Raw genomic sequence first — 105,801 nt, forward strand, 5'->3', positions numbered from 1 at the left:
GTGCACGACGGCGAGCCACGGGCCGGCCAGGCCGGTGATGGCGTAGCTGAGCAGCGGCGCGAGCCCGGCCAGGGCCCAGCCGCGCAGGCCGGCGGCCCACCCGACGACCCCGCCGGGGACCGCCAGCACGGCCAGATAAGTGGCCACCGCGGCGAAGTAGCTCCAGAAGTCCTCGGGTGCAGGCACTGCTTTCCAGGTGTGTCGTAGGCCGAAATGTGATAGTCGGGTGCGAGCCGGGTCAGCGACCCCCGTACCCTCGACGCCCGTGAGCGCGCACACGAACCCCGCACAGATTACTGAAGACGATTTCGCAGGTTACGACCTCGTCGTCGTCGGGTCCGGTTTCTTCGGCCTGACCGTCGCCGAACGGGCCGCGGCCGAGCTGGGCAAGAAGGTCCTCATCCTCGAGCGGCGCAGCCACCTCGGCGGCAACGCGTACTCCGAGGCCGAGCCCGAGACCGGGATCGAGGTGCACAAGTACGGCGCGCACCTCTTCCACACCTCGAACAAGCGCGTCTGGGAGTACGTGAACCGCTTCACCGAGTTCACGAACTACCAGCACCGCGTGTTCGCGCGGGTCAAGGACCAGGTCTACTCGTTCCCGATGAACCTGGGCCTGATCAACCAGTTCTTCGGCAAGTCCCACACGCCGGACGAGGCCCGCGAGCTGATCGCCAAGCAGTCGTCGGAGTTCGAGACCAGCGCCGCGCAGAACCTCGAGGAGAAGGCGATCTCGCTGGTCGGGCGCCCCCTCTACGAGGCGTTCATCCGCGGGTACACCGCGAAGCAGTGGGAGAACGACCCCAAGAACCTGGGCGAGAACATCATCACGCGCCTGCCGGTCCGGTACAACTTCGACAACCGGTACTTCAACGACACCTACGAGGGCCTGCCCGTCAACGGGTACACCGCGTGGCTCGAGAAGATGGCCGAGCACGAGAACATCGAGATCCGGCTGAACGTCGACTACTTCGACGTGCGCGAGCACATCCCGGCGGGCACCCCGACCGTCTACACCGGGCCGCTGGACCGCTACTTCGGCTACTCGGCGGGCCGGTTCACCTGGCGCACCGTCGACTTCGAGTCCGAGGTCGCGCAGACCGGTGACTACCAGGGCACCTCGGTCGTCAACTACAACGACCAGGAAGTCCCGTACACCCGGATCATCGAGTTCCGCCACTTCCACCCGGAGCGGGACTACCCGAAGGACAAGACGGTCATCTTCCGCGAGTACTCGCGCTTCGCGACCGAGGAAGACGAGCCGTACTACCCGATCAACACGCCGGAGAACCGCGAGAAGCTCGAGGCCTACCGCGAGCTGGCCAAGACCGAGGCGCGCGAGAAGAACGTGCTGTTCGGCGGCCGCCTCGGCACCTACAAGTACCTCGACATGCACATGGCCATCGGCTCGGCGCTGTCGGCGTTCGACAACAAGATCGCCCCGCACCTGACCGACGGCGCGCCGCTCGACGGGTCCCTCGATGCTTGAGAAGGGGCAGCCCACCGGAGAGGTGGCGGTCCTGGCCAAGGCGCAGGGCTTTCTGAAGAGTGAAGCTTCGGTGAAGGCCGCGCGCGGCCTTTCGCACTTCGGCGAGCACAGCGCCGGGTGGTTCGCCCTCGGCCTGATCGGGGCCGCGGTCGACAAGAAGCGGCGCAAGGACTGGCTGGTCGCCTCGGCCGGCGTCGTCGGCGCGCACGCCGCGTCCATCGCGGTGAAACGCGTGGTCAGGCGCCCCCGGCCGGACCACCCGAGCGTCGAGGTACTGGTCGGCACGCCGAGCAAGCTGAGCTTCCCGTCGTCGCACGCGACGTCCACTACGGCGGCGGCGGTGCTCTACTCCGGATTGACCGGGCGTAACCTGGTGCCCGCCCTGGTACCGCCGATGCTCGCCTCGCGGCTCGTGCTCGGCGTTCACTATCCGACAGACGTTTTGGCCGGTGCAGCTCTCGGGGGGCTCGTCGGTGGTCTGATACGACGGAAGCTGAAGAAGAATCCATGAGCGAAACGACCGAGCAGCGCTCCAGTGAAGAAACGGCCGTGACTCCCGAGGCTCCGGAGGCTCCGGAGACCACCGCGTCCCGCGGTCGGTTCGGCCTGGTCGGCGGCGTCATCAAGACGGCGCGGCCGCGCCAGTGGGTGAAGAACGTCCTGGTCTTCGCGGCCCCGTTCTTCGCGTTCTCGAAGTCGACCGACCGCACCGGTCTGCTGATCGACGCGATCATCGCCTTCGTGGCCTTCTCCCTGACGGCGAGCTCGGTCTACCTGATCAACGACGCCATCGACGTCGAGGCCGACCGCGCCCACCCGACCAAGCGCAACCGGCCGATCGCGGCCGGCATCGTGCCGGTCCCCGTCGCGTACGGGGCCGCGGTCGTGTTCTTCCTGGCCGGCCTCGGCGTGTCGTTCTTCGCCAGCTGGCAGCTGGCGGTCGTGCTGGCCGTCTACGAGGCGGTCCAGCTCGGCTACTGCTTCGGCCTGAAGCACCAGCCGGTGGTCGACCTGGCCATCGTCGGCTCGGGCTTCCTGATGCGCTCGATCGCCGGTGGCGTCGCGGGCGGCATCGCGCTGTCCCAGTGGTTCCTGCTGGTCACGGCGTTCGGCTCGCTGTTCATGGTGGCGGGCAAGCGCTACGCGGAGATCATGCTGTTCGAGCGGACGGGCGCCAAGATCCGCTCGTCGCTGAAGAAGTACTCGGCCAGCTACCTGCGGTTCGTCTGGGCGACGTCGGCGGCGATCCTGATCATGTCGTACTGCCTCTGGGCGTTCGAGATCCGCCAGACCGAGCACAACTCGGTGTGGGCGCTCATCTCGATGGTCCCGTTCGTGGTGGCGGTGCTGCGCTACGCGGTCGACGTCGACGGCGGCATCGCGGGCGAGCCCGAGGAGATCGCGCTCAAGGACCGCATCCTGCAGGTCCTGGGCGCGACCTGGGTGGTCACGCTGTTCCTGTCGTTCTACCTGTAAGTCGGTTTCATGGCGGATCGACAGGTTCGTTTCAGGTGACGCACAGCTGACCGGCGCACCCTGAGGTGGTGGGGGCGGGCACTGCGCCCGTCCCCGTGACCACAGGAGCGACGATGAACGACCAGCCGCGCGAGGAGAAGGCCCCGCAGGGAGCCGACCAACCCACCGTCGAGCAACCCACCACGACGACCCCAGCGGCCCCCGGTCAGCCGCCCGCCCAGCCCGCCGCGGCCGCGCCCGGCGAGCCCGCCGCTCCGGCCGCCGACCAGACCGCCGTCCTCGGCCAGCAGCCCCCACCCGCCGCCGGGGCGGGGCAGCAAGCGCCGCCCACCCCTCAGCTCTCCCAGCCCGGCCCGGGCCAGTCCTACGGCGCCTGGGGCCCGCCCCAGGCCGCGCCACGCCAGTCCGGCGGCTTCCGGCGGTTCGTCGGCCACCGCGCCACCCAGCTCGTCGCCGTCGGGGTCCTCGGCCTGCTGGTCGGCGGCGGCATCGTCGGCGGGATCGCCGCCGCGAGCCACCACGGTCCCCGCGACGGCCGCCCCGGCATCCACCGCCAGTACAACGGCCCCGGCGGCCACCAGGATGGCCGGGGCCCCGGCTTCCGCGGTGGCCAGGGCAACCAGGGCGGCAACCCGGGCCAGGGCAGCGGCGACGGCATCTGACCCACCCGGGCACTGTGGTCTGCACCACCGGCCCCCCACTCAGATCACGGAAGCATCACGGGCGGGGTACGGTGTCCGGGATGCGAAGCGCCTCCGCAGAACTTCCCGAGGCCGCCGGTGCGCTGCCGGCGGCCGTGCCCGTCACCCGCCCGTGGGCCCTCCCGGCGGGTGCCGCGGTGGCCTCCGCCCTCGTGTTCGCCCTGGTCAGCCACCATCTCATCGATGACACCTACATCACGCTGTCCTACGCGAAGAACCTCGCCTTCCACGCCCACTGGGGCCTGATCGAGCAGGGGACGGCGAACACCGCGACGTCCCCGCTGAACGTCCTGGCCCTCGGCGCGGTCACGTTCGTCGTCCGCGACGCCGTCCTCGCCGCCGGGATCGTGTTCGTCGTCGCGCAGGTGCTGCTCGTGCTGGGCCTGCGCCGGCTCGGCGAGCGCACCGGGCTGCCGGCCGCGTTCGCGCCGCTGACGTTCGCGTTGCTGCTGGTCAACCCGCTGCTGCTGTCGTCGATCGGGCTGGAGGTCGCCCTCGGCGCCACCGGTGTCGTCTGGACGCTCGTCTACGCCGGCGAGCGCCACGCGGGACGGCTGGGCGTCGTGATCGGCCTGCTCGCGCTCGTCCGGATCGACCTGCTGCTGATCGCGGCAGTGCTGTTCGCGGCCCGCCGCGAGTTCTGGGCGGGCATCTGGCGGACGGCGTTCTCGGCGCTCGCCGTGATGCTGCCGTGGTTCGGCTTCAGCTGGCTGGTGCTCGGCTCGGCCGTGCCGGACACGCTCGTCATCAAGATCAGCCAGCAGTCGTGGGGACCGTTCAGCTTCACGAACGGCCCGCTGCTCTACTGGCGCAACTTCCCGACGGCGGCCGCGCTGTCGTTCCTGCCGCTGCTGCTCGCCGGTGCGGCCGGGGTGGTCTGGATCGTCCGGTACCGCCGCGGTTCCGAGGCCGCGCGCCGCCTGACGCCGTTCGCCGCGCTCGCCGTCGCGGGTGCTCTGCACTACGTCGCCTACAGCCGCCTCGGCGTGCCGCCGTACCACTGGTACTACGCGCCGAGCATCATCGGCGCCACGATCTTCCTCGCGGCCGGCGCCTCGGTGGTTCCCGAGCGGGTGCGCCGCGGGACGTGGACGGCCGCCGCCGCGGTGGTCACGGCCAGCGTCGCGGTGTACGCGATGCCGGGCCTCCCGCGCCAGTTCGCGCCGATCACCAGCAACCACGCGTCGACGACGGAGTACCGCGAGATCGGCCAGGAGCTGGCGGCCATCGCGCACGGCCGCAAGGTCGAGACGGCGGGCGAGGTCGGCGCGCTGGCCTACGCGTGCGACTGCGAGCTGGTCGACGAGTTCTCCGACCGCGGCGCGGTCGACCCGGCGATCACCGAGACGAAGCGCCGCAGCGGCGACATCGGCCGGGCGCTGCTGGAAGCGAACTTCCACAACTTCGACCACAGCGTGGCGCCGATCAGCCCGGACCTGGTCCTGGCGACGACCCGCCGCGCACCCCCGCCGGCGGCGCTGGCGAGCTGGCGGATCGACTCACCGTGGATGGGCAGCCAGAACCTGTACCTGGTGCCCGCCCACGCCCTCGGGAGCTAGCTAAGCTGGCCGGTGATGGGGGCATTCCGGCGGGCGGTGCGGCACGAGGCCGTCCTCTTCTCGAGCATCGGGTTGCTGCTGTGCGGGCGCAAAGACGTCCCGGACGGTGGGGTGGCGCTCCCGTACGCCGGTCCGCAACGCCCGATGATCGTGGTGTTCCTCGTCGTTTCGCTCGTCGAGACCGGAGCGTTCCTGCTCGTCGACTTCGGCCCGGTCGGGGACGCGCTCCTGCTGCTGGCGGAGGTCTACACCGCGGCGTGGCTGCTCGGCACCCTGGCGGCGGGGACCACCCGGCCGCACGTGGTGTCACCCGACGAGCTGCGCCTGCGGGCCTTCGCGCAGTTCGACCTGCGGCTGCCGCGCGCGGACATCGAGAGCTTCACCCGGCGCACGGAGAACCACGCGAGCGCGAGGACCCTCGTCTGGGGTGACGAGGAGCTGGTCATGCCGCAGAACATGGAGACCAACATCGTCGTCCGGCTGCACCGGCCGGTCACCGCGACCCGCCCGCTCGGCGGCACGGAACAGGTCCGCGTGCTGAAGCTGTTCGTCGAAGACCCGGCCTTCGCGGTCCGGGCCTTCGACGAAACCGCCTGACGGCGTCAGATCGGGAGCTTGCGGAAGATCGGCCGCGGCACGTGCCGCAGCGCCGACATCACCAGGCGGAACTGCGCCGGCGCCCACACGAGGTCCTTGCCCGCCCGCGCGGCCGCGACGGCGGTCTCCGCCACCTGCTCGGCCGTCTGCGCCAGGGGAGCGTCCTTCAGGCCCTCGGTCATCTTGGTCTTGACGTGGCCCGGCCGGACGACCGTCACCTGCACGCCGGACGGCGCCAGAGCCTCGCCCAGGCCGAGGTAGAACCCGTCGAAACCGGCCTTCGTGGAGCCGTAGACGAAGTTGGACCGGCGGACGCGCTCGCCCGCCACCGACGACAGCGCGATCACCGTGCCGTGGCCCTGCGCCTTGAGCTTCTCGGACAGCGCGACGCCGACCGACACCGCGGCCGTGTAGTTCACGGTCGCCAGCTCGACGGCCTTCGCGTGGTCCTGCCAGACCTCTTCCGGGTCGCCGAGCAGGCCGAACGCCACGACCGCCACGTCGATGTCGCCGCCCTCGAACGCCTTGTCCAGCACGCCCGGGTGCGACGCCGTGTCCTTGGCGTCGAAGTCCACCGTGGACACCTCGGCGCCGCGGTCCTTCAGGCGCTGCGCGGCCGCGTCCAGCCGGGGCGACGGGCGCGCGGCCAGCACCACCCGCAGGGGCTTCTCGGCCAGGTACTTCTCGGCGATCGCCAGCGCGATGTCGGACGTGCCGCCGAGCAGGAGCAGGGATTGGGGGTTGCCCACCGCGTCGATCACAGTTCGAGCCTCCGGCTCATGTCAGAGGCGAAAACGCCTTCGGGGTCAACGGAGGCGCGGATCTTGCGCCATTCTTCGAGCCGCGGGTACATCTTCGCGAACGTCTCCGCCGACGTCCGGGAGTCCTTCGCGGTGTACAGCCGGCCACCCGCGGCGAGCACGGCGTCGTCCAGTTCCAGGCAGAACCGGCTCAGGCCGTCCTTGATCGGGAAGTCGACGCTGAGCATCCAGCCCGGCGACGGCCACGACAGGGGTGCCGGGTTGGCGTCGCCCATGCGCTTGAACACGTTGAGGAACGAGTAGTGGCCCGACGTGGCGATCCGGCGGCAGAGGGCCTTCAGCTGGTCCTCCGCGCCGAACGGCACCGAGAACTGGTACTGCAGGAAGCCCTTGGAACCGTAGGCGCGGTTCCACTCGCTCAGCATGTCCAGCGGGTGGTAGAACTGCGTCAGGTTCTGGATCTTGCCGCGCGCGCCCTTCTTGGGCACGGTCTTCTGCCACAGCTCGTTGATCAGCCCGAACGTGAGCTTGTTGCCCAGGCCGTTCGGGAAGACGTCCGGCAGGGTCGCCAGCTGCGGCGCGTCGAACTTCAGCGGCTCGGCCCGCAGCTTCGGCGGCAGCTGGTCGACCTTCGCGAGCGAGCCGCGCGAGAACGTCGCCCGGCCGAGGCGGTGGTCGGACGAGATCAGGTCCGGCACCGACATCGAGTAGTCGTAGGTGAGGTCCGAGCCGTCGGTGAACAGGCCGAGCGTCTCGTCCAGGTTCGCCGTGCGGTCGGCGTCCACGATGAAGTACGCCGTCTCGGTCTTCTTCATCCGGATCGTGGCGCGCACGATGATGCCGGTCAGGCCGATGCCCGCGACGGTCGCCCAGAACAGCTCCGACTCGGGGCCCTCCGGGGTGAGCGTGCGCACCTGGCCGTCCGCGGTCAGCAGGTCCATCGACACGACGTGGTTGCCGAAGCTGCCCGCGCTGTGGTGGTTCTTGCCGTGGATGTCGTTGGCGATCGCGCCGCCGATGGTCACCTGCCGGGTGCCCGGGAGCACCGGGACCCACAGGCCGTGCGGCAGCGCCTCGCGCATCAGCTTGTCGAGGCTGACGCCGGCGTCCAGGTCGACCAGGCCCGAGTCGGGGTCGATCGAGTGGATCCGGTCGAGCGCGGTCATGTCGACGACCAGCCCGCCCGCGTTCTGCGCCGGGTCGCCGTAGGACCGGCCGAGGCCACGCGCGATGACGCCGCGCTCGCCGGCCTGGCGCACGGCACGGGCGATGGTCTCGACGTCCGGCGTGGCCAGGACGTCGGCGACGGTCGGAGCGGTGCGTCCCCAGCCGGTGAGCGTGCGACGCTGTGTCTCGGGGGATTGGGTCACCCGACCAGGGTAGCCACGCCGAACGACGCCCGGAACGTGACCCTGAAGTGCCCGCTTCTACACTTTGCGCATCAAGGCACAAGCGCCCGCGCGGGTGACCATGACTCAGGCAACGAGGTAATGCAGTGGTGGCGACCGATCCGCAAGCCGACATCGCAGCTGCTCAGCCGTCCTCCATCGGACTGCTCGGGCAGCTGATTCGCTTCGCCCTGATCGGCGGCTTCTGCGCCCTGGTCGACCTGGGCACGTACACCTTGCTGACCCAGGTGGCCGGGATGGCCACTTCACCGTGGGTCGACGTCGCCCGCGCTATCTCTTTCATCGTGGGCACGACCACGGCGTTCTTCCTGAACCGGAAGTTCACCTTCTCCGGTGGGCGCCGCGACGGCAAGGCGCAGATCGGCTCGTTCGTCCTGCTCTACACCGTGACGTTCTTCGTCGCGGTCGGGGTGAACCAGCTGATGCTGCAGGTTCTGCCGGAATCGGCGTGGCAGCACACACTGTGCTGGGCCGTGTCGCAGGCCACGGCCACGGTGATCAATTTCGTGATGCTCAAGTGGGTCGTCTTCCGCGAGCCGTCGACTGAGGAGAACTGAGGAACTCAATGCCCGGTAAAACAGCCACCCCGGCGCCGACCACCCAAGCCGGCGCGGCCGCCGAGACGCGGTTCACCGAGCACACTCCGCAGGGTCGCCTGACGGCGCAGCGCGGGCTCTACGCCGGCCCGGCGCCGATCGTCAGCAAGGACCTGTACGCCGAGCTCGAATGGGGCTCGGCCGTGCGGGAACGTGCGGTCATCTCCCTCGAGCCCGCCTCCAAGGTGTCGGGCAACACGTACTTCGGCCGGTTCCCGGCCAGCTACTGGCAGCGCTGGACGACCGTGTCCGAGGTCTCGGTCGAGGCCGTCGTGACCGGCACCGGCCTGCTGTCCATGGGCGCGTCCGACGTCGAAGGCGAGCCGCGCGTGGTGGCCGCCGAGCAGGTCGCCGACGCCAAGCAGCTGAAGGTCGCGCTGACCGGCAAGCTGGACAAGTTCTACGACGGCGGCGCGCTCTGGCTCGACCTCGAGACCGAGGGCGGCCAGACGCTGCGCGTCGAGCAGGTCCGCTGGACGGTCGAGGCGCCGGAGAAGATCCGCCCGACCGCGGTGACCATCTGCACGATGAACCGTGCCGACGATTGCCTGAAGAACCTCCAGGCCCTCGCCGCGGACGTCTCCTCGCTGGACACCCTGGACGCCATCTACGTCGCCGACCAGGGCACCGACCTCGTCGAGTCCCGCGACGGCTTCGAGCAGGTCGCGAAGGACCTCGCGGACAAGCTGCACTACATCAAGCAGCCGAACCTCGGCGGTGCCGGCGGCTTCACCCGCGGCCTCTTCGAGGTCGCCGGGCACACCGCGACCGAGCACGCGAACGTCCTGTTCATGGACGACGACGTCCTGCTCGAGCCGGACCTGGTGATCCGGATGACGGCGTTCTCGAACCGCGCCGCCAACCCGATCATCGTCGGCGGCCAGATGCTGAACCTGTTCCACCCGAACCAGCTGCACGTCGGCGCCGAGTACGCCCGGCTCAACACGCTCGAGCCCGGCCAGCCGGTCGAGCACTCGCTGTCGACGGCGGACCTGCTCGGCGTGGACGAGGAGACGCTGAAGCCGAACCGCCAGGAGCGCCGCCTCGACGCCGGTTACAACGGCTGGTGGTCGTGCCTGATCCCCTACGAGGTCGTCCAGGCGACCGGCTACCCGCTGCCGTTCTTCTTCCAGTGGGACGACGCCGAGTACTCCTACCGGGCCCGCGCGCACGGCTTCCCGACCGTCACCCTGCCGGGTGCGGGCGTGTGGCACGCGGACTTCCACATGAAGGACTGGGACGAGTGGCACCGGTACTTCAACCTGCGCAACTCGATCATCACCGCCGCGCTGCACTCTCCGTTCAACCTGAACCTGCTTTCGCGGGTGCTGCTCGCGCAGCTGGTGCGCTACCTGCTCGGCATGCAGTACGGCCTGTCGGCGACGCTGATCAAGGCCGTCGAGGACTTCCTCGAGGGCCCGGAGGTCCTGCGTGACGGCGGCGTCGAGGCGATGCAGGAGATCCGCCGGATCCGCGACCAGTACCCGGAGACCAAGCGCCACAAGGCGACCGACGTCCCGGGCATCGCGTCCAACGACATCGGCATCATCAACAGCGCGCCGCGGCCCAGCATGCAGCGCCTGGTGCTGATCAAGCGCGTGCTCGACCGGGTCCTCGGCCGCAGCCGCTTCGGCCTCGGCGCGGTCCCGATCGACGAGGCGAACTGGTGGCACATCGCCCTGTTCGACACGGCGGTCGTGACGGACGCGAACCAGGAAGGCGTCCGCGTCCGCTCCTACGACAAGGTCAAGATGTTCGACCTGGCCAAGCGCGGCGCGAAGGTCGTCCAGCGGCTCCGCAAGGAAGGCGCGGCGGTGCAGGAGCAGTACAAGCGCGCCATGCCCGAGCTGACCTCGCGCGAGAACTGGAAGCGCCTGTACAAGCTCTGACCACGGGTTCGCTGAGGCCGTCTCACGCTTTCGTCGTGAGGCGGCCTCAGCCGTGCATGCCGAACACCGTGCTCTTCCGGGTCAGGTCGTCGACGTACGCGGCGGCCACGTGGGCGAAGTTGATCGCGACTTCGGCGTGGTCCTTGGTGGTCACCGTCTCGACGGCGCCGGTCTTCACGAGCTGGGCGAGCTTGCCGGCCAGCTTCCCGGATTCATCGGTCGTCAGGGCGAACAGCAGCGGTTCCCCGCCGGTGGCGAGGTGCAGCACGAGTGCGGGTTTCGGATCGGCCATGCGTCCATCGGACCAGCGGCGATCTTCGGGCGGCAAGCGGGTTCGCTGAGGGCGGAGCACCCGGTGGCGGTACCGTTCCCCGAGATCGGAAGAACCCGCGGGGGGATGGAAGCGATGCCGCACTCGTTCTCGCTGTCGCTGGCAGCGGTGGACATCCTGCTCGAACAGCTCGGTCTGGGCCGCGCGCCGACGCCGTTCGAAGTGCCGCACGTCGGCACGACCGTCGAGCAGCGCGCGATGATCCGCGACGCCGTCGTCCGCGACCTGTCCGGCCGCGGGCTGTGGAGCCGCGGCCGCCTCGACGCGGACGCCGAGCTGGCGCTGGCCACGTTCGTCCGCGGCAGCGTGACCATCACCGCGGCCGCCGAGCTCGGCGACCGCCAGCTGTTCGCCCGCGTCGCCTCCGACGGTCAGTTCGCGGTGCTCGCCAAGCAGGAGGAGAACCTCATCGTCTTCGAGGAGGTCCGCCCGACCGGCATCGTCCCGGCGATCGTCGACCTCCTCCCGCTCACCCCGGCCGCCCCCGGCCAATCGGTGACCATTTCCCGCCCGGTCCAGCAGCCCCGCACCCAGCGCCGCGACGAGGCGTACGACCCGTTCGCCGGCGTCAGCGCCCCCCGCGGCCAGAGCGGCGGCGGCGGTCCCCAGGTCCGCATGATCGAGCGCGTCTTCCAGGAACCGAAGAAGCGCGTCGGCCAGTTCACGGCCCAGACCCGCGGCGGCACGTACCCACCGCTGGCCTGGTTCGACACCCCGGCCGGCCGCTGGCTGATGTCGTCGAGGACGGCCGCGGACGGCCAGCGCTGGCTCACCTACGCCCCGGCCGACAACGCCCGCCTGGCCCAGCAGCTGTACGCCCAGCTCGAAGGGCAGTTCTGACCTTCGGGAACCGGACGGGCCGCGGCTGCGTCCGAGGTGAAGATCGGTGAACCGCGGTTGCGCTGGGTGCCCGGCTAGTAGACTTCCGGGTGCACACGCACGGGCGAAGCGAATTCGGGGTGGACTGCGATGCAGATGGCTGACGGCGGGGGCGGCGGCTCCTTCGCGGACATCGTCAACCCGTTCTCGTCGGGCGCTATGAGCGCCGCGGTGCAGAGCGTGACGGCGGAGACCCAGAAGCTGGTCGACGCGGCAAAGAGCGGTGGTTTCAAGATCACCCCGGAGGGCGTCAAGCCGCTCACGACGGCGCTGCTCGCACTGGTCGACGACCTGGATGGCCTGACCGAGACGACCTACATCCTCAACCAGTCACCGCAGCTGGGCAACCACCCGTACGGCCACACCATCGCGGCGCACGACCAGAAGGGCGCGGCGCAGGCCGAGGGGTCCGCGACCGTCGTGCTCGACCAGCTCAAGCAGGTGGCCCGGCAGGCCAATGAAGCGCTCGAGCGCGCCGCGGGTCTCTACAACGAATCCGAGAACGCCGCGCTCGGCGGCCTGAAGCCCAAGTCCTAGGGAATGATGAAACTCCTCGTACGCGCCGTCCTGCCCGTCGCCGCGGGTGCCCTGCTGCTGGCCGGGTGTACGGACACTCGGAACGGGACGCCCTCACCCGCCGGCTCGGCGTCGTCCGCGCCGTCCACCGGGGAGTCGAGTTCGGCGGATCCGGGCGTTGCCACGACGACGTCGCTGGAGCCCTGCACGCTGCTGACCGCCGCCGACGTGACCGCCTACGGCACCTTCAAGGACGCCGAGGACAAGAAGCTCGGTGGCGCCCGTGTCTGCTCGTACCAGAAGCAGCGCACCGACGCGAGCGAAGAAGGCCTCATCATCGGCGTCGCCATCCGCGACGACGCCCCGCTCGACTCGGTCGTCGACACCGGCGGGGGCATCAAGGACCTGGAGATCAACGGCCGCAAGGCGAAACAAGCGTCGAGCCAGTCGCCCCTCGGGTGCACGGTCGCGCTCGGTGTCGGGGACAAGGCCCGGGTCGACGTCAACGTGACCGCCGTGGACACCGTCGAGAAGGCCTGCCAGCTGGCCGAAGAAGTGGCCACCAAGGCCGTCGAGCCGAAACTGCCCAAGGCGTAAGGGGAGTTCAGATGAGCACGCGACAGGGACCGCCGCCGAAGACCGCGGACAAGACTCCCCAAGAAGTGCAGGACATGGCTCCTGCCGAACGCGACGCCTACCTGCAGCAGAAGGCGGAAGAGGGTGTCGACCCGAGCAGCTGGCTGTTCGGGCCCGTTCAGCAGTGGATGGCCCAGGCGCGGGCGAAGGACCAGTCCCAGCAGATGGGGGACAAGAACGTCGAGGCCGCCACCCAGGGGCGCGACGTCGAGTACGTCCAGGGCCTGAACGCGCCCAACGCCGACTACAAGGGCAACGACCACACCCAGCTCCAGGCGTTCCTCGAAAGCAACCTGAACGTGGATCAGGTCTCGGAGGTTTCGACCGCTTACCACCAGGTCCACCAGGTCTTCGACAAGTTCGCCCAGTCGATGAACACTGCCGTAAACGCCTCCAAGGGCACCTGGGAAGGCACCGCGGCGGAAAACGCGCAGCAGTACTTCACCAGCCTCGGCAAGTGGTCCGACGCGAACTCCCAGAACGCGAAGCTCGCCTCGGAGACCATCTACGACCAGGGCCAGGCCGCGTCCACGGCCAAGAACTCCATGCCGGCGCCGATTCCGTTCAGCTGGAAGGACGAGTTCACCTCCTGGGCGACCTCGAACCCCTTCAACCTGGCGGACAACGTCGACAAGTCCATCCAGAAGCAGAAGGACAGCCAGGCGGCGCACGACCAGGCCGCCGGGGTCATGGCGACCTACGACAAGAACCTCTACGAGGCCGCGTCGAAGCAGCCCGCCTTCGCGCCGCCGCCGAGTTTCAGCACCGGTGGGGGTAGTGACGATCCCAACGGCACCGGGGACAAGAACGGCATCAACACGCCGTCGGGCGTGAACACGCCGGGCGGGCACTCGGTGAACACGCCGGGTGGCAACAACAACTTCACCACCGGCAACATCCCCGGCACCACCGGGACGCCGCAGTTCTCCGGACCCGGCTCGACCACCGGGGCAGGGCTCATCCCCGCCGGTACGACCACGCCGTCGAGCTTCACCCCGGGGTCGATCCCCGGTGGGTCCACGCCGAACCCGAACCAGCAGTTCGGGGGCATGCCGATGAGCCCGATGCCGATGGGCGGGATGAACTTCGGCGGCGACGAGGCCTACAACTCCAAGGTCGGCGGGGGCGGCGGCCGCGGGGCCGGCGGCTTCGGGCCCGGGGGTTCCGGTGCGGGCAACGCGACCGGCGCGGGTGCCGCGTCCGGTGCGGCCCGGCCCGGTGGCATCGGTGCGGCCGAGGCGGCCGCCGGACGGGGGATGGGCGGGCTCGGCGCCGGTGGCGCGGCCGGTCGTGGCGGGATGGGCGGCGGGGCCATGGGCCGCGGCCAGAAGGGCGAGGGTGACGAGGACACCGAGCACTCGCGCCCGACCTACCTGGTCGAGGGTGACCCCGACGAGGTCTTCGGCACCGACCTGCGCACCGCGCCGCCGGTCATCGGCGAATAGGACCGCACGAAAAAGGGCCCCCGCGAAAGGGGGCCCTTTTTCGTCGAAAGCTCAGTAGCGGTAGAACTTCTCCGCGCGGCCCTGCCGGACCAGCTTCAGCCACTGCAGGAACGCCTTCGGGTCCCGCTTCACGCCCACGAAGTACAGTCCGAACCGGACGATCTCCAGCGCGCCGATCTTCCGCATCCCCGGCTGCGACAGCAGGTAACCGCGGTTGCGGTACGTGTAGTAGCGCTTGACCTCGTTTTCCGGGTCCTGCGCGTGGAACTTGCCGCCCAGCATCGGCTTGAACTCGTCCGAGCCGTCCGGGTGCAGGTACTTGGTCTTCAGCGACGTCCCGAACGGCAGCCCCGAGCGGACCAGCCGCCGGTGCAGCTCGACCTCGTCGCCGCGGAAGAACAGGCGCAGGTCCGGCACGCCGACGACGTCCAAAGTGGACGCCCGGAAGAGTGCGCCGTTCATCAGGGACGCGATGCCGGGCAGGAAGTCGACGCCCAGCTCGGACTGCGACCGCTTCCAGGTCAGGCCGCGGCGCAGCGGGAACGCGAGCTTGTCCGGGGCGTCGATGTTGGACACCACCGGCGAAATCTCCGCCAGGTCCCGCTTTTCCGCTTCCGCCAGCAGGATCGCGAGCACGTTCTCGTCGGCCGGGCGCCCGTCGTCGTCGGCCAGCCAGACCCAGTCCGCGCCCAGCGACAGCGCGTGCAGCATGCCCAGCGCGAACCCGCCGGCGCCACCGAGGTTGCGGTGCGACGGCAGGTACGTGCTCGGCAGCGGGTAGTTCTCGACGACTTCGCGAGCCGAGTCGTCCGGCCCGTTGTCCACCACCACGAGGTGGTCGACCGGCCGCGTCTGGGCCGCGATGACCTTCAGCGAGTCCGCCAGCAGCTCGCGCCGGTGCCGCGTGACGACCACGCCGACGACCGCGCCGTCGGGCAGCTGCCGGGTCTCGCTGGCCATCATTCGCCGCCGTTCGTCGTCGCCACCGGTTCGATGCCGAAGCGCTCCAAGGTTTCCTGGCTCATGTTCTCGAAGGGGTCGCGCCCCTTGTACGACGTGAGGACGTCCCGCAGGGAACCCTGTTGCTTGAGGTGACCCTCGTCCATCCAGATGGCCGAGTCGCAGAGCTCGAACAGGAACTCGTCGGAGTGGCTGGCGAAGACCAGGATCCCGGAGCGCTTCACCAGGTCCTTGAGCCGGTCGCGGGCCTTGTTCAGGAACGCCGCGTCGACCGCGCCGATGCCCTCGTCGAGGATCAGGATCTCGGGGTCGATCGACGTGACGACGCCCAGCGCCAGCCGCACGCGCATCCCGGTCGAGTACGTCCGCAGCGGCATCTGGAGGTAGTCGCCGAGCTCGGTGAACTCCGCGATGTCGTCGACCCGCTTCTCCATCTCCTTGGCCGTCATGCCGAGGAAGAGGCCGCGGATGATGATGTTCTCGACGCCCGAAATCTCCGGGTCCATGCCGATCCCGAGGTCGAACACCGGCGCGATCTTGCCGTTGATCCGCGACGAGCCCCGGGTCGGCTCGTAGATGCCGGCGAGCAGGCGCAGCAGCGTGGACTTGCCGGCACCGTTGTGCCCGACCAGACCGACGCGGTCGCCTTCGCGCAGGTTGAGGGTCACGTCGTGCAGCGCTTCGATGATCGGGACCTTGGTTTCGGTGCCGATCTTGCCGCCGACCTTGCCGAGGACCTTCTTCTTCATCGACCGCGTCTTCGCGTCGAAGATCGGGAAGTCGACGAACGCGTTGTGGACGTCAATGGAAACCATGTGTCACACCCAATAGGAGACGCGGGCACGGTAGTTGCGCATCGCGACCAGCGCGAGAGCCCAACCGACGACGGTGATGGAGCCGACCACGATCCAGTTCTCCACGGAGAACTCCTGGCCCAGCAGTGGCGCGCGGACCACCTGCATGAAGTGGTAGAGCGGGTTCGCCTTCACGATCGGCAGGATCCACGAGACGCCCTCTCGCGCACCGCCGCTCATCAGCTGGTCCACCGGCCAGACGATCGGCGTGCCGTAGAACAGCAGCTGGATCAGCGAGTTGACGACCTGCGGGATGTCGCGGAAGCGGGTCGAGATGATGCCGAACAGCAGCGTCACCCAGCCGGCGTTCAGTGCGAGCAGGAAGAAGCCCGGGATGGCCAGCAGGATGTTCCAGCTGAGGCCCGGGTGGCAGATGTGGTCGGGGATGCACAGGCCGTCGCCCAGCAGCGAGTACTGCTTGTTGAGCGCGCCGAAGAAGATCGCCAGCACGGCCACGTAGACGATCATGTTGTGGGCCAGCATCAGCGTCTGCCGCCACACCGTGCGCAGCATGTACACGCTCAGCGGCGCCGGGAGCTGCTTGATCAGCCCCTCGTTGGCGATGAACGTCTCCATGCCTTCGGACAGGCAGCCGCTGATGAAGCCCCAGATGATGAAGCCGGTGGAGATGTAGGGCAGGAACACCTCGACGGGGAGCTTGAACAGCTGCGAGTACAGCAGCCCGAGCCCGAGGGCGAGGACCGCCTGGCTGATCGTGATCCAGAAGGGCCCGATCACCGAGCGGCGGTAGCGCTGCTTGATGTCCTGCCAGCCGAGGTGACCCCACAGCTCGCGGGCGCGGAAACCGGCCTTGATGTCGGCGAAGGCGCGCGCGAACGTCTTGCTGTCCGACGTCGGCGGTGCCGGCGTCGCTACGGGTGAGTTCGCGGCCTGAACCGTGCTGGTGGCATGCACGTGGACGAGGGTACCGATGGGATGAGCGGCGTCCGGGCCACCCCGCCGCTGTGGTAGAGCCGAGTGACCGATACGCGGGGGCCGGTGACCTTTGTGCTGGTACTTTCTCGGCTTATGACTGCTGCTCTCGGCGCGGCGAGCCTGATGGTCAACCTGCTCGCGGCGTACGCCGACCGGCCCGAACCGCGTTCGGTGGCCGTCGTCGGCAACCAGCCGCTCCCGCCCGACCCCCAGCGCGCGAAGGCGATCGACGCCTGTGACCTGGTCATCCGGGTCAACGGCTTCGTCGTCGACAAGCCCGGCGAGGAGATCGTCGGCTCCCGGACGCACGTCGTGGTGTTCAACCGGGCGATCCGGGCCACCCCGTACGTCTTCCAGGACTACCGCAAGCGGCTCTACCTGCTGGTCGAGCCGGGCCGGATGCACTGGGAGCCGGAGGACGTGCCGGGCTGGTGGCCCGCCGACCTCGGCGCGGTCCCGGTGTCGAACCGCGAGGTCGTGCTGCCGCTGTCGGACGCACTGGGCCTGCCCACGCGCGACGAGCCGACGTGGTCGACCACCGGCACGCTGGCGGCCTGGATCGCGCGGACGTCGTTCCCGACCGCGCAGCTCGTGCTCACCGGGTTCTCGTTCATCGACAACCCCGACCAGACCTCGTGGGAGCACGCCGCCGGCGACTCCTGCATCGTCGGCCCGGAACACCAGATCGCCGCCGAAGGGCGGCTGCTGGACTCCTGGACCAAGACCGGCGACACCACCCTCCTGCGCTGAACGCGCGTCCCCACCCCACGTAAGGACCCACCCATGGCAGTGCAGAAACTGGGCAGAGGCTTCGTCGACCGGATCGCCCGGCTCATCGACTTCCGCGTCGACGACCGCACCCGCGGGCTCGCCGAGCGCGTCAACAACCTCGAGCACGCGACCGCCGACCACCGGCGCCGGCTGGACAACGCCGAGCACAGCCTCGAGCAGGCCCGCGGCGACCTGCGCTGGACGCGTGCCGAGCTCGACCGGCTGATCCCGCACGTGGCCGCGCAGGAAGGCCGCCTGGAGACGCTGCGCGAGTCGATGTCGCTGGTCCCGAAGGCCGATTCGGCGGAGATCGCCGAGGCCCGCACGCTGATCGAGGAGATCCAGCGCCAGCACGCGCAGATCCGGGTCCGGCTGGCGGGCATCTCCCGCTACGAGGACCGGCTGCGCCGCCTCGAGGACCGGGTCGAAGAGCCCGTCGCCCAGTAGCTTGCACGCCCGGGAAGCCACCGAAGCGGACGCCGAGCTGCTGCTGGGCTGGCGCAACGACCCGCGGACGCGCCGGTCGTCGCGCTCGACGGCCGTGGTGGCCCTCGACGAGCACCTCGCGTGGTTGCGCGGGGTGCTGGCCGACCCGGAGCGGCTGCTGCTCGTCGTCGAGCGCGAAGGGGCGCCGGTCGGCACCGTCCGGTTCGACCGGCGCGACGGCGACGGCTGGGAGGTCAGCATCACGCTCGCCCCCGAGAGCCGCGGCCGCGGCCTGTCCGGCGCGGTGCTCGCCGAGGGGGAGCGGGCCGCGCGGGAGCGCCTCGGCGCCCGGGTCGTGCTGGCGGCGGTGCACCAGGACAACGCCGCTTCGGCGAAGCTCTTCGAGCGCGCCGGGTACGCCGAAGCCGCGCCTGCCGTCAGCGGCTTCCGGCAGCTGCGCAAGACTCTGAGCTGACCCGCAGTCCACCCCGGGGGAGGCACCATGCACGACATCCGGTTCGGCGCGCACCTGATCGGTCCGGGCCACGCGCCGTTCGTCATCGCCGAGATGTCCGGCAACCACAACGGCGACCTCGACCGGGCGCTGCAGATCATCGACGTCATCGCGGAAACCGGCGCGCAGGCGGTCAAGCTGCAGACTTACCGCCCGGACACGATCACCATCGACGTCGACACCCCGGCGTTCCGGATCGGCGACTCGCATTCGCTGTGGGGCGGCGAAAACCTGTACAAACTGTACGAAAAGGCCCACACCCCGTGGGAGTGGCACGCGCCGCTCTTCGAACGGGCCCGCGCTCGCGGCCTGGAAATCTTCTCCAGCCCGTTCGACCCGACCGCCGTCGAGCTGCTGGAGTCCCTGGACGCGCCGGCGTACAAGATCGCGTCGTCGGAGATCGTCGACCTGCCGCTGATCGAGCTCTGCGCGCGCACCGGGAAGCCGCTGGTCATCTCCACCGGCATGGCGAACGTCGCGGAGATCGACGCGGCCGTGCGCACCGCGCGCGAGGCGGGCAACGACCAGCTGATCGTGCTCGGTTGCACGGCGAGCTACCCGGCTTCGCCCCGCGAGAGCAACCTGCGCGGCCTGCCGCTGCTGGCCGGCCTGACGCAGACGCTGGTGGGCCTGTCCGACCACACGCCGGGCATCGGCGCGCCGGTCGCGGCCGTCGCGCTGGGCGCGGTCGCCATCGAGAAGCACGTCACCCTGGCCCGCGCGGACGGCGGCGTCGACTCGGAGTTCTCGCTGGAGCCCGCCGAGCTGGCCGCGCTGGTCGCCGAGACGCACCGCGCGTGGGAGGCCCTCGGCGAGCCGGTGCTGGGCCCGCGGGAGAGCGAGAAGGAGGGGCTGCGGCTGCGCCGGTCCCTCTACGTCGTGGAAGACGTGAAGGCCGGGGACGAGGTCACCGCGGCGAACGTCCGGTCGATCCGGCCCGCGGGCGGCCTGGCCCCGGCCGAGATCACCAAGGTCGTGGGGCGCACCTTCCGCGTCGACGCCGCGAAGGGCACGCCCCTGACCTGGGACCTGCTCTAGAAGAACGCGCGCACGGCGTCGACGACGCGGTCGACGTCGGCGTCCGTCAGCGCCGGGAACAGCGGCAGCGACAGCTCCTGCTCGTAGTACGCCTCGGCGTTCGGGCACAGGCCGCGGCGGTAGCCCAGGTCCTCGAAGACCGGGTGCCAGTACGCCGGGATGTAGTTGACCTGGACGCCGATGCCGGCCCCGCGCAGGTGCTCGAACAGCGCCTTCCGGCGGCCTTCGAGGACCCGCAGCGGGTAGAGGTGCCACACCGGGTCGGCGCCCGGGCGGCTCGGCGGGGTCGCCACGCCGTCGACGTCGGCCAGCGCCGCGGAGTACCGCGCGTGGATCTCGGCGCGGCGCTTCTTGAACTCCGCGAGCCGGGTGAGCTGGCTGCTGCCCAGGGCGCAGAGGACGTCCGGCAGGCGGTAGTTCAGCCCGAACTCGTGCACCTCCTGGTGCCAGCCGCCCTCGTCCGGGTAGCGCTGCTCGGCGCGGTCGCGGACCAGGCCGTGGTTGCGGAACTTCCGCGCCCGGTCCAGCAAAGCCGCGTCGGTCGTGACGACGGCGCCGCCTTCGGCCGTCGTGAGGTTCTTGGTCGGGAAGAACGAGAACGTCGTCAGGTCGGCGATCGAGCCCACCGGACGCCCCTGCCAGGACCCGCCGACCGAGTGCGCGGCGTCTTCCAGGAGCAGCGCGCCCGAGTCGTGGGCCGCCGCGGCGAGCGCGTCCAGCTCGGCCGGGTGGCCGGCGTAGTCGACGGCGGCGACGACCTTCGTGCGGTCGGTGATCGCCGCTTTCGCCGCCTCGACGTCGAGGTTGCCGGTGTCCGCTTCGACGTCGGCGAAGACCACTTTCGCGCCGAACAGCGCCGCGGTGGCGGCCGTCGCCACGAAGGTCATCGGGCTGGTGACGACCTCGTCACCCGGCTTGATCCCCGCGGCCGCGTAAGCGACGTGCAGGGCGGCGGTCCCCGACGTCACGGCGACCGCGGGCGTCCCGCCGGTGTGGGCCGCGAGGTCGGCCTCGAACTGCTGGACCGCGGGCCCGGTGGTCAGCCAATCACCCCGCAGGACGTCGACGACGGCCTGGATGTCCTCTTCGCTGATCGACTGGCGGCCGTACGGGAGGAACTCAGCCATGCTGTTCGACCAGGTCTCGCAGCTCTTCGGGGTTCAGCCACAGGTCGTTCGTGTCCGAGCGGTAGGCGAAGCCCTCCGGCATCGGCGTCCCGCCCTCGGGCTCCTGGTAGCCCCAGCCCGCGAGGTGCGGCTGGACGACGTAGCGGTCCTCGAGCTTGACCGTCCGTCGCGCGTCGTCGGGGGCGATCATCTCCTCGTGCAGCTTCTCGCCCGGCCGGATGCCGACCTCGTGCATCTCGCTGCCCGGCGCGATCGCCTGGGCCAGGTCGACCAGCCGCATGCTCGGGATCCGCGGCACGTACAGCTCGCCGCCGTGCATCTGGTCGAAGGAGTCGACGACGAACCGCACGGCCTGGGGGAGCGTGATCCAGAAGCGGGTCATCTCCTTGTGCGTGATCGGCAGCGACTCGCCCTGCTCGGCCAGCTTGCGGAAGAACGGGATGACGCTGCCGCGCGAGCCCATGACGTTGCCGTAGCGGACCACCGAGAAGCGCGTCACGTGCGCGGCCGCGTAGTGGTTGCCGCTGATGAACATCCGGTCGGCGCACAGCTTGGTGGCGCCGTAGAGGTTGATCGGGCTGGACGCCTTGTCGGTCGACAGCGCGACGACCTTCTTGACGCCGGTGTCGATCGCGGCCTCGATCACGTTCTGCGAGCCCATGACGTTGGTCTGGACGAATTCGAACGGGTTGTACTCACCGGTGTCCACCTGCTTGAGCGCGGCGGCGTGCACGACGTAGTCGACGCCGTGCATGGCGCGCTCGAGCCGGCGCCGGTCGCGGATGTCGCCGATGAACCAGCGCAGCCGCGGGTCGTCGCCGAACAGCTGGCGCGTTTCGTACTGCTTCAGCTCGTCGCGGGAGAGCACGACCAGCCGGCTCGGGTTCAGTTCGGCGAGCGCGTGCGCGATGAACGCCTTGCCGAAGGAACCGGTCCCGCCGGTGAGCAGGATGCTGGAGCCATCCAGCTCGGACATCGTTGACCTCCGCGTTTGGGGTGGGTTGCCGTCGGCCATCATGTCACCCATGCGTGGAGCGCCCGGTGTCAACGCCGTCATCCAGGCCCGGTCGAGCTCGACCAGGCTGCCCGGCAAGGTGCTGCGCCCGCTCGCCGGCCGCAGCGTGCTGGGCTGGGTCGTCCGGGCCGCCGCGGCCGCTCCCGGCGTCGACCAGGTGGTGGTCGCGACCTCCTCGAACGCCTCCGACGACGACGTCGCCCTGGAAGCCGCTCGCTGCGGTGCCGCCGTGGTCCGGGGTCCGCTCGACGACGTCCTCGAACGGTTCGCCGTCGCGCTGCGGGAGCACCCCGCGGACGCCGTGATCAGGCTCACCGCGGACTGCCCGCTGCTGGACCCGTCGCTGATCGGCCAGCTCGCGGCGCTGTGGCGCGCCCAGCCGGCGCTCGACTACGTCAGCACCACCCTCGTCCGGACGCTGCCGCGCGGCTTCGACGCCGAGCTGGTGCGCGCCGACGTGCTCCTCGAGCAGGTTTCTTCCGCCGTCGGCGTGCACCGCGAGCACGTGACTTCGGGCATCTACTCGCAGCCGACGCGCTATTCGTGCGCCGGGGTGGTGGTGAGCCCGGCCGCCGACGACCTGCGCGTGACGCTGGACACCGCCGAGGACTGGGAGCTGCTGTCCGCGCTGGTGGCCGAGCTGGGCGACGGCGTCGGCGACTGGCGGGCCGTGGTCGCGCTGCTGCGCGCGCGGCCGGACCTGGTGGCGCTGAACGCGCACGTCGAGCAGAAGAAGGTCGGCCGGTGAGGCTGCTGCTGCGCGCGGACGCGTCGGCGTCGATCGGCGCCGGCCACATCGCGCGGATGGTCGCCTACGCCGAGCGGGCGGTGGCGCGCGGCTGGCGGGTCGCGTTCTCGGGCCGGGTGGACAACGCCGAGTGGCTCGCTTCGCGCTTCGACGAGCTGGGGGTCGAGCGGGTGCCGTTCGACGCGGCGGGGTTCGACGCGGTCGTGGTCGACCACTACGGCCTCGGCGACGTGCGCGGCGAGGTCAACGCGGCCGGCGCCGTGCTGGTGTCGATCGAGGACGACGTGTTCGGGCGCCGTCCCGCGGACATCGTCGTGGACTCGAGCTTCGCGCCCGCTCCCCGGCCGGACGACGGCTCGGACGTGCTGCTGCGCGGCATCGAGTACGCGCCGCTCAGGGACGTCGTGCGGGGAACGCGCCGGGCGCCGTCCGGCCCGCCGCCGCACGTCACCGTGGTCCTGGGCGGCGGCGCCGAGTGGTCGGCGACGGTCGGGTTGCTGCTGCGCGCGCTTCGGGACACCGAGCAGCCGTTCGTGGCGGACGCCTTGGTGCGCGGGGAGCCTTCGGTGCCCGCTTTGCTCCCCGGGCAGTCGATCCGCGTGACCCCGCCGAGCCCGGCGCTGCTCGACGTCCTGGCGACGACCGACGTCGCCGTGAGCGCGTCCGGGGTGACGTTCGTGGAGCTGTGCTGCCTCGGCGTCCCGACGGCGGCGGTCCGGCTGGTCGACAACCAGGAGCCGGGCTACCGGGCGGCGCTCGGGCTGGGCCTGGCGGCCGGGCTCGGCCCCGCGGAGTCCTTGGCGGATCGGCTGCCGGCGGTGACGGCGGTGCTGCGTTCGCTGCTGACCGACGCCGGGCTCCGCCGGTCGCTGTCGGCCACGGCGTCGTCCACAGTGGACGGCCTCGGCGTCGACCGGGTCCTGGATTCGCTGGCATCGAGGACCGGATCTGTCCGCGATGCTTCTTATCGTTGAGGCATGACGATCACCCCGTTCCGCATCGACGTTCCCCAGGCCACCCTCGACGACCTCCGCACGCGCCTGGCGAACACCCGCTGGCCCGACCAGCCCGCCGGCACCGGCTGGCGGCTCGGGGCACCGGTCGACTACGTGCGCGAGCTGGCGGAGTACTGGCGGACGGGCTTCGACTGGCGGGCGCAGGAGGCGCGGCTCAACGCGTTCCCGCAGTTCACGACGACGATCGACGGCACGAACGTGCACTTCCTGCACGTGGTCTCCCCGGAGCCGTCGGCGACACCGGTGCTGCTGACCCACGGCTGGCCGGGCTCGATCGTGGAGTTCCTGGACGTGATCGGCCCGCTGACGGACCCCCGCGCGTACGGCGGCGACCCGGCGGACGCGCTGACCGTGGTGGTCCCGTCGATCCCGGGTTACGGCTTTTCGGGCCCGACCCCGACCCCGGACTGGGGCCCGGACCGGGTGGCGCGCGCGTTCGCCTCGCTGATGACGTCGCTGGGCTACGAGCGCTTCGGCGCCCACGGCGGTGACTGGGGCGCGATCATTTCGCGCGAGCTGGCGGTCCAGTTCCCTTCGCGGCTGCTCGGCATCCACGTGACGATGCTGCCGTCGGCGGTGGCCCGGTCCGAGGAGGATCTCGCGGGGCTTTCGGATCCGGCGCTGGGCAAGCGGTCGCTGGCGAAGGGCCAGGCGTTCTCGGCGTCGGGCACGGGCTACGCGATGATCCAGGCGACCAAGCCGCAGACCCTGGCGTACGGCCTGCACGACTCCCCGGCGGGCCAGCTGGCGTGGATCGCGGAGAAGTTCCGGTCGTTTTCGAACACGACGGTGGACCTGATCGACCGTGACGACCTGCTGGCGGACGTGTCGATCTACTGGTTCACCGAGACGGCGAACTCTTCGGCCCGGCTGTACGCGGCGCTGACCGGGGGCTGGGGAGCGCCCCCGCCGGTGAACCCGGTCCCGACGGCGGTGGCGGTGTTCCCGGACGACATCGGCTTGCCGATCCGGGAGCTGGCGGAGCGAACGGACGAGATCGTCCGGTGGACGGAGTTCCCGACCGGCGGCCACTTCGCGGGCCTGGAGGAACCGGACGCGCTGATCGGTGACCTGCGAGCGTTCTTCAGCTCCGTGCGCTGACGGCCGGGCCGGCTCCGCGGCGAGTTGTCCACAGGGGTTGTCCACAGGCCGCTCGGTCTGTGGACAACCCCGCCGCACCCGTCAGAGGTACTGACCCGTCCCCGAGATCCCCGGGCCGTGCCCTTCGTGCCCCAGCCCGGGACCACCGGCCGACGGCCCGGCCGGCAACCCGCGCCGCATCTGCTCGAGCTGCACCCGCGCCGCCATCTGCTGGGCGAACAGCGCCGTCTGTATCCCGCTGAACAGCCCCTCGAGCCACCCCACCAGCTGGGCCTGCGCGATCCGCAGCTCCGCGTCCGAAGGCGTCTGGTCGTCCGTGAACGGCCGCACGAGCCGCTCCAGCTCGTCCTGGAGCTCCGGGGCCAGCGAAGCCGCCAGCTCCTTCACCGACGTCTCGTGGATCTCGCGCACGCGGTTGCGGGACGCGTCGTCCAGCGGGGCCGCGCGGACCTCCTCGAGGAGCTGCTTGATCATCGTGCCGATCCGCATCACCTTCGCCGGCTCCTCGACGAGGTCGCCGACCGACTCGGGGTGTTCCTCCGCCCCCACCGGGGTGCCGTCCGGGCCCACGACCACCACGTGGGGTGAAGATTCCTGGCCAGCGTCACCGGCTGTGAAGTTCGGCTCGGTCATGTGCTCCATCCTGGCTTGCGTTCGACACGCTCCGCGACACCCACGGGGCGTCCGTATCCGAGCGTAGCCGCTTCGGGGGTTCCCGGTGGCTCTCCACCCAACCCCGGGCGCACGGCGAAACCGCACGTCCGTACGGTGTCCACATGGCGTTCGACGTCGCTCGTATCCGTGGGCTCTTTCCCGCGCTGGGTGACGGCTGGATTCACTTCGACGGCGCCGCCGGAATGCTGGTACCGGAACAGGTCGCTTCGGCCGTTTCCACGGCGATGCGCGCCCCGGTGTCGGGGCCGGGCGGAGCGTTTCCGGCCTCACAACGCGCGGAAAGCATCGTGACCGCGGCCCGCCGGGCCGTGGCCGACCTGGTCGGGGCCGACCCGGCCGCCGTCGTGCTCGGGCCCAGCGCGCCGGTGATGCTGCGCCGGCTCTGCGACTCGCTCGCCGAGCGCTGGACTATCGGCGACGAGGTCGTCGTGTCGAGGCTCGACGAACAAGCCAACCTCGCGCCGTGGCAGCGGGCCGCGAAGCGCGTCGGCGCCGTCGTGCGCTGGGGCGAGATCGACATCGAAACGTGCGAACTCCCCGCGTGGCAGTACGAGCAGCTCGTGTCGGCGCGCACCAAGGCCGTCGCGGTCACGCTCGCGTCCGGGTCCGTCGGGACGCGGCCGGACGTGCCGACGATCATCGAGTTCGCGAAGCGGGTCGGCGCGCTGGTCGTCGTCGACGCCACCTACGCCGCGCCGTTCCTGCCGCTGGACATCAACGCGCTCGGCGCCGACGTCATGGTCGTGTCCGCGCAGGCGTGGGGCGGCCCGTCGGTGGGCGCGCTCGTCTTCCGCGACCCCGAACTGATCGAGCGGATCGCGTCCGTCTCGCTCGACCCGATGGCGCGCGGTGCCGCCCGCCTCGAACTCGGCCCGCACGCGTACCCGCTGCTGGCCGGGCTGATCGCGTCCATCGACTACCTCGCGGGCCTCGACGACGCCGCGTCCGGGTCGCGCCGCGAACGGCTGGTCACCTCGCTCGGCTCCGCGAAGTCGTACCACGCCGGGCTGCTCGCCCAGCTCTCGACGGAACTGCTGTCGCTGCGGCACATCATGGTCATCGGCAACGCCATGCGCCGCATCCCCGCGCTCGCCTTCGCCGTCGCCGGCAAGAAGGCGCCCGAGGTCGCCGAGTACTTGGCTTCGCAGGGGTTGTGCGCCTTCGCCGACGACGGGGCGGCCGGCGTCTTCGCGTCACTGGGCGTCGGGGAAGTGGGCGGCGCCGTGCGGATCGGGCTCGCCCACTACTCCAACGTCTTCGAAATCAACCAGCTCGTGCGCGTCCTCGAAGAACTCCGCTAGGACTTCGCCGCCAGCAGCACCTTGCCGAACACGCTGCCCTCTTCCAGGGCGCGGTGCGCGGACGCGGCTTCGGCCATCGGCACGACCTGGCCGACGATCGGCTTCACCAGCCCCTCGGACACCAGCGGCCAGAGCCGTTCGCGGACGTCGGCGACGATCGCCGCCTTCTGGTCGAGCGGCCGGAACCGCAGGCCCGCCGCGAACACCGACGCCCGCTTGCCGAGCAGCGCGCCGACGTTCAGCTCGCCCTTGACCCCGCCCTGCATGCCGATGATCACCAGGCGGCCGTCGGCGGTCAGCGCGTCGACGTTGCGCTTCAGGTAGGACGCGCCCATGTTGTCGAGGATGACGTCCGCGCCGCCGGTCTCCTTGTGGAGCACCTCGACGAAGTCGTCTTCCTGGTAGTTGATCGTGATGTCGGCGCCGAGCTGGCGGCAGCGTTCGAGCCGCTCGGCCGACCCCGCGGTGACGGCGACGGTCGCACCCAGCGCCTTGCCGACCTGGATGGCGTGCGTGCCGATGCCGCCGGCGCCGCCGTGGACCAGGAGCGTCTCGCCCTCGGTGAGCTTCGCGTGCATGACGACGTTCGCCCACACCGTGCAGGCCACCTCGGGCAGCCCGGCCGCGGTGAGCAGGTCGACCTCGCCGGGCACCGGCAGCAGCTGACCGGCCGGGACCACGACCTTCTCCGCGTAGCCGCCGCCGGCCAGCAGGGCGCAGACCTCGTCGCCGAGCGCCCAGCCGTCGACGCCTTCGCCGAGCTCCGCGACGGTGCCGGAGCACTCGAGGCCGAGGGTTTCGCTGGCACCGGGCGGGGGCGGGTAGTGGCCCTGGCGCTGCAGCAGGTCGGCGCGGTTCACCGCGCTCGCGGCCACCTCCAGCAGCACCTCGCCGGGGCCGGGACGCGGGTCCGCGACCTCCGCCCACTCGAGAACGTCCGGGTCACCTGGTTCACGGATGGTGATCGCGTACATGTGTCGACTGTATACCGGCTGTCGAAGTTCCCGCCGAATGACGCATTGACGGACTACGCATACCGAACAAAGGTGAGCAACCATGTCACCCACACGAAGAAGACTGCTCGTACCGGCGGCACTGGCCGCCTGTTCGACGCTCGCGTTCGGCATGACCCCGGCCGCGGCGGCGAACACCGCTACCCAGCCCGACGGCCCCGCGCTGGCCAAGCAGCTCGTCAAGAAGGTCGACGTCACCGGCGTCAACCGGCACTTGATCGCGCTCCAGCGGATCTCCGACGCCAACGGCGGGACGCGCGCGGCGAGCACCGACGGGCACAAGAAGTCCGCGGAGTACGTCGCGACGAAGCTGGAAGCCGCGGGATTCCAGGTGACCCGCCAGGAGTTCCCGTTCACGTTCTCCGAAACCCTCGCGGAGAAGCTGACCGCGGGCGGCGCCGACGTGCCGGTCATCGCGATGGAGTACACGACGAACACCCCGGTCGGCGGCATCACCGCGCCGCTCGCCGTGGTCGCGGTGGACGACACCAGCGGCTGCGAGGCCACCGACTACACCGCCGACGTCGCCGGCAAGATCGCGCTGATCAAGCGCGGCGGCTGCTCGTTCGCGCAGAAGCAGGCGACCGCCGCGGCCGCGGGCGCGGTCGGCGCGATCGTCTACAACAACACCGACGGCGCCCTGAACGGGACCCTGGGGGACCCGGCCAACGCGAAGATCCCGACCGGTGGCGTGACGGCCGCCGCGGGCGCGCAGCTGGCCACGCTGGGCGGCCAGAGCGTGACGCTGGAGCTGCGGGCCTTCCAGGAGGCGCGGACCAGCTACAACGTCATCGCCGAGACCAAGACCGGGCGCCACGACAACGTCGTGATGCTGGGCTCGCACCTCGACAGCGTCCCGGCCGGCCCCGGCATCAACGACAACGGCACCGGCTCGGCGACCCTGCTCGAGACGGCGCTGCAGCTGGGGAGCAGCCCGAAGACCAGCAACGCCGTGCGCTTCGGGTTCTGGAGCGCGGAGGAGTTCGGGCTCGTCGGCTCGACCTACTACGTCGACTCGCTGAGCTTCGAGCAGCAGCTCGACATCGCGCTGTACATGAACTTCGACATGATCGGCTCACCGAACGCGGCGTACTTCGCCTACGACGGGGACAACTCCGACGGCGTCGGTTCGGGCCCCGGGCCGTTCGGCTCGGCGCAGATCGAGCAGACCCTCGCCGGGTACCTCAACGCGAAGGGCATCCCGACCGAAGGCACCGACTTCGACGGGCGCTCGGACTACGGCGAGTTCATCGCGGTGGGCATCCCGGCCGGCGGCCTCTTCACCGGCGCCGAAGGCCAGAAGACCGCCGCGCAGGCCGCCAAGTGGGGCGGCACGGCGGGCGTCGCCTACGACAAGTGCTACCACCAGGCCTGCGACAACCTCGGCAACATCGACCGGGTCGCGCTCGACCGCAACGCGGACGCGGTCGCCTGGGCGGTCGGCGTCTACGCGACGAGCACCGAGAGCGTCAACGGCGTGCCGCCGGGCAAGAGCAAGACGGCCAAGCAGAAGGCCGCCGACCGCGGTGCGCAGCGGAACTTCGCCGCGCACGCCGTGGCCGGTGACCCGCACGCGCTGACCGCCTGACCGAGGTCGTGAGTGGGAAACAGTGTTCTGACACTGTTTCCCACTCACGACGGTCGCGGTCGTCAGCCGAGGTTGTTCGTGCCGAAGGTGTCGCAGCGGGCCGGTTCGCCGGTCTGGAAGCCGGTGGTGAACCACTTCTTGCGCTGCGCGGACGTGCCGTGGGTGAACTTCGAGCGGTCGACCTGGCCGCCGCCGAGCTTCTCCTGGATGTAGTCGTCGCCGATGCGGGACGCGGTGTCCAGCGCGGAGGCGACGTCGTCCTGGGTGACGTCGGTGATCAGCGGCTTTCCGCTCTCGGTCGGCGTCGTCGAGGCGTGGTTCGCCCAGACGCCGGCGTAGCAGTCGGCCTGCAGTTCGAGCCGCACCGAACCGGACGTCGGACCGGTGCCGGTGCCCTTCTTCGACGTCCCGAGCAGGTTCTGCACGTGGTGGCCGTACTCGTGGGCCAGCACGTACGCCTCGGTGAAGAGGCCGCCCTGCGCGCCGAAGCGCGTCTTCAGCTCGTCGAAGAACGAGAGGTCGATGTAGACGTCGGAGTCGGCCGGGCAGTAGAACGGGCCGGTGTCGGAGGTGGCGCTGCCGCAGCCGGTGCGCACGCCGCCGTTGAAGAACTTGGTCGGCGCCTTCTGGTAGGTCGAGCCGGACCGCGCGAACTGCTGCGTCCAGTAGTCCTGGACCGAGTTGACGATCGCGACGATGGCGCAATCGTGGTTCTTGTTGGCGTCCGCGCCGGTCTTGCACTCGCTGGCCAGCTTCGTGTTGTCGACCTGCTGGCCGGACCCGACGCTGCCGAGCCCGCCGCTCAAGCCGCTCCCGCCGCCGCCACCGAGGCTGACCCCGCCGAGCTGGGAGAGCACGAAGTAGATGATCAGGCCCACCACGCCGAGCCCGCCACCGCCCAGTGCCACGCGGCCGCCGATCCCGCCGCCGCCACCACCGCCGCTACCGCGCAGGTCCTGGACCTCTGAGGCGTCCAGGCCGGCGTCGTCGTCGAACCTCACCCGCAGATATTAACGAGCCTGGGTGCGGCCGTCGCGCTGACGGCCGCACCCAGGCGTTGTACCGAGGTTCTGTTTCGTCGAGCGGTTGGCCGCATCCGGGCCGGCGTTCAGGCGCTGCCGTCACGGCTTCCGAGGCCGCGACCGGAAACAGGCCCGATCGACGCCGAATGCGTGAACGCACCGTAGAAGCCCGCGCTCGTGCTGCTCACAATCGCGACCGACCCGGTAGAAGTCCGTTCCGATCGCGGGGACGCAACAAGCGGTCAACCGCGAGGATCACCCGTCACGCAACCACCTGACCTCTCCTGGCGGGGCACCGGGCCGGCACGTCGCCGTCGTCGCGCCGGATACCTGGCCAACCGGCCGCCGACAAGCAGAATGCGCCTTTTCGAGCCGAGTCTCAACCTTTTCGTAACCCCACCTTCGGGCGATGTTGCGGTGGTGTCTTCACCGGCAGACGGATCGGACTCGGATCGCGCGATTCCTTGATCAGCGTTCTACGCTGCCTTATGACCGAGGAGCGACCTGTGCGGTGGTTGGACGATGCCGAGATGGCGGCGTGGCGCTCCTACATCGTCGCGACGCTGCGGCTGCGGCAGCGGCTGCACCGCGAACTGTCCGACCGGCACGAGGTGTCGCTGACCGACTACGAGGTGCTCGTCTGCCTCGAAACCCAGGCCGAGCACCGGATGCGCATGTCGGAACTGGCGTCGGTGATGGGGTCGACGAAGAGCCGGCTTTCGCACCAGGTCGGCCGGCTGGAGGACATCGGCCTGGTCCGGCGGGCGCGCGACCCGGAGGACAAGCGCGGCGTCATCACCGAACTGACCGAGGACGGCATGGCCCTGCTCAAGACGGCCGCGCCGACCCACGTGGAAGGCGTCCGCGAGCACCTGATCGACCTGCTGAGCCCCCACGAGCAGGCGACGATCGCGGCGGCGTTCGAGCGCGTCCTGGACCACCTGTCGGAAACCGAAAGCTGAACCCGGGCGCGGCCGGCGCCCGGGTTCTCAGTGCGGTAGCGGTGGGATTCGAACCCACGGAGAGGTTGCCCCCTCGCATGTTTTCAAGACATGTTCCTTCGGCCGCTCGGACACGCTACCCCTGCCCACGAGGGTAGCCGACGGAGTCTTCCGGCTTGCCGGGGCAACCGCGGCGGTCCCGCCGGCGTGCTGGAGGCATGACGTCGTCGAGGTCCTGGCTGCCCCCGGCGGCCGCGCTGTGGCTCCCGCTGCTGGTGCTGGCCGGCGGGCTGGTCGTGGCGGGCATCGGCGCCGCCCACCTCGCGGACGAGAACCGGTCGGCCGGGCTCGTCCCCGGCCGGACCGTCGCGACCCACGAGCGGACCGCGGACGTCGAGTTCACCGGCCCCGGCGGGCTGCCCGCCACGGCGACTTTCGGGCTCCAGAAGCCGGCGCTCCGCGTGGGCGAGGCGGTCCAGGTCCGCGTGTGGCCGGACGAACGCCGGTCGGAGCTCGACTTCGACGTCTCGCACGGCACGACGATCGCCCTCGGGGGTGTGCTGGCGCTGCTCGGCGCGGCGGCCGCCGCCCTGGCCTTCGTGCGGCACCACCGCGAACGGCGCCGGTCGTGACGGCGGGCCAACCGCGGCGGCGCCGCTCATGAGGACTGATGTGGTCCGGGGCGTGGTCGCGGCCGTCTCGCTGGCGGTGATGCTCGGGTCCCTGCTCGCGGCCGTGATCATCGGTGGCACGCTCAAGGACCGGTCCGGTTCGCAGGTGGCCACCGCGACCGTGGAGCGCGCCGTCGACCGGTCCACGGTCGTCGCCCGCGTCGACGAACCGGGCGGCCCCCGCCACCGGGACGTGCACGTCGGCCGGAGCTACCCGCACGGCGCCCGCATCGAGGTCCGCTACTGGCCCCACGACGAGGAGCCCGCGTCCGAGACCAGGGACGAGCTGCGCATCCCCGGCCCGTGGATCTTCGGCGTGTGCGCCGCGGGCTTCGTGGTCGGCAACGTCGGCCTGCGGCTGGCGATCCGGCGGCCTAAGCCCAGCTCGGCCTGAGCGAGGCTGCGCGCGACTAGCTCAATAGGATTACAACGCTTGTTATCTGGTCGTGGGACCGATACCTTGCGCGTCTACTTTGGACAATGGAGGCGTGCATGGTGGTTTCGACACTCGATTCCCCCAAGGGTGTCGAACTGCCCCACCAGAAGTTGGTTGACCAGCAACTATGGGACCGACTTGTGCGGCGGATTGTCGCTGACCACGAGTTCCGGCAGGCGTTCGGGAACGAGCGGGAGGATGCGCAGAGGCACTGGGCCGAGCGCATTTTGGACCAGGCCCTCGCCTTCCTTCGCCTGTGCGCGGAAGGTGATAACGGTCCGTACAGCCCGTCACCGTTGGTGGATATCGGGTGGCACGCCTTCCTCATGTACACGGCGGAGTACGCCGACTTCTGCGCACGTTATGCCGGGCAGTTCATCCACCACCGGCCAAACGACGAAGCAGTCGCCGGCGAAGTCGCGCTGGTGGCCCACACGGAGGCGAGCATGCGTGCGCTCGGCTTGCTCGTGGATCAAGAGCTGTGGCCGTCCGATAGGCAAGCCGAGAAGTGCTATGCCTGCTCGGATGGTGGCTGCCGCAACTAGTCCGTCAGCGCTTCGTCAAGGTCCTTGAACAGGGTGCGCCGTGGTATGCGGTAGCTGACGTGGTCGCCGTTGCAGGTGGTCAGGCTGACCTCCGCCCATTCGCCGTCGATGTTCTCTCGATGCTCGAACCAGAGATCTTCTTCGGTCTCCGGATCGCTCACCTGCTCGGTCGAATGGTTCACAGCAGTTCCTTTCGAAGGGCCGTCCACGGCGAGCTCACTGCTTGGTGCGGAACTGGGTGAGTGCGAGCTGCAGGGCTTGGGCGAACGCTCCGCCGATGGCGACGTCGTAGGTTTGGTGGAAGATCTCGGTCTCGAAGGAGTCGATGCAGAGAAAGCCGATGATCTCCAGATCGCGCTTGGTTCCGGTCGACACGTCACCGGCTCGACCGATGGGCCAGACTATCGTCGAGCGGTAGTCGAAATCTCCTGCTTCTATTGTCTTCTCGTCCCAGTGCGAGTTGCGGTACCCCTTGCTTATCGCAGCGACAAGGTCGTTGCAGAAGAACTTCGGCTCGTTGTGCAGGAAGATGTGCTTGAAATCCGTGTTGTCGCTGATCCTGTCCGGCCGGTTCGTCGGCTCCGGAGAGTTGTGGTCCCGGCACAACGTCGACACGGTGAGGTCGCCGGTGGGCCCGTCCGGCGCCGCAACCAGCTTGATCGAAGACCTGCAAGTGACTCCGGTGATCAGGGTGAAGGCCTCCGAAAAGTAACGGAGGGACTCCTGCAGGTGCAGTCGAAATGCCTCTGGCGAGGTGTCGCCCCGAAGGTGGTTCCAAGAAGCTTCGGCTACGCCAGCGTACGCTCTTCTGAGTGGAAGCATGGCAGGTCCGTACCGCATTTCGCGTTGTGCGGACTCTAGTTGGGTTTGGTATTTCTTCGCCTCGTCGAGGTAGTCGTCCTGATACTTTTTCACTTGGGCGACGTAGCGGTTCTCCTGCCGGATCATGAGAATGATCAGTGTCGTGCACAGGATGCAAACGTAGATCGACAGGATCATGGCCGGTGTCGACAGCGGAGCACCGTTGAGGAAGGTGATGATCGATGCGATCGGAAAGATCAACCCGGTGAGCGCGGCGAGCCGGGCCATCGTCGACCAAAGGCGCGACTCCTGGTTGCCGAGCCAGTTCGGTACTCGGTTCACGAGCGGCTCCTGATGCGTTGTTCTCCCGGCGGTGTCGCTTCGAGATAAGTCGACTCCTGTCACTGCCGGGTTACACCATCACCGGGCAAAATTTTCCTGCTCGCGGTGTGTGACGAGCAGAACTCAGCAGGTTACCCCTCGGGGCCGGCTGCGAGTACCTCCGTTGGAGTCAACAGGCGCGGCCTAAGCCCAGCTCAGCGTGAGGGCGGCGCCCTGGGCTCGGCCCGCTTCGGCGGCCGGCGTCCGTGTCGACGGGTCCAGCGGGTTCTCGCCGATCGCCGCGATCGAGGCTTCGTCCGGGGTGATCAGCGCGACCTCCGCGCCCGCCGCGCGCAGCTCGGACAGCACCGTGGACAGCGGCTTCTCCATCGGCAGCGGCGAGTCCAGGCCGAGCGGTGAAACGACCGTGACGCGGGTGCAGCCCGTCGCGTAGTCGGCGTTCTCGCCGGACCGGACGCCGCCGTCGACGTAGCGGCGGCCGTCGATCGTCACCGCGGGCCAGACGCCCGGGACCGCGCAGCTCGCCGTCACCGCGTCGACCAGGGGCACCCCGGACGCGCGGTCGAAGCGGCGGGGCTCGCCGGTTTCCGCGTCCACCGCCACGACCACCAGGCGCCGCTCCGGCCACTCGTGCACCGGCAGCCGCGCTGCGATCACCGCGCGCCGGTCGGCTTCGGGCACCGTTTCGGCCGCCAGTGCCAGCCGGCCGACCGCGCGCCGGATCTCGGCGGGGTCCGTCGTGCCGGTGACCGCGCCGCCGAAGTCGGCGGCGAACTTCTCGAAGTCGATGTCGGCCGGGATCTCCGGCGCCTGGCGCGCCGGGTCGGCCTGGCGGGCGAACAGCTCGGCCAGCGGCAGCCCGCTGGTCACCTGCGCCGCGACCGCCGAACCCGCCGACGTCCCGACGATCAGATCGGCTCCGGTGAGGTCCTGCCCGTGCTCGGCGAGCCCGGTCAGCAACCCCGTCGTCCACGCGATCCCGGCGACCCCGCCGCCACCCAGCACCAACGCCTGTCCGCCCATGCCGACACCCTAGCGGCGCCGGATCAGGGCCGGCGCAAGGCTTTCGCGGCGATCCGCGCCTGGACTTCGGGACGGCGCAACGGGGGCACGGTCGCCGGTGGCTGACGGCGTTCGGGCAGCTGTTCCAGCAGCCGCGTGGTGATCGCCGTGATCTCGGCGACCGCGGCTTCGAAGGGTTCGCGCGTGGCGTCCGAAAGCGACTGCACGCCGGTCACCTTGCGGACGTACTGGCGGGCCGCGGCCTCGATCTCCTCGCCCGTCGCGGCCGGCTGGAGCCCCCGGAGGGTGGTGATGTTTCGGCACATGCCGCCCAGGGTACGACTCTTCGGGGGCTTCGATCACACGGTCGGGTAGGCCCGGTCCCAGCTCGTTGACGCCCGAACCGCGCCTTGGGCAAGGTCGGAGCAGTGCCCCTCAGACCGTTCCGCTCCGCCCGCCCCGAACCCCCGGTCCTCGAAGCCGAGCCGCCGGAAACCCCGATCCCGGAACAGGCCTGGCCCCGTGTGCGGGCCGACGAGCTGGTCACCCTCGTGGCGCACGTCTTCGCCGCCCACGGTTTCCCCGAACCCCGCGCGCGCATCGCGGCGGAAGCGCTCTGCCACGGAGACCTGACCGGTTCGCCGGACACCGGGGTCGCCGACCTGACCCGCGTCCACTTGCCACTGCTGGAAAACGGGCTGGTCGTGCCGCACGCCCAGCCGTTGATGATCGCCGACCGCGGGGCCGCCGCGCTGATCGACTACCGCCGCGCGTCCGGGCTGTGGGCCGTCGGCGACGCGATGGACCGCGCGGTCACCCGGGCCGGCCGGTTCGGCGTCGGGCTGGTTTCGCTGCGCGGGATCGGGCCGTTCGGCCGCGCCGGGCACCACGCCGCGCGGGCGCTGCCGCACGCGATGATCGGGCTGGTGCTCGCCGCGGGCGGCGAACCGGGCCAGCCGGTGAACCCGCTCGGCATGGCCGCGCCCGGCGGCGCGTACCCCGAGTTCGTCTTCGACATGGACAAGCCGGGTTCCGAAGCCGCCGGGCTGACGCTGCTGGTCGAGGTGCTCGCCGGGGTGCTCTCCGGCGTCGCCGACCACGAGCACGACACCGGTCTGCTGGTGCTGGCCATCGCGCCGACGACCCTGCGCAGCGCCGACGGCTTCTACCGCGCCGCGAGCGCGTTGTTCGGGAGCATGCTCGGCTGGGAGGGCGGCGCGCCCATCCGCTACCCGGGCTGGCGCGAGGCCCAGCACCTGGAGCAGTGCCGCGCGCTCGGCGTCCCGCTGGCCGGGCCGGTGCGCCGGGAGCTGGACACGCTCGCCGCTTCGCTCGGCCTGCCACCCCTGACCAGCGTCGGCTGACCCCCGGCTTGGGTGCGGGCTCAGTGGACCAGGATGACCTTGCCGCGGTCGGGGCCCACGGCCACGACGTCGCCGTCGGTCAGCTGGCGGCCGCGGCGGGTCTCCACCTCGCCGTTGACGGTGACCTCCTCCGCGTCGATCAGGTCCTTGGCGTGGGAGCCGTCTTCGGCGAGGCCGGCCAGCTTGAGGAACTGGCCGAGCCGGATCGGCTCGCCGGTGATGGGTACGTCGACGGGATCGCTCATACCCGCATCATGCCCGGGCGGTCGTCTGCCGGTAGAGGGCCTGCACGTCGGTGTCGAAGTAGCTCGAGTACGACGTGTCGGGGTCGTCGCCGCCGTACTCGAAGCCGCCGATGACGCCGATGACCGTGCCGAGCCGGGTCTTCGGGTCCTGGCCGGTGACCCACGGGCCGCCGCTGGTGCCGGTCGGGAAGCCCGCGCAGGCCACCTTCAGCTGGTAGGTGTCCTGCTGGCTGGTGGTGTTCTCGCAGACCGCGGGCACTTCGGAGTCGTCCGGGTAGCCGGTGAGCGTGATGGCCTGCTCGAACCCGGTGCCGGTGGCGAGGGTGTTCGCGCCGACCAGGCCCTCCAGGGTCTGCGTCGCGCCCGCCTGGTGCGCGGTCGCGAAGCCGACGTCGAGGTCCGGGTCCGACGACGCGCTCCACCCGGGCGCGACGAGCTCGTCGGACACCGTCCAGAAGCCGAACGGCGCGACGCCGTCGTGGTAGCCGGGCGCGAAGGTGACGCCGGTGAGGTAGCCGCCGCCCTCGCCGTCGTGGATGCAGTGGGCCGCGGTCAGCAGCACGTCGCCCTGGTCGCTGTGCACGACGCTGGCCGTGCAGTAGTGCATGCCTTCGACGAACAGCGCGCCGACCGCCGGGCTCGACACCGCCGGCAGGTCGCGCGTCGATGCGGGCGCGGCCTCGACCGTGCCGGACGTGGTGGCGTCCGCGGACCGCGGCTGGTGGTCCACGAAGATCACGAACGCCGCGCCGAGCAGCAGGATCGCGGCCACGCTGAGCAGAACGGCCGTCCGCCGCACGCGCATCGCCTCCTCGTCCGTTCGTCCCGGCGTTCCGACCAGATCACCATAAGGCGTCGCACCGACACAATCGGCGCACCCACAGCAAGCTCACAGCCGCTAGTATCCGTAACTCACGAGTAACACCCAGGGAGGGACCATGAAGCGGTTCGGGGACAAGGTCGTGGTGATCACCGGGGCGGGCTCGGGGATCGGCCGCGCGCTGGCGCTGGAGTTCGCCCGGCGCGGTGCGCGCGTCGCGCTTTCCGACGTCAACGCCGACAACGCGGCGGAGACGGCGAAGCTGGCCGGCGACAACGCCCGCGCGTACACCCTCGACGTCGCCGACCGGGCCGCCGTGCTCGCCCACGCCGAGGAGGTCGTCAGCGACTTCGGTGGGGCGAACGTCATCGTGAACAACGCGGGCGTGGCCCTCGGCGCGACCGTCGAGGAAATGTCCTTCGAGGACTACGACTGGCTGATGGGCATCAACCTCGGCGGCGTCGTGAACGGCACGAAGGCGTTCCTGCCGCACCTCATCGCTTCCGGCGACGGGCACGTCGTCAACATTTCCAGCGTGTTCGGTTTCGTCGGCGTGCCGACGCAGAGCGCGTACAACGCGGCGAAGTTCGCGGTCCGCGGGTTCACCGAAGCGCTGCGCGAAGAAATGCTGATCGCGCGCCACCCGGTCGCGGTGAGCTGCGTGCACCCGGGCGGGATCAAGACCAACATCGTGCGCAACGCGCGCAGCGACGCCGGCGACCAGGAGAAGGCCGCGCGCGGCTTCGAGCGGATCGCCCACACCACGCCGGAGAAGGCGGCGGAGACGATCCTCCGCGGGGTGGAACGGAAGTCCGCGCGGATCCTCATCGGACCGGACGCCTACGTCATCGACGCCATCCCACGCGTCCTCGGCTCCGCCTACCAACGTCCGCTGGCGGTGCTGGCCCGGCTCGGGCTGAAGCAGATGGAATGACGTTCACTCATTGGGGTTGCGTTTCTGACAGCGTCGTCCGAAATGGTCCAGAATGCGTGGGGTCCGCGAGCCACCCGCCCCGGAGGTCCCGATGCTTCGCACCGCACCACGCAGTGCGACCCGTCCGTCCAGCGACCGCACCGCGGTCGAACTGCTGGATCGCACCGGCATCGTCGCGGCGAGCCTGCCCCGGCGCCGCCGCACCGACGACGACGTCGAAGCGAGCGAGCCGATCTACACCCGGCCGCCGGTGTGCGACCAGGACCTGCGGCCGAAGTCCGTGGTGATCCGGCGCCGCGCCCGCACGTGGCTGGGCAGCGGCGCCGCGGTGCTGCTCGTCGCGGCCGGGTGGCTGGGCGGCGGCCTGTTCACCGGCGGGTTGTTCTCGCCGGCCCCCGCCGACGACGTCGCCCAGCTCGACGCGCGCCCGGCCGTCGCGGCGGCTCCCGCACCCCAGCCGCCGGCCCCGCAGGCGCCGGCGGTCGCGCCGCCGCCGAAGACCGTGTTCGTGCCGGTGCCCGCGAAGCCGGCGCCGAGGCAGGTCCAGGCGCAGGCGAAACCGCAGCCCAAGAAGCCTTCGCAGGAAGAAGAGGCGCGGGTCGACCTGCCGTCGTCCACCACGCCGACCTCGACCACGAACCCCGTCCAGGCCTGGGTCGACGTCGCCGAAAGCATGATGCAGCACTACGGCGGCCAGGCGGGCGGCCGCTGACTGCTTTCGGGGGTTCCGGGTGGCGGAGCCCCCGGCCCGGGGCGGAGCCCCGGATGTCACCGCCTCAGGCGCCGGACCAGCGGTATTCGTGCTCGGGGCGCCCGGTGGCGCCGTAGCGCAGCCGCATCTGGACCGTCCCCGACTCCGCCAGCGCGGTCAGGTACCGCTGCGCCGTCGCCCGCGCCATGCCCAGCTCGCCCGCGACTTCGGCCGCCGACAACGGACGCCCCGCGAGCCGCAGCTGCTCGGAAACCAGGCGGGACGTCGCCGTCGACTGGCCCTTCGGCGCGGACGTCCGGTCCTGGTCGTGCAGCACCCGGTACGCGCGGTCGACGTCGTCCTGTGCGAAGGCCCGGTCCTCGGCGAGCAGACCGCGGAAGCGCGCGTACGACGTCAGCCGCTCCGCGAGCTGGCGGGTGGTGAACGGCTTGATCAGGTAGTTCAGCGCGCCGGCCCGGATCGCCGCGGCCACCGACGCGCTGTCGGTCGCCGCGGACAGCACGATCGTGTCCGTCTGCAGCTCGGGGAGCACCGCGAGACCGGACTCGTCGGGCAGGTAGACGTCGAGCAGGACCAGGTCCGGCGAGAGCTCGCGGACGCGGGCGCGCGCCTCGGCGGCGGTGTGCGCGGTGCCGACCACCGCGAAGCCGTCGACCTCCTCGACGAACCCGGCGTGCACGCCGGCGACCCGGAAGTCGTCGTCGACGATGAGCGTGCGGATCATCGGTCCTCCGTCAGCGTTCCGGGCAGCTTGGCGACGAACAGGGCACCTGTCTCGCCCGTACCGGGGTCGGCCAGCCAGACGTCGCCGCCGTGGGCGCGCGCGGCCTGCCGGGCGAGCGCCAGGCCGAGGCCGTGGCCGGGCGCGATCTTCGTCGAGACGCCTTCGTCGAACAACGTCCGCCGCAGGTCTTCCGGCACGCCGGGCCCACTGTCCACAACGGACACGTGCAGCGTGCCGCCCTCGGCCAGCAGGCTGATTTCCACCGTCGCGGGCCGTCGCGGGCCCATCCGCGCGGCGTGCAGGGCGTTGTCGACGAGGTTGCCGATCACGGTGTTCGCCGCGATCGGGTCGGTCACCGCCGTGGGCACCCAGGTGTCGTCGGCGAGCTTGAGCGTGAGGCCCTTTTCCTGCGCCTGCTCGGTTTTCGCGACGAGCAGCGCCTGCAGGTACGGGTCGGCGACGGCGTCGCCCAGCTCGCTCGGCCGCGCCGACGGCGAGTCCGTCAGCGTCTGCAGGTACTCGACGGCCTCGGTGTGGTGGCCGAGCTGGAGCAGCCCGTAGAGCGTGTGCAGCCGGTTGGCGAACTCGTGCCGCTGCGCGCGCAGGCCGTCGGACAGCGCGCGGATGCCGTCGAGCTCGCGGGTGAGCGCGTCGAGGTCGGTGCGGTCGCGGAAGGTCAGCACCGTGCCGATCGGCCGGTCGTCCAGCCGGACCGCGCGCGAATTGACGACCAGCACGCGGTTCCCGGCCACGGCCAGGAGGTTGTCGACCGGCCGTCCTTCGCCGACGGCTTTGTGCAGCCGCGGGCTGAGTTCGAGCTCCGCCAGCGCCGCGCCGATCGGGAGCTCGGTGCCGAGCAGGCGTTCGGCCTCGTCGTTGCGGACCGAGACGCGGTTGGCCTCGTCCACGGCGAGCACGCCCTCGCCGATCCCGTGCAGCACGGCTTCGCGTTCGTAGAGCAGCTCGGTCAGTTCGTGCGGCTCGAGCCCGTGCGTGACGCGCCGCAGCCGCCGGTTCAGCAGGGCCGACGCGCCCGCGCCGAGCAGCAGCGCCCCGCCGGCGAACACGAGCGTGATCACCAGGAGCTGGTTGAAGTCGCCGGTCGGGTCGGCCACGTCGAAGCCGACGCTGACCTCGCCGACCACGCGCCGCCCCTGCCAGATCGGGGTCTTGCTGCGCACGGACAAGCCGAGCGTGCCGCTCTGCACCGCGCTGATCTCGTCCTGCCCGGCGAGCGCCCGCTCCGGCGACGTGCTCACCGGCTTGCCGATCTCGGAGCGCGTCGGGTGGGCGAGCCGGATGCCCTTGTCGTCGGTGATCACCACGAACAGGGCTTCGTTGACCTTCGTGACGGCGAGGACGCGGTCCTCGAGCGGGCCGCCGGGGACCTTAGCGGCGGCGTTCGCGATCACGACCGGGTCCGCCGCGACGGACTTCGCGATGGCCAGCGCGCGCAGCCCGTACTGGTCGGTGAGGGTGTTCCGCAGCAGAACGCTGACCAGCGCGACGCCGAGCCCGACGACCAGGGCCACCACGCCGATCTGCAGCAGCAGCACCTGCCTGCTGAACCGCATCCGCGGGAAGAGCGCCCACTTTGGCATGGCTGGGAACATACCCCCAGGTCACGGCAGTGCGCTAAATGAGCAAATCATTCAGAACGCACAGCTCGCGCGGAGAACGTCGACAAGCTTCACCTCGAAGCAACGGCTGCTTAACGTCCCTTCCCAACGTGAGCCCCACCACGTGACGAAGGAGTCACCTCCCCATGGTTCCCCCACTGATCGAACTCACCGGAGCCACCAAACGGTTCCCGAGCGGGTCCGGTTCCGTGCACACGGCCGTCCGCGATCTGACCATGACCGTGCAGCCCGGCGAGTTCGTCGCCGTGGTCGGCCCGACGGGCTGCGGCAAGTCGACGACGCTCTCGCTGGTCTCCGGGCTGCAGCCGCCGTCCGCCGGCCGGGTGCGGGTGAACGGCGAGGACGTGAAGTCCATCCCGGACGGGGTCGGCTACATGTTCCAGACCGACGCCGTGATGCCGTGGCGCTCCGTGCTGGAGAACGTCGCCTCCGGCCCGCGCTTCCGCGGCGTGCCGAAGGCCGAGGCCCGCGCGCAGGCCGTCGACTGGATCGCCCGCGTCGGGCTCGCGGGCTTCGAGAAGTACTACCCGCACCAGCTTTCCGGCGGCATGCGCAAGCGCGTCGCGCTGGCCCAGACGCTGGTCACCAAGCCGAAGATCCTGCTGATGGACGAGCCGTTCTCGGCGCTGGACGTCCAGACGCGGGCGCTGATGCAGGACGAGCTGCTGCGGCTGTGGTCGGGTTCGGGGGCCGCGGTGATCTTCGTGACGCACGACCTCGACGAGGCCATCGCGCTGGCGGACAAGGTCGTCGTGCTGACGACGTCGCCGGCCACCGTGAAGGACGTCTTCGAAATCCCGCTGGAGCGGCCGCGGAAGGTCGAGGACCTGCGGCTCACCGAGGACTTCCGCAAGCTCTACGCGGACATCTGGGAATCACTGCGCAGCGAGGTCGACAAGGCCCGTGAGAAGGGAGCGAGCAATGTCGCTTGAGACCCCCGCGGCCCCGTCCGCGCCGCTCCCGGTCCTCGAGACCGAGCAGGACATCCTGGCCCGCGCGAAGCAGGCTTCCGCGAAGCGCAAGCGCAACATCTGGCTGCTGCGCCTGGCGATCGTCGTCGTCTGGCTGGGCAGCTGGGAGCTGACCGCCACGTACTGGATCGACCCGTTCTTCTACTCGAAGCCGTCGAAGATCTGGGAGCGGCTGGTCGAGTGGTTCTCCACCGGCACCGACTTCGGCTCGATCTGGTACCAGGTCCTGGTGACCGTCGAGGAGGCCGCGATCGGGTTCGTCATCGGCGCGATCGCCGGTGTCGTGCTCGGCGTGATCCTCGGCCGCAGCTCGTACCTCGCGCAGGTGCTGGCGCCGTTCATCAAGGCCGCCAACGCGTTGCCGCGCATCGTGCTCGCCGCGCTGTTCGTGATCTGGTTCGGGCTCGGGCTGTCGTCGAAGGTCGCGACCGTCGTCGTGCTCGTGTTCTTCGCGGTGTTCTTCAACGCCTTCACCGGCGCCCGCGAGGTCGACCGGAACCTGATCGACAACGCGCGCATCCTCGGCGCGACCCGCGGCCAGGTGCTCAAGTCGATCGTGCTGCCGAGCGCGACGTCGTGGATCCTGTCGTCGCTGCACGTCGCGTTCGGCTTCGCGCTGATCGGCGCGGTGGTCGGCGAGTACACCGGCGCCAAGGCCGGCATGGGCTTCCTGATCGCCAACGCGCAAGGCACGTTCGACACCGCGGGCGTGTACGCCGGGATGCTGATCATCACGGTGGTCGCGCTGCTGGCCGAGTGGGGGATCAGCTCCCTCGAAGGCAGGCTGCTGCGCTGGCGGCCGCCGTCCGCCTCCGAAGCCGCGATCAAGGCGGTCTGACATGCGCTGGAAGAGGACGATCGGCGTGGTGGCCGCGATCGCGGTCGCCGCGGCCGGGCTCACCGGGTGCCGGGACTCGCGGGAAATCGCGCTCGGCACCACCGGGCGGCCGCACATCAAGATCATGATCGGTGGCATCTCGAAGGTCATCTACCTGCCCGGGCAGCTGGCGCAGCAGATCGGCGCGTACCAGCGGCAGGGCCTCGACGTCGAGCTGTTCGACCAGCCCTCGGGCGCGAACGCCGAGACGTCGCTGCTGGCCGGCGAGGTGCAGGGGGTGGTCGGGTTCTACGACCACACGATCGACCTGCAGGCCAAGGAGCAGTGCATCCAGAGCGTCGTGCAGTTCGCGAACGTGCCGGGCGAGGCCGAGATGGTCGCGACCGGCAAGGCGGGCGAGATCAAGTCCGGCAAGGACTTCAAGGGCCGCAACCTCGGCGTCACGTCCCTGGGCTCGTCGACCGACTTCCTGACCAAGGCGCTGGCCGCGCGCGGCGGCGTCAGCTCGAAGGACTACACGCCGGTCAAGGTCGGCGCCGGGCAGACGTTCATCTCGGCGATGAACCAGGGTTCGATCGACGCCGGGATGACCACCGACCCGACGATCGCGCAGCTGACCAACACCGGGCAGGCCAAGGTGCTCTACGAGATGCGCACCGTCGAAGGCACGAAAGCCGCTTTGGGTGGTTTGTACCCGGCGAGTTCGCTGTACATGGGCTGCGAAATCGTGAAGCGGTATCCGGACATCGTGCAGAAACTGGCCAATGCGTACGTCGAGACCCTGAAATGGATTTCGACGCACACACCGGAACAAGTCGCCGACATCATGCCGCCGTCGTTCGCCGGCGGGGACAAGGCGCTGTACGTGAAGTCGCTCAAGGACAGCCTGCCGATGTTCACGAAGGACGGCCGGATGGACGCGGCGGGCGCCCAGAACGTGCTGAAGGTGCTGGGCGAGTCGTCGAGCAACGTCAAGCCGAAAAAGGACAAGATCGACCTTTCGCAGACGTACACGACGAAGTTCGTGGACGCGGCGCACGCCCAGGCGGCGCAGTAGCCCGCTCACCTGTCCGGGCGGTTGGTGAGCGATATCGACCCGTGAAGGCCTTTTCCCCCGCGAAGGCCTTCACGGGTCCTTTCGGACAATGTGAAGACCATTCGAAAGTAGCTACCTTCTTTTCGGTGCGGCTCCAACACTTGAGGACACGGTTTTCCCGGTCCCCATCGGTGAACGGAGTCCCCGCATGTCCAGAATCCTTTCGTCGCGCGCTGCCCGAGTCCTCACGGCGGTCGCCGCGGCCGCCGCCGGCCTCGCGGTTTCGGGCACCGCGCACGCCGCCGTCGAATACGGCTCCCACTCTTTTGACGAACACTTCCACGGCCACCAGTTCTCCGGCGGCAACTGGGGCGGCTACGTCAGCTTCGGCAGCTTCACGACGGCGACCGCGAGCTGGACCGAGCCGACCGTGACCTGCCGGTCGAGCAACGACCTGTTCGCACCCTGGGTCGGCATCGACGGCGACGGATCGTCCACAGTGGAGCAGACCGGCGTCGAAACGGACTGCTCCAGCGGGCGTCCGGTCTATTCCGCCTGGTACGAGATGTACCCGGCCGCCCCGGTGTACTACAACGTGTCGGTGAGCGCGGGCGACCACATCACCGCGACGGTGACGCGCACCGCCACGAACACCTACCGCCTCGACCTGTCCGACACCACCAAGGGCTGGACGAAGACCACCACGAAGTCCCTGACCTCGAAGCACGCGTCGGCGGAGGCGATCATCGAATCCCCGACCGACTCCTACCCGACGATCTCGGGCGGCATCACCTTCACCGGCGTCAAGTTCAACGGGACGAACCTGGCGTCGACCAGCCCGTCCGCGCTGAACGCCGACGACCGCGGCACGAACACCTGGATCCCGGGCGCCATCGGCTCGGACGGGCAGAGCTTCACGATCTCGCGGCACTGAAAGTCGTGACGCCCCCGGTGCCCACCGGGGGCGTCAGATCTTGGGCAGCCGCACGGTGACCTTCGTGCTCACCTCGGCCCGCACGTCCACGTGCTCGGCGGCCACCCACTGCCGGTCGTCGACCCGGACGAACCCGGCGGCGGCCCAGTCGGAGGTCAGCACCGAAACCGGCACCCGCACGGAGAACACGCCGTTGGCCGTGGTGACCTCGGCGAACCGGGCGATCATCCGGGCGAGGTCGAGGCCGTTCAACCCGGGCATCTCGATGTCCGGGAACACGGCGTCCAGCGGTTCCTTCTGCCGCAGGACCTCGTGGATGTACCGCGTCGCGGTGAGCGCGTCCGAGACGCCGTCGACCGCGAGCGCGGTCAGCCGGCCGGGCTTCGGGCGCGACATCGGCTGCTCGGTTCAAGGGTCGCCGAGGTTTCGGGTGGTCGTCAATTGTCAGGAAGTCGACAGTTACTTCAGGTTGTTGATCGCCCAGGCGACCACCATCACCGCGAGGATCAGGGAGATGACGGCCTGCAGCATCATCGTCAGCTTCGCCCAGATCCGCAGCGGCATGACGTCGGTGGGGCTGAAGGCGGCCGCGTTGGTGAACGAGAAGTACAGGTAGTCCAAGTAGGACGGTTCCCAGTCCTGGTGCGCCAGGCCCGGGTCGGCCATCTGCGGGAACTGCAGGTCGGGGAACTCCGCCCGGCCGGCCGCCCGCCGGCCCGGGCCGCCGCGGTCGAACTCCCAGTACCAGAGGGAGAAGGCGACGATGTTCGTCCAGTAGACGATCCCGCCGGTGACCAGCACGGCGCCGGCGTGGGCGCCGATCGTGCCGGCCGCGATGCGGTAGACGAGCGTCACCGCGGAGCCGGCGTTCACCGCGGTCACGGCGGCGACCAGCAGCAGCGAGATGACCCGTTCGACCGCGCTGAACTGGCTCATCCGCCCCGGGTTGACCAGCAGCAGCGCCACCACGAGCAGCGCCGACACCGCGGGCAGCAGCCACTGCGGGTGCAGCGCCATGTCGTCGGGCAGGGCGACCTGCAGCACGAGCGTGACCACGACGACGCCCATCGCCGGCCAGCGGGTCTCGCCGGAGGTCCGCCGGCGCCACGCGGGAAGTGCCTCTTCTGTCACCGCCTCACGCTAGGCCCTCGCCGCACTTTCACGTGAAAGTGCGGCCCCCAGGTCGGCACTTTCACGTGAAAGTGCGGGACGGGTCAGCTGGCGGGGGCGGTGGCGAAGTCGCCTGGCAGCTTGCGGGCCACGTCCGTGCGGGAGCGCGCGCCGAGCTTCCGGAGCACCTTCGCCACGTGCTGCTCCACCGTCCGCGGGGACAGGAACAGCCCGTCGGCGATCTCGCGGTTCGTCCGCCCCTCCGCGAGCATCCGCGCGACTTCGCGCTCCCGCGGCGACAGCTCGCTCCCGTAGCCGCGCCGCCCGCGTTGCGAAGGCGCCCACGCGCCGTGTTCGCGCAGCTGGTGGCGGCAGCGTCCGGCATCCCGCGTCGCGCCCAGCTGCTCGTACGCCTCGGCGGCCGCGGTCAGCTCTTCGACGGCGTCGCGGTTGCCCGCCGCCAGCCGGCACATCGCGGCTCGTTCCCGCATCGCCGTCGCCGGGTAGGGCATCGGCAGGACCGTGTACCCCGACGCGGCTTCGTCGAACAGCGTCGCCGCGGCCAGGTGCTTGCCCCGCGCCTCCAGCAGCACCGCGCGCCCGGCCAGCAGGGCGGCCGCGGCCACCGGGGCGTCGCGGTCCTCGATGCCGCGGGCGAACGCCTCGACCACGCTGTCGGCCTCCGGCCAGCGCCCGGCCCGCGCGTACGCCTCCGCCGCCGCCGGGACCAGCGCCGCCGCCCAGATCCAGACGCCCTTGCGCCCGGCCGCGGCCACCGCCGTGTCGGCCGCCGCGCAGGCGCCGTCGACGTCGTCGGTCGCCAGCAGGACCGAGATCAGCACGCCGGCGGCCGAGAGCACCACCGGGATCGGCCCGCGGTCCGGCGCGTGCACGCTCGCCGCGGCCAGGTGCCGCTGCGCCGCGGCGAACTCCCCGCGCACGGCCGCGAGCCCGCCGAGCACCAGCGACGACTCCATGACGATCGGGCCGAGCTCCGGGTAGCTGTCCCGCAGCTGCTCGGCGGCTTCGGCGAGGCCGGTCCAGCGCCCGCGCACCCAGTCCAGCCGGACGCGGGTGCCCTGGATCAGCCCGATCGCGTACAGCGCGCCGGCGTCGGTCGCGCGCCGCACGCCCTCGGTGACCAGCCGGTCCGCGCGTTCGAGGTGCCCGGCCCACGACTGCCCGTCGGCGAGGTTGCACCACAGCCGGGCCAGCTGGACGCGCTCGGCGACCGTGCCGACGGTGTCCGACAGCGCTTCGAACTCCGCCCACGCCGAGCCGTCGCCGACGTGCGACGCGGCCGCGATGCGGTCGGCGGTCAGCGCGAGCCGCAGCTCGGGGTCGTCGAGCCGCTCGTACACCTCGCCCGCGCGGGCGCGCCAGGATTCGTGCCACGACAACGGCGTCAGCCCGTCGATCGGCTGGGCGAGCAGCGTGATCCCGCGCGCGGCGAGGTCGGGCCGGTCGGTCAGCTCGCCGATCGCGCGCTCGACTTCGAGGCGGCCGCGGCCGAGGCCGCCGATGGTCCGGACCAGCAGCATGCCGAGGCTCAGCCGGATCGAGCCGCGGACCGACGGCGGCAGCGCCACCTCTTCGAGGACGCGCTCGAGCGTGCCGATCACGTCGGGGCGGAAGCCCCGCAGCGCGACCTGGCTCAGCTTGCCCGCCACGCGCCCGGCGTCCGCCTGCGCCGGCCCGGGTTCGGCGAGCACCGACTGCAGCAGGTCGATCGCCCGCGACGTCTCGCCGCGCGTGACCGCTTCGTCGGCAGCCGCTTCCGCGTAGTGCCGCCACTGGTCGACGCGCCCGGCCGCGCGGGAGTGGCGGGCCAGCAGCGTGAGCGGTGGGGCCGGCTGCGCGGCGAGCACGCGGATCGCTTGCGCGTGCAGCAAGGCACGTTCGGGTCCGCTCACCGTGTCGTAGACCGCCTTGCGCGCGAGCGGGTGCCGGAAGCCGTACTTGCCGTCGCCGACTTCGCCGAGCACCCCGCCCGACAACGCGGCCAGCAGGGCGGTGCGGAGGAGGTCGTCGGCGAGCCCGGCCAGCTCGCCGAGCACCGCGGCTTCGGCGCCGACGCCGAGCACCGCGGCCGCCCCGGCCAGCCGCACCGCCGGCTCGGGCAGCGCGGAAAGCCGTTCGGTGACGGCTTCCCGCAGCAGCACCGGCACTTCGAGGTTCTCCAGCAACCGGTCGGAAAGCACTTCGCCGACCGGCAGGCGGTCGGCCGCTTCCTTGAGCGCCCGCAGGGTTTCTTCGACCACGAACGGGATCCCGGCGGTGCACTCGTGCAGCTTCGCCGCGAACTCGTCGGTGACCCGGGGCAGTTCGAGGATTTCGACGGCCAGCCCGCGCACGGCGGCGACGTCGAGCGCGCCCAGCGCCACGCGGGCGGAGTGCACGGCCGGGTCGGTCCGGAACGGGGCGCCGAGCGGGCCGGGCCGGACATCGGTCGCGGACCGGTAGGTGGCAACGACGGCCAGTTCGGGCGGCATCGCGCCGGCGAGGAACCGCATGAGGTCGCGGGTGTCCTCGTCGGCCCACTGGAGGTCGTCGATCAGCACGAGCGCCGGCCCGCAGGCGGCCAGGACCTCCCGCACCGCGCGGAACACGCGGTGGCGCTCGGCAACCGGGTCGGCCAACGGCTCGGGCCGCGGGGGAAGCGCTTCCGCGAGCTCCGGCAGCAACGGCCGCAGCACGCCGGCGACCGGGCTGAGCGGGCCGAGCGGCGTGTCGCCGACCGCGCGAAGCGCTTCCAGGACGGGCCCGTAGGGAAAGGGTTCCCGCAGCGGCTGGCAGGCCCCGGTGAGCACGCGGCCGCCGTCGAACTCCTTGCGCCGCGCGATCTCCGCGAGCAACCGGGTCCGGCCCATGCCGGGTTCACCCTCGATCAGCACCGCCGCCGGCCGGTGCTGGAGCACGTCGACGATGGCGTCCAGTTCGGCGTCGCGGCCGGTCAGCCGGGCGGGTCCGGACCGGACGGAGACGGAAGTGGGGCGGGGAGCGGTCAACCACATATGACCTCCTCGGCGCTCCGGCACTGTGCGCGGGAGCCTAAGCAGCGCTGATCGTCCCGTAAACCATTAACCGAATAGGTGGTCGGTACCGCCGTCACACGTCCGCCTACCCGCTGTCACTGGTTTGCCGAGGGATCCGCCGGTTCTGGTGCACAGTGCGTGCGAAACCTCGGCGTTTCCCGCGTTCCGGGGGCACTTAGCTCGTTCCGGTTGGTGTCCCGGCTACCGAAAGTAGTTCACGGAAACCCTACTTAAGGACCTGTCCGACCGGGTGACATGCCGGGTTCGGGACCGCTTGGAGCAGGGGATACGTCCGGGGTGAATGCGTATACCCATTCGCCGGGCGCCCGGATTGCACCGTAACGCCCACTGCGGGGACGCTCAGCCGGGTGAGTACCACTGCGTGGCCGGTGCGGAGCCGCGCGTAACCAACTAGGGAGAAGCATGAAGATCGCGAGACTTCTCGGTGCCGCTGCCACCGCGGTCATGGCGACGGGCGTGCTCGCCGCGACCGCCGTCCCCGCGTCGGGCCAGGACCTGCTGAACCCGGACATCGTGCCCGCGATGCAGCGCGACCTCGGCCTGACCCACGACCAGGTGCTGACGCGGCTGAAGAGCGAGGAAGTCGCGAACAAGGTCACCGAGGCCGTCAGCGCGACGCTCGGCGACGCCTTCGGCGGGGCCACCTACAACGCGGCCACGGGCAAGGCGCACATCCAGACGACGAACGCCGCCGCGGTCGCCAAGATCCGCGAAGCCGGGGCCGAGGCGGAGGTCGTGAAGTTCAGCGCCCGCCAGCTCGACTCCACTGTGGACACCCTGAACGCGCGGGACGCCTCGGCGCCGTACGCGATCACCGGCTGGGGCGTCGACTCCACCACCAACCGCGTAACGCTGTCGGTGCTGCAGGGTCAGCGCGCCGCCGCCGACGCCTTCCTCACCCAGTCCGGTGTGGACAAGTCGTCGGTCACGATCCTCGACGCGGCCGCGAAACCGACGCTGCACGCCAACATCCGTGGTGGTGACGCCTACTACATCGGCGGCTCGTCGCGCTGCTCGGTCGGCTTCGCGACCACCACCGGCTTCGTCACCGCCGGCCACTGCGGCGCCCTCACCGGCGGCGGCTCGCTGACCGGGTCGAACGGCGCGGCGCTCGGCAGCTGGATCACCTACCGGTTCCCGGGTGTCGACTACGCGGCGGTCCGGACCAACAGCAGCTGGACCCCGGTCGCGCAGATGAACAACGGCACCGCGGTGCGCGGGTCGTCGAACGCCGCGACCGGCTCGTCGGTCTGCAAGGCCGGCTCGACCACCGGCTGGACCTGCGGCACCATCGGCGCCAAGAACCAGAGCGTCCGCTACGCCGAGGGCACGGTCAACGGCATGACCGCGACCAACGTCCGCTCGGCCGCGGGTGACTCGGGCGGCGGCTTCATCGCCGGCAACTACGCGCAGGGCGTCCTGTCCGGCGGCAACACGTCCGTGACGTACTTCTACCCGATCGCCGGCGCGCTGTCCGGCACCGGCACCACCCTCAAGACCAGCTGATCGGCGGACACGCGAAAGGGCGGGGTTTCGAGTGCCTCCAGCGCACTCGAAACCCCGCCCTTCGTTCCTCGCCGCGGGATTGGGAGGTTTCGGGGTCAGACGTTGCTGATCTCCTCGATCAGCCCGTCGACGTCGAAGTGCGCGCTCTCTTCGCCGAGCGGCACCAGCTCGTAGGACGCTTCGAGGAACGTCCGGATGTCTTCGCGCTCCAGCTCGAACGACGCATAGCCGTCCGGTGACTCGATTTCCAGGGTGAGGAAGTCTTCGTCCTCGGACAGGTCCGGGCGGATCCGGACGTCGCCGAGACCGGTGGGCTCGTCGAGCCCGGACACGAGGAGGTCACGCGCGAAGGTCCACTCGATCCACCGGCCGCGCTCGGTCCGGAAGGCCACGGTCACCGCGAACGGCTCGTGCACGTGGTAGGACAGGCGCGACAGGACGGGCGTGGTGCTCTCGTTCAGCAGCACGAACTGGCTCTGGTGTACGGCGTCGGTGTGCACGGCCCCTCCTGGAGTCTCGCGGTCGGTTCGCGCGGCGCGAACTGTTCGGCAAGGAGATGACCAGGGCCGACGGTCATGACGGAGAAAGCTTCACGTTCACTTGATCGGTTGCATCCGTCCATTGTGGTGTAACGCCGGGCACATACCCCTTGCGCTCACGCGGGCACGGGTGGTGACGGCTCGCGCAGCGCGCCCGGCAGCCGTTTCCGCAGCGCGAGCAGGGCCGGGACGGCGGAAGCGCAGGTCAGCGCCAGCACCGACCAGGTCAGCGCGTTGCCCGCGGTGAGCAGCAAGGACAGCAAGCCGGGCGCGAGCGCCACCGGCAGCCCCCAGGAGAGCTGGAAGATCGAGCTGGCCCGCCCTTCGGCCCCGGGCGGCGCGGCTTCGGCGGCGGCCGCGGTGGCGGTCGGGCCGAACATCGCCTCCGCGACCGAGAAGCCGACGCTGGCGACCAGGATCAACCCGGTGGCGACGCCCAGCGGAACGGCCTCCAGCGGGATCAGCAGCGCGAAGCAGGCCGCGAACAGCACCGCGGCCCCGATCAGCCCGGCGGTGCGGCTGCGGCGGGCCAGCACCGCGACGATCGGGCGCTGCGTCGTGACCACGACCACGGTCCCGAGCGCGATGGCGGTCCCGGAGATCCACTGTGGACCGCGCAGCAGGTCCCGCACGACGATCGGCAGCACGGCGAACTTGCTCGCGCTGGCGAGCGTGAAAGCCAGGTGGGTGACGCAGAAACCGGTGAACGGCCGATCCCCGAGCACGGCCCGCCAGCTCCCGGCCGGCCGGTCCGCGCGCGCCTCGGCACGGGGGAGCAGCCGGATCAGCACCGCCGCCGCGGCGAAGCTCGCCGCGTTCACGTACGCGAGCAGGTGGAAGGCCCACGGGCTGGTGATGGTCGGCAGCACGGCCATCGCGGCCGCCCCGACGCCGGCCCCGGCGAACCGCCCCACCGTCTGCGTCGCGAGCACCCGATCGGTGTCCCGCCCACCGGCGAGCCGCGCGGCCATCGGGGCGTTGCAGGTCCAGAACAGCCGGTCCCCGAACCCGGCGGCGGCCGAGACGACCACCACCTGCCAGCTGCTGTGCACGAACGGGTAGGCGCAGAAGGCGCCGAGCCGCACGAGGTTCCCGGCCACGAGCAGCGCCCGCGGCCCGAACCGATCCATGGCGGCCCCGGTTGCCGGCCCGCTGACGAGCGCGAGCAGGGCGCCGGTGCTCAGCGACGTCCCGGCGTCGACCAGGCCGAGGCCTTGGCCGTGCACGAGGAAGAGCAGCGCGAACGGCATCCACAGCCCGCTCCCGAGCGCGTCGATCAGCGTGGCGGCCAGGAAAACCCGTCGATCCCGAACCATGGCGCGGAGCCCCTTCCCCCAGGTGCACAGCGGACCAGGGTATCGGCGGACCGGTGACTTCCCCACCGATTTCCCGCGTAACACCGGCCCGGCCCGCGCCGACTCGGGTGCCCGAGGCGGCTGGACCACCGGCCGCGGTGAGGGGATGCCATGAGGTTCGTGCGGTGGCTGGCACCGGTGCTGCTGACGACGTGCGTCGCGGGCTGCGCGGGACAAGCGGGCGGGACGGCGGCCCCGGCACCCGCGAAGCCCGAGCCGGACCTCGTCTCGCTCCTGCCCGATCCGGCCGCGTACCCGCCGCACCTCACCCGCAATGACGTGCTCGCGCACCGGCAGTTCACGCTCGAAGAGATCGCCGGGAGCACGGCCTGGAACGTCTTCGGCGCGCTCGTCCCGGCGGGGTCGTACCGGCCCGCGGCGTGCACGGCGACCAGCAACCCGGACGCTCAGCCGTACGCCGGCACGCGGTTCGCGCTCGACGCGTACACCTTCGAGGACCAGGCGCACGTGATCAAACCCGACCAGGCGGTCACGGTGGGGGCGACGGTGGCGCGCGGGACCGTCGACGTCGCGGCCGTGCAGGCACAGGCCGGCCGGTGTGCCCGGGTCGGCGACGGCGCCACCCTCGACATCCGGTTCGGCCTCCCGCCGAACCCAAAAGTGGACCCGGACCAGGTGCTCGCCATCAAGATGACGAGCGGCGGTGACGTCGTGAAGCTGACCTACGTCGCGCAGGCCGGCGACTACGTCGTCACGGCCTTCGCGCTCTGCATGAAGCAGCCCGTCTGCGAAGCCGCGCTCAAACCGGTCCTGGCCGATGGCGCCGCCAAAGCCCGCGCCGCCTAGGGGCCCAGCGGCAGGTCCAAGCCCACCTTCACCCGGTCCATCGCCACGCTCGTCGTGAAGTGCCGGACGTTCGGGTTCTCGAAGAACATCCGCCGGGTGAAGGCCTCGAAGCCCGCCATGTCCGGGCACGTCACGATCAGCACGAAGTCCGCGTTGCCGGTGACGTAGTAGCACTGCTGGACGCAGTCGTCGGTGAGGACCTGGCGGCGGAACGCGTCGAGGACCGCGAGGTTCTCCCGCTCCATCTCGACCATCACCACGAACGTCATGTTCAGCCCGAGCGCCTCCGGGGAGAGCACCGCCACCTCGCGCTCGATGACGCCCGCCTCGCGCAGCCGCTTGATCCGCCGCTGGACCGCCGCGGCCGAGAGGCCGACCTTCGCGCCGATCGTCTCGGCGATGGTGCGGGCGTCCGCCTGGAGGCAGGCGAGGATGGCGGTGTCCAGCTGGTCGAGGTCGGGAGTCTGCACTCCAGCAGGCTAACCGGCACCCCCGACAATCTGCCCGGAGTTCGCTCAGCGCTCACCCCTCCGTGACGCCGCTCACTACTCCGGACGAGGCGAAGATGAAACAACTTTTTGAGTGACCTGGAACACAACTCACCGGTCTACCAGGGGGTAGCCCATACAAGTGGAAGACCAGCCGGTCGCCCGCCTACCCACCGGCGTGGGGAGGCTCTCCCGTGCCCGCACCTGCCGCCGTGCTGACCGGCCTCGGCTCGTGGTTGCCGACGAAAGTCCTGGACAACCACGAGATCGCCGCCCGGCTCGACACCTCGGACGAGTGGATCCGGACCCGCACCGGGATCCGCGAGCGCCGCGTCGCGGGGCCCGACGAGTCCACTGTGGACCTCGCGGTCGGGGCGGGCCGCGAAGCGCTGGGTGGCGGGAGCGCCGACATCGTCGTGCTCGCCACCTCCACCCCCGACCAGCCGTGCCCGGCCAGCGCGCCGCAGGTCGCCGCCCGGCTCGGGCTCGGCACGGCCGCGGCGTTCGACGTCAACGCCGTCTGCAGCGGCTTCGTCTACGCGCTGGCCACCGCGGCCGGGTTCATCGCGGGCGGGCTCGCCGAGCGCGTGCTCGTGATCGGCGCCGACACCTTCACGACGCTCATCGACCCCGACGACCGCACGACCGTGCCGATCTTCGGCGACGGCGCCGGCGCGGTCCTGCTGCGGGCCGGCGACGCCGGCGAGCCCGGCGCGTTCGGGCCGTTCGACCTGCACAGCGAGGGCGAGCTCGCCGACCTGCTGTGGGTCGAGGCGGGCGGCGCCCGGAAGCGGCTTTCGGACACCCCGGCCGACCGGTTCCTCGCCATGCAGGGCACCGCGGTCTTCCGCCACGCCTGCGCGCGGATGGCGGAGTCCTCGCGCACCGTCCTGGAGCGCGCGGGCTGGGTGGTCGGCGAGGTCGACCGCTTCGTCGGGCACCAGGCGAACATCCGGATCCTCCAGGCGACGGCGAAGCAGCTGGGCATGCCGGTGGACGCCGTCGTCGCCAACATCGACAGGGTCGGCAACACCAGCGCCGCGTCCATCCCGCTCGCGCTGGCCGACGCCCGTGCCGACGGCACCCTCGTGCCCGGCCACCGCGTCCTGCTCAGCGCGTTCGGCGCGGGCCTGACCTGGGGTTCGACCGTGCTGCGCTGGCCGGATCTGGGTCAGCTGTCCTGACGGTCCGGGTCGGCCGTCCAAGTCGGCGTCGCCTCCTGGCGGCCGCGCAGCTCCAGCTCCCCGTGCTTCGTCCAGTAGGCCGCTTCGCTCGGCAGGGCCGCGGAGACGACGGCGTCGCTGGCGAGGATGCGTGACGGCGTCGCCTTGGCCAGCTCGGTCAGCCGCGCGGCCTCATTGACCGCGTCGCCGATCACGGTGTACTCGAGGCGGCTGCTGCTGCCGAGCTGCCCGGCGAACACCGGGCCGCTCGAGACGCCGATGCCGAGGTCGAGCTCCCCGTTCTCGCGCACCGCGTCCCGGATCGCGCGGGCCGCGGCCAGCGCGGCGGTCGGCGCGTCCGCGAGCCGCGTCGGGGCGCCGAAGATGCACAGCGCGGCGTCGCCCTGGAACTTGTTGACCAGCCCGCCGCGCGCGCCGACCGCGGAGACGACGGCGGCGAACAGCCGGTTCAGCTTCCCGACCAGCTCCTCCGGCGGCGTCCGGTAGGCCAGCGCGGTCGAGTCGACGACGTCGACGAACAACGCTGTCACCTCGCGGACGTCGCCGGACAGCGAGGCGCCGTACTCCAGCGCGTGCCGGGCCACGTCGGCGCCGACGTGCCTGCCGAAGAGGTCCCGCATCCGCTCCTGCTCGCGCAGGCCGGCGGCGAGCTCGTTCACCGACGTCTGGAGCAGGCCGATCTCGCTGGAGTCGTCGACGTCGACCGCGACACCCGTGTCGCCGCGCGCGATCCGGTCGAGCGCCACGCGGAGCCGGTGCAGTGGCGCCGCGACGGCCCTGGCCAGCAGCGCGGTGCCGATCGCGCCGACGCTCAACCCGATCACCGACAGCATCACCAGGCTCGCGGTCGGGTTGCCCGAGCCGAGGTCCGGCGGGGTGGCCACGAGCAGCACGCCCACGAACGGGACGCCGCTGGCCAGCGCCCACGTGACCACCAGCCGGGTGAGCACGGTGACCGGCAGCGAGCCGCGCGGCGGCAGGACGCTCAGCGCGATCGTCATCACCGGCCGCGCCACCCACTCGGCCGCGAGGTAGGTGAGCCCGACGGTGGTCAGCCCGCCCAGTCCGATCACCGTCGCCATGCCGACGGCGTCGTCGGCCGAGCCGAGCGCGCCGGCGAGCGCGGTGAGGACGAGGGTGCCGATCAGCCAGAGCGTGCCGCTGACCACGGCCATGTCGACGGGCAGCCGCAACGCCCGCCTGGCCTCGCTCTCCGACGGCGGGCGCCCGAGCACGAACCAGATCGCGGTGCGCCGCTGCAGCCACGCCGTCCACGCGGTCCCGGCGAGCAGCGACGCCGCGACGATGAGGGCGGCCGTCAGGCCGAGCACCCACCCGTGGTCGCCGACGTCGCTGGGCAGGCCCTGCAGCACCAGCAGCAGCGCGACCACGCCGGACCCGGCGACGCTGGAGCCGATGCCCAGCCCGGCGAAGCCCAGGCTGGTGCGCAACACCACCCGGAAGTTCCTCACGGCGATCTTGCGCACGGCGTTGATCGTACGGCCGAAAATGCGTGGCCACCCGCGGTGCCCGCTGGTTACCGTGCCGGGCATGGAGCCACTCGGCCAGGACGAGGTCCGGGCCTCGTTCGTCAACTGCACCCGCGGCGAAGCCAAGGGCGTGACGCTGCCCGCCCGGCCCGAAGACATCCCGTGGGACAAGCGGGAATTCCTCGGCTGGCGCGACCCCAAGGCACCGGGGCGCGCCTACCTGGTGCTGCCCTACGGCGGTGAGGTGGTCGGGCTCGCCCTGCGAGCGGCGCCCGCGCCGAAGACCCGCTTGCGCAGCAACATCTGTGGCTTCTGCACCACGACCCACGGGCTCGCGGACATCACGCTGTTCTCCGGCAAGCGCGCCGGGAAGTCCGGGCGCGACGGCAACACCCTGGGCATCTACGCCTGCGGCAACCTCGCCTGCTGCCAGTACGTCCGCGGCGAGCTGAAGTCCGACGTGCCCCAGCCGTTCGAGACGCTCACGGAGGCGGAACGCTCCGCGCGGCTCGTGGAGAAGCTGCACAAGTTCGTGGCGCGGGTGCTGGAGTCCCGTTAGAAGCGGTACCGCACGAGGTGCGCCATCCGCGCCAGCGGCGGGAAGTACTTCAGCGTCCGCAGCTGGAACCGCGTGAACGGCCGGAGGCGGGCCATGACGTCCGGGGTGGACCAGTGCGCCGCGTCCAAAGAGGACTCCAGCGTCAGGCCGTAGCGCTCCAGCTCGTGCGGGTCGTCGACGCCCCAGCGCAGGGTCGCCTTCGCCCGCCGGACGGGGGTGTTGAGCTTCTGCGCCTTGATGCCGAGCTTGCTGAAGACGTCGCAGACGAGCTCGCCGGAGGGGAACTTCGCGACCAGCCGCCGGATCAGCTCGGTGCCGTCCTCCGGGGTCAGGTACATGGTCAGGCCCTCGGCGACGATCAGCGCGGGCCGGTCCGCCGGCACCTGGTCGAGCCAGCCGAAGTCGGTCACCGACGTGCCGATGTTCGTGTGGTTCGGGGCCGGCGCGTAGAGCTTCTCGCGCAGCTCGACGACCTCGGGGTAGTCGACGTCGTACCAGTGGACGGTTTCCGGCGGGGCGAGGCGCTGGAACCGGGTGTCCATGCCGCAGCCGAGGTGCAGCACGACGGCGTCCGGGTGCCGCGCCAGGTATTCGGCGGCCCAGTCGTCGATCGGCTTCGCGCGCAGGACGACGCTCACGGCGCTGTCGCGGGTGATGCCGAGCTTCGCGAAGTCGTAGTCGATCTGCCGGACGGCCTCGTCGGCGGCGTGGTCCCCGAGCACCGGGTTCGGCTCGCGGCTGTCGAGCGCGCGGCCGTAGAGGGTGGCCAGCATGGTGGCCTTTTCCTCGGTGAAGTGCACCTTCTCCATCAGCGCTCCTCGGCGGCGAAGTCGTGGGCGTAGGTCTTGGCGTCGACCAGGTGCTTGAGGGTCAGTTCGCGGGCCGCGGCGGGGTCGGCGCGGCGGACGGCGTCGAGGATGGCCCGGTGGTCGTCGACAGCCTTGCGGATCTGGCCGGGCAGCCGCAACGCCGCCCGCCGCTCCTCGCCGACCAGCGCGAGGACCGACCGCAGCAGCCCGGCGACGTCGTCGTTGCCCGCGTTCTGGGCGATCACCCAGTGGAACTCGGCGTCGATCGCGATGACGCGCAGCATGTCCCCGTCTTCGGCGGCCCGCGCCATCTCGGCGACGTTGTCCTCGAGCCGGCTCACGGTCTTCGCGGTGGCGTGCTCGGCCAGCCGTTCGGCGAGCGTCGGCTCGACGGTCGCGCGCAGGTCGAAGAGCTTTTCGACGAGCTGGTCGTGCTCGGTGAACCAGGTCCGCAGGGGCTGTTCCTGCTGCTCGCGCACGTAGGTCCCGGAGCCGGCGCGGATCTGCACGTAGCCGATGGAGGCGAGGACGCGCAGCGCCTGCCGCAGCGACCCGCGGCTGATGCCGAGCTCCTCGCACAGCACGCGTTCGGCGGGCAGCCGCGACCCCGGCGGCAGGTCGCCGGAGTCGATCCGCGACCGCAGCCGGTCCACGGTCGCGCTCCAGACCTGCTCGGTGTCCACGCCGCCCATCCTCTCAGCTCCGGGAATTGTCGGGGGTGGCTGCCATGATCGCGGGCATGGAGATCTTGGGGGCGTGGGCGCGGGGCTGGGCGGTGTCGCGGGCGGTGCCGGCACCGGTCGAGGAGCCGGACGGGCACCGCCTCGACGTCGGCTTGCCCGGGCACCGCGTGCGTTACCTGCTGCGGTCCCCGGCGACCGTGGCGGCGCGGGCTCGGACGGTGGCGTCGCCGGGCACGTGGCTGAAGACGTGCGGCCCGCGTGCGGCGATTTTGGCGGATCTGACGGCGGAGTGGGAGGCGGGGGAGACGGAGTACCTGATGGAGTTCGACGGGCCGGTGCCCTCGGTAGCGGTGCCGCCCGGGTACGCGGTGGCGGTGACCGGCGACGGCCCGGCGTGGGACGTGGCGGTGTCTCGCGAGGGTGCCCCGGCGGCGTGCGGCCGGGTCGCGGTGGCGGACGGCGTGGCGGTGTTCGACAAGATCGAGACGGAGCCGGCCCACCGGCGGCGTGGACTCGGCCGGGTGGTGATGCACCAGCTGAGCGCCGTGTCCGGGGCCGAGGCGAGTGCGTTGCTGGCGACGGAGGCCGGCCGTGGGTTGTACACCTCGCTCGGCTGGCGGCTGGCGGCCGAAGTGGTGCCGGCGCACGTACCGGAAGGAGCGGCGTGACGGCGAAGTTCAAGGACCTCGCACTGGACGCGACCGACCACCAGGCACTGGCGGACTGGTGGTGCCGCGCGCTGGGCTACGTCCGCCGCGACTCCCTGACCGGGGACACGCGCCCGGCAGACTGGCCGGTCCCGATCGTCGACCCGACCGGGGCGGGCCCGCTGATCTGGCTCAACCCGGTCCCGGAGCCGAAGTCGGTGAAGAACCGCATGCACCTGGACGTCTTCGGCGAGACGGCCGAGCTGCTGGCCCTGGGCGCGACCTTGATCCGGGAGCGGGGAGGTGATGTCGACTGGGACCAGCTGGCCGATCCGGAGGGCAACGAGTTCTGCGTGTTCGCGCCGCGCTGAGTGTCTGACCAGACACATCTGACCCCGTGCGCGTCGCGGGCTCCGGCCTCGATGCTTAGGCTCCGCACGTGAATGCTTCATGACGTGGTGGCACGCGGCGATCATCGTGGTCGCCGGGATCTGGGCCGGCACCATCAACGCCGTCGTCGGGTCGGGGACGCTCGTGACGTTCCCCGTGCTCGTCGCGCTCGGCTATCCGCCGGTGACGGCGACGACGTCGAACGCGATCGGGCTCGCGCCCGGGACGCTCAGCGGGGCGTGGGGGTACCGGCACGAGCTCAAGGGCTACTGGCGGCAGACCGCGAAGTTCGCCGCGGCGTCCTTCCTCGGGGCCATCGGTGGCACGGTCCTGCTGCTCTCGCTGCCGAAGGACGCCTTCGAAGCCGTCGTGCCCGTGCTGGTCGGCCTGGCCGTGATCCTCGTGATCGTGCAGCCGAAAGTCTCCAAGTGGGTGGCGAAGCGCCGCGAAGGCAACGGCGAGGAGCACAAAGCCGGTCCGCTGCTGATGTTCTTCATCTTCCTCATCGGCATCTACGGCGGGTACTTCACCGCCGCGCAGGGCGTGATGCTGATGGCGGTCATGGGGATGCTGCTGTCCGAGCCGCTGCAGAAGCTCAACGGCGTCAAGAACGTGCTCGCCGCCGTCGTCAACGTCGTCGCCGGGGTGATCTACGCGTTCGTCGCGCCGATCAGCTGGGCCGTCGTGCTGTGGCTGGCGGTCGGGTCGACCGCCGGCGGCTTCCTCGGCGCGAAGATCGGCCGGAAGCTGCCGCCGGCGGTGCTGCGCGGCGTGATCGTCGTGATCGGCGTCGCCGCCGTCATCCAGCTGGTGGTCAAGCAGTTCGCGAACTGAACTCCCGGGCCGCGGCGAGGAAGAGGTCGTTCTCCTCGCGGGTCCCGATGGTCACGCGCACGCCGTCGCCGGCGAACGGGCGCACCACGAGCTTGCGGTCGAGCGCGTGCTCGGCGAACGGCACCGCCTGGTCACCCAGCGGCAGCCAGACGAAGTTCGCCTGCGTCTCGGGCACCCGGTAGCCGGCTTCGAGCAGCGCGTCCCGGACCCGTCCGCGCTCGGCGACGATCTCCTGGCAGCGCGCCAGCAGCTCGTCGGCCGCGTCGAGCGACGCCAGCGCCGCGACCTGGGCGAGCATGTTCACCGAGAAGGCGACGTACACCTGGCGGAGCGCGTCCGCGATCGGCTCCGGCGCGACCGCGTACCCGACGCGCAGGCCCGCGAGACCGTACGCCTTCGAGAACGTGCGCAGCACCATGACGTTCGACCGGGTGCGGGTGTACTCGACGCCGTCCGGCACCTCGGGGTCGGTGACGAACTCCTTGTACGCCTCGTCGAGCACGATCAGCACGCGCTCCGGGACGGCGTCCAGGAACCGCTCGAGCTCGGCGCGGCGGATCGCCGTGCCGGTCGGGTTGTTCGGGTTGCAGACGAAGACGACCCGCGTCTTGTCCGTGATCGCCGCCAGCATCGCGTCCAGGTCGAGCTCCTGGCCCTCGGTGATCGGCACCTTCACCGAGACGGCGTTCGCGACCTGCGTGACGATCGGGTACGCCTCGAAGGAGCGCCAGGCGAAGATGACCTCGTCGCCGGGCGCGCACACGGCCTGGATCGTCTGCTGGCACAGCGACACCGAGCCGCAGCCGATCGCGATCCGGGCCACCGGGACGTCCAGGTCGCGGGCCAGCCGCTCGCGCAGCGCCTGGGACCCGGTGTCCGGGTAGCGGTTGATCCCGGCCGCGGCCTCGGCGATCGCCTGCGCGACGCTCGGCAGCGCGCCGCCGGGCACCTCGTTGCTCGCCAGCTTGATCGCGCCTTCGATCGTCCGGCCGGGGACGTATTTCGGCAACGATTCGAGATCGGCACGCGGGGACACGGACGGCATCTTCGGCGCTCCTGGAATTCGACGGGACGACCCGGTCACCGTATCTTTTCCGCCCGCCGCCCCGCGAGTCCCTTCAGACGGTCGGCGGCGTGCTCTCCTGCCACACTGGGTTCCTCCCGTTCACCTCGAAGTGATTGAGTGACGCAATGACGTCGACCAGCACCGTGGACTACCAGCGCACCGACGGCCCCACCCTGCGCCTGACCTTCTCGGAACCCGAGGGGGCGCTACGCGGCGGCTTGGTGGTGCTGCACGAAGCGGACGGCGTCACCGACGGCGTGAAGCTGCTGCTCGCCAGCCTGGCCACGGAGGGGTGGCTGACCGTCACCCCGCACCTGGAGAACGACCGCCTCACCCAGCAGGACCTGCTCGACGCGACCGACCTGACGCTCGCGTGGCTCGTCGAACGCGGCGTCCAGGGTGACCTGCTCGGCGTGATGGGTTTCGACCTGGGCGGGACCGCGGCCCTCGTCGTCGCCTCGCACCGGAAGCTGGGCGCGGCCGTCAGCGTCGGCGGGCAGCAGGCGGCGGAACTGCCCGCGCTGGTCGAGATCGCCGGGAAGCTCACCAGCCCGTGGCTCGGCATGTACGGCGACGCCGGCGACGAGGCGGGTGGCGCCGAGGTCGAGCGCCTCCGCGACGCCGCCGCGTCGGCGAAGGTCGCCACGAACGTCGTCCACTACCCGGGCGCGAACCACCGCTTCGACGCCGACCCGGGTGCGGCCGCGGAGGCCTGGCAGCGCACGCTCAACTGGTTCGACGCGCACCTGCGTTAGGTGTGGGCGGCCGCCACCCGAACCACTCACCGAGTGTCGGTTCCGACCACAGTGACTTCCCGATCCGAGGGATTAGGCTCGGGTCGTGACGCACACCGCCGACGCCCCCGAGGTCCTGTGGCGCCCCGAGCCGGGCCACGTTGCCGACACCAAGATCGAAGCCTTCCGCCAGTGGCTGCGCGCCGAGCGCGACGTCGAGGTGGACGACTACCGCTCGTTGCACGAGTTCTCCGTCGAGCGCGGCCCGGCCTTCTGGGCGGCGGTCGCGGACTTCCTCGGCGTGCGCTGGCACGACCAGCCGGGCGAGGTGCTTTCGGGCGGGATGCCGGACGCCGTCTGGTTCGAGGGCGGCACGCTGAACTACGCCGAGCACGCGCTCACCCCCGGGGTCGCGGGCGCGGCCAAGGGCGACGACGAGACGGCGGTGATCTTCCACCGCGAGGACGGCTTCGCGAGCCAGCTGACGTACGGCGAGCTGCGCGCGCAGGTCGGCGCGGCCCGGGCGGCGTTCCTCGAGCTCGGCGTCGGCAAGGGCGACCGGGTCGTCGCGCTGGCGCCGAACTGCCCGCAGACGCTGGTCGCGTTCCTCGCCGCGGCGAGCATCGGCGCGATCTGGTCGTCGTGCTCGCCGGACTTCGGCGTCCGCGCGGTCGCGGACCGGTTCGTGCAGATCGAGCCGAAGCTGTTCTTCGCCGTCAACGCCTACGCGTACAACGGCCGCCAGTTCGACATCCGGACCACGGTCGCCGACCTGCGGGCGAAGCTGCCGTCGCTGGCCGCGACCGTGCTGGTCGAGTACGTCGGCGAAGGCCGGATGGACGGCACCCTCGACTGGGCCGAGCTGCTCGCGAAGCACCAGGGCGCGCCGCTGCTGTTCGAGCCGGTCGAGTTCGCGCACCCGCTGTGGGTGCTCTACTCCTCGGGCACCACGGGCCTGCCGAAGGGGATCGTGCACGGCCACGGCGGCATCACCCTCGAACACCTCAAGGCCCTCGCGCTGCAGACGGACCTCGGGCCGGGCGACCGGTTCTTCTGGTTCAGCACCACCGGCTGGATGATGTGGAACTTCCTCATCTCCGGCCTGCTGGTCGGCACGACGATCGTGCTCTACGACGGCAGCCCGGGGTACCCGGACCTGAACGCGCTCTGGCACCTGGCCGAGCAGCACCGCGTCACCTACTTCGGCACGTCGGCGCCGTTCATCCAGAGCTGCCTCAAGGCGGGCGTCAAGCCGGCCGAGCGCTACGACCTGACGGCGCTGCGCGCGCTGGGGTCCACCGGCGCGCCGCTGAGCGTCGAAGGCTTCCGGTGGATCGTGGACGAGGTCGGGAAGAAGGTCCAGATCTGCTCGGTCTCCGGCGGCACCGACCTGTGCGCGGCGTTCGTCGCGGCCGCCCCCGACGTCCCGGTCTGGCTCGGCGAGCTGTCCTGCCCGGCGCTGGGCGCCGCGGTCAACGCGTTCGACGAGGCCGGCAACGCCGTCGTCGAGGAGGTCGGCGAGCTCGTCATCACGAAGCCGATGCCGTCGATGCCGGTGTTCTTCTGGAACGACCCGGACGGCTCGCGCCTGCGCGAGGCGTACTTCGAGATGTACCCGGGGCTGTGGCGCCACGGCGACTGGATCCGGATCACGAACCGCGGCTCGGCGGTCATCTACGGCCGCAGCGACTCGACGCTCAACCGCGGCGGCGTCCGGATGGGCACGGCGGAGTTCTACCGGGTCGTCGAAGGCTACGACGAGATCGCGGATTCCCTGGTCGTGGACACCTCGGCGGCCGGGAACGAAGACGGCCAGCTGATCTGCTTCGTGGTGCTCGCCGACGGCGCCGACCTCGAAACCGTCGAGCCCCGGCTGAAGAAGGAGCTCCGCAGCGCTCTGTCACCACGCCATGTACCCGATCGGTTCGTGGTGGTTTCCGAGATTCCTCGTACCTTGAACGGTAAGAAGTGTGAGGTACCGGTGAAGAAGATCCTCGCCGGTGTGGCTCCCGACCGGGCCGTCAGCCGTGACGCGCTGGCCAACCCGGCGGCGCTGACGCCGTTCGTGGAGCTCGCCGGGGGGTAGACGGGGGAAGCATGATCGTCCACAACGGGTTGCACAGGTGGTGACGGGCACACGCGCGCAGACCACCTGGCGGGTGGCGGGAGCCACCACCGTGGGGGTGATCACCTGGGTGACCCGGCTGGCCGGACTGATGACGCTCGTGTCGGTCCTGGTCCCGGCCGGGCGGCGCAACCTGCGCGGGCGCCTGTCGGAGTGGCTGGAGCTGCCGCAGGAGGCCACGGTCGCCGCCGCGACCGTGGCGTTGGTCACGGGCGTGCTGCTGGTGCTGCTGGCCGCGGGCCTGCGGCGGCGCAAGCGCCGGGCCTGGCAGCTGGCGGTCGGCGCGACGGTGCTGCTCACGGTGTCGCACCTCGGGCTGCGGCACGTCTTCGGCGCCGGCCTGGTGTCGGTGCTGCTGCTGGCGGGCCTGATCGCGAGCCGGCGCTACTTCGTCGCGAAGCCGGACCCGGTGGTCGGGCGCTGGCGCGCGGTGCGCGTGTTCCTGCAGCTGGCGCTGGCCGGGTTCGTGATCAACGTCATCCTGCTGTCGGTGGCCTCGCGCGCGGTGCTGGAGCCGATGGGCTTCGCGGACCGGCTGACCGAGTCCGCACTCGCCCTGGTCGGCGCCAGCGGTCCCGCGGTGTTCCACCAGATGTGGCTGGAAGATCTGACCGCCGCCGTCGGCCTGCTCTTCGGCCTGGCCGCGGTCCTGGTCTCGGCGTACTTCCTGCTGCGCTCGGCCGAGCCGGCGCCGAGGCTGAGCGACGAGGAGGTCGCCCGCCTGCGCAAGCTGCTGGACGAGCACGGCGAGCGGGACTCCCTCGGCTACTTCGCGCTGCGGCGCGACAAGTTCGCGGTGTTCTCCCGCACCGGCAAGGCCGCGGTCACGTACCGCGTGATCGCGGGCGTGGCGCTGTGCTCGGCGGACCCGCTGGGCGACCACGAGGCCTGGCCCGGCGCGATCGAGGAGTACCTGGAGGTCTGCCGCCGCAACGGCTGGGTCCCGGCCGCGATGGGCGTGTCGGAGCTGGGCGCGACGGTCTGGGCCCGCTTCGGCCTGGAGGTGTTGGAGATCGGCGACGAGGCGGTCGTCGACGTCGACGGCTTCACGCTGGACGGCCGCACCATGCGCGGCGTCCGCCAAGCCGCGGCCCGCACGAAGCGCGCGGGCTACAAGGTCCTGGTCCGGCGCGCCGAAGACCTGCGCTTCGGCGAACTGGACGAGCTGGCGACCCTCGCCGCGAACTGGCGCGGCACGGACACCGAGCGCGGCTTCTCGATGGCGCTGGGCCGCATGGGCGACCCGACCTCGGTCCTGGTGACGGCCGAACAGGGCGGCCGCGTCCGCGGCGTCCTCCAGTTCGTCCCGTGGGGCGCGACGGGCCTGTCGCTGGACGTCATGCGCCGCGACCGCGCGGCCGACAACGGCGTCAACGAGCTGATGATCTCGGAACTCCTGCTGGCCGCCGGCCGCCACGGCATTTCCCAGGTGTCCCTGAACTTCGCGGCGTTCCGCGCCCTGATGGAACAGGGCCAGCGCATCGGCGCGGGCCCGGTCGCGAAGACGGCGGCGAAGGTCCTGCACTTCTTCTCGCGCTGGATCCAGATCGAAACGCTGTACCGCTTCAACGCGAAGTTCCAGCCCCGCTGGGTCCCGAGGTACCTGGTCTACCCGGGGGTCCGCGAACTGCCCCGCGTCGGCATCGCGACATTCGAGGCGGAAGGCCTCGGCGGACGCTCTCCGCGCCTGCTCAGGCTGCTGCGTCGCGCCTGAGGGGGGTGCCTTTCCGGGGTGATCGGGGGGTGTGTAACCTATCTGAGCAGTGGTCGTTGGGCCCAGGAGGCTTCGCCTAGTCTGGTCTATGGCGCCGCACTGCTAATGCGGTTGGGGGTAACCCCCCCTCCCGGGTTCAAATCCCGGAGCCTCCGCTGGTACCCGGTTCGCCGGGTGCTAGGTTAGAGAACAACTGAACACGCGCCCGTAGCTCAGCTGGATAGAGCATCTGACTACGGATCAGAAGGTCAGGGGTTCGAATCCCTTCGGGCGCACGTCTGGTTGAGACAGCAATACAAGGAACCCCCTGGAAACAGGGGGTTCCTTGCTGTTTCGCCCCTGTCCGTGGTGCCGGCCGTAGTCAGCCGGTTGCCGGTTTATTGCCAGTTTTCCCGAGGGGCAGCGACCCGAGCGCGTCGGCGCTGGCGCGGGACTTCTGGCCTCGGCCCATGTAGACGTCCTGGGTCATCGACGGGTGCGCGTGCCCGAGGATGTCGGCGATCTGGCGGGCGGTGAGGCCGGCTTCGTCGAGGATCGTGGCGAGCGTCTTGCGCAGTGTCTTGAAGGTCACCCACTCGTACCCGGCCCGCCGGCGGAACGGCAGCCACACCCGGTTGGTCAGGTTCTGGAAGTTCAGGTACCCGCCCCGGCTGTTGCAGTGGATCGGCCCAGTGGGGTTGATCACCCCGAGCCGGTCGCGCCGGTCCACCAGCATCGCGACGTACCAGTCCGGCAGAGGGATGCCGCGTTCGGCGTTCTCGGTCTTTCCTCCGTTCTTGATGGTGCCCTTGCCGCGGGCCTGGATGAGCCCGCCACTCACCTGAAGCTCCTTGGCCTTCTCGTCGAAGTCGGGCCAGTCGGCCCCGAGCAGCTCACCCCGCCGTTCGCCGGTGGCCAGGAAGCCGCGGACCAGGTCCGGCAGGTCGGCCGCGATCGCCTCCTCGTCGGTGTCGAGCTTGCCCAGGAAGTCGAACAGCTCCTCGGTGGTCAACGCGCGCGGCTTGGCCTTCTTCGTCTTCGCCCGGCGTTCGAGCAGCGGGGCGACCTCCCTGACCGGGTTGACCTTGATCAGCCCCTCGTTGATCGCGAAGGTGACGACGTTGCCGATCACGGCCCGGACCTGACGCGCCAGGCTCAGGCTGTGTGCCTTGAGCTTGGCCTGGCACAGGCGGTTGATCACCGGCGTCTCCACCTCGATCAGTTCGAGTTTTGCCAGGGCCGGCAGCACGTGGTTCTTGAGGTTGTACGAGTGGTTGTCCACCGAGGTGAACGAGAAGACGCCCATCTCAGCGTCCTTGCGGTACTCCGCCAGCCACGCGGCAGCGACGTCCTCGAACAGGCTGTGCGCGGTCAGCTCGGCACCGGCCGTGCTTTTCACCTTCGCCTTGACCGCCTCACGTACGGCGTCCCGGGCCACTTCCTTCGTTCGACCGCGCCGGCGGATGTCGTAGTAGGTCCCGTCGTGGTCGCGGTACTGACACCGGGCCCCCCACACCGAGCCGATCTTCTTGACGCTGATTTCGCCCGCGGTGCCGAGCGGGAGCCGGTGCCGGCCCATCAGGCGGTGCCCTGGGCTTCGATCCAGGCGTCGACGTCCTCGGGGCGGTAGCGGACGTACTTGCCGATGCGGCGGCCGGCGGGGCCGTAGCCCTTGGTGCGCCACTTGTACAGGGTGTTGACGGGGACTCCGAGGTGGTCGGATACGTCCTCAATGGACATCAGTCGAGCGCTCATTGCTGTACCTCCGTGGTGAGTTTTTCTTTGCGTTGCTGACGTTTTCCTTCGTAGATGGCTTCGGCGATCTCGCGTTCTTCGTGGTGGCGGTAGCCGTTGCCGGTGTAGGCCCAGTGGTTGACCACGATCACCGCGTCGGGGTGGGTGCCGGCGGCTTCGAGGGTGGCCAGGTGCTGGTGGGTGCGGCGGTCCCCGCGGATGGCGGTGAAGGTGATCGAGTAGCGCTGTGATTTGGTGAGGAAGTGGCCGCGGAACCCGAGCATGTGCGCCCATTTCCGCAGGTAGCCAAGGCCCTCGTTGGCTCCGAGGTCCCACGCAGTGGTGATCATCCGTCGGTGATGCGGGTGCACGTCCAGGGCGGCAATGGCGAGTTCGGAGCGGACCGGGCGGTCGGGGACTTCGCTGGTGGACGTGCCCTTGGTGGCGTACTTGGCGATGTAGCCCGCGAGCGCGCGGTCGGAGATCTCGCCGTCCTCTTCAACCGCGGCCGCGTGCGCAGGCCGGATGGGGCGGACGTCGACTTGCTCGCCCCAGGTGAAGGCGTGCTCGGTGGTGGCGCCGTCGATGGTCAGGGTCTTGGTGACGCGGGTATGCGCGGCGGCGGCCCGCACGGCGTGCTCCAGGATCCGGTTGTCGGCCCAAGCGGGTGCGGGGTCGTGGGGGCCTTCGGGGCCGTCCAGGCGGAGGACGGCGTGGAAGTGGATGAGGCCGCGGCGCTGGTATTCGGTGACCTTGGCGTAGGACAGGCGAGCGAGGGCGGGGAAGTCCTTGGCGCGGTAGCCGGCGGCCGTGGCGATCTCGCGGCGCAGGCGGACGGTGAAGGCGTGCCAGAGGTCCCCGGCGTGGCCCTGCCACAGCACGGCACCGCGGTAGTCGTAGGTCTCGGGGTTCAGGGCGGTGCCGACGCGGGTGTCTGCCTCGTGATGGTGCTCCCCGCACGCGCACGGAATCCGGCGCCCGGTGCGGGTGGTGCGGCGGGAGTGGACGGGGCCGAAGCTGGGGGCGGTGAGGGTGACGAACAGGCGGGGCTTGTCGGCGACGTCCTCGGGGATGTTTTTGCCGCCGGTCATGCCGGCGCGGATCAGGTGGAAGGCGTCGGCGGCGTAGCGGTCGGAGCAGGCGGGGCAGACGGTTTCGCGGCGGTTGCCGCACGGGGCGTAGACCACCCCGGCGGTGCGGTCGAGGATGCGGCCGGTGACGCGGTCGGTGATGGTGCGGTGTCCGGTGAGGTGGACGGGTTGGAGGCATCCGCCGGTGGCTTCGGCGCGGGCGCGGATGGCGCGGATGTCGGGGCGGGCGAGGTGGGTGGTGATGCGGGTAGCCAGTGAGGACCCGTCGTGCTCGGTGATCATGCTGGCCTCCATTCGTGCGGGCACCACGAGGCCGGGCCACTCCGGTGCAGCTGGTGGGGGTGGCCCGGCGAAGGTGCGGACTACGGTGGTGTCAGCGCCGACGGCGCCGAAGCAGCCACTTGATGAACTTCTTGCCCGCTTGGACCATGAGGTCCGCGACGAGGGCGAGGGGAAGATCGGTGATGATCAGGTGGGCCAGGAAATGAGGCACGAGAGTTCTCCCGGGGTTGATGCTCACCGGTCGAGGCCGGGTTCATCAATTGCGGGTCTTCTCGCGTGGCCCTGAACAGGATGATCAACTGGGCCGGGTCGTGAGCGGGTGGTGGTTGACCGTCGTGTTCAGCTCATCGACCAGGGCGGTGAGCATCGGATCGGGCAGGTTGACCTTGGTGGCGAGGTCGTCGGCGGTGACCGGGCGGCCGGCGGCGTGGGCGTCGGCGGTGGTGGCGGTCACGGTGTTACGGATGCCAGCGGGGAGCTTGGTGAGCACCTTGCCGGGCGTGGTGCTGGTCGCCGGGGCCGGTCGGTCGACCCCGCCGGGAGTGGCGGCGGCCGGCGGGGTGGTGGTGAGGGCGTGTTCGCGGGCTTGGGTGCAGCGTTGCTGGATGATCGGCATGACTTCGGCGAGCAGGAACACCACGAGCGGGATGACGACGTGGAAGAACACGCTGCCCTGGGAGATGCCGCCGGTGGTGGGGGTGACGGCGGCCCAGACGTTCGCGGCGAAGGTGGCGGCGAGCAGGAGCCGCTTGAGGTGCTTGACGGGCTTGTCGTTGACCGGGATGCCGGCGGCGAGCATGGCGGATTCCCAGCGGAGCAGGTTGACGAGGATGCCGGCGAGGGCGGGTTCGGCGAGCCAGGCGCCCCACCACACGGGGTCGGTGGTGGGCAGGTGGCCGGCGAGGAAGTCGTGGACGCCGGTGGTGGTGAACCCGAGCCCGATCACGAGGAAGAACCACATGGTGCGGGTGATCGAGGTGCGGAAGCGGTCCGCGGTGACCGCCCCGAGCAGCGGGTCGGCGGCGAGCCGGTGGACGTCGTGGGCTTCGGCGAGCTGGGTGGTGAGGGTGCGGACCCGGCGTGAGACCGGGCGGCCGGTGTCGTCGCGCGGGGCGGGCTTGCGGAACACGTCAGGCACCTCCTTCCAGGGTGTCCGGGTGGGTGGGTGGTCAGCGGCCGCCGTCGCGGAAGCGTCGGCCGTCGCGGCGGAAAAGCTCCATGTAGTACTCGAACCATCGGGCGATTTCGTCGGCTCGTTCGGCGAGCTCGGGGTGCTCGAACCACGTCTCGCCGTCGCGCTTGGCCCGTTCCTGGCGGCGGATGTCGAAGTACTCGTTGACCAGGGGACGGGCGTTCGTGGTCAGTTCGGCGAAGTCCAGTTCGGTCACGGTTGCTCCCTTCGGGACGTTGGGCAGCTTGTCCGGGTCCACGACGAACACTTTGTTGGCATCGGGGATCGCGTCGATCAGGTCACCGAGCCCCAGTCGGCGGGGACGGCCGGGCGGGAGCGGGGCGACCGGCAGGTGATCGGTCCCGATCAGGGCGGCTTGTTCGGCGGCCCAGGCGTCCATGGCGGCTTCGTCGCCGTGGAAGTCCGGCGGGGCGGGTATCCGGTTGAGCTGGGGATGCTGTTCGAGCAGCCAGGCCCGGCATTCCGGGCCGAGGGTGAGCGCGGACATGCCGGCACCGCCGATCTGGTCGACGTCGCGGCCGACGATGTGGGCGAGGATCGTGCGGTACTGCAGGGCCCCGGAGGGCAGGCGGTGGGTGACGGCGAGGATCGAGTAGAGGTCGAAGTCTTTGGCGGGGCTCACGGGTCCTCCGTTCGAGACCGTGGGGTGGTCAGGCCGCGGTCGGGGCGGCCGTGGCGGTGGTGAGGTGGGCGAGCAGGGCCGTGCCGATGTGGCGGGTGTAGGCGGGTGGGATGGCTTCGGCGATCTCGCGGCGGACGTCGGTGTGGTGGATGCCCATGGCGTTCTGCCAGTCGGTGACCGAGCCCTTGCCGCCGCCGTCGCCGTAGACCGCGACCATGTCCCCGTCGTGGCGGACGCCGTGGCGCCAGCCGGCCACCCGGTGCCCGCGGTGGGTGGGATGCGGGGGCTGGTCGACGGTCAGGCCGTCGATCTCGAAGTAGCGGTGCCGGAACACCCGCAGGTCGAAGGAGAGCCCGCAGAGGGTGAGGTCGCGGCGGAGCTTCGAGCCCTGGACGTTCTCCATCACCGTCGGAACGCCGGTGCGGGCCCGCAGGCGGGCGAGCACGGCCCGTGCGAGCGGGATGAGGTCGATGTGGGTGTCGGTCCAGCCGGCGCGGCGGCGGTTGCCCGCGGTGAGTGCGCAGGCGTTCTGGCACGGTGGGGAGATGTGCACGGCGTCGAACTCGTGGCCGTGGGCGTCGATGAACTCGATCGCGTCGCCCCGGTGGAACTCGTACGGGTAGTTCGGCTGTGGCGCGATGTCCACGCCGACAACCTCGAACCCGGCATCGTGGTAGCCCTTCGCCGCGCCACCGGAGCAGCAACAGGCGTCGAGGATTCGCATGCGTCGCATGGATTTCTCCCTTCTCGGTGTGGTGTGGAGAGGACACGCGGGGCGCGTGTGGCACGGCGGAGAACTCGGCCGGCGGAGCGTCACGAGGACTCCGGACATGCCGGAAGGGCTACTTCGTCAGGGCGAGGTCGTGGGCCTGTCCGGCGACCCGGCGCATTTCGGCGGCTTCCTCTTCGTGGATGCGGGCCATCTGGCCGGCCACGTCGGACAGTCGGAGCAGGGTATCCCGGTCTTTACCGCCCGTCGGCAAGATCACCGATCGGTTCGCGTCGTCGTACTCCTCCTGGAGTTTCACGAGCTTGTCGAGGTTGGACTTCGGGCTCATGGCCGTGTCCCTTCCGGTCCGGTCTGGATGTAACGGGCGTGGGCGTCGAGGGCGGCGGCGAGGTAGCGGGCGAAGGCCGGCGGCATGGAGATCTCCCAGGACTGGAGACCGCGGCCGGGGATGGTGCGGGTGACCCGGAGCAGAACGTCGGTGGCGGTGCCGGACACCGCGGTGTTGTCCACGGTGGCCCGGCAAAACCGCACCCCGTCCAGAGACCCGAGCGGGTAGATCCCGAGCCCGTCTTCGAGCGTGGACACTGCGGCGTGCCACACGTCGGCATCCGGGGGCGGGATCGGTGTGGGAGTGTCCATGCTGGTCACTCGTCGCGCCCGTAGCGGATGTACTGGTAGGAGTAGCCACCGTCCCCGCGACGGAAGGCGGCCCACTCGCGCCAGAGGGCGGCGGTGAGTCCGAAGTAGACCAGCGCGATGACGATGGTGACGACGGTCCGCCAGCCCGGGGAGTGCACGAGGATGCCGGTGAAGATGGCGGCGAGCACGGCTACACCGGTGATCTTGAGCCAGGTGCCGAGGAACTTGAGTGTGATCATTTCGTTCGTCCTTTCAGGACTCGGATGCCAGCAATAAGAGGAGCAGTAAGCAGAGTGATTGCCGCCATTACTACGAAGAGCAGCAGTTCGAGCAGCGCAGGAAGAATCAAGCGAAGGACAGCGGCGAGCACTATCACCAGAATCAAGGTGATCATTTCGTATGTCCTTTGCGGAGTTCGAGGGCGAGCCGGTACAGCTCGTCCGGGGTGACGGATTCGCGGGCGCCGGCGGCGAGGGCGACGTGCCGGCGGGCGACGCGGTAGGGGAAGGAGCTGTAGACGAGGAAACGGACGCCGGACGGGCCGCGGCCGGTGAGGGTGATGTGCAGTTCTCCGCCGGGGGTGTGCCACCAGTCGCCGTTGATGCCGGTGAGCCGGTGCGTCCACACCAGCAGCGTCCCGAGCACGGTGACCGGGGTGGCCTGGCGGACGTCCGGCTGGATCTCGACCGCGTGGGAGCCGGGGTTGAGGGCGAGGTAGCAGGGTTCCGGGGCGGGGGTGTCGCGGACGTAGGTGACGGCGACGGCGGCGAGCTTGGCTACCCCGGTCAGCGGAACGAGCGCAGCAGTCATGGCGAGGTCCTTTCCGGACTTGGGTTAGGCGGAGACGGCGTAGAGGGCCGGGCCGTCGTTGTCGTCGGGGTGGTGCGGGGTGCACAGGCGCACGAGTTCGTCGATGTCCTCGTCGTCGCTGTAGCCGGCGCGGACCCGAACAGGCTGGCGGGACTTCTCCGAGGTGCGATAGCCGATGCCCTCGCACCCGGTCTCGGGGATCTCGTCAGCGAGACCGCCGCGTTCGCGGGCGGCTTCCCCGAGCACCATGTCGACGTAGGCGGCGGACCCGATGCGCAGGCAGAACCGGCGGGTGAACAGGTCCCGGACCGGCACGATGTCCTTGGTGGGTTCCTGCACGAACGCCATCACCGCGCTGCCTGCGGCGCGGCCCTGGGTGAGGATCTCGGCGAGGACCTTGTTGACGGCCATGAGGGTGGCGCGGCGGCCCCCGAGGGCGGTGAGCATGGCGAGTTCGTCGATCACGAGCACGTCGAACGGGGTCTCGGCCGACGGGGTGAACTTGCGCTTGCCCTGCGAGCGCAGCAGTTCCTGCCGAGCCTTCATCGCGTCGCGGAACTCGTACAGCACCCCGAGCATCGCGTCGATGTCCTCGGGCCCGTCGCCGTCCGGGTCGTACTCGACGTCCTCGTCGGCGGAGGTGGCGTAGCGGTAGAACAGCGGCTTGCCGCGCTCGGTTTCCATGCCGCCTTTGGGGTCGATCACCGACAGGCGCACGACACCCTCGCGGATGGCCGGTCCCATCGCCCGCAGCGGGTTCCATAGCAGCGACCCCTTGCCGGATCCGGTGGCGCCGGCGATCAGCCAGTGCTGCCCGAGCAGGGGTTCGGTCCAGATTCGGCCGTACTCGTCGTCCCCGAGTTCGATCGCGGTCAGGTCCACGTCGTCCACGTCGCCGGGGATCTCTGCGGGGGCGACGACGTCGGTGAACGGGTTGCCGTGCACCAGGGTGATCGTCAGGACGCGGGGCTTGGTCTTCTCGATCGCGATGACGTCGGCCCCGAGTGCGGACGCGAGTTCCTCTTGGGCGTTGCGGAAGGTGGTCAGGGACTGGCCCTTGCGGATCACCACCCGCAGGACGTCGATCGACGGGGTCGGGGATTCGACCTTGGCCAGCCGGGGCACCAGCAGTTCGCCGGTGCGGCGGTCCTGGACGGTCAGGCCGCAGTGATCCAGCGAGTCACGCCAGGAGCGGCCGATGTAGCGGGTCCAGCGGCGGCGGAACGCACGCATCCGGGGCGAGGCGATCCGGGTGAAGGAGTCGGGGTGGGCGCGGTACCAGCCGGCCCCGGCGGCGAGCAGTCCGCCGGCGATGCTCCCGGTGGTGACCGGTCCCAGCTCGACCAGGCTCGTGCCGATCGCGGCGGGGGTGGCCAGAGCGCCGGGGTGGCGGGCCAGCCACAGCGCGAGGCGGGCTTCGGCCCGGCTCTTGTGCGCCCCCGGGCGGGTCGTCGGGTTTTTGTTCTTGCGTGCCATGGGGTGATCTCCGTGGTTCGGGGACGCCCCGGGCCGTGACCCTGCATTGGACGGCGGGGCCACGGCCCAACGACGTCCAGGTGCGGTGTCACTCGGTGTTCAGGTGCTGGTGGTCCGGCCGGTCAGCGGCGGCGGCCCTTCGGCCGGCGGCGGCCGGTGTCGAACAGCGGGCGGGCGGCCTCCACGGTGGTGATCACGGTGGCGACCTTGCGGGTGACCTCGGTGTACTGCTTGCCGAAGCCCCCGAGCCGGTTCGGCAGGGCGGTCATGGCCTCGCGCAGCTTCTTCATGGCCTTGTCCAGTTCGGTGATCTTCGCGTCGATCTGGTGGGTGCTCACGGGTTCCTCCTCGCAGATGGTCGGACGTTGGGGTGGCGGTGCGTCAGGGCAGCCAGGAGCGGGAGATCAGCACGTCCTTGCGCTTGGTGGCCGCGGTGCGCAGTTCGTCCAGCGCGCCGGAGGCGGCGGTGACCGCGGACTTGACCTCGGTCTTGCTCGGGACCTGCCAGCCCTCGAACCGCTCCCCGGTGCTCTTGCCCTCGTTGAGCGCGCGGGCGAGTTTGCTGATCTCGTCGAACTTCACGCGGACCTGGTCCAGGGCGAACTCGAACTCCGTGAACTTGGCCTTGTTGTGGTTGTTGATCGTCTGGGACGTCATCAGCTCACCTTTCGCTGCTGGTGGGGGGTGATCGGGCGGCCCGCGAGGGCGCGCCACTTGCGGGCCTTCTCCTTCGTCGCCCGGGGCACGAGGACCGAGTTGCCGGGGCCGGCGTGCCCGTGGCAGGTGTAGATGTGGGTTCCTCCCTTCGTCAGCCACTTCGAGTCCAGGAGCTGGTGGACCGCGTCGGTTTCGTCGGCGGGGGCGGCCTCGATCGTGGCGTTGGCGACGATCCGGTAGACCCGTTCCGCGGGGCCGACGAGGGCGTAGCCGGTGTTCTCGGCAACCTGGAGCACCTTTTCGATCAAGTTCATGTCGTTCACCGGCGGCCGGCCGGTCTCGACCGGGACGGTGGCGGTCGGCTCGTTGCCGAACAGGTCCAGCGGTTCCGCGGCGGTCACCGTGTGCCCCGGACGCGCAGGACGGCGACCAGGCCGAGCAGCAGTGCCGCGGCCGCGGCGGCCGGGGCCGCGAGGGCGAGGCAGCCGACGAGGACCAGCCACAGCGGGTAGAAGGTCAGGGTGGCGAAATTCGACATTCGGAACTCCTCACATTTGCCACTGGGCGCCGCAGACGCGGCAGGTCGCGATACGAGTAGGGGAGAGCCAGAAGTTTGCTGAGCAGACGTGGTTGCCCATTACTTTCGCCGCTTCGGGCCGTGCGGGTCGTAGGAGGAAAGACCGTCGATCCGGAGAACGTTCATGCTGATCACTCCTTCGAGCTGGGTGGCGGGTCGCGCCCGCCGGAGAGGGTGTTGGTGCTGGTCACTCGGCCAGGTGGAACCACGGCCAGGCGCTGAGCTGGGCCGCGTAGAACTCGTCCTCGTCCATGGATGTGCCTCGATTCGTCTGGGACGGATATGCCCGGCGACTTCCGGCGAAATGGGGCCGGAAATCACCGTCGCGTAGCCGTGACAGGCGTGATTTGGGCATAGTTGGGCTCACTATGTATTTGTCAATGAACAAGGAATTGCGTGCCCGAACGGGCGGAAAGTCGTGGTGCTAGCGGGTGGTGATCAGAGGACCGGCTTCATGCCGGCCGCGCCCCAGGCGACACCCGAGACGGTCTCGCCCCGCTCGTTCTTGAACGAGTACGGCGTCACCCGCGGGTCGATCAGCTCCACCCGGGTCATCTCGTCCTCCGAGAAGCCCTCGCCCGGGTCGGAGTCCAGCGTCACGCGGATCTCCTCACCCTTCTGGCCCTTGGCCTTCACCATCAGCGCCACCGTGTACTTCGTGACGCCGTCCCGGTCGGTCACCACGGTGTCGACGCCGTTCTCCTTGCGCGTCTTCATCTCCGGGTTCTCCGAGACGGTGAGGCGGTAGCCCGACAGGTTCACCGGGATGTTCTTCATGTCGACCTCCGTTGGTTGGCGTTGCCTTGCATCGACCAACGTATACGCAGCTACGTATACGCACAAGTCTTGCGTATACGTAAGCCGCTGATTCACTCATTCGGTCTAGTGATCGCCGGGCTGACCTGCGAAAATGCGGTCAGCGACGATGAGGGTCGCTGGACGACGCGCGAGCCCGACGCCTCGACCGCAGAAGAGTGCAGCCGTCGCCTCGCTTGCGTATACGAAGTTGGGTATACTTTATGTGACCAGGAGCGCTGTCGAGTCCGAGGAAGGGATCATGGCTGTGGCCGAGCCGGCATACGTCGTCATCGCAGGTGAGTACGCGCGTCGCATTCGGACGGGAGAACTTCCGGCCGGCGCCCAGTTGCCGAGCTATGCGGAGATCGCTGAGCAAAACGGTGTTTCGGACATAGTCGTCCGGAAGGCGGTCGAACTCCTACAGAATCAGGGGCTCGTTCGCTCTGTGCGTCGCCGTGGCGTTTTCGTCGCTAGTCGGACGAACTTGGTGCGGATCTCGCCTGAGCGACAAATGCAGGACCCGGAGACCACATTCGGGAACGAATCCGAGCAAGATGTCCGGGTCGAACGCGATTTCGAGCAGGTTGCGGCGCCTGTCGAGACGGCCGAAATTCTCGGATTGGAACCAGGTCGAGAAGTTTCACGGATCGTTACCCGCGCCTCCGAAGGTGGACGCCCCATCTCAATCTCTGACACCTACCAGCCTGTAGGTGTCGAGGGAATATCGACGGCAAAAGTTCTTGAAGAGACGATCGCAGACCGAATTCCGTCGGCTGACCATGCAGAGTGGTTGCGAGTGAACTCGGGCGAACTGGTCAAGTCGGTTCACCAACGCTTCATTGACGCTGACGGGGGAGTCGTCATGGTTTCGGATGTCTCATACCCGCGCGACCGCTACGAAGCGTTCGTGTTTCGAATGACTCTGGACTAATAGTGAACGCAGAGTGCGATCGAGGGTGGCACCAGTGCTACCCTCGGTTGTACCTAGGACCTTACCCAATGCTGTGCGACATCCTTCAAGTTCCACCACGAAACAAATTTTGGATCTTGGGACGCGAGCGTCCATCGCTTTGACAGTATTTCAAAGAACTGGTCATCGCCAGTCTTCCCGCCTCGTGGTTCGCCGACAAAGATAACCTCGGCACCTCCGGATTTCTCAAAGTCTATGAGGCACTCAGAAGCCATCTTATTTCCCCATCCCGGCGGCCAGCAAAGGAAAAGAGCTTTATCTTTAATATCCTCTTTTCGGCGGGCAAAGTCTTCCAGGCTTCCGACGTCGTACCATGCGTCTCGCTGTCCGCGGGTAGCCGGGAATGAAGGGTTCTGAGCGGCGCCCGGAGGGTCGACGTCGTACGCCTCCACCGCTAGGCCTTGTCGAGCGAGCTGCGCAGCCCAGTATCCCCTGCCGGCGCCTAGCTCGATCAACGGACGCCCGGACGTGGCCGCAGCTACCCATCGGAGGGTCTCAGGCGAGGGAAGCGCGTATGCGTAGGCGGCCTGCAAGATCATCGCCGCATAACCGAGCCGGCTGCTGCCCTCTGCTCGACCACCATTGACGACTCGGCGCCCTTCGCTCTCGAACACGAAGGGTTCGACGATGTCCCAGTACGGGTTCGTACTGATGGACGCGTCAACAGTCATGTAGTGGACGAATCGAAGATCGAAAGCCGCATCCATCCGCTGGTCACCCGTACCCTGCAGGCGAGGTGCCGCGTCGAGGTAGTCGGCCACCTTCGGGTACTCGGAGCGAAGCCGTTGCTCATCATCGAGCAGGGTTGCTAGCTCGTCGCGTCGCTCAGTCGTCAGCTCCAGTCCGCTCACCCTTCCGATCTTGGTGATCGCCCTGCCGGCCTGCAAGCCCGGGCGCGGCTGAACCTGCGTGTTCAGAGTTTCCTTACTTGTTCAAGGCGGCCCCTCCGGGGCCGCTGAGCACTGTGTTTGACCCGCGGGCAAGCCCCGCCGGGGCGTGCGGGCTGGCGCCCGGTCCCCGGCGGTCGCCCGCGGAAGAGCAGCCCAGCGACCACCCGCCGGCGGGGCCGCGAACGTCACGTCGAACAAAAGATGTCCTCGCCGGACGGGCAGGTCTCCGAGATGGCGAGATGGGAGCCACTGGTTGCGTCCGTGAGCGGCCTGTCGCCACCTCGTCGACCTCCCGGAGGGCTATCGCACCGTGTCAAGGGGGCGACTCTCAGCGGCAGGCTCAGCTAGGCGGAAGGTGCCCCCTTGACACGGTGCGATAAGGGCTTTGCCAGGTCGACGAGATGGCGAAGAGGCCCCCCACTTGTAGTGAGTCACTCAAGGGAGTCCAGCACCTCGTTCAGCTTGGCGGCCTTATCGCTAGCTTCCAGGTAATCGGCATACTGCTCCTGCGCGTTGTGAATCATCGCGTCATAGTAGACAATACGACCGTTGCACACCCGAAGCTGCGAGTCGATGTATTCCTGCTCGCTTCGTAGGCCGCGCTTCTTTGCGGTTGGCTTGACGCCGAGCACAAAGACAACTTCAATGTCTCCGCTCGGTCGTTGCTGCTGGTCCAATACATCTCGAAGCGTAACCGCATACTTGGCGCCTTGTTCGACAAGTTCATCGATATCAAGCTTACGCTTGTACTTTTTCAGCTCAACAATGATGTGCTTGCCGCCGGCTGTCGCATAACGGATGTCCATACGACCAGTGCGTACCTGCTCGTCGTCGTCAACGGAGAAGAGGTCCGGCCCGAGCCTTCGAAGGTCTTCCTCCATGGTCTTGCTTCCTGACGCGCGTTCCCACGACGCATCCAAAAGCCAGAGGTGATCGAACAAATGTCCCTGAAGAACCTTCTCCTTCTCGTCTGCGTCAGTCAAATCGCGAAAGCTTGAGATCGCTTCAAGTCGGGACTTAAGGATGTCAATGTAGAGGGCGGATTCGTAAGAATCTTGCTCCGCGAGTACTGGCAGGAGGTCTTCGGCTTTCATGCTGGTCAGATTCTGGAGTTCGTCGACTTTTTCGCGCAACCCAACTCTTTCGAAAGCGAGGATCCCGGAGCGGAACATGTTATTGCGCGCTTTTGCGGCAGAGGTCCCTTCGAATTCCAGGGATGCAATGGTCCCGATCATTTTCTCGGCGGATTCACGCTGCCAATAGGGACGACTGTCAACCCACTCGCGTAGCTTCGGGTACTTCTCTAGAGCATCTTGAACTTGCTTCTTGGGCCGAGCTTCAGTCCACTGCTCGGAGGCCTCAAGGAAAGCACTGCGAAGGAATCGCTGAAGTTGTAGAACACGGGGATCGTCCTCAATTAGGCGCTGACGATCGCTTGTTGCGATATCTTCACGATCGTCCAAGTCCAAGAAGTCGGCCTCGATTTGGCCCGTCACATAGTTGCCGAAGAGTCGGCTGAAGTCCAGTTTCTCGATTATGCCCTCCTGGATGGGGCGCTTTCGAGCTAGAACAATAATGTTCTTCAGTGAGCCGGCCTCGTCGTCGTCGGTGAGTTCCGCCGGCGTCCTCGCCGTGCCGATCCATCCGGTGACTTTCCAGCCGAAATCATGATCGACGATATTGTTTGGCAAGACAAACCGCTGCGTATCGGCAGGAAGGGCCGACTTCGGAAGCGTCTTTTTGCCAAACTCCCAGATGAATTCTAGACGCTTAAGCTCTTGGCGGTCCTGATAGGTAACGCGAGAATTGTTGATAAAGATAGCGAAGCCCCCGTCCTCGGGCTTCCTTTCGTCCAAGACGTCAAACCGACGCGCAATCCGCTTGCGCAGAGCCGAAGCCGTCAATGCGGCCCTACTCTTCTTGAGGTCCTCCAGGACGAGAGTAGTTCCCTCTTGTGCGTACTCGCTGGGAACAGCAACTTCATCTGGGTGATAGGTACGACCGGCCTCGATCGCTTCTTTTAGGAGATTCGCGTCGATACGTAGGCCGGATGCCGTGCCCCCAAAGACCGAGAATACATACACCGTGTCTGCAATGGAGAAAACCGAAAGTTTGCCAATGCCTTTGCGGCCCATGTACGGACGAGCAAAAACCGGGGACGCGGTGCCCTCCGCATTACGCTTCCTGTAGCCGACTTTAAGGAAGCGATCGTTGAGGTTATCGGGAGACATGCCACGTCCGTCATCATGGATGACCACCGACTCGTCGCCCTGCCATGTGATTTCGATCTTGTTAGCGTCTGCATCCCATGCGTTTGCCACAAGCTCGGAAAGCACCGCGGCGGCATTGCTGTAAAGGTTGATGCCCAGTGACTCAAGGACGGACATATCAACCGTCATCGAATACTTCGGCTGCCCCTTAGTCATCGAACCCTCCCGCCCTCGTACGTTCAGGCGAGTCTACCTTCTTGTGGCCGCTTTCACAATTTCTTGTCCGAAGGCCCGTGCGAGCGGCGGTGGAACAGCATTGCCGATGAGGCGGCCGATGTGCACAAATTCCACCGGTTCCCCCTTGGGGACAAACTTATAGCCGCGCGGAAAACCTTGAAGCATCGCAGCTTCCCGCAAGGTGATCGAGCGATCCTGTTCCGGATGGCCGAAGCGTCCAGTGCCGAAGTTATGCGCTTGCGTAGTAATTGTTGGTGATGGTTTGTCCCATTCCATCCGCGCGTAAACATTCGCAAACGACGATCCGGTTGCTCGCTGATGGCAAGGTGAACGCAGGGATGTTGGCCAATCGTGCCACGTGCCTCCCGGATTCGATGCCCGAATTCGCTTCAGATTCAGGTCACTGAGGTTTCGGCTCTTGTGAAGAGAATCATCGGGATCGATCTCGCCAGCTTCGAGTTTCGGAAGTTTTTCGATTGTCTTTCGAACAGTCACGAACTTGTCTTCGCTTCGAGTCCCCTTGGGTACCTCGATCCGTCCAATGCGTGAGGCGATCAACACGAGCCTTCGACGGTATTGAGGAAGCCCGTATTCTGCACTATGACAACTCTTGAAACTGACATCGTACTCAAGGGACTCAAGGGACTTGGCGAACCGCTGGAAAACTGTTGACCCGACAACCCGTGGGACATTTTCCATTGTCACGACTTCGGGTTCGGTTTCCTCGATCAGGCGAGCGAACTCGTCCAGCAACGGCCAGTTCTCGTCGCCGGTGGTATCCGCACCGCGTCGATACGACGAAAAAGGCTGGCAAGGTGCGCACCCGGCAAGTAGCCGAACGTCGGCTTGGCCCCACAGATCATGCAGTTGTGCGCCTGTGACGGTGCGGACATCTTGCAGGAAGAAGGGGGCGCGGATGTTGGCTTTGAACGGGTACTCACATCGCGGGTCGATGTCGAAGCCGCCAGCCACCTCAATGCCAGCTCGACGTAGTCCGTGCGACAACCCGCCGACCCCGCAGAAGAGGTCGATCGCACGAACCACCGGTCCTGAATCAGTCACTGGATGAACTTACTTGATCTCGTCCGTGAGTCCCGGGGAGCGGGTGGGAGTGTCCATAAAGACTTGATAACTTCCGCGTGGTGCGATTGACACCTCGGAGTGACAGCAAGTAGTTCTGTGATTTATATCACTTCTGGCGGTAGGGGGGCGGTCGTCCGTCGCGGTCGCGTGGCGTTCTTGCCGCTAAATTGCCAGTAATCACTAACTGGGGACGCCTATTGACGACTGGCCTTGAAGGGGATGTCAGACATGTTCGGGCTGGTCACGGACGATGCTGACTGGCTACGGCGAGCGATGGCCGTGGTGGAACCTAGACCAGAAGGTCAGGGGTTCGAATCCCTTCGGGCGCACGTCTGGTTGAGACAGCAAGAAGACCCCCTCGCGAGAGGGGGTCTTCTTCTTTTTCCGCCAACTTGCTTGACCTTCACACTGTGACAACCTCTTCACTGCGGGGAGGAGGTGGTCACCATGGACCCGACACAGCTGAGCGCCGCGAACTCGTCGGCGCGGTTGCGAGCCGCGCTCGCGGTGGGGACGCGCGCCGACCCGCGGGACGCCGATGCGCTCCTGGCCCGGTGCGCCGTCGAGCCGGACTTCTTCGTGCGGGACATGCTCACCTGGGCGCTGACGCGGCTGCCCGCGGACGTCACCGTGCCGAAGCTGCTCGGGGAGCTGCGTTCCGGGCGTGCGCAAGCCCGGAGCCAGGCGCTGCACACGCTGTCCAAGATCGGCGACCGCGCGGTGTGGCCCGCGATCACGCGGGAGTTGCTGCACGACGCCGACGAAGAAGTCGCGCGAAGTGCTTGGCGTGCCGCGGTTGTCCTCGTGCCCGAGGGTGCGCGGGAGGGGCTGGCCGTGGACCTGGCCGCGCAGCTCGGGCGGGGGGACCGGGCCGTGCGGCTGAGCCTCAGCCGGGCGCTCGTCGCGCTCGGGGACGTCGCCGAACCCGCCTTGCGGACCGGGCTGGCGAGCCTCGATCCGGCGGTGCGGGCGCACGCCCGTGCCACGCGGCGGCTGCTGCGCGACCCGGACGCCGGGTTCGACCTGGGGGTCGACGAGGCGAAGCGGGTCGTCGCGCTCGGCCCGGAACGCGCCGGGGGCGCGGCGTGCTGATCGGTGAGGTGGCCCGCCGGTCCGGGGTGAGTTCGCGGATGCTGCGGCACTACGACTCCCTCGGGCTGGTGCGGCCGACCGGGCGCACGGTCGGCGGCTACCGCGAGTACTCCGAAGCGGACATCCGCCGGATCTTCCACGTGGAAGGCCTGCGCTCGCTGGGGCTGTCGCTGCGGCAGGTCGGCCGCGCGCTCGCGGATCCCGCCTTCACACCGTCCACTTTGGTCGGTGACCTGGTCCGGCGGACGGAAGAACGGCTGAAGCGGGAACAGGAGCTCCTCGACCGCCTCCGGGCGATCGACGCTTCGGCGCCGTTCGGCTGGGAGGGCGTCCTGCGCGTCGTCGAACTCCTGCACGGCCTGGATTCGCCCAGTCCCGCGAGCCGGCAGCAGGCCGTCCTGGCGCCGGCCGACGACGTGCCGCTGCCCGCCGAGCTGCTGGCCAAGGCCGTCCTCGCCGAACGCGACCCGTACGTCGCCGGCGCCCTGCGGTGGGCGCTCGCCCGGACGGGCGGCGACGGCTTGGCGGGGGTGGCGGCCGGGATCCGGTCGGCCGACGCCGACGTCCGGCGCCGCGCGGTGCTGGCGGTCGCTTCGCTGCCCGGGGACGACGCGACCGCGGTGCTCGCCGGCGCGCTCGACGACCCGGACGCCGAGGTGCGTGGGCGCGCGGCGCTGGCCGCGGGGCGGCGGGGCGTGACGGCCGCCGTGCCGGTGCTCGTCGGCATGGTGGCCGAGGGCACGAACGACGTCGAGGCGTCCGAGGTGCTCGGCACGCTGTCCCTCGACCCCGGGGCCGGCGAACGGATCCTGGACGCGCTCGCCGGCGAACTCACCGCGGACACCGCCGTGCGGATCCGCCTGGCGCAGGCCCTCGCCGAGTTGCCGGGCACCGGTCCGCGGGACCTCCTGCGGCGGCTGGCCGGCGACGAAGACCCGACGGTCGCGCTCGTCGCCTCGGCCCTCTTCGACGCGCGGTCCGCTGACTGACCCGCGTCAGCGCGGTGGCCACGCCGTGTCAGCGCCCCCGGCGATCGTCGTTCCCACACCGAAGAGAACACGAGCGCCAGGAGACCACCGCCATGACCACGTTCCCCACCCCCGCCCCGATCTCCGCCATCCTGACCGTGCCCGCGGCGCGCGTCCGGTTCGTCGCCGCCGACCGGGCCGACACCACGGTCGAGGTCCGCCCCGCGGACGCGGCCAAGTCCCGCGACGCGAAGGCGGCGGAGCAGACCACCGTCGAGTACGGCGACGGCGTCCTGCGGATCGCGGCCCCGGCGAAGAACCAGTACTTCGGCCCGTCCGGAGCGATCGACGTGACGGTCGGCCTGCCCGCCGGGTCGCGGGTCGAGCTGACGGCCGCCGACGTCGAGTTCCTGGCCGTCGGGCGCCTGGGCGACGTGGTCGTCGAGACCGAGAACGGCTCGATCGACGTCGACGAAGCCGCGTCCGCCCGGCTCGTCACCCGCGCCGGCGACGTCTCGGTCGGCCGCCTGAGCGGCGACGCGGAGATCCGCACGAGCAAGGGCGACATCCGGGTCGTCGAAGCCGCGCGCGGCGCGGTGGTGCTGCGCACCGAGGCCGGCGACGTCGAGATCGCGGCCGCCGCCGGGGTGTCGGCCGCCCTGGACGCGGGCACCTCCCACGGCCGGATCCACAACTCGCTGAGGAACGGCGACGGTGCGGCCGAGCTGACGATCCACGCGACCACCGCCGTCGGCGACATCACCGCGCGCAGCCTGTGAGGACCGCCCCGCCCGCCTGATCGCGCCCGGCCGGTCGTGGATCAGGCGGGCGGCCGGCTGCTTTGCGTAACTGGACTAGACCAGTCCGGTACCTCCGCCGGGGCTGGTCCACCGCCGCTCGGCACGGTGAGTAGTTGTTCTTCCATAATTGGTCTGGACCACGTACCGTCTTCGCAAAACGGCGCAAAACACCGGCCTGGTCCCCGCCGTCGGTGTTGGTGTCCGCCGTCCCGCACCTGGTTCAAGGGAGAGCGATGTCCAGAAAGAGATGGCACCTCCTAGGTCTGTTCACCGCGGTCGGTGCGATCGCGGTCGGTCTCGTCACCGTGCCGGCGAGCGCCGCCGGTGGTGTCGGCGCCAGCTTCACCAAGGGCTCCGATTGGGGCACCGGGTACGAAGGCAAGTACACGATCAACAACGGCTCCGGTGCGACGCTCCCGAGCTGGACGGTCGAGTTCGACCTCCCGTCCGGCGCGAAGATCGCGTCCCTCTGGGACGGCAGCTACACCGCCTCCGGGCAGCACGTCACCGTCAAGAACAGCTGGAACGGCAACGTCGGGAACGGCGCGAGCGCCAGCTTCGGCTTCAACGTCAGCTACTCCGGCACCTACTCGGCGCCCGCCAACTGCAAGCTGAACGGCGGTTCCTGCGACGCCGGCGGTGGCACCCCGACCACCACGCCGACGACCCCGACGCAGCCGACCACCAACCCCACCACCCCGACCACGCCCACCACGCCGCCGACGACGACCACGCCGCCGCAGCCGGGTGGGCTGAAGAACGTCGGCTACTTCGTGCAATGGGGCGTCTACGGGCGCAACTACCACGTCAAGAACATCGAGACGTCGGGTTCGGCGAGCAAGCTGACCCACATCAACTACGCGTTCGGCAACGTCAAGAACGGGCAGTGCACCGCGAACGACGACCCGTACGCCGACTACCAGAAGACCTACGACGCCGCGGGCAGCGTGGACGGCGTCGCCGACACCTGGGACCAGCCGGTGGCCGGCAACTTCAACCAGCTGCGCAAGCTGAAGAAGCTGCACCCGGGCCTCAAGATCATCTGGTCGTTCGGCGGCTGGACCTACTCCGGCGGCTTCGGCCAGGCCTCGCAGAACGCCGCCGCGTTCGCGCAGTCCTGCTACAACCTGCTCAAGGACCCGCGCTGGGCGGACATCTGGGACGGCATCGACATCGACTGGGAGTACCCCAACGCGTGCGGTCTCTCCTGTGACACCAGCGGTGCCGCGGCCTACAAGAACCTGATGGGCGCGCTGCGGACGAAGTTCGGCTCGTCGTTCCTCATCACCTCGGCGATCACCGCGGACGGCAGCAGCGGCGGCAAGCTCGACGTCGCCGACTACGGCGGCGCCGCGCAGTACGTCGACTGGTACAACGTGATGACCTACGACTACTTCGGCGCGTGGGCGGCTCAGGGTCCGACGGCCCCGCACTCGCCGCTGACCAACTTCACCGGCATCCCGACGCAGGGCTTCTACTCCGACGCGGCGATCCAGAAGCTGAAGAGCAAGGGCGTCCCGTCGAGCAAGCTGCTGCTGGGCATCGGGTTCTACGGCCGCGGCTGGACCGGCGTCACGCAGGACGCCCCGGGCGGTACCGCGACCGGCGCCGCGCCGGGCACGTACGAGGCGGGCATCGAGGACTACAAGGTCCTCAAGAACACCTGCCCGTCGACCGGCACCTTCGCCGGCACCGCGTACGCGAAGTGCGGCAGCAACTGGTGGAGCTACGACACCCCGGCGACCATCGGCGGGAAGATGTCCTACGCCAAGCAGCAGGGTCTCGGCGGCGCCTTCTTCTGGGAGCTGACCGGGGACACCACCGGCGGCGAGCTCATCACCGCGATGAAGAACGGCTTGTCGTGAAACGCCGGTGGTTGCCCGCACTCGGGCTGGCGGCCGCGGCCGCCACGATCGGCGCGATGTTCGTGATCGCGCCGGCGAACGCGGCGGGCGGCGTGTCCGCGACCTTCACCAAGGGCTCCGACTGGGGCACCGGGTACGAAGGCAAGTACACGATCGCCAACGGCTCGGGTTCGACGCTGCCGAGCTGGACCGTCGAATTCGACCTGCCGAGCGGCGCGAAGATCTCGTCGCTCTGGGACGGCAGCTACACCGCGTCCGGCCAGCACGTCACGGTGAAGAACTCGTGGAACGGCAACGTCGGCAACGGCGCCAGCGCGAGCTTCGGCTTCAACGTGACGTACTCCGGTGCGTACGCCGCCCCGGCGAACTGCAAGCTGAACGGCGGTTCGTGCGCCGCCGGGGGCACACCCCCCACCACGACCACACCGCCGCCTACGACGACGCCCCCGCCAACGACCACCCCGCCGCCGGGGACCGGTGGCAAGGGCGCGCCGTACCTGTACCTGGGCTGGGGCAACCCGCCGAACCCGCAGACGGTGATGAACGCGACCGGGATCAAGTGGTTCACCATGGCGTTCATCAACGCCTCCGGTGGCTGCAACCCGGCGTGGGACAGCAGCCGCCCGCTTTCGGGCAGCGCGGACGCCAACGCCATCGCGCAGATCAAGGCGGCGGGCGGCCAGGTCGTCCCGTCGTTCGGCGGCTGGAGCGGTAACAAGCTCGGCCCGAACTGCTCGACGTCCGCCGCGCTGGCGGGCGCCTACCAGCAGGTGATCAACGCCTACGGGCTGAAGGCGATCGACATCGACATCGAGAACTCCGACGAGTTCGAGAACGAGGCCGTGCAGGACCGCATCCTGGGCGCGCTGAAGATCGTCAAGCAGAACAACCCGGGGATCCAGACGATCCTGACCTTCGGCACGTCGACGACCGGCCCCAACTACTACGGGAACCGGCTCATCGACCAGTCGAAGGCTCTGGGCGCGAACGTGGACGTGTACACGATCATGCCGTTCGACTTCGGCGGCGGCGCGAACATGTACAACAGCACGGTGAGCGCGGCGAACGGCCTGCGCGACAAGCTGAAGTCGACGTTCGGGTGGAACGACGCCACGGCGTACGCCCACCTCGGCATCTCGGGCATGAACGGCCTGTCCGACCAGCAGGAGCTGACCGACCTGCCGACCTGGACCCAGATCACCAACTGGGCCAAGTCGAACCAGATCGCGCGCCTGGCGTTCTGGTCGGTCAACCGCGACCGCGGCTGCCCGGGCGGCGGCGTCCAGGCGGCGTGCAGCGGGATCGCCCAGAACGACTGGGATTTCACGAAAGTGACGGCGGGCTTCTGACGTCGTCGTGAAAAGAGGCCTCCTCGCCGGCTCCCCGGGCCGGCGAGGAGGCCTTTCTCAGTGGCCGACGAAGAAGTGCCAGCCGACCCACCACCAGGCCAGCACGAACGCGATCCGCGCACTGCGCCGCCGCATCACCACGGCCAGGACGCTCGTCAGCTTCGGCACCCGCTTCGGCCACGCGTGGCTCGCCACGCCCAGGCCGAGCGCGGCGAGCACGATCAGCCCGAACCCCAGCTCGGTGACCATCCGGGTGTTCACGACCGCCTCGCCGCGGCCGCCGCGCGCAGCATGGCCAGGCCCGCCGCCAGCCAGCCCGTGATCGCCAGCGCCTGGACCCAGCGGCTGGTCAGCAGCGGGTCGACCAGGTCGCTCATCGTCGGGTGGGTCTCCGACAGCCCGCCCGCGGCCTGCTCGTAGACGAAGGACAGCAGCTCCCACGCGCACCAGCTCAACGCGACCGCCGACCACACCCACGCCCGGCGCGGCACCGGGCGATCGGCCGGCAGCGACGGGTCGCGCCACTCCTCGAACAGCGCCACCAATCCGATCGCCGAGATGGCGACCGCCACCGGGACGCTGTCGCGGCCGAACGCCAGCACCAGCAGCCCGGCGGCGACCACGGCGAACCCCGGCACCCGGAACGGCTCCCCGAGGACCGCGGTCTCCGCGCGCGGCCGTTCGGTGATCAAGAGGACCAGTGTGACCGCCAGGAAGATCAGCGCGTCCGCGGGCGCGCCGCGGATCCAGTGCGCGATCGCCGCGAGCGTGAGCGCGACGACCGGCAGGTCGACGGTGAGCGGGTGACTGCGGAAGCCGAGAGCCATGGCGTAGCTCCTTCGCGACACAGTTTCTGTCGAAAACGTCGCGCCACGCCCGGCGATTCCAGGTTCAGAGCGTTTTGACGGCGTCGCCGATCGCCTGGTCGAGGATCGACACGCCCAGTGTGATCTCCTCTTCGGACGCCGTCAGCGGTGGCGCGATCCGGAACACCCCGCCCATCCCCGGCAGCTGCACGATGTTCATGTGCAGCCCGAGTTCGAGGCAGCGCCGGGTGACGCGGGCGCCCAGCTCGTCCGAGCTGCGCTTGGTTTCGCGGTCCACCACCAGTTCCAGCCCCGCCAGCAGGCCGCGGCCGCGGACGTCGCCGACCACCTCGTGGCGCTCGGCGATCCCGGCCAGGCCCCGCCGGAGCAGGCCGCCCAGCTCGACCGCCCGCGCGTCGAGGCGGTCGCGGGCCAGCACGTCCAGGACGGTGTTCCCGACCGCCGCCGGGAGCGGGTCCGAGACGTGCGTGGTGAAGAAGAGGAAGCCGCGGTCGTGCGCCTCCTGCTCGATCTCCGCGCTCGTCAGCACCGCGGCGAGCGGCAGTCCCGCGCCGAGCGTCTTGGACAGCGTCAGGATGTCGGGGACGACGCCGTCGCGCTCGAACGCGTACCAGGTGCCGGTGCGGCAGAGGCCCGTCTGGGCTTCGTCGAGGATCAGCAGCATGCCGCGTTCACGGCACTTCCCGGCCAGCGCGGCGAAGTAGCCGGGTGGCGGTTCGATGACGCCGCCGGAGCTGAGGATCGGCTCGACGATGCACGCGGCGAGGCTCCCGACCGACTGCGCGTCGATCATCTCGAACCCGAAGTCGAGCTGACGCCGCCAGTCGAGCCGGCCGTCGGCGTCGGTGAAGTCGGGGCGGTAGGCGTTGGGGGCCGGGATGGCGAAGTTGCCCGGCGCGGCGGGGCCGTAGCCCTTGCGGCCGGCGCTGTACGTCGCGCTCGCCGCGGCCTGGGTCATGCCGTGCCACGAGCGGGCGAACGAGACGATCTCGTGCTTGCCGGTGACGAGCTTGGCCAGCCGGACGGCGGCCTCGTTCGATTCGGCGCCGGTGGTCAGCAGGAGCGCCTTCTCCAGCGGGGCCGGCAGCGTCGCGGCGAGGCGCCGCGCCAGGTCGACGACCGGGCGGCTCAGCATGCCGCTGAACAGGTGGTCCAGCTTCGCGGCCTGCCGCCGGACGGTCTCGACGATCTCCGGGTGCGAGTGCCCGAGGATCGCGCTCATCTGGCCGGACGTGAAGTCGAGGATCCGGCGGCCGTCTTCGGTGAAGACGAAGCTGCCCTCGGCGCGGTCGATGATTTCGCGGGTGAACGCACCGCCGTACCGCACGAGGTGCCGGTCGGCGTCGTCCCAGAAGGTTGCGGCCATGGCGTCGACGGTAAGTCGGCCCCGAGCGCCACGTCCATCTCACGATTCCGGCTTTGGTGTTCGGTTTTTCCGGACAACAATGGCGGCATGCTGAACCCGTGGCGCCTGCGGCTGCTGAGCAGGCTCGACACCCTGGGCACGGTCCGCGCGGTGGCGCAGGACGCCAACCTGAGCGCGTCCAGCGTGTCGCAGCAGCTCGCGGTGCTCGAAGCGGAAACCCGCACCCAGCTGCTGGAACGCACCGGCCGCCGGGTCCGGCTGACGCCCGCCGGGCTGGTGCTGGCCCGCCGCGCCCGGGCGATCCTCGACCACATGGACACCGTCGAGGCGGAGCTGCGCAGCCTCGGCGGCGAACCGGCCGGCCTGGTCCGGCTCGGCGCGTTCCAGAGCGCGATCCACACCCTCGCCGTCCCGGCGGTGACCCGGCTGGCGCACCCGCACCTCGAGGTCCAGCTGCTGGAGCTGGAGCCGCACGAGAGCATCCCGGCCCTGCGCGGCGGCGACGCCGACGTCATCATCACCACGACCGACTTCGTCGAGCAGCCGCTGGGCCCGGACCTCGACATCGTCCCGCTGGCGACGGACCCGATCGTGCTGGTCACCCCGCCGGAAGCACCCCGCGGCCCGGCGGTCCTGTCGGCCTACGCGGACGCGCCGTGGGCGCTGGACGTACCGCAGTCGTACATGGCGAACCTGACCCTGCGCCTGTGCCGCGAGTCGGGCTTCGAGCCGCGGGTGGTGTGCCGCTTCAGCAACTACCTGATGACGCTGCAGCACGTGGAGGCCGGCCTGTCGATCGCGCTGCTCCCGGGCCTGGCGGTCGACCGCCGCTACCGGGTGGCGACGCGCGAGCTGTCGACCCCGGTGACCCGCACGATCACGGCGGTCGTACGCCGGGGCACCCCGCTGCGCGCGGGGGTCAACGTGGTCCTCGACGCCCTGCGGCAACCACCGGACCTGCCGGGACTGGCCGCCTGGGCCGGCGGGGGCGCAGACTGACCGGGTGCGCGTGGCGATCAGCGTCGCCGGGGTGGTGCAGGGCGTGGGGTTCCGGCCGTTCGCCCACCGGCTCGCGCTGCGGTTCGGGGTGGCCGGGTTCGTCGGGAACGACGGGCGCGGTGTCTTCGCCGAGGCCGAAGGTCCGCCGTCCGATGTCGCGGCCTTCGTCGCTGCCTTGACGGCCGAAGCGCCGCCGCTCGCGGTGGTCGATCGGGTCGAGACCCGCGAGATTCCCGCGACCGGTGGGGCCGGGTTCGTCATCGTCGCCAGTCCGGCCGGTGGGGGCGCCGACACGCTCGTCTCGGCCGACTCCGCCACCTGCGGCGACTGCCTGCGGGAGCTGCGCGACCCCGCGGACCGGCGGTTCCGGTACCCCTTCGTCAACTGCACGAACTGCGGGCCGCGGTTCACCATCGTCAAGGGGGTGCCCTACGACCGGCCGCTGACCACCATGGCCGCGTTCGCGATGTGCGCCGATTGCGAGCTCGAGTACGAGGACCCGGCCGACCGGCGGTTCCACGCCCAGCCCGTCTGCTGCCCGGCTTGTGGGCCCGCCCTGCGATTCGAGCCCGGCGGCGGGGACCCGATCGCGGCGGCCGTCGAGGCCCTGGGCGCCGGGGAGGTGGTCGCGATCAAGGGCCTCGGCGGGTACCACCTCGCCGTCGGCGCGCGGCACGAGGAAGCCGCCCGGCGGTTGCGGCGGCGCAAGCACCGCGAGGACAAGCCCTTCGCCGTCATGGTCGCCCATCTGGACCAAGCCAGGGAACTGGCCGAAGTGGACGCGGCGGCCGAAGAAGCGCTCGCCGGTCGGCGACGGCCCATCGTGCTGCTGCCGAAGAGGGCCGAACTCGCCGAGGCCGTCGCGCCGGGGAACCGGCGGATCGGGCTCATGCTGCCCTACACCCCGCTGCACCACCTGCTGCTGGAACGCACCGGGCCGATCGTGCTGACCAGCGCCAACGTCTCCGACGAGCCCATCGTGCACCGCGACGAAGACCTGGACCGGCTGACCGGCATCGCCGATGCCTTCCTCGGCCACGACCGGCCGATCCACGTCCGGACCGACGACTCCGTCATCCGGATCACCCGCGGTGGACCCCAGGTCCAGCGGCGTTCACGCGGCTACGCGCCCGAGCCGGTCCGGCTCGAAACGAAGAAGCACCTCCTCGGCTGCGGCGCCGAACTCAAGAACACCTTCTGCCTCGCCAAGGGCCGCCACGCCTTCCTCTCGCACCACATCGGCGACCTGGAGAACTACGAAACGCTCAAGTCCTTCACCGAAGGCATCGAGCACTTCAAGCGCCTCTTCGCCATCGACCCGGTGCTCGTCGCCCACGACCTGCACCCCGAGTACCTGTCGACCAAGTACGCCATCGACCAGGACGTCGAGCTGCTCGGCGTGCAGCACCACCACGCCCACATCGCCGCCTGCCTGGCCGACAACGGCGAGGACGGCCCGGTGCTCGGCGTCGCCTTCGACGGCACCGGCTTCGGCCCGGACGGCACCATCTGGGGCGGCGAGTTCCTCCTCGCCGATCTCACGAGCTACGAACGCCTCACCCACCTCCGGCCGGTCGCCATGCCAGGCGGTGCCGCGGCGATCAAGCAGCCCTGGCGGATGGCGGCGTCCTATGTGGACGAGCTCGGCCTGCCCGCCCGCGAAGACGTCGTCAAGCTCAAGCGCAGCGGGATCAACTCACCCCTGACGTCCAGTGCCGGCCGCCTGTTCGACGCCGCCGCCGCACTGCTCGGCGTCCGGGACACCATCACCTACGAAGGCCAGGCCGCCATCGAGCTGGAGCAGCTGGCCGACCCGGCCGAGCAGGCCGCCTACCCCGCGCGGGTCGACGACGTGGTCCACGGCGAGGACCTCATCGCCGCGCTCCTGGACGACGCCGGCACGAAGGCGGCGAAGGCCGCGAGGTTCCACAACGGGGTCGCCGACGCGATCGCGCGGACCTGCGACCGCTTCCGCGAGCGCAGCACCACGGTCGCGCTCTCCGGTGGCGTCTTCCAGAACGTCCTGCTCCTCGACCGGACCGTGGAAACCCTGGAACGAACCGGTTTCCGGGTCCTGACCCACCGGGACGTCCCGGCCAACGACGGCGGGATCAGCTTCGGGCAGGTCGCCGTAGCCAGTCGTACCAGTCGGTGAGGCCGTCGCCGCGGGTGGCGCTGATCTGCAGCAACGCCGCCGACGGGTTGACCCTCCGGACGTCCCGCTCGAACTCGGCGACGTCGAAGTCGACGTACGGCAGCAGGTCGATCTTGTTCAGCAGCACCAGATCCGTCGCGGCGAACATGTGCGGGTACTTGACCGGCTTCCCGGGGCCTTCGGTCACCGACAGGATCACGACGCGCGCCGCCTCGCCGAGGTCGAACAGCGCCGGGCAGACCAGGTTGCCGACGTTCTCGATGAACAACGTCGAGCCCGCCGCCGGGGCCAGCGAGTGCAGCGCCCGGTGCAGCATCGACGCGTCCAGGTGGCAGCCGGCACCGGTGTTGATCTGCACCACCGGCGCGCCGGTCGCCTTGATGCGCTCCGCGTCGAGCAACGTCTCCTGGTCGCCCTCGATCACCGCGCACGGCGTGTCCATGACCCGGATCGTCCGCTCCAGCAACGTCGTCTTGCCCGCGCCGGGCGAACTCATCAGGTTGATCGCGAAGACATCGGAAGATCGCAGGTGCGCGCGGTTGTGCGCCGCGAGTTCGTCGTTCTTCGCCAGGATGTCCTGTTCCATGACCACGGTGTGGGCGTGGTCGGTGATCCGGACTTCCGAGTCCGAGCAACCGCAGGTGTCACACATGACTGACCTCCACCGACGTGATCCGCAGTTCCCGTCCCGCCAGCACCGCCGCGTTCGCGCTGCCGCAGGGGCACAGCACGATGAAGTCGTCGAGGCCGAACTCCGCGCCGCAGTCGTGGCAGCGCGCCTGGCCCGGCGGCTCGGCGATGTCCAGGCGGGCGCCCTCCAAGGACGTCCCCGCGCAGAGGACGTCGAAGCAGAACCGGACGCTGTCCGGCACCACGCCCGACAGCTGCCCGATCTCCAGCCGCACGCTCGTCACCGTCGCGTCGCCCAGCTTGGCGACGATCGCGTCGACGACCGACTGCGTGATCGCCATCTCGTGCACTAGCAGATCCTCGGCAGCGGGTCCCCGACCAGCAGGTCCACGATCCGGGTGCCGCCGAACGCGGTGTTCAGCAGCACGAGGCCCGGTGGGTCGTCGGCGATCCGGCCGATCACCGCCGCGGCCGCGCCCAGCGGGTGCCCGCGCAACGCGGCCAGCGCGGCCGAGGCCTGCGAACCGTCCACGACGACCACGATCCGGCCTTCGCACGCGACGTACAGCGGGTCGATGCCCAGCAGCTCCGACGCGCCGCGGACCTCCTCGCGCACCGGGACGGCTTTCTCGTCGACGACCACGGCGACTTCCGCAGCCTTCGCGATCTCGTTGAGGATCGTCGCGACCCCGCCGCGGGTCGCGTCGCGCATCGCGCGCACGCCGGGCACCGCGGCCAGCAGCCCGGCCACCAGGTCGTGCACCGGCGCGGTGTCGGACTCCAGGTCGGCGTCGATGTCGAGCTCGCCGCGGGCCAGCATGATCGTGACGCCGTGGTCGCCGATCGGCCCGGAGACGAGGACGGCGTCTCCGGGCTTCACGGTGGCCACGCCCAGGCCGGTGCGCGTGAGCACGCCGACCCCGGCGGTGTTGACGTACACGCCGTCGGCTTTCCCGCGCTGGACGACCTTGGTGTCGCCGGTGACGATCTGCACGCCGGCCGCCAGTGCCGCCGACTTCATCGAGTCGACGATCTTCAGCAGGTCCTCGACCGGGAAGCCCTCTTCGAGGATGAACCCGGCGGTCAGGTAGAGCGGCCGCGCGCCGGACACGGCGAGGTCGTTCACGGTGCCGTTGACCGCCAGGTCGCCGATGTTCCCGCCGGGGAAGAACAGCGGCGAGACGACGTAGGAGTCCGTCGTCAGGGCCAGGCGGGCGTCGCCGATGGTCAGCGTCGCCGCGTCTTCCAGCGGCTCCAGCACGGGGTTGCGGAACGCGTCGAGGAAGACCGCCTCGATCAGCGTGTGCGTCGACTTGCCGCCCGCGCCGTGGGACAGCGTGATGCGCTCTTCACGCACCTTCGCGCGCCGGCGCCGCGCCCGCTCGATGCGGTCGAGGACCTGCTGCTCGCGTTCGGTGGTGGTCATGCGCGGCTCGCTTCCCGGACGCGTTGCCGGCTGAACCGGCCGAAGTTGTAGTACGCCGCGCAGGCGCCTTCGGGCGAGACCATGCACGTCCCGATCGGCGTCTCCGGGGTGCACGCGGTGCCGAACACCTTGCACTCCCACGGCTTCAGCACGCCCTTGAGCACCTCGCCGCACTGGCACGCCTTGGGGTCGGCGACGCGCAGGCCGGGAATCTCGAAGATCCGCTCGGCGTCGAACTTCGCGTACTTCTCGCGGATCGCCATCGCCGAGTGCGTGATGAACCCGAGGCCGCGCCACTCGAAGTACGGCCGCAGCTCCATCACTTCGTTGATGGCCTTCAGCGCGACGACGTTCCCGTTCCACGGCACGACGCGGGAGTACTGGTTCTCCACTTCGGACTTCCCGGCGGAGAGCTGGACCATCAGCAGGTAGATCGACTGCAGGATGTCCAGGGGCTCGAACCCGGCGACCACGACGGGCTTGCCGTAGTCGCGGGCGATGAACTCGTACGGCCGGCAGCCGATCACCGTCGAGACGTGGCCCGGGCCGATGAAGCCGTCGAGCCGCAGGTCGGGGGAGTCGAGGATGGCCTTGATGGCCGGGATGATCGTGACGTGGTTGCCGAACACCGAGAAGTTTTCGATGCCTTCGGCGGCCGCGCGCAGCAGCGTCATCGCGGTGGACGGCGTCGTGGTCTCGAACCCGATGGCCATGAACACCACGCGCAGGTCCGGGTTCTGCCGCGCGATCTTCAGCGAGTCCAGCGGCGAGTACACCATCCGGATGTTGGTGCCTTCGGCGTTCGAGTCGAAGAAGTTCCCGCCGGAGCCGGGCACGCGCATCATGTCGCCGAACGACGTCATGAGCACGCCGGGCTGCCGGGCGATGTGGATGGCGTCGTCGACGCGGCCCATCGGGATCACGCACACCGGGCAGCCCGGCCCGTGCACCAGCGTGATGCTCTCGGGCAGGTAGTCCTCGAGGCCGTGCTTGTAGATGGTGTGCGTGTGCCCGCCGCAGACCTCCATGAACTTGTACTGGCGGCCCGGCTCGCACAGCGACGTGATCTTCGCGGACAGCGCCCGCGCCTTGTCCGCGTCGCGGAACTCGTCGACGAAACGCATGACGACTCCTCTAATCGATCCGGGATTCCAGCAGGGCGGCCATCTCGTCCTCGTACGCCTTGCCGATGCTTTCGAGGAAGTCCAGCGCGGCGGCCGCTTCCGCTTCGTCTATTTTGGACAGCGCGAACCCGACGTGGATGAGGATCCACTCGCCGGGGACGGGCGGGTCGTCTTCGAGCAGGCCGATGTTGATGAGCCGCTTGACGCCGCTCACCGACACCTTCGCGAGGTCCGGGCGCTCCTCGCTGATCTCGATGACCTCTCCCGGGATGCCGAGGCACATGGGCTCACACCTCCGTGGGTTGCAGTTGCGGGCTGGTGCCCCAGGCCAGTTCGGTCACCGCGCGGACGGCCGCCGGAACGGCCGCGGTGACCTGGGGCGACAGCCCGATCCCGCCGTCGAGGCACGCCGGTTCGCAGCCGACGACGAGCACGCGCCCGGCGTCGCCGCCGAGCAGGCGCAGCAGCCGGAACACGGCGTCCGGCTGCATGCCGTGCGCGTCGATCGCCGACGCCGCCGCCAGGTCCCCGGTGTCGGCCTCGATCAGCGAGAGGGTGCCGGGCGGCCGGCCGTGCGGGGTCGCGTCGAGCAGGATCGTCGTGTCGTAGCCGCCCATCAGGTCGTAGGCGAGGTGCATGCCGGCGATGCCGTAGTCGGCGATCTGCACCCAGGGTGGCAGCTCGGCCTGCTCCAGCTCCTTGATGACTTCGACGCCGAAACCGTCGTCGCCCAGGAAGATGTTCCCGATGCCGGCGACCAGGACTCGTGGCCTCATTCCGCGACCTCCAGTGGTTCGATCTCGTCGGGGGAGAAGTACCGGTACCGGCCGTGCGCGTGCTGCAGGTCGGCGCCGGGGTCGTCGTCGAGCGTCACCGCGACGTGCGTGCCGCCGTCCACATCGGACAGCACGACGCGCACGGTGGCGGTCCGGCCGGCGAGGAACATGTCCTGGGCGTCGGCCCCGCGCAGGTTCGGCCGCAGCCGCACGCGGGACCCCTCGGTGACGCGCACGCCGGCGACGACCACCGAAGGCTCGACCGGGCGCAGGGACCGGATCGCGCCGTGCAGCCGGTCGAGCAGTTCCGGTGGCATCGCGTCGACGCGGTCCACGATCGCCGCCGCGCGCGGGTCGGTGGCCCGGGCTTCGCGCTTCTCCTCGTCGGTCAGCGTCATCGTGCGCAGCGTGAGGATCTCGTCGATTTCGGTGCCGTCGAAGAGCTCCCCGGCGCTTTCGGCGGCGATGGAGGGGTCGTCGTAGAGGATGATCGGCGACGCGAGCACCACCGTGCTGCGCGCGGTGTCGCCGATCAGCACCGGCCACAGCCGCTCTTGCCGGCAGGCTTCGACCGCCGGTTTCGCCCACTCCGGCGGGTCCAGCATCGACAGGAAGTGCCCGGTGTCGACGCTCAGCACCAGGTGGGCGGCCAGCAGCGCGTGGCGCAGGGCGTGCTCGCGGACGCCGTCGGAGAGCCACGACGTCGTGTTGTGCACCGCGAGCCGCAGCCGGGCGCCGCCGAACGGCCCGTCGAGCGGGTCGACGCGGGCGGTCAGGACGCCGGACAGCTCGTGCGTCCGCTGCCCGTCGCCCGGCACGGAGAACGGCGCTTCGGCCGGGAGTTCGGACAGCGGCAGCTCGAAGTCGATCTCCTGCTCGGCGGCTTCGTCCCACGGGGTGTCGTCGACGAGCCGGGTCCGGGCCTGCAGGAACCGCAGCTTGACGCGCAGGACCGTGCGTTCCAGCGGTTCGAGGACGCACTCGGCGCCGGCGGACGCGTGCTCGCCGATCTCCGCCGACGCGTACGACGGCGGCACCAGCACGCCCCACTGCCAGCGCACGCGGTTCTTCGGCGCCGACGCCCGGTACGGGTAGAGCAGGTAGCCCTCGTAGAGCACGGCGTCGCCGACCGCGCGGGCCTGGTCGAGGACGTTCATGACCCACCGGCCAACAGCTGCTCGACGGCGGCTTCCCAGGTCGGGATCGCGTGCCGCGCCTTGTACTTGAGCAGCGCGTCCACCGACTCCCGCGGCAGCTTGATCCACGCGGTGTTCGGGAAGTAGCGCGCCATCAGCTCGTCCCAGACGGTCACCGGCATCCGGCACTCGGCCTGCGTGTGCCACGGCACCTGCTCGACCCAGAACCCCGGCCCGCCCTTGCCGAACACCGTCCCGCTGAACAGCAGCACCATCGGCACGACACCGTCGGCCAGCGCGTGGAAGTACTTGCCGGCCGCGACCTCGAGGTCGTAGGTGCACGGCACTTCGACGTCGACCTCGGTGGCGCCGCTGAACCCCGGCACGGTCACCGACACGGAGGTGAACTGGAACGGCTTCAGCGTTTCGCCCCACCGGGAACGCTCGCCGAAGAGGTGGGTGAGCAGCTCCGACTCGTCGTCGGCGTACCGGCGGCGCTGCGGCTCGATGCGGATCTGGACGCGCAGCACCATCGCGTGGACGGGCTGCCCGCTCAGCTCGGAGATCCGCAGCTTGAACGCCAGCGTCGGGGACGCGGCGTACTTCAGCGGCCGGACGTCGACGCAGCCGAAGGTCAGCTCAGCCATCGGTCACGACCTCGCTGCGCTCCCGCAGGCGCGCGAAGAACCCGTCGATGGCCTCGTGCGCTTCGGTACCGCCGTCGAAGCCCCGCCACGTCGAGCGGACGATGCCGACCAGCTCGTAGCAGGCGTCGATCGGCACGAGGAAGGCCTCGAAACCCCCGTCGAGCTGGTTCACCAGGAGCGCTTCGACGTCGTCGGCGAGGTCCGCGAAGGCGAGCAGCTCCTCGCCCGCGCCCAGCGGGAGCAGGGACTCCGTCGCGCCCGCCGGGCTGGGGTAGAACGCGACCGCGCGGCCCTGCACCGAGTTCCGGAACAGGAACGCCGTCCGGACCGGAATGCCCGCGGATTCCCACAGCGCCCGGCCCGGCCGGAAGCGCGGCACGTACCGGAAGCGCTGCGGGACCGCCCGGTGCCGCTTCCCGCCCGCTCCGCTGTGGGTGAAGAGCAGGTAGCAGCCCCGGCAGGTGCACAGGATCGTCCGGGACTCGAGGTCGATGACGTGCCCGTGCTCCGCGCCGACCGGTTCCGCGCACATCTCGCACCGCTCGCCCGGCGCGGCGCGCTGGGCGGGGGCGCGGAACCTGCGCAGGCCGCCGGTCACGGGACCTCCACCGGGCAGAGGGGGAGCAGGGGCCGCCCGCCGGGACCGGTCTCCGCCGGCCCGGCCCCGTCGGCCACGACCCCGTCGACCACGACGTCGGAGATCTCCGGCGCCGCCTCCCGGACCACCCGCTCGATCGCGTACTTCGCGGTGACCGTCGAGGACGGGCAGCCGTCGCAGCTGCCCTGCAGCCGCAGCCGCAGGACGCCGTCGTCGATCCCGACGAATTCGACGTCGCCGGCGTGCGAACCCAGGTACGGGCGGACCTTGTCGAGGGCTTCCGCGACCCGCTCGTGGGTCGACCGCGGGTGCAGGTCGTGCAGCACGAGCAGGCCGCGGACGAGGTCGTCCTCGGCGAGGCGGTCCAGCACAGGCCGGTCGACGACCTCGACGATCCGGGCCAGGCCGGCACCGTAGAACTCGAGCAGCGTGTGGACGAGGTCCTCGGCGAGCTCGGCGTCGGTGCCGGAAAACCCGCCCAGCAGCTGCTCGATGCGCGCGCCGACTTCGTCGACATCGGTCATCAGCCGAACTCCCCGCCGAACGCGTGCGGGGTGTGCAGCCGTTCCAGCACCTTGCCCTTGCCGGTGTACATGTGGACGCCGCAGGGCAGGCACGGGTCGAAGCTGCGGACCGCGCGCATGATGTCGATGCCCTTGAAGTTCTCCTGCGTGTTCTCCTCGAAGATCGGCGTGTTCTGCACGGCGTCCTCGTACGGCCCCGGCGTGCCGAAGCTGTCGCGCACGCTGCCGTTCCACGGCGTCGGCGGGTACGGGTGGTAGTTCGCGATCTTGCCGCCCTTGATCACCATGTGGTGCGAGAGCACGCCGCGGACGGCTTCGGTGAAGCCGCAGCTCACGCCCTCGTCGGGGACCTTGAACGGCTCCCACGTCTTGGTGTTGCCCCTGCGGACCTCACCGAGCGCCTGGTCGGCGAAGTGCAGCGCCAACGCGGCCGCGTACGCCTGGAAGTACGTTCGCGCGCGGTTGCGCTCCAGCGCGTTGCTCCACTTCGGGATCTTCCACTCGAAGGTGACTTCGGGCTTGGTGGCCGTGCGCGGCAGGTTGATCACGACGCTGTGCCCGGTCGACTTCAGGTACGGCGTGTCGACGAGCCCGGCCAGCGCGGTCACCCACAGCCGGGCGATCGGGCCGCCGCCGGTGTCGAGGGCGAGGTGGTCCTGGCCGTCGAACCAGCGCGGCGACATGGTCCACGAGTACTTGCTGTCGAAGTCGCGTTTCGCCGGCCGCGGGATGGTGTGCTGGTTCCACGGGTGGCGCTGGTCGACCGGGTTGCCGAGCGGGTCCTGCGTGACGAACATCGGCTGGTCGGTCCAGTCCTCGTAGAACGAGCTGCCGAGCAGGATCCGGATGCCGAGGTTGATGTCCAGCAGGCTGGTCGTGACGAGCTTGCCGTCGACGACCACGCCGGGCGTCACGAACATCTTGCGGCCCCAGGCCGCCATGTTCTCGTAGGTGAAGTCGCAGTGCTCGGGGTCGTTGAGGCTGCCCCAGCAGCCGAGCAGGATCCGGCGCCGCCCGACCTCTTCGTAGCCGGGGAGGGCTTCGTAGAAGAAGTCGAAGAGGTCGTCGTGCATCGGCAGGCAGCGCTTCATGAACTCGACGTAGCGCATCAGCCGGGTCAGGTAGTCGGTGAACAGCTGCACGGTGGCGACCGTGCCGACGCCGCCCGGGTACAAAGTGGACGGATGGACGTGCCGTCCTTCCATCAGGCAGAACATCTCCCGCGTGCTGCGCGACACCTGCAGCGCCTCGCGGTAGAACTCGCCCTCGAGCGGGTTGAGCGAGCGCATGATGTCGCCGATGGTGCGGTAACCGTGGTCGCCGGCGTGCGGTGCTTCGGTGCGGTTGGCCAGCTCCAGGACGCCGGGGTTGGTCTCGGCGACCATCCGCTCGCAGTAGTCGACCCCGACCAGGTTCTCCTGGAAGATGTTGTGGTCGAACATGTACTCGGCGGCCTCGCCGAGGTTGATGATCCACTCGCCGAGGTGCGGCGGGCGGACGCCGTAGGCCATGTTCTGGTTGTAGACCGAGCACGTCGCGTGGTTGTCGCCGCAGATCCCGCAGATCCGGCTGGTGATGAAGTGCGCGTCCCGCGGGTCCTTGCCCTTCATGAAGATGCTGTAGCCGCGGAAGACCGAGGACGTGCTGTGGCACTCGACGACCTTCTTCTGCGCCCAGTCGATCTTCGTGTAGATCCCGAGGCTGCCGACGATCCGGGTGATCGGGTCCCACGCCATCTCGACGAGGCCGGTCTTGTCCTTCATCTCGGTCATGACCGCGCCCCCGCCTGGTAGCCGGTGTCGAGCTTGCCGCCCTTGTGCCGCCACTTCGGTTCTTTGTCGGCCTTGCGCTCGGTGATCTTCCGCAGCCGGCGGATCACCGCCCCGTACGCGCCGCTGGCCAGCGACGACACGTGCGCGCCCGGCGGCTCGTCCATGAACGGCATGAACTTGTCCGGGAAGCCCGGCATGGTGCAGCCGATGCAGATGCCGCCGACGTTCGGGCAGCCGCCGACGCCGTTGATCCAGCCGCGCTTGGGCACGTTGCACTTGACGACGGGACCCCAGCAGCCCAGCTTCACCAGGCACTTGGGGGAGTCGTAGGTGTCGGCGAACTGGCCCTGCTCGTAGTAGCCGCCGCGGTCGCAGCCCTCGTGGACGGTCGCGCCGAAGAGCCACTGCGGCCGCAGGTGGTCGTCGAGCGGGATCATCGGCGCCTGGCCGGCGGCCTGGTAGAGCAGGTAGGTGATGGTCTCGGACAGGTTGTCCGGGTGGGTCGGGCAGCCGGGCACGCAGACGATCGGGATGCCGGCCCCGGACTTCCAGTTCCAGCCGAGGTAGTCGGGCACGCCCATCGCGCCGGTCGGGTTGCCCTCCATCGCGTGGATGCCGCCGTAGGTGGCGCAGGTGCCCGCGGCGAGCACGGCCAGGGCCTTGGGGGCCAGGCGGTCCAGCCACTCGCTGGTCGTCATCGGCTGGCCGGTGGCCGGGTTGTTCCCGAACCCGCACCAGTAGCCCTCGTCCTTGATCGTCTCGTTCGGGATCGAGCCCTCGACGACCAGGACGAACGGTTCCAGCTCGCCGCGGTCGGCCTTGTAGAACCATTCGATGAAGGTGTCGGCCCCCTTGTCCGGACCGCACTCGAAGTCGATCAACGGCCAGTGGACCGCGATCTTGGGCAAGCCGGGCAAAGCGCCGAGGACGATTTCCTCGATGCTCGGTTGCGTGGCGGCGGTCAGCGCGACGGAGTCGCCGTCGCACGAGAGACCGGCGTTGATCCAGAGGATGTGGATGGGCTGCTCTTCGGTTTGCTCTGCGGCATGCGTCACGGCTGATCACCCTTGGCGAGGTCGTCGAGCGCGCCGAGGGTCAGCTCCCACAGCGCGTGGTAGAGGGTCGTCTGGGCTTCCTGGATGCGGTGCACGGAAGGGGACGGGACGACGAAGAGGTGGTCGATGCTGTCCAGCTCGGCCATCTTGCCGCCGTCGTAGCCGGCGATGCCGACGGTCACCAGGCCGCGCCGGGCGGCTTCGTCGAAGGCGCGCACCAGGTTCGCGGAGTTCCCGCTCGTCGACAGGCCCACCGCGATGTCGCCGGCCCGCCCGAACGCGGCGATCTGGCGGGCGAACACGACGTCGAACCCGATGTCGTTGGACAGGGCGGTCACCACCGCGATGTCGTTCGTCAGCCCGAAGGCGGGCAACGGCCGGGCGTCGCCCGCCGGGCTCAGGAACAGGCTGGCGAGGTCCTGGGCGTCGGTCGAGCTGCCGCCGTTGCCGAAGGCGAGCAGCCGGCCGCCGCCGCGGAACGCCCGCGCCACGTCCTGGGCGCACGCGAACAGGCGGTCGCGGTCGGCCGCGAGGACCTCGGCGCGGAGGGCGACGACCTCCCGCACCTTGTCCACAGTGGACTGTTCGACCTGGCGGAGGACGGCGTCGAGGTCGCTGGAACCCGCGTAGAGGAACGGGTACAGCGCCTCGAGTCCGTCCGCGCCCACGGGGGTGTGCTCCCGCGTCATGGCGCGTCAACTCCCTCGGCTAGGGATTCTCCAGACGAGCGATGGCTTCACCGGCGTGCACCAGGATTCGGTCGCCGACGCCGGCCGAGACCAGCGCGACGCTCACCTCTTCCCGGCCCGAGCCGGTATCCACGACTGCGAACCCGAGGTCCAGGAGTTCGACTACGGTCACTTCGACCGCGGTGTCGGAGCAGGTGATGCACACCCCGTCGTGGCAGACGGGGCCGAGAGCTCTGTCGGCGTCACGGGCGCTCACGACGCCACCTCCGGGGTCAGCGCGCCGGGGTGTTCGAAGAAGACGTGCACCAGCTCCCACAGCACGTGGTAGGTGGTCACGTGCACCTCCTTGACCACGCGCGGGTCGGCGGAGCGGGCGACGAGGACGTGGTCGAGCCCGGGGGTCGCGGCGATCGCCCCGCCGTCGCCGCCGGTCAGCGCGACGGTGAGCATCCGCAGCCCGCGGGCGGTCTCCAGGGCGCGCCGGACGTTGGCGCAGTCGCCGTCGGTCGAGATGCCGAGCGCGATGTCGGCCGGGTCGCCGATGATCCGCAGCTGGTGGGCGAAGACGTCGTCGAGGCCGGCGCGGCTGGCGACGCCGGTGACCGTCGCGACGTCGGCGGTCAGCGAGAGCGCCGGCAGCGCCCGCTTGCCGACGATGACCGGGTGGACGAACTCGACCGCGACGTGCTGGGCGTCGGTGCTGGGGCCGCCGTTGCCGAAGACCACGAGCTTGCCGCCGCGGTGGAAGCGCCGGGCCATGTCGTGGCACGCCGCCGCCACCGTCCTGGCGTCGTCGGCGAGGGCGAGCACCGGGGCCTTCCGGCGCTCGAAAAGGACGTCGACGGAGTCCGGGTGATTCGGTGACCACGACATCGCGGCACTTCCTCAGGGCAGCTGCTCGGCGGTGGGAGCTCACCCAGGCTAGAGCTGTGAGTTGGATCACACAATAGATCGATGGGGGTTCGTGCCACGCCGCGGAGCGTGACCTGGCCACCTGAACAGCCGATCAGAAGTGGTGCTCGCGGTCGTCCTGCGCGTGCTCCGCCCGGGCGAGCCACTGCTCCGCCTCGTGGGCGGCGCCGCGCGACCGCAGCATCCGGGCCAGGCTCAGCATGCCCTGGACGTCCCCGGTGCGGGCGGCGCGGCGGAACCACTGCTCGGCCTCCGCGAAGTCCTCGCGGTGCTCGGCGAGGTGGCCGAGGTTGGTGAGCGCCGGGACGCTGCCGTGCTCGGCGGCCTTGCGGTACCAGGCCGCGGCTTCGCCCTCGTCGCCGCGGTTGCGGGCCAGCACGCCGAGGTTCGTCATCGCCGCCGGGTCGCCGCGCTCGGCGGCGTCGAGGTACCAGCTCTCCGCTTCCTCGAGGTCGCCGCGGCGGTGCAGGAGCAGCCCGAGCCGGACGATCGCCTCGCTGTTCCCGCCGGTCGCGCCCTGGCGGTACCACGACTCGGCGTCGCCCGGCCTGCCGAGCCGTTCGGCCTGCCTGCCCAGCTGGCAGGTGGCCGCGAGGTCGCCCGCCAGCGCGGCCGAGCGCCACCAGCGGGCGGCTTCCGCGGCCTGGCCGCGGTCGCGCAGCACGATGCCCAG

The 105,801-nt window shown here is 70.0% G+C and carries 119 protein-coding genes and 3 tRNA genes (2 of these 122 running past the window's edge); 52 read left to right on the forward strand and 70 right to left on the reverse strand.

Annotated features, from left to right (window positions below; all coding sequences use genetic code 11):
- Nucleotides 1-186: the start of a DUF6541 family protein gene (locus AB5J73_RS13225; protein WP_370970011.1), read on the reverse strand. It extends 1,824 nt beyond the left edge of the window; the window shows 186 of its 2,010 coding nt (coding positions 1-186); its start codon is at nt 184-186; the stop codon falls past the left edge of the window.
- A 79-nt stretch (nt 187-265) separates the two neighbouring features.
- On the opposite strand from AB5J73_RS13225, the gene glf reads away from it, so the two are divergent.
- The 6 genes from glf (at nt 266) to AB5J73_RS13255 (ending at nt 5,822) form a co-directional block, all read left to right on the forward strand.
- Nucleotides 266-1,489 (forward strand): UDP-galactopyranose mutase, encoded by a 1,224-nt coding sequence (glf, locus tag AB5J73_RS13230; RefSeq protein ID WP_370970012.1) that lies wholly within the window; start codon nt 266-268, stop codon nt 1,487-1,489.
- Nucleotides 1,482-2,000, forward strand: coding sequence for a phosphatase PAP2 family protein (locus AB5J73_RS13235; RefSeq protein WP_370970013.1), 519 nt, complete (start codon nt 1,482-1,484; stop codon nt 1,998-2,000). Before glf ends, AB5J73_RS13235 begins: the two co-directional genes overlap by 8 nt.
- Nucleotides 1,997-2,965, forward strand: coding sequence for a decaprenyl-phosphate phosphoribosyltransferase (locus AB5J73_RS13240; RefSeq protein WP_370970014.1), 969 nt, complete (start codon nt 1,997-1,999; stop codon nt 2,963-2,965). Before AB5J73_RS13235 ends, AB5J73_RS13240 begins: the two co-directional genes overlap by 4 nt.
- A 113-nt stretch (nt 2,966-3,078) precedes the next feature.
- Nucleotides 3,079-3,627 carry a hypothetical protein gene (locus tag AB5J73_RS13245; RefSeq protein WP_370970015.1) on the forward strand — a complete coding sequence of 183 codons (549 nt, stop codon included), beginning with the start codon at nt 3,079-3,081 and terminating at the stop codon, nt 3,625-3,627.
- An 80-nt stretch (nt 3,628-3,707) separates the two neighbouring features.
- Entirely contained in the window at nt 3,708-5,225 is a 1,518-nt protein-coding gene (locus AB5J73_RS13250; RefSeq protein ID WP_370970016.1) for a hypothetical protein, read from the forward strand.
- Between the two features lie 15 nt (nt 5,226-5,240).
- Nucleotides 5,241-5,822, forward strand: a complete 582-nt coding sequence (locus tag AB5J73_RS13255) for a hypothetical protein (RefSeq protein WP_370970017.1) — start codon at nt 5,241-5,243, stop codon at nt 5,820-5,822.
- A gap of 5 nt (nt 5,823-5,827) precedes the next feature.
- Here AB5J73_RS13255 and AB5J73_RS13260 read toward each other — a convergent pair whose 3' ends face one another.
- Together AB5J73_RS13260 and AB5J73_RS13265 are read right to left on the reverse strand one after the other, a co-directional pair.
- A complete protein-coding gene (locus tag AB5J73_RS13260) occupies nt 5,828-6,583 on the reverse strand; it encodes a decaprenylphospho-beta-D-erythro-pentofuranosid-2-ulose 2-reductase (protein ID WP_370970018.1) in 756 nt (251 codons plus the stop codon).
- Nucleotides 6,580-7,953 carry an FAD-binding protein gene (locus tag AB5J73_RS13265; protein ID WP_370970019.1) on the reverse strand — a complete coding sequence of 458 codons (1,374 nt, stop codon included), beginning with the start codon at nt 7,951-7,953 and terminating at the stop codon, nt 6,580-6,582. The genes AB5J73_RS13260 and AB5J73_RS13265 overlap by 4 nt, the downstream gene beginning before the upstream one ends.
- 125 nt (nt 7,954-8,078) lie before the next feature.
- Between AB5J73_RS13265 and AB5J73_RS13270 the strand changes: the two genes are divergently transcribed.
- Both AB5J73_RS13270 and AB5J73_RS13275 read left to right on the forward strand, forming a co-directional pair.
- The gene (locus AB5J73_RS13270; RefSeq protein WP_370970020.1) at nt 8,079-8,549 is read left to right on the forward strand and encodes a GtrA family protein; all 471 of its coding nucleotides are present in this window, start codon (nt 8,079-8,081) and stop codon (nt 8,547-8,549) included.
- Between the two features lie 8 nt (nt 8,550-8,557).
- Nucleotides 8,558-10,477 carry a glycosyltransferase gene (locus tag AB5J73_RS13275; RefSeq protein WP_370970021.1) on the forward strand — a complete coding sequence of 640 codons (1,920 nt, stop codon included), beginning with the start codon at nt 8,558-8,560 and terminating at the stop codon, nt 10,475-10,477.
- Nucleotides 10,478-10,523: 46 nt separating this feature from the next.
- Here AB5J73_RS13275 and AB5J73_RS13280 read toward each other — a convergent pair whose 3' ends face one another.
- Nucleotides 10,524-10,769 (reverse strand): hypothetical protein, encoded by a 246-nt coding sequence (locus AB5J73_RS13280; protein WP_370970022.1) that lies wholly within the window; start codon nt 10,767-10,769, stop codon nt 10,524-10,526.
- A gap of 114 nt (nt 10,770-10,883) precedes the next feature.
- Here AB5J73_RS13280 and AB5J73_RS13285 point away from each other — a divergent pair, with 114 nt between their 5' ends.
- From AB5J73_RS13285 to AB5J73_RS13300, 4 genes are all read left to right on the forward strand, one after another.
- Nucleotides 10,884-11,648: an ESX secretion-associated protein EspG gene (locus tag AB5J73_RS13285; protein ID WP_370970023.1), complete on the forward strand. Its 765-nt coding sequence runs from the start codon at nt 10,884-10,886 to the stop codon at nt 11,646-11,648.
- Between the two features lie 129 nt (nt 11,649-11,777).
- Nucleotides 11,778-12,224, forward strand: a complete 447-nt coding sequence (locus AB5J73_RS13290; protein ID WP_370970024.1) for a hypothetical protein — start codon at nt 11,778-11,780, stop codon at nt 12,222-12,224.
- A 6-nt stretch (nt 12,225-12,230) separates the two neighbouring features.
- The gene (locus tag AB5J73_RS13295) at nt 12,231-12,800 is read left to right on the forward strand and encodes a DUF3558 domain-containing protein (protein ID WP_370970025.1); all 570 of its coding nucleotides are present in this window, start codon (nt 12,231-12,233) and stop codon (nt 12,798-12,800) included.
- Nucleotides 12,801-12,811: 11 nt separating this feature from the next.
- Nucleotides 12,812-14,284 (forward strand): hypothetical protein, encoded by a 1,473-nt coding sequence (locus AB5J73_RS13300; protein ID WP_370970026.1) that lies wholly within the window; start codon nt 12,812-12,814, stop codon nt 14,282-14,284.
- A 51-nt stretch (nt 14,285-14,335) separates the two neighbouring features.
- Here AB5J73_RS13300 and AB5J73_RS13305 read toward each other — a convergent pair whose 3' ends face one another.
- Genes AB5J73_RS13305 through AB5J73_RS13315 form a run of 3 tightly spaced genes read right to left on the reverse strand, consistent with a single transcriptional unit; the run spans nt 14,336 to nt 17,013 of the window.
- Nucleotides 14,336-15,244 carry a glycosyltransferase gene (locus AB5J73_RS13305; protein ID WP_370970027.1) on the reverse strand — a complete coding sequence of 303 codons (909 nt, stop codon included), beginning with the start codon at nt 15,242-15,244 and terminating at the stop codon, nt 14,336-14,338.
- Nucleotides 15,244-16,059 (reverse strand): ABC transporter ATP-binding protein, encoded by an 816-nt coding sequence (locus tag AB5J73_RS13310; RefSeq protein ID WP_370970028.1) that lies wholly within the window; start codon nt 16,057-16,059, stop codon nt 15,244-15,246. The genes AB5J73_RS13305 and AB5J73_RS13310 overlap by 1 nt, the downstream gene beginning before the upstream one ends.
- Before the next feature lie 3 nt (nt 16,060-16,062).
- Nucleotides 16,063-17,013 (reverse strand): ABC transporter permease, encoded by a 951-nt coding sequence (locus AB5J73_RS13315; RefSeq protein WP_370970029.1) that lies wholly within the window; start codon nt 17,011-17,013, stop codon nt 16,063-16,065.
- A 144-nt stretch (nt 17,014-17,157) separates the two neighbouring features.
- Here AB5J73_RS13315 and AB5J73_RS13320 point away from each other — a divergent pair, with 144 nt between their 5' ends.
- From AB5J73_RS13320 to pseI, 4 genes are read left to right on the forward strand one after another with little or no spacing between them, the layout of a single operon-like run.
- Nucleotides 17,158-17,784, forward strand: a complete 627-nt coding sequence (locus AB5J73_RS13320; protein ID WP_370973133.1) for a hypothetical protein — start codon at nt 17,158-17,160, stop codon at nt 17,782-17,784.
- 33 nt (nt 17,785-17,817) lie between these two features.
- Complete coding sequence (locus tag AB5J73_RS13325) at nt 17,818-18,252, forward strand: hypothetical protein (RefSeq protein WP_370970030.1); 435 nt, start codon at nt 17,818-17,820, stop codon at nt 18,250-18,252.
- 1 nt (nt 18,253) lies between these two features.
- On the forward strand, nt 18,254-18,706 hold the full coding sequence (locus tag AB5J73_RS13330) for an N-acetyltransferase family protein (protein ID WP_370970031.1): 453 nt from the start codon (nt 18,254-18,256) through the stop codon (nt 18,704-18,706).
- A gap of 27 nt (nt 18,707-18,733) precedes the next feature.
- On the forward strand, nt 18,734-19,783 hold the full coding sequence (gene pseI, locus AB5J73_RS13335; RefSeq protein WP_370970032.1) for a pseudaminic acid synthase: 1,050 nt from the start codon (nt 18,734-18,736) through the stop codon (nt 19,781-19,783).
- Here pseI and pseC read toward each other — a convergent pair.
- Nucleotides 19,780-20,910, reverse strand: a complete 1,131-nt coding sequence (pseC, locus tag AB5J73_RS13340) for a UDP-4-amino-4,6-dideoxy-N-acetyl-beta-L-altrosamine transaminase (RefSeq protein ID WP_370970033.1) — start codon at nt 20,908-20,910, stop codon at nt 19,780-19,782. The two genes, pseI and pseC, sit on opposite strands and share 4 nt — an antisense overlap.
- A complete protein-coding gene (gene pseB, locus AB5J73_RS13345) occupies nt 20,903-21,886 on the reverse strand; it encodes a UDP-N-acetylglucosamine 4,6-dehydratase (inverting) (protein ID WP_370970034.1) in 984 nt (327 codons plus the stop codon). The genes pseC and pseB overlap by 8 nt, the downstream gene beginning before the upstream one ends.
- A 40-nt stretch (nt 21,887-21,926) precedes the next feature.
- On the opposite strand from pseB, the gene AB5J73_RS13350 reads away from it, so the two are divergent.
- The 3 genes from AB5J73_RS13350 to AB5J73_RS13360 are packed head-to-tail and all read left to right on the forward strand — an operon-like array spanning nt 21,927 to nt 24,790.
- Nucleotides 21,927-22,673, forward strand: coding sequence for a cytidylyltransferase domain-containing protein (locus AB5J73_RS13350; RefSeq protein ID WP_370970035.1), 747 nt, complete (start codon nt 21,927-21,929; stop codon nt 22,671-22,673).
- Entirely contained in the window at nt 22,670-23,647 is a 978-nt protein-coding gene (locus AB5J73_RS13355; protein WP_370970036.1) for a spore coat protein, read from the forward strand. Before AB5J73_RS13350 ends, AB5J73_RS13355 begins: the two co-directional genes overlap by 4 nt.
- A 3-nt stretch (nt 23,648-23,650) precedes the next feature.
- Nucleotides 23,651-24,790 (forward strand): epoxide hydrolase family protein, encoded by a 1,140-nt coding sequence (locus tag AB5J73_RS13360; protein ID WP_370970037.1) that lies wholly within the window; start codon nt 23,651-23,653, stop codon nt 24,788-24,790.
- A gap of 81 nt (nt 24,791-24,871) precedes the next feature.
- On the opposite strand, the gene AB5J73_RS13365 is transcribed toward AB5J73_RS13360, so the two are convergent.
- Nucleotides 24,872-25,432 (reverse strand): bacterial proteasome activator family protein, encoded by a 561-nt coding sequence (locus AB5J73_RS13365; RefSeq protein ID WP_370970038.1) that lies wholly within the window; start codon nt 25,430-25,432, stop codon nt 24,872-24,874.
- Nucleotides 25,433-25,566: 134 nt separating this feature from the next.
- Here AB5J73_RS13365 and AB5J73_RS13370 point away from each other — a divergent pair, with 134 nt between their 5' ends.
- Nucleotides 25,567-26,766 (forward strand): cysteine desulfurase-like protein, encoded by a 1,200-nt coding sequence (locus AB5J73_RS13370; protein ID WP_370970039.1) that lies wholly within the window; start codon nt 25,567-25,569, stop codon nt 26,764-26,766.
- On the opposite strand, the gene AB5J73_RS13375 is transcribed toward AB5J73_RS13370, so the two are convergent.
- Nucleotides 26,763-27,740, reverse strand: a complete 978-nt coding sequence (locus tag AB5J73_RS13375) for an NAD(P)H-quinone oxidoreductase (protein ID WP_370970040.1) — start codon at nt 27,738-27,740, stop codon at nt 26,763-26,765. The two genes, AB5J73_RS13370 and AB5J73_RS13375, sit on opposite strands and share 4 nt — an antisense overlap.
- An 82-nt stretch (nt 27,741-27,822) precedes the next feature.
- Between AB5J73_RS13375 and AB5J73_RS13380 the strand changes: the two genes are divergently transcribed.
- The gene (locus tag AB5J73_RS13380) at nt 27,823-29,367 is read left to right on the forward strand and encodes a M28 family metallopeptidase (protein WP_370970041.1); all 1,545 of its coding nucleotides are present in this window, start codon (nt 27,823-27,825) and stop codon (nt 29,365-29,367) included.
- Nucleotides 29,368-29,429: 62 nt separating this feature from the next.
- Here AB5J73_RS13380 and AB5J73_RS13385 read toward each other — a convergent pair whose 3' ends face one another.
- Nucleotides 29,430-30,368: a neutral zinc metallopeptidase gene (locus AB5J73_RS13385; RefSeq protein ID WP_370970042.1), complete on the reverse strand. Its 939-nt coding sequence runs from the start codon at nt 30,366-30,368 to the stop codon at nt 29,430-29,432.
- Between the two features lie 509 nt (nt 30,369-30,877).
- On the opposite strand from AB5J73_RS13385, the gene AB5J73_RS13390 reads away from it, so the two are divergent.
- Complete coding sequence (locus AB5J73_RS13390; RefSeq protein WP_370970043.1) at nt 30,878-31,351, forward strand: MarR family winged helix-turn-helix transcriptional regulator; 474 nt, start codon at nt 30,878-30,880, stop codon at nt 31,349-31,351.
- Nucleotides 31,352-31,384: 33 nt separating this feature from the next.
- Here the strand turns inward: AB5J73_RS13390 and AB5J73_RS13395 are convergent.
- Nucleotides 31,385-31,471 (reverse strand) — tRNA-Ser (locus AB5J73_RS13395).
- Nucleotides 31,472-31,548: 77 nt separating this feature from the next.
- Here AB5J73_RS13395 and AB5J73_RS13400 point away from each other — a divergent pair.
- From AB5J73_RS13400 to AB5J73_RS13410, 3 genes are all read left to right on the forward strand, one after another.
- Complete coding sequence (locus AB5J73_RS13400) at nt 31,549-31,962, forward strand: hypothetical protein (RefSeq protein ID WP_370970044.1); 414 nt, start codon at nt 31,549-31,551, stop codon at nt 31,960-31,962.
- 28 nt (nt 31,963-31,990) lie between these two features.
- Entirely contained in the window at nt 31,991-32,395 is a 405-nt protein-coding gene (locus AB5J73_RS13405) for a hypothetical protein (protein ID WP_370970045.1), read from the forward strand.
- A gap of 98 nt (nt 32,396-32,493) precedes the next feature.
- Complete coding sequence (locus AB5J73_RS13410) at nt 32,494-32,982, forward strand: hypothetical protein (protein WP_370970046.1); 489 nt, start codon at nt 32,494-32,496, stop codon at nt 32,980-32,982.
- Here the strand turns inward: AB5J73_RS13410 and AB5J73_RS13415 are convergent.
- From AB5J73_RS13415 to AB5J73_RS13430, 4 genes are all read right to left on the reverse strand, one after another.
- Complete coding sequence (locus AB5J73_RS13415) at nt 32,979-33,164, reverse strand: hypothetical protein (RefSeq protein ID WP_370970047.1); 186 nt, start codon at nt 33,162-33,164, stop codon at nt 32,979-32,981. The genes AB5J73_RS13410 and AB5J73_RS13415 overlap by 4 nt on opposite strands.
- A gap of 34 nt (nt 33,165-33,198) precedes the next feature.
- A complete protein-coding gene (locus AB5J73_RS13420; protein WP_370970048.1) occupies nt 33,199-34,125 on the reverse strand; it encodes a hypothetical protein in 927 nt (308 codons plus the stop codon).
- 183 nt (nt 34,126-34,308) lie between these two features.
- Nucleotides 34,309-35,148, reverse strand: a complete 840-nt coding sequence (locus AB5J73_RS13425; RefSeq protein ID WP_370970049.1) for a patatin-like phospholipase family protein — start codon at nt 35,146-35,148, stop codon at nt 34,309-34,311.
- A 23-nt stretch (nt 35,149-35,171) separates the two neighbouring features.
- Nucleotides 35,172-35,453 (reverse strand): DUF2277 domain-containing protein, encoded by a 282-nt coding sequence (locus tag AB5J73_RS13430; protein ID WP_370970050.1) that lies wholly within the window; start codon nt 35,451-35,453, stop codon nt 35,172-35,174.
- 102 nt (nt 35,454-35,555) lie between these two features.
- On the opposite strand from AB5J73_RS13430, the gene AB5J73_RS13435 reads away from it, so the two are divergent.
- Entirely contained in the window at nt 35,556-36,491 is a 936-nt protein-coding gene (locus AB5J73_RS13435; RefSeq protein WP_370970051.1) for an Ldh family oxidoreductase, read from the forward strand.
- Nucleotides 36,492-36,511: 20 nt separating this feature from the next.
- Here the strand turns inward: AB5J73_RS13435 and AB5J73_RS13440 are convergent, their stop codons facing one another.
- Together AB5J73_RS13440 and AB5J73_RS13445 are read right to left on the reverse strand one after the other, a co-directional pair.
- Nucleotides 36,512-36,736, reverse strand: coding sequence for an RNA-binding S4 domain-containing protein (locus tag AB5J73_RS13440; protein WP_020642824.1), 225 nt, complete (start codon nt 36,734-36,736; stop codon nt 36,512-36,514).
- Nucleotides 36,737-36,743: 7 nt separating this feature from the next.
- Nucleotides 36,744-37,541: a serine protease gene (locus tag AB5J73_RS13445; RefSeq protein ID WP_370970052.1), complete on the reverse strand. Its 798-nt coding sequence runs from the start codon at nt 37,539-37,541 to the stop codon at nt 36,744-36,746.
- Nucleotides 37,542-37,674: 133 nt separating this feature from the next.
- On the opposite strand from AB5J73_RS13445, the gene AB5J73_RS13450 reads away from it, so the two are divergent.
- Together AB5J73_RS13450 and AB5J73_RS13455 are read left to right on the forward strand one after the other, a co-directional pair.
- Nucleotides 37,675-38,490, forward strand: a complete 816-nt coding sequence (locus AB5J73_RS13450; RefSeq protein WP_370970053.1) for an SDR family oxidoreductase — start codon at nt 37,675-37,677, stop codon at nt 38,488-38,490.
- 91 nt (nt 38,491-38,581) lie between these two features.
- Nucleotides 38,582-39,202 (forward strand): hypothetical protein, encoded by a 621-nt coding sequence (locus AB5J73_RS13455; RefSeq protein WP_370970054.1) that lies wholly within the window; start codon nt 38,582-38,584, stop codon nt 39,200-39,202.
- Nucleotides 39,203-39,266: 64 nt separating this feature from the next.
- Here the strand turns inward: AB5J73_RS13455 and AB5J73_RS13460 are convergent, their stop codons facing one another.
- Nucleotides 39,267-39,926, reverse strand: a complete 660-nt coding sequence (locus AB5J73_RS13460) for a response regulator (protein WP_370970055.1) — start codon at nt 39,924-39,926, stop codon at nt 39,267-39,269.
- Nucleotides 39,923-41,500, reverse strand: a complete 1,578-nt coding sequence (locus tag AB5J73_RS13465; RefSeq protein ID WP_370973136.1) for an ATP-binding protein — start codon at nt 41,498-41,500, stop codon at nt 39,923-39,925. Before AB5J73_RS13465 ends, AB5J73_RS13460 begins: the two co-directional genes overlap by 4 nt.
- A 191-nt stretch (nt 41,501-41,691) precedes the next feature.
- Between AB5J73_RS13465 and AB5J73_RS13470 the strand changes: the two genes are divergently transcribed.
- From AB5J73_RS13470 to AB5J73_RS13485, 4 genes are all read left to right on the forward strand, one after another.
- A complete protein-coding gene (locus tag AB5J73_RS13470; protein WP_370970056.1) occupies nt 41,692-42,498 on the forward strand; it encodes an ABC transporter ATP-binding protein in 807 nt (268 codons plus the stop codon).
- Nucleotides 42,488-43,375, forward strand: coding sequence for an ABC transporter permease (locus AB5J73_RS13475; protein WP_370970057.1), 888 nt, complete (start codon nt 42,488-42,490; stop codon nt 43,373-43,375). The genes AB5J73_RS13470 and AB5J73_RS13475 overlap by 11 nt, the downstream gene beginning before the upstream one ends.
- 1 nt (nt 43,376) lies before the next feature.
- Nucleotides 43,377-44,432: an ABC transporter substrate-binding protein gene (locus AB5J73_RS13480; RefSeq protein ID WP_370970058.1), complete on the forward strand. Its 1,056-nt coding sequence runs from the start codon at nt 43,377-43,379 to the stop codon at nt 44,430-44,432.
- A gap of 187 nt (nt 44,433-44,619) precedes the next feature.
- Nucleotides 44,620-45,345 (forward strand): G1 family glutamic endopeptidase, encoded by a 726-nt coding sequence (locus tag AB5J73_RS13485; RefSeq protein ID WP_370970059.1) that lies wholly within the window; start codon nt 44,620-44,622, stop codon nt 45,343-45,345.
- A 33-nt stretch (nt 45,346-45,378) separates the two neighbouring features.
- Here AB5J73_RS13485 and AB5J73_RS13490 read toward each other — a convergent pair whose 3' ends face one another.
- From AB5J73_RS13490 to AB5J73_RS13500, 3 genes are all read right to left on the reverse strand, one after another.
- The gene (locus tag AB5J73_RS13490; protein ID WP_370970060.1) at nt 45,379-45,741 is read right to left on the reverse strand and encodes a hypothetical protein; all 363 of its coding nucleotides are present in this window, start codon (nt 45,739-45,741) and stop codon (nt 45,379-45,381) included.
- Between the two features lie 63 nt (nt 45,742-45,804).
- Nucleotides 45,805-46,413 carry a hypothetical protein gene (locus AB5J73_RS13495; RefSeq protein ID WP_370973138.1) on the reverse strand — a complete coding sequence of 203 codons (609 nt, stop codon included), beginning with the start codon at nt 46,411-46,413 and terminating at the stop codon, nt 45,805-45,807.
- A 146-nt stretch (nt 46,414-46,559) separates the two neighbouring features.
- Nucleotides 46,560-49,469 (reverse strand): AAA family ATPase, encoded by a 2,910-nt coding sequence (locus AB5J73_RS13500; protein WP_370970061.1) that lies wholly within the window; start codon nt 49,467-49,469, stop codon nt 46,560-46,562.
- 444 nt (nt 49,470-49,913) lie between these two features.
- Here AB5J73_RS13500 and AB5J73_RS13505 point away from each other — a divergent pair, with 444 nt between their 5' ends.
- A complete protein-coding gene (locus AB5J73_RS13505; protein WP_370970062.1) occupies nt 49,914-51,017 on the forward strand; it encodes a S1 family peptidase in 1,104 nt (367 codons plus the stop codon).
- Between the two features lie 95 nt (nt 51,018-51,112).
- On the opposite strand, the gene AB5J73_RS13510 is transcribed toward AB5J73_RS13505, so the two are convergent.
- On the reverse strand, nt 51,113-51,517 hold the full coding sequence (locus tag AB5J73_RS13510; protein ID WP_086855729.1) for an SsgA family sporulation/cell division regulator: 405 nt from the start codon (nt 51,515-51,517) through the stop codon (nt 51,113-51,115).
- Nucleotides 51,518-51,672: 155 nt separating this feature from the next.
- Nucleotides 51,673-52,872: an MFS transporter gene (locus AB5J73_RS13515; protein WP_370970063.1), complete on the reverse strand. Its 1,200-nt coding sequence runs from the start codon at nt 52,870-52,872 to the stop codon at nt 51,673-51,675.
- A 150-nt stretch (nt 52,873-53,022) separates the two neighbouring features.
- Here AB5J73_RS13515 and AB5J73_RS13520 point away from each other — a divergent pair, with 150 nt between their 5' ends.
- The gene (locus AB5J73_RS13520; protein WP_370970064.1) at nt 53,023-53,718 is read left to right on the forward strand and encodes a hypothetical protein; all 696 of its coding nucleotides are present in this window, start codon (nt 53,023-53,025) and stop codon (nt 53,716-53,718) included.
- Here AB5J73_RS13520 and AB5J73_RS13525 read toward each other — a convergent pair.
- Nucleotides 53,715-54,188, reverse strand: coding sequence for an Lrp/AsnC family transcriptional regulator (locus tag AB5J73_RS13525; protein ID WP_086855727.1), 474 nt, complete (start codon nt 54,186-54,188; stop codon nt 53,715-53,717). The genes AB5J73_RS13520 and AB5J73_RS13525 overlap by 4 nt on opposite strands.
- A 212-nt stretch (nt 54,189-54,400) precedes the next feature.
- Here AB5J73_RS13525 and AB5J73_RS13530 point away from each other — a divergent pair, with 212 nt between their 5' ends.
- A complete protein-coding gene (locus AB5J73_RS13530) occupies nt 54,401-55,390 on the forward strand; it encodes a beta-ketoacyl-ACP synthase III (RefSeq protein WP_370970065.1) in 990 nt (329 codons plus the stop codon).
- Here AB5J73_RS13530 and AB5J73_RS13535 read toward each other — a convergent pair.
- Nucleotides 55,378-56,877, reverse strand: coding sequence for an adenylate/guanylate cyclase domain-containing protein (locus AB5J73_RS13535; RefSeq protein WP_370970066.1), 1,500 nt, complete (start codon nt 56,875-56,877; stop codon nt 55,378-55,380). The two genes, AB5J73_RS13530 and AB5J73_RS13535, sit on opposite strands and share 13 nt — an antisense overlap.
- A 64-nt stretch (nt 56,878-56,941) precedes the next feature.
- Here AB5J73_RS13535 and AB5J73_RS13540 point away from each other — a divergent pair, with 64 nt between their 5' ends.
- Nucleotides 56,942-57,439: an FBP domain-containing protein gene (locus tag AB5J73_RS13540; RefSeq protein ID WP_370970067.1), complete on the forward strand. Its 498-nt coding sequence runs from the start codon at nt 56,942-56,944 to the stop codon at nt 57,437-57,439.
- Here the strand turns inward: AB5J73_RS13540 and AB5J73_RS13545 are convergent.
- Both AB5J73_RS13545 and AB5J73_RS13550 read right to left on the reverse strand, forming a co-directional pair.
- On the reverse strand, nt 57,436-58,248 hold the full coding sequence (locus AB5J73_RS13545) for a class I SAM-dependent methyltransferase (protein ID WP_370970068.1): 813 nt from the start codon (nt 58,246-58,248) through the stop codon (nt 57,436-57,438). The two genes, AB5J73_RS13540 and AB5J73_RS13545, sit on opposite strands and share 4 nt — an antisense overlap.
- A complete protein-coding gene (locus tag AB5J73_RS13550; protein ID WP_370970069.1) occupies nt 58,248-58,931 on the reverse strand; it encodes a FadR/GntR family transcriptional regulator in 684 nt (227 codons plus the stop codon). The genes AB5J73_RS13545 and AB5J73_RS13550 overlap by 1 nt, the downstream gene beginning before the upstream one ends.
- A gap of 56 nt (nt 58,932-58,987) precedes the next feature.
- On the opposite strand from AB5J73_RS13550, the gene AB5J73_RS13555 reads away from it, so the two are divergent.
- The 3 genes from AB5J73_RS13555 to AB5J73_RS13565 all read left to right on the forward strand — a co-directional run bounded on the left by AB5J73_RS13555 (nt 58,988) and on the right by AB5J73_RS13565 (nt 60,802).
- Nucleotides 58,988-59,599, forward strand: a complete 612-nt coding sequence (locus AB5J73_RS13555) for a GNAT family N-acetyltransferase (protein ID WP_370970070.1) — start codon at nt 58,988-58,990, stop codon at nt 59,597-59,599.
- The gene (locus tag AB5J73_RS13560; RefSeq protein WP_370970071.1) at nt 59,596-59,949 is read left to right on the forward strand and encodes a VOC family protein; all 354 of its coding nucleotides are present in this window, start codon (nt 59,596-59,598) and stop codon (nt 59,947-59,949) included. The genes AB5J73_RS13555 and AB5J73_RS13560 overlap by 4 nt, the downstream gene beginning before the upstream one ends.
- A gap of 79 nt (nt 59,950-60,028) precedes the next feature.
- Nucleotides 60,029-60,802: a sulfite exporter TauE/SafE family protein gene (locus AB5J73_RS13565; RefSeq protein WP_370970072.1), complete on the forward strand. Its 774-nt coding sequence runs from the start codon at nt 60,029-60,031 to the stop codon at nt 60,800-60,802.
- On the opposite strand, the gene hisC is transcribed toward AB5J73_RS13565, so the two are convergent.
- Nucleotides 60,783-61,847 carry a histidinol-phosphate transaminase gene (hisC, locus tag AB5J73_RS13570; protein ID WP_370970073.1) on the reverse strand — a complete coding sequence of 355 codons (1,065 nt, stop codon included), beginning with the start codon at nt 61,845-61,847 and terminating at the stop codon, nt 60,783-60,785. The genes AB5J73_RS13565 and hisC overlap by 20 nt on opposite strands.
- 146 nt (nt 61,848-61,993) lie before the next feature.
- On the opposite strand from hisC, the gene AB5J73_RS13575 reads away from it, so the two are divergent.
- The 5 genes from AB5J73_RS13575 to AB5J73_RS13595 all read left to right on the forward strand — a co-directional run bounded on the left by AB5J73_RS13575 (nt 61,994) and on the right by AB5J73_RS13595 (nt 66,716).
- On the forward strand, nt 61,994-62,623 hold the full coding sequence (locus AB5J73_RS13575; protein ID WP_160696790.1) for a dienelactone hydrolase family protein: 630 nt from the start codon (nt 61,994-61,996) through the stop codon (nt 62,621-62,623).
- Between the two features lie 85 nt (nt 62,624-62,708).
- A complete protein-coding gene (locus tag AB5J73_RS13580; RefSeq protein WP_370970074.1) occupies nt 62,709-64,688 on the forward strand; it encodes an acetoacetate--CoA ligase in 1,980 nt (659 codons plus the stop codon).
- Between the two features lie 37 nt (nt 64,689-64,725).
- Nucleotides 64,726-66,441 carry a phosphatidylglycerol lysyltransferase domain-containing protein gene (locus AB5J73_RS13585; protein WP_370970075.1) on the forward strand — a complete coding sequence of 572 codons (1,716 nt, stop codon included), beginning with the start codon at nt 64,726-64,728 and terminating at the stop codon, nt 66,439-66,441.
- A 65-nt stretch (nt 66,442-66,506) separates the two neighbouring features.
- Nucleotides 66,507-66,596 (forward strand) — tRNA-Ser (locus tag AB5J73_RS13590).
- A gap of 46 nt (nt 66,597-66,642) precedes the next feature.
- Nucleotides 66,643-66,716, forward strand: a tRNA-Arg gene (locus AB5J73_RS13595).
- Nucleotides 66,717-66,802: 86 nt separating this feature from the next.
- On the opposite strand, the gene AB5J73_RS13600 is transcribed toward AB5J73_RS13595, so the two are convergent.
- The 17 genes from AB5J73_RS13600 to AB5J73_RS13680 all read right to left on the reverse strand — a co-directional run bounded on the left by AB5J73_RS13600 (nt 66,803) and on the right by AB5J73_RS13680 (nt 77,007).
- Complete coding sequence (locus AB5J73_RS13600; RefSeq protein ID WP_370970076.1) at nt 66,803-67,999, reverse strand: tyrosine-type recombinase/integrase; 1,197 nt, start codon at nt 67,997-67,999, stop codon at nt 66,803-66,805.
- Entirely contained in the window at nt 67,999-68,175 is a 177-nt protein-coding gene (locus AB5J73_RS13605) for a helix-turn-helix transcriptional regulator (RefSeq protein WP_370970077.1), read from the reverse strand. The genes AB5J73_RS13600 and AB5J73_RS13605 overlap by 1 nt, the downstream gene beginning before the upstream one ends.
- Nucleotides 68,172-69,527 (reverse strand): replication initiator, encoded by a 1,356-nt coding sequence (locus AB5J73_RS13610; RefSeq protein ID WP_370970078.1) that lies wholly within the window; start codon nt 69,525-69,527, stop codon nt 68,172-68,174. The genes AB5J73_RS13605 and AB5J73_RS13610 overlap by 4 nt, the downstream gene beginning before the upstream one ends.
- A gap of 295 nt (nt 69,528-69,822) precedes the next feature.
- Nucleotides 69,823-70,665 (reverse strand): hypothetical protein, encoded by an 843-nt coding sequence (locus tag AB5J73_RS13615; protein WP_370970079.1) that lies wholly within the window; start codon nt 70,663-70,665, stop codon nt 69,823-69,825.
- Between the two features lie 31 nt (nt 70,666-70,696).
- Complete coding sequence (locus tag AB5J73_RS13620; RefSeq protein WP_370970080.1) at nt 70,697-71,341, reverse strand: hypothetical protein; 645 nt, start codon at nt 71,339-71,341, stop codon at nt 70,697-70,699.
- Between the two features lie 28 nt (nt 71,342-71,369).
- Nucleotides 71,370-72,074, reverse strand: a complete 705-nt coding sequence (locus tag AB5J73_RS13625) for a DNA methylase (RefSeq protein WP_370970081.1) — start codon at nt 72,072-72,074, stop codon at nt 71,370-71,372.
- Nucleotides 72,075-72,183: 109 nt separating this feature from the next.
- Nucleotides 72,184-72,399, reverse strand: coding sequence for a hypothetical protein (locus tag AB5J73_RS13630; protein ID WP_370970082.1), 216 nt, complete (start codon nt 72,397-72,399; stop codon nt 72,184-72,186).
- Complete coding sequence (locus AB5J73_RS13635; RefSeq protein WP_370970083.1) at nt 72,396-72,710, reverse strand: hypothetical protein; 315 nt, start codon at nt 72,708-72,710, stop codon at nt 72,396-72,398. The genes AB5J73_RS13630 and AB5J73_RS13635 overlap by 4 nt, the downstream gene beginning before the upstream one ends.
- Before the next feature lie 5 nt (nt 72,711-72,715).
- Nucleotides 72,716-72,949 carry a hypothetical protein gene (locus tag AB5J73_RS13640; protein ID WP_370970084.1) on the reverse strand — a complete coding sequence of 78 codons (234 nt, stop codon included), beginning with the start codon at nt 72,947-72,949 and terminating at the stop codon, nt 72,716-72,718.
- Entirely contained in the window at nt 72,946-73,104 is a 159-nt protein-coding gene (locus tag AB5J73_RS13645; RefSeq protein WP_370970085.1) for a hypothetical protein, read from the reverse strand. Before AB5J73_RS13645 ends, AB5J73_RS13640 begins: the two co-directional genes overlap by 4 nt.
- A complete protein-coding gene (locus AB5J73_RS13650) occupies nt 73,101-73,520 on the reverse strand; it encodes a hypothetical protein (RefSeq protein ID WP_370970086.1) in 420 nt (139 codons plus the stop codon). Before AB5J73_RS13650 ends, AB5J73_RS13645 begins: the two co-directional genes overlap by 4 nt.
- Before the next feature lie 24 nt (nt 73,521-73,544).
- Nucleotides 73,545-74,996, reverse strand: coding sequence for a cell division protein FtsK (locus AB5J73_RS13655; protein ID WP_370970087.1), 1,452 nt, complete (start codon nt 74,994-74,996; stop codon nt 73,545-73,547).
- A 122-nt stretch (nt 74,997-75,118) separates the two neighbouring features.
- The gene (locus tag AB5J73_RS13660) at nt 75,119-75,334 is read right to left on the reverse strand and encodes a hypothetical protein (RefSeq protein WP_370970088.1); all 216 of its coding nucleotides are present in this window, start codon (nt 75,332-75,334) and stop codon (nt 75,119-75,121) included.
- Nucleotides 75,335-75,377: 43 nt separating this feature from the next.
- On the reverse strand, nt 75,378-75,653 hold the full coding sequence (locus AB5J73_RS13665) for a hypothetical protein (RefSeq protein ID WP_370970089.1): 276 nt from the start codon (nt 75,651-75,653) through the stop codon (nt 75,378-75,380).
- Nucleotides 75,653-76,054, reverse strand: coding sequence for a hypothetical protein (locus tag AB5J73_RS13670; RefSeq protein WP_370970090.1), 402 nt, complete (start codon nt 76,052-76,054; stop codon nt 75,653-75,655). Before AB5J73_RS13670 ends, AB5J73_RS13665 begins: the two co-directional genes overlap by 1 nt.
- Nucleotides 76,051-76,191, reverse strand: a complete 141-nt coding sequence (locus AB5J73_RS13675; protein ID WP_370970091.1) for a hypothetical protein — start codon at nt 76,189-76,191, stop codon at nt 76,051-76,053. The genes AB5J73_RS13670 and AB5J73_RS13675 overlap by 4 nt, the downstream gene beginning before the upstream one ends.
- 477 nt (nt 76,192-76,668) lie before the next feature.
- On the reverse strand, nt 76,669-77,007 hold the full coding sequence (locus tag AB5J73_RS13680) for a hypothetical protein (RefSeq protein WP_370970092.1): 339 nt from the start codon (nt 77,005-77,007) through the stop codon (nt 76,669-76,671).
- Nucleotides 77,008-77,287: 280 nt separating this feature from the next.
- Here AB5J73_RS13680 and AB5J73_RS13685 point away from each other — a divergent pair, with 280 nt between their 5' ends.
- Nucleotides 77,288-77,959: a GntR family transcriptional regulator gene (locus tag AB5J73_RS13685; RefSeq protein ID WP_370970093.1), complete on the forward strand. Its 672-nt coding sequence runs from the start codon at nt 77,288-77,290 to the stop codon at nt 77,957-77,959.
- Between the two features lie 53 nt (nt 77,960-78,012).
- Here AB5J73_RS13685 and AB5J73_RS13690 read toward each other — a convergent pair whose 3' ends face one another.
- The 3 genes from AB5J73_RS13690 to AB5J73_RS13700 all read right to left on the reverse strand — a co-directional run bounded on the left by AB5J73_RS13690 (nt 78,013) and on the right by AB5J73_RS13700 (nt 82,397).
- The gene (locus tag AB5J73_RS13690) at nt 78,013-78,849 is read right to left on the reverse strand and encodes a hypothetical protein (RefSeq protein WP_370970094.1); all 837 of its coding nucleotides are present in this window, start codon (nt 78,847-78,849) and stop codon (nt 78,013-78,015) included.
- A gap of 470 nt (nt 78,850-79,319) precedes the next feature.
- Nucleotides 79,320-81,314, reverse strand: coding sequence for an ATP-binding protein (locus AB5J73_RS13695; protein WP_370970095.1), 1,995 nt, complete (start codon nt 81,312-81,314; stop codon nt 79,320-79,322).
- A gap of 33 nt (nt 81,315-81,347) precedes the next feature.
- Nucleotides 81,348-82,397: a DNA cytosine methyltransferase gene (locus AB5J73_RS13700; protein WP_370970096.1), complete on the reverse strand. Its 1,050-nt coding sequence runs from the start codon at nt 82,395-82,397 to the stop codon at nt 81,348-81,350.
- A gap of 468 nt (nt 82,398-82,865) precedes the next feature.
- Between AB5J73_RS13700 and AB5J73_RS13705 the strand changes: the two genes are divergently transcribed.
- The 5 genes from AB5J73_RS13705 to AB5J73_RS13725 all read left to right on the forward strand — a co-directional run bounded on the left by AB5J73_RS13705 (nt 82,866) and on the right by AB5J73_RS13725 (nt 88,492).
- On the forward strand, nt 82,866-83,510 hold the full coding sequence (locus tag AB5J73_RS13705) for a HEAT repeat domain-containing protein (RefSeq protein ID WP_370970097.1): 645 nt from the start codon (nt 82,866-82,868) through the stop codon (nt 83,508-83,510).
- The gene (locus AB5J73_RS13710) at nt 83,504-84,499 is read left to right on the forward strand and encodes a HEAT repeat domain-containing protein (RefSeq protein WP_370970098.1); all 996 of its coding nucleotides are present in this window, start codon (nt 83,504-83,506) and stop codon (nt 84,497-84,499) included. Before AB5J73_RS13705 ends, AB5J73_RS13710 begins: the two co-directional genes overlap by 7 nt.
- A 92-nt stretch (nt 84,500-84,591) precedes the next feature.
- On the forward strand, nt 84,592-85,257 hold the full coding sequence (locus tag AB5J73_RS13715) for a DUF4097 family beta strand repeat-containing protein (RefSeq protein WP_370970099.1): 666 nt from the start codon (nt 84,592-84,594) through the stop codon (nt 85,255-85,257).
- Nucleotides 85,258-85,511: 254 nt separating this feature from the next.
- Nucleotides 85,512-87,143, forward strand: coding sequence for a glycosyl hydrolase family 18 protein (locus AB5J73_RS13720; RefSeq protein WP_370970100.1), 1,632 nt, complete (start codon nt 85,512-85,514; stop codon nt 87,141-87,143).
- Entirely contained in the window at nt 87,140-88,492 is a 1,353-nt protein-coding gene (locus AB5J73_RS13725) for a cellulose binding domain-containing protein (RefSeq protein WP_370970101.1), read from the forward strand. The genes AB5J73_RS13720 and AB5J73_RS13725 overlap by 4 nt, the downstream gene beginning before the upstream one ends.
- Before the next feature lie 57 nt (nt 88,493-88,549).
- On the opposite strand, the gene AB5J73_RS13730 is transcribed toward AB5J73_RS13725, so the two are convergent.
- From AB5J73_RS13730 to AB5J73_RS13740, 3 genes are all read right to left on the reverse strand, one after another.
- Entirely contained in the window at nt 88,550-88,753 is a 204-nt protein-coding gene (locus tag AB5J73_RS13730) for a DUF6186 family protein (protein WP_370970102.1), read from the reverse strand.
- The gene (locus tag AB5J73_RS13735; RefSeq protein WP_370970103.1) at nt 88,750-89,319 is read right to left on the reverse strand and encodes a hypothetical protein; all 570 of its coding nucleotides are present in this window, start codon (nt 89,317-89,319) and stop codon (nt 88,750-88,752) included. Before AB5J73_RS13735 ends, AB5J73_RS13730 begins: the two co-directional genes overlap by 4 nt.
- Nucleotides 89,320-89,383: 64 nt before the next feature.
- A complete protein-coding gene (locus AB5J73_RS13740) occupies nt 89,384-90,685 on the reverse strand; it encodes an aspartate aminotransferase family protein (RefSeq protein WP_370970104.1) in 1,302 nt (433 codons plus the stop codon).
- A gap of 87 nt (nt 90,686-90,772) precedes the next feature.
- Here AB5J73_RS13740 and AB5J73_RS13745 point away from each other — a divergent pair, with 87 nt between their 5' ends.
- Together AB5J73_RS13745 and hypF are read left to right on the forward strand one after the other, a co-directional pair.
- The gene (locus AB5J73_RS13745; protein ID WP_370970105.1) at nt 90,773-91,684 is read left to right on the forward strand and encodes a LysR family transcriptional regulator; all 912 of its coding nucleotides are present in this window, start codon (nt 90,773-90,775) and stop codon (nt 91,682-91,684) included.
- A gap of 4 nt (nt 91,685-91,688) precedes the next feature.
- Nucleotides 91,689-93,839 carry a carbamoyltransferase HypF gene (gene hypF, locus AB5J73_RS13750; protein ID WP_370970106.1) on the forward strand — a complete coding sequence of 717 codons (2,151 nt, stop codon included), beginning with the start codon at nt 91,689-91,691 and terminating at the stop codon, nt 93,837-93,839.
- Here the strand turns inward: hypF and hypB are convergent.
- The 16 genes from hypB to AB5J73_RS13830 form a co-directional block, all read right to left on the reverse strand.
- Nucleotides 93,796-94,491 carry a hydrogenase nickel incorporation protein HypB gene (gene hypB, locus AB5J73_RS13755; RefSeq protein ID WP_370970107.1) on the reverse strand — a complete coding sequence of 232 codons (696 nt, stop codon included), beginning with the start codon at nt 94,489-94,491 and terminating at the stop codon, nt 93,796-93,798. The genes hypF and hypB overlap by 44 nt on opposite strands.
- Complete coding sequence (gene hypA, locus AB5J73_RS13760) at nt 94,484-94,819, reverse strand: hydrogenase maturation nickel metallochaperone HypA (protein ID WP_370970108.1); 336 nt, start codon at nt 94,817-94,819, stop codon at nt 94,484-94,486. The genes hypB and hypA overlap by 8 nt, the downstream gene beginning before the upstream one ends.
- Nucleotides 94,819-95,895, reverse strand: a complete 1,077-nt coding sequence (gene hypE, locus AB5J73_RS13765; protein WP_370970109.1) for a hydrogenase expression/formation protein HypE — start codon at nt 95,893-95,895, stop codon at nt 94,819-94,821. The genes hypA and hypE overlap by 1 nt, the downstream gene beginning before the upstream one ends.
- On the reverse strand, nt 95,892-97,019 hold the full coding sequence (gene hypD / locus AB5J73_RS13770) for a hydrogenase formation protein HypD (RefSeq protein ID WP_370970110.1): 1,128 nt from the start codon (nt 97,017-97,019) through the stop codon (nt 95,892-95,894). The genes hypE and hypD overlap by 4 nt, the downstream gene beginning before the upstream one ends.
- A 10-nt stretch (nt 97,020-97,029) precedes the next feature.
- Complete coding sequence (locus AB5J73_RS13775; RefSeq protein WP_370970111.1) at nt 97,030-97,302, reverse strand: HypC/HybG/HupF family hydrogenase formation chaperone; 273 nt, start codon at nt 97,300-97,302, stop codon at nt 97,030-97,032.
- A gap of 4 nt (nt 97,303-97,306) precedes the next feature.
- Nucleotides 97,307-97,795: a hydrogenase maturation protease gene (locus AB5J73_RS13780; protein ID WP_370970112.1), complete on the reverse strand. Its 489-nt coding sequence runs from the start codon at nt 97,793-97,795 to the stop codon at nt 97,307-97,309.
- Nucleotides 97,792-98,952 carry a hypothetical protein gene (locus AB5J73_RS13785; protein WP_370970113.1) on the reverse strand — a complete coding sequence of 387 codons (1,161 nt, stop codon included), beginning with the start codon at nt 98,950-98,952 and terminating at the stop codon, nt 97,792-97,794. The genes AB5J73_RS13780 and AB5J73_RS13785 overlap by 4 nt, the downstream gene beginning before the upstream one ends.
- Nucleotides 98,949-99,578, reverse strand: a complete 630-nt coding sequence (locus AB5J73_RS13790) for a DUF6084 family protein (protein ID WP_370970114.1) — start codon at nt 99,576-99,578, stop codon at nt 98,949-98,951. Before AB5J73_RS13790 ends, AB5J73_RS13785 begins: the two co-directional genes overlap by 4 nt.
- On the reverse strand, nt 99,571-100,176 hold the full coding sequence (locus AB5J73_RS13795; RefSeq protein WP_370970115.1) for a DUF5947 family protein: 606 nt from the start codon (nt 100,174-100,176) through the stop codon (nt 99,571-99,573). The genes AB5J73_RS13790 and AB5J73_RS13795 overlap by 8 nt, the downstream gene beginning before the upstream one ends.
- Nucleotides 100,173-100,700: a NifU family protein gene (locus tag AB5J73_RS13800; RefSeq protein WP_370970116.1), complete on the reverse strand. Its 528-nt coding sequence runs from the start codon at nt 100,698-100,700 to the stop codon at nt 100,173-100,175. Before AB5J73_RS13800 ends, AB5J73_RS13795 begins: the two co-directional genes overlap by 4 nt.
- Nucleotides 100,700-102,472 (reverse strand): nickel-dependent hydrogenase large subunit, encoded by a 1,773-nt coding sequence (locus tag AB5J73_RS13805; RefSeq protein WP_370970117.1) that lies wholly within the window; start codon nt 102,470-102,472, stop codon nt 100,700-100,702. The genes AB5J73_RS13800 and AB5J73_RS13805 overlap by 1 nt, the downstream gene beginning before the upstream one ends.
- Nucleotides 102,469-103,527 carry a hydrogenase expression protein HypE gene (locus AB5J73_RS13810; RefSeq protein WP_370970118.1) on the reverse strand — a complete coding sequence of 353 codons (1,059 nt, stop codon included), beginning with the start codon at nt 103,525-103,527 and terminating at the stop codon, nt 102,469-102,471. The genes AB5J73_RS13805 and AB5J73_RS13810 overlap by 4 nt, the downstream gene beginning before the upstream one ends.
- Entirely contained in the window at nt 103,524-104,216 is a 693-nt protein-coding gene (locus AB5J73_RS13815) for an SIS domain-containing protein (RefSeq protein WP_370970119.1), read from the reverse strand. Before AB5J73_RS13815 ends, AB5J73_RS13810 begins: the two co-directional genes overlap by 4 nt.
- Nucleotides 104,217-104,235: 19 nt before the next feature.
- Nucleotides 104,236-104,472, reverse strand: a complete 237-nt coding sequence (locus tag AB5J73_RS13820; RefSeq protein ID WP_370970120.1) for a HypC/HybG/HupF family hydrogenase formation chaperone — start codon at nt 104,470-104,472, stop codon at nt 104,236-104,238.
- Nucleotides 104,469-105,089, reverse strand: coding sequence for an SIS domain-containing protein (locus tag AB5J73_RS13825; RefSeq protein ID WP_370970121.1), 621 nt, complete (start codon nt 105,087-105,089; stop codon nt 104,469-104,471). Before AB5J73_RS13825 ends, AB5J73_RS13820 begins: the two co-directional genes overlap by 4 nt.
- Nucleotides 105,090-105,222: 133 nt before the next feature.
- On the reverse strand, nt 105,223-105,801 hold the 3' portion of the coding sequence (locus AB5J73_RS13830; protein ID WP_370970122.1) for a tetratricopeptide repeat protein. The gene runs 465 nt beyond the window's last position; the window shows 579 of its 1,044 coding nt (coding positions 466-1,044); its start codon lies off the right edge, out of view; its stop codon occupies nt 105,223-105,225.

It is taken from the genome of Amycolatopsis sp. cg9 (assembly GCF_041346945.1).
In the GTDB taxonomy this organism is placed as follows: domain Bacteria; phylum Actinomycetota; class Actinomycetes; order Mycobacteriales; family Pseudonocardiaceae; genus Amycolatopsis.

Excerpts from the sequence above, each read along its gene's own strand:
- AB5J73_RS13235 (WP_370970013.1), top strand. The coding sequence starts at position 1,482 with ATGCTTGAGAAGGGGCAGCCCACCGGAGAGGTGGCGGTCCTGGCCAAG.
- AB5J73_RS13240 (WP_370970014.1), top strand. The coding sequence starts at position 1,997 with ATGAGCGAAACGACCGAGCAGCGCTCCAGTGAAGAAACGGCCGTGACT.
- AB5J73_RS13245 (WP_370970015.1), top strand. The coding sequence starts at position 3,079 with ATGAACGACCAGCCGCGCGAGGAGAAGGCCCCGCAGGGAGCCGACCAA.
- AB5J73_RS13250 (WP_370970016.1), top strand. The coding sequence starts at position 3,708 with ATGCGAAGCGCCTCCGCAGAACTTCCCGAGGCCGCCGGTGCGCTGCCG.
- AB5J73_RS13255 (WP_370970017.1), top strand. The coding sequence starts at position 5,241 with ATGGGGGCATTCCGGCGGGCGGTGCGGCACGAGGCCGTCCTCTTCTCG.
- AB5J73_RS13275 (WP_370970021.1), top strand. The coding sequence starts at position 8,558 with ATGCCCGGTAAAACAGCCACCCCGGCGCCGACCACCCAAGCCGGCGCG.
- AB5J73_RS13280 (WP_370970022.1), bottom strand. The coding sequence starts at position 10,769 with ATGGCCGATCCGAAACCCGCACTCGTGCTGCACCTCGCCACCGGCGGG.
- AB5J73_RS13285 (WP_370970023.1), top strand. The coding sequence starts at position 10,884 with ATGCCGCACTCGTTCTCGCTGTCGCTGGCAGCGGTGGACATCCTGCTC.
- AB5J73_RS13290 (WP_370970024.1), top strand. The coding sequence starts at position 11,778 with ATGCAGATGGCTGACGGCGGGGGCGGCGGCTCCTTCGCGGACATCGTC.
- AB5J73_RS13295 (WP_370970025.1), top strand. The coding sequence starts at position 12,231 with ATGAAACTCCTCGTACGCGCCGTCCTGCCCGTCGCCGCGGGTGCCCTG.
- AB5J73_RS13300 (WP_370970026.1), top strand. The coding sequence starts at position 12,812 with ATGAGCACGCGACAGGGACCGCCGCCGAAGACCGCGGACAAGACTCCC.
- AB5J73_RS13305 (WP_370970027.1), bottom strand. The coding sequence starts at position 15,244 with ATGGCCAGCGAGACCCGGCAGCTGCCCGACGGCGCGGTCGTCGGCGTG.
- AB5J73_RS13310 (WP_370970028.1), bottom strand. The coding sequence starts at position 16,059 with ATGGTTTCCATTGACGTCCACAACGCGTTCGTCGACTTCCCGATCTTC.
- AB5J73_RS13320 (WP_370973133.1), top strand. The coding sequence starts at position 17,158 with ATGGTCAACCTGCTCGCGGCGTACGCCGACCGGCCCGAACCGCGTTCG.
- AB5J73_RS13325 (WP_370970030.1), top strand. The coding sequence starts at position 17,818 with ATGGCAGTGCAGAAACTGGGCAGAGGCTTCGTCGACCGGATCGCCCGG.
- pseI (WP_370970032.1), top strand. The coding sequence starts at position 18,734 with ATGCACGACATCCGGTTCGGCGCGCACCTGATCGGTCCGGGCCACGCG.
- pseC (WP_370970033.1), bottom strand. The coding sequence starts at position 20,910 with ATGGCTGAGTTCCTCCCGTACGGCCGCCAGTCGATCAGCGAAGAGGAC.
- pseB (WP_370970034.1), bottom strand. The coding sequence starts at position 21,886 with ATGTCCGAGCTGGATGGCTCCAGCATCCTGCTCACCGGCGGGACCGGT.
- AB5J73_RS13350 (WP_370970035.1), top strand. The coding sequence starts at position 21,927 with ATGTCACCCATGCGTGGAGCGCCCGGTGTCAACGCCGTCATCCAGGCC.
- AB5J73_RS13360 (WP_370970037.1), top strand. The coding sequence starts at position 23,651 with ATGACGATCACCCCGTTCCGCATCGACGTTCCCCAGGCCACCCTCGAC.
- AB5J73_RS13365 (WP_370970038.1), bottom strand. The coding sequence starts at position 25,432 with ATGGAGCACATGACCGAGCCGAACTTCACAGCCGGTGACGCTGGCCAG.
- AB5J73_RS13370 (WP_370970039.1), top strand. The coding sequence starts at position 25,567 with ATGGCGTTCGACGTCGCTCGTATCCGTGGGCTCTTTCCCGCGCTGGGT.
- AB5J73_RS13375 (WP_370970040.1), bottom strand. The coding sequence starts at position 27,740 with ATGTACGCGATCACCATCCGTGAACCAGGTGACCCGGACGTTCTCGAG.
- AB5J73_RS13380 (WP_370970041.1), top strand. The coding sequence starts at position 27,823 with ATGTCACCCACACGAAGAAGACTGCTCGTACCGGCGGCACTGGCCGCC.
- AB5J73_RS13390 (WP_370970043.1), top strand. The coding sequence starts at position 30,878 with ATGACCGAGGAGCGACCTGTGCGGTGGTTGGACGATGCCGAGATGGCG.
- AB5J73_RS13400 (WP_370970044.1), top strand. The coding sequence starts at position 31,549 with ATGACGTCGTCGAGGTCCTGGCTGCCCCCGGCGGCCGCGCTGTGGCTC.
- AB5J73_RS13405 (WP_370970045.1), top strand. The coding sequence starts at position 31,991 with ATGAGGACTGATGTGGTCCGGGGCGTGGTCGCGGCCGTCTCGCTGGCG.
- AB5J73_RS13410 (WP_370970046.1), top strand. The coding sequence starts at position 32,494 with ATGGTGGTTTCGACACTCGATTCCCCCAAGGGTGTCGAACTGCCCCAC.
- AB5J73_RS13425 (WP_370970049.1), bottom strand. The coding sequence starts at position 35,148 with ATGGGCGGACAGGCGTTGGTGCTGGGTGGCGGCGGGGTCGCCGGGATC.
- AB5J73_RS13430 (WP_370970050.1), bottom strand. The coding sequence starts at position 35,453 with ATGTGCCGAAACATCACCACCCTCCGGGGGCTCCAGCCGGCCGCGACG.
- AB5J73_RS13440 (WP_020642824.1), bottom strand. The coding sequence starts at position 36,736 with ATGAGCGATCCCGTCGACGTACCCATCACCGGCGAGCCGATCCGGCTC.
- AB5J73_RS13445 (WP_370970052.1), bottom strand. The coding sequence starts at position 37,541 with ATGCGCGTGCGGCGGACGGCCGTTCTGCTCAGCGTGGCCGCGATCCTG.
- AB5J73_RS13450 (WP_370970053.1), top strand. The coding sequence starts at position 37,675 with ATGAAGCGGTTCGGGGACAAGGTCGTGGTGATCACCGGGGCGGGCTCG.
- AB5J73_RS13455 (WP_370970054.1), top strand. The coding sequence starts at position 38,582 with ATGCTTCGCACCGCACCACGCAGTGCGACCCGTCCGTCCAGCGACCGC.
- AB5J73_RS13460 (WP_370970055.1), bottom strand. The coding sequence starts at position 39,926 with ATGATCCGCACGCTCATCGTCGACGACGACTTCCGGGTCGCCGGCGTG.
- AB5J73_RS13465 (WP_370973136.1), bottom strand. The coding sequence starts at position 41,500 with ATGCGGTTCAGCAGGCAGGTGCTGCTGCTGCAGATCGGCGTGGTGGCC.
- AB5J73_RS13470 (WP_370970056.1), top strand. The coding sequence starts at position 41,692 with ATGGTTCCCCCACTGATCGAACTCACCGGAGCCACCAAACGGTTCCCG.
- AB5J73_RS13475 (WP_370970057.1), top strand. The coding sequence starts at position 42,488 with ATGTCGCTTGAGACCCCCGCGGCCCCGTCCGCGCCGCTCCCGGTCCTC.
- AB5J73_RS13480 (WP_370970058.1), top strand. The coding sequence starts at position 43,377 with ATGCGCTGGAAGAGGACGATCGGCGTGGTGGCCGCGATCGCGGTCGCC.
- AB5J73_RS13485 (WP_370970059.1), top strand. The coding sequence starts at position 44,620 with ATGTCCAGAATCCTTTCGTCGCGCGCTGCCCGAGTCCTCACGGCGGTC.
- AB5J73_RS13490 (WP_370970060.1), bottom strand. The coding sequence starts at position 45,741 with ATGTCGCGCCCGAAGCCCGGCCGGCTGACCGCGCTCGCGGTCGACGGC.
- AB5J73_RS13495 (WP_370973138.1), bottom strand. The coding sequence starts at position 46,413 with ATGGGCGTCGTCGTGGTCACGCTCGTGCTGCAGGTCGCCCTGCCCGAC.
- AB5J73_RS13500 (WP_370970061.1), bottom strand. The coding sequence starts at position 49,469 with ATGTGGTTGACCGCTCCCCGCCCCACTTCCGTCTCCGTCCGGTCCGGA.
- AB5J73_RS13505 (WP_370970062.1), top strand. The coding sequence starts at position 49,914 with ATGAAGATCGCGAGACTTCTCGGTGCCGCTGCCACCGCGGTCATGGCG.
- AB5J73_RS13515 (WP_370970063.1), bottom strand. The coding sequence starts at position 52,872 with ATGGTTCGGGATCGACGGGTTTTCCTGGCCGCCACGCTGATCGACGCG.
- AB5J73_RS13520 (WP_370970064.1), top strand. The coding sequence starts at position 53,023 with ATGAGGTTCGTGCGGTGGCTGGCACCGGTGCTGCTGACGACGTGCGTC.
- AB5J73_RS13540 (WP_370970067.1), top strand. The coding sequence starts at position 56,942 with ATGGAGCCACTCGGCCAGGACGAGGTCCGGGCCTCGTTCGTCAACTGC.
- AB5J73_RS13545 (WP_370970068.1), bottom strand. The coding sequence starts at position 58,248 with ATGGAGAAGGTGCACTTCACCGAGGAAAAGGCCACCATGCTGGCCACC.
- AB5J73_RS13555 (WP_370970070.1), top strand. The coding sequence starts at position 58,988 with ATGGAGATCTTGGGGGCGTGGGCGCGGGGCTGGGCGGTGTCGCGGGCG.
- AB5J73_RS13565 (WP_370970072.1), top strand. The coding sequence starts at position 60,029 with ATGACGTGGTGGCACGCGGCGATCATCGTGGTCGCCGGGATCTGGGCC.
- hisC (WP_370970073.1), bottom strand. The coding sequence starts at position 61,847 with ATGCCGTCCGTGTCCCCGCGTGCCGATCTCGAATCGTTGCCGAAATAC.
- AB5J73_RS13575 (WP_160696790.1), top strand. The coding sequence starts at position 61,994 with ATGACGTCGACCAGCACCGTGGACTACCAGCGCACCGACGGCCCCACC.
- AB5J73_RS13600 (WP_370970076.1), bottom strand. The coding sequence starts at position 67,999 with ATGGGCCGGCACCGGCTCCCGCTCGGCACCGCGGGCGAAATCAGCGTC.
- AB5J73_RS13605 (WP_370970077.1), bottom strand. The coding sequence starts at position 68,175 with ATGAGCGCTCGACTGATGTCCATTGAGGACGTATCCGACCACCTCGGA.
- AB5J73_RS13610 (WP_370970078.1), bottom strand. The coding sequence starts at position 69,527 with ATGATCACCGAGCACGACGGGTCCTCACTGGCTACCCGCATCACCACC.
- AB5J73_RS13625 (WP_370970081.1), bottom strand. The coding sequence starts at position 72,074 with ATGCGACGCATGCGAATCCTCGACGCCTGTTGCTGCTCCGGTGGCGCG.
- AB5J73_RS13630 (WP_370970082.1), bottom strand. The coding sequence starts at position 72,399 with ATGAGCCCGAAGTCCAACCTCGACAAGCTCGTGAAACTCCAGGAGGAG.
- AB5J73_RS13635 (WP_370970083.1), bottom strand. The coding sequence starts at position 72,710 with ATGGACACTCCCACACCGATCCCGCCCCCGGATGCCGACGTGTGGCAC.
- AB5J73_RS13640 (WP_370970084.1), bottom strand. The coding sequence starts at position 72,949 with ATGATCACACTCAAGTTCCTCGGCACCTGGCTCAAGATCACCGGTGTA.
- AB5J73_RS13645 (WP_370970085.1), bottom strand. The coding sequence starts at position 73,104 with ATGATCACCTTGATTCTGGTGATAGTGCTCGCCGCTGTCCTTCGCTTG.
- AB5J73_RS13650 (WP_370970086.1), bottom strand. The coding sequence starts at position 73,520 with ATGACTGCTGCGCTCGTTCCGCTGACCGGGGTAGCCAAGCTCGCCGCC.
- AB5J73_RS13655 (WP_370970087.1), bottom strand. The coding sequence starts at position 74,996 with ATGGCACGCAAGAACAAAAACCCGACGACCCGCCCGGGGGCGCACAAG.
- AB5J73_RS13665 (WP_370970089.1), bottom strand. The coding sequence starts at position 75,653 with ATGACGTCCCAGACGATCAACAACCACAACAAGGCCAAGTTCACGGAG.
- AB5J73_RS13675 (WP_370970091.1), bottom strand. The coding sequence starts at position 76,191 with ATGTCGAATTTCGCCACCCTGACCTTCTACCCGCTGTGGCTGGTCCTC.
- AB5J73_RS13680 (WP_370970092.1), bottom strand. The coding sequence starts at position 77,007 with ATGAAGAACATCCCGGTGAACCTGTCGGGCTACCGCCTCACCGTCTCG.
- AB5J73_RS13685 (WP_370970093.1), top strand. The coding sequence starts at position 77,288 with ATGGCTGTGGCCGAGCCGGCATACGTCGTCATCGCAGGTGAGTACGCG.
- AB5J73_RS13695 (WP_370970095.1), bottom strand. The coding sequence starts at position 81,314 with ATGACTAAGGGGCAGCCGAAGTATTCGATGACGGTTGATATGTCCGTC.
- AB5J73_RS13705 (WP_370970097.1), top strand. The coding sequence starts at position 82,866 with ATGGACCCGACACAGCTGAGCGCCGCGAACTCGTCGGCGCGGTTGCGA.
- AB5J73_RS13715 (WP_370970099.1), top strand. The coding sequence starts at position 84,592 with ATGACCACGTTCCCCACCCCCGCCCCGATCTCCGCCATCCTGACCGTG.
- AB5J73_RS13720 (WP_370970100.1), top strand. The coding sequence starts at position 85,512 with ATGTCCAGAAAGAGATGGCACCTCCTAGGTCTGTTCACCGCGGTCGGT.
- AB5J73_RS13735 (WP_370970103.1), bottom strand. The coding sequence starts at position 89,319 with ATGGCTCTCGGCTTCCGCAGTCACCCGCTCACCGTCGACCTGCCGGTC.
- AB5J73_RS13740 (WP_370970104.1), bottom strand. The coding sequence starts at position 90,685 with ATGGCCGCAACCTTCTGGGACGACGCCGACCGGCACCTCGTGCGGTAC.
- AB5J73_RS13745 (WP_370970105.1), top strand. The coding sequence starts at position 90,773 with ATGCTGAACCCGTGGCGCCTGCGGCTGCTGAGCAGGCTCGACACCCTG.
- hypB (WP_370970107.1), bottom strand. The coding sequence starts at position 94,491 with ATGTGTGACACCTGCGGTTGCTCGGACTCGGAAGTCCGGATCACCGAC.
- hypE (WP_370970109.1), bottom strand. The coding sequence starts at position 95,895 with ATGACCACCACCGAACGCGAGCAGCAGGTCCTCGACCGCATCGAGCGG.
- hypD (WP_370970110.1), bottom strand. The coding sequence starts at position 97,019 with ATGCGTTTCGTCGACGAGTTCCGCGACGCGGACAAGGCGCGGGCGCTG.
- AB5J73_RS13775 (WP_370970111.1), bottom strand. The coding sequence starts at position 97,302 with ATGTGCCTCGGCATCCCGGGAGAGGTCATCGAGATCAGCGAGGAGCGC.
- AB5J73_RS13780 (WP_370970112.1), bottom strand. The coding sequence starts at position 97,795 with ATGAGGCCACGAGTCCTGGTCGCCGGCATCGGGAACATCTTCCTGGGC.
- AB5J73_RS13785 (WP_370970113.1), bottom strand. The coding sequence starts at position 98,952 with ATGAACGTCCTCGACCAGGCCCGCGCGGTCGGCGACGCCGTGCTCTAC.
- AB5J73_RS13790 (WP_370970114.1), bottom strand. The coding sequence starts at position 99,578 with ATGGCTGAGCTGACCTTCGGCTGCGTCGACGTCCGGCCGCTGAAGTAC.
- AB5J73_RS13800 (WP_370970116.1), bottom strand. The coding sequence starts at position 100,700 with ATGACCGATGTCGACGAAGTCGGCGCGCGCATCGAGCAGCTGCTGGGC.
- AB5J73_RS13805 (WP_370970117.1), bottom strand. The coding sequence starts at position 102,472 with ATGACCGAGATGAAGGACAAGACCGGCCTCGTCGAGATGGCGTGGGAC.
- AB5J73_RS13815 (WP_370970119.1), bottom strand. The coding sequence starts at position 104,216 with ATGACGCGGGAGCACACCCCCGTGGGCGCGGACGGACTCGAGGCGCTG.
- AB5J73_RS13825 (WP_370970121.1), bottom strand. The coding sequence starts at position 105,089 with ATGTCGTGGTCACCGAATCACCCGGACTCCGTCGACGTCCTTTTCGAG.